The following is a 115,343-nucleotide window of genomic DNA, read 5'->3' as shown; positions in this document are numbered from 1 at the left end:
GGCACTGGAAGGTGAGCTTGAGATTCTGTTGCTGCCGAAAGATCCCAATGACGGTCGCAACGTCTTTCTGGAAGTTCGAGCCGGCACCGGCGGTGACGAGGCGGCGATCTTTGCCGGCGACCTGTTCCGTATGTATTCACGTTACGCCGAACAGCGTGGCTGGCGCGTTGAAGTGATCAGCGCCAGTGAAGGCGAACACGGCGGCTATAAAGAGATTATTACCCGTGTCGCTGGCGACGCGGTCTACTCGCGTCTCAAGTTTGAATCCGGTGCACACCGCGTACAACGCGTGCCGGAGACCGAATCCCAGGGACGTATCCACACCTCCGCCTGCACCGTCGCGGTGATGCCGGAAATGGATGAGGCGGCCGCCATCGAGATCAACAAAGCGGACCTGCGTGTGGATACCTTCCGCGCCTCCGGTGCCGGTGGTCAGCACGTCAACAAGACCGACTCCGCGATCCGTATTACGCACATCCCTACCGGCGTGGTGGTGGAGTGTCAGGAAGAGCGCTCCCAGCATAAGAACCGCGCCAAGGCGATGGGGCTGCTGGCGTCGCGCCTGCAACAGGCGGAAATGGACAGGCACAACGCCGCCCAGGCGAGCACCCGCAAGAGCCTGGTGGGCTCCGGCGACCGTTCCGAGCGCATCCGTACCTACAACTTCCCCCAGGGGCGAGTCACCGACCACCGCATCAACCTGACTATCTACAAGCTCAGTGAAGTGATGCAGGGCGATCTGGATTCAGTGATCGGACCGCTGCTGCAGGAGCATCAGGCGGAACAGCTGGGTGAACTCTCGGCCGAGGGCTGATCATGAGCGAACCGGCATTACCTCTTTCTATCGAAGCGGCGCTCGCGCTGGGCGCTGCAAGCATCCATTCCGATACCGCCCGGCTCGATACCGAGCTGCTGCTCTGTCATCTGCTCGATAAACCGCGCAGCTACCTCTTCACCTGGCCGGAAAAGGAACTGACCGCCGCGCAGCGCGACGAGTTTCTCGTGCTGCTGGAGCGTCGGGTGGCTGGCGAGCCGGTGGCGCACCTGACCGGCCTGCGCGATTTCTGGACCCTGACGCTGGAAGTTAGCGCCGATACGCTGATCCCCCGGGGGGATACCGAAACCCTGGTGGAGGCGGCGCTGGCGTTGCTGCCGGATGGCCCCTTCCGGGTGGCCGATCTGGGTACGGGCACCGGCGCTATCGCCCTGGCCCTGGCCAGCGAACGGCCGAACTGGCAGGTGCTGGCCTGTGATCGGGTGGAAGCCGCCGCCGAGCTGGCGCGGCGTAACCAGGCGCGGAATGCTATACCCAACGTGGAGATCCTTACCGGCAGCTGGTGCGAACCACTGCACGGCGAGTTCGAGATGATCGTCTCCAACCCTCCCTATATCGAGGCCGATGACCCTCATCTGAGCCAGGGCGATGTGCGCTATGAGCCGCTGTCCGCACTGGTGGCCGGGGAGTCTGGGCTTGCCGATATCCGCTTGATCGCCGAACAGTGCCGTTCGCGGCTGAAACCCGCTGGCTGGTTGTTGCTGGAACACGGCTACAATCAGGCAGAGGCGGTGGCGCAGTTGCTGGCCCAGAGCGGTTACATCGATATTGAGCTGATCCGGGACCTCGCCGGCCAGCCGCGGGTGACACAAGCCCGCTGGCCAGGCTGAACCGCGCCCCGCGGCCAACGCTTGAAGCAGGCTGAAACAGATTCGCTTGAAACAGGACAGGAGTGAACAGGTGTTATCCGATGAACAACTGCTGAGATACAGCCGCCAGATCATGCTGCCGGAAGTGGAGATCGACGGACAGGAAGCCTGGCTCAACAGTCGGGTGCTGATCGTCGGTCTCGGCGGACTGGGTAGCCCTGCGGCTATCTACCTGGCGTCAGCCGGCGTCGGCCACCTGGTGCTGGTGGATGACGATCAGGTGGACCTGACCAACCTGCAGCGCCAGATCGTACATACCAGTGACCGCGTCGGCGAGCCCAAGGTTGAGTCGGCAAAACAGACGCTGGCGGCGCTGAACCCGGACATTCGTATCGATACCCTGGCCTCCAGGCTGGAGGGCGAGGCGCTGATCGAGCAGGTTGAGGCGGCGGATCTGGTGCTCGACTGCTCCGATAACTTCACCACCCGCTTTGCCTTGAATCGCGCCTGCGTGGCTACCGGTACACCGCTGGTGTCCGGCGCGGCGATCCGTTTCGATGGCCAGATCAGCGTGTTCGATTCCCGCGTACCGGGAGCACCCTGCTATCAGTGTCTCTACGCCGAGGGTGAAGATGAGGCGTTAAGTTGTTCAGAATCAGGCGTTTTTGCTCCGCTGGTGGGTATAGTGGGAAGTACACAGGCTGCAGAAGCGCTGAAGGTGCTGGCTGGAATCGGTGAACCGCTGGTGGGTAAACTGCTGATGCTGGATGCCCGCCGCATGGAGTGGCGTAGCCTCAAGCTTCGGGCCGATCCGGCCTGTCCGGTCTGCAGTGCAAAATAGATGGGTTTATAACCGAGGTGGGAGCGCGATCATGAGTAATGACAAAGCACTGATCGATAGACTGCAACATGAAGTCCGTATGATCGCTCTGGTAGGCGCCAGCGAGAAACCACACCGGGCCAGCCATCGCGTCATGGAGTTTCTGCTGCGCCACGGCTACAGCGTGGTGCCGGTCAACCCGAAACTGGCTGGGCAGAACCTGCTCGGCTGTCCGGTGGTGGCGAGCCTTGCCGATATTGCCGGCACCATCGATATGGTCGATATCTTTCGTAACTCCGAGGATGCTGGCGCGGTGGTCGATGAAGCGATCGCCGTGGGCGCCAAGTCCGTCTGGTTACAGCTCGGTGTGATCAATGAAGCGGCCGCGGAGCGCGCGCGAACGGCAGGCCTGGATGTGGTGATGGATCGCTGCCCGGCGATCGAGTGGCACTGATTCACGCCGGTTTTAAGTGATTAGCAGTTCCGGCGATTGAGTGCCGGATAAATCCTGTTGTGGAAAAAGGATCTTTCATGCCTCCCTCCAATAAGAGTTCTTCCGACCTCCGGCTCGTTCCTGCGCTGGTAGCGGTGGGGCTGGGTACTCTCGTCTATTTTCTTCCTCAACCCGAGATGGTCAGCGATCAGGGCTGGCTGATGCTGGCGATCTTTATCGGCACCATCGCTGCCATTATCGGCAAGGCGATGTCGATTGGTGCGATCTCTATCCTGGCGATCGCCCTGGTGGCTGCCAGCGGTGTAACCAGCGATAACCCAGGCGCTGCCATCAAAGATGCGCTGAGCAGCTTCTCCAGCCCGTTGATCTGGTTGATCGCTATCGCGGTGATGATCTCCCGCGGCCTTATCAATAGCGGCCTCGGTGCGCGTATCGGCTATTACTTTATCGCCCTGACCGGGCGCAGCACGCTGGGCATAGGCTATGGCCTGGCGCTGTCGGAACTGACGCTGGCGCCGGTAACGCCGAGCAACACCGCCCGTGGCGGCGGTATCATGCACCCGATCATGCGCTCGATCTCGAAAGGTTTCGGCTCCTCTCCGGCAGAGGGAACCGAGGGCAAGATCGGCAAATACCTGGCGCTGGTGAACTACCACAGTAACCCGATCACCTCGGCGATGTTTGTTACTGCCACTGCGCCCAACCCGCTGACCGTGCAGCTGGTGGCCGATGCCACCGGCGCCAATATCAATCTGACCTGGACCACCTGGGCGCTGGCGATGCTGCTGCCGGGCCTGGCTGCGATCGCGCTGATGCCGCTGGTGCTTTACTGGCTGTACCCACCGGAGGTGCGCAAAACCCCGGATGCGAGACGCTTCGCCAGGGAAAAACTGGCCGAGCTGGGGCCGGTCAGCCGCGACGAAAAACTGATGCTGGCTGTGTTCCTGATGCTGCTGGTGTTCTGGGCCGATCTGCCCGCCTGGTTGCTGGGTGAGAGCTTCAAGCTCAACGCCACCACCACTGCATTCCTGGGGCTATCGATGCTGCTGGTGACCGGTGTGCTGCACTGGAAGGATATCCTCGAGGAAAAGAACGCCTGGGATACGCTGATCTGGTTTGGTGCACTGGTGATGATGGCGACCCAGTTGAACAAACTGGGCGTGATCGACTGGTTCTCTCACAGCGTACAGCAGTGGATCACCGATACCGGTATGGGCTGGCCCCTGGCCAGTGTGCTGATTGTGTCGATCTTCCTTTATTCCCACTACTTCTTTGCCAGCACCACGGCGCATATCACCGCGATGATGGGCGCCTTCCTTACCGTGGGGCTGAGCCTTGGAATACCAGCCATGCCGTTTGTGCTGATGATGGCGGCGGCCTCCTCAATCATGATGACCCTCACTCACTACGCCACCGGCACTTCGCCGGTGATTTTCGGCTCCGGCTACCTGACATTGGGCGAATGGTGGCGCGCAGGCTTCGTAATGAGCCTGGTTAACCTGTTGGTCTGGGCTGTGGTGGGGATTTTCTGGTGGAAGCTGCTGGGTTATTGGTAAAAGGGGAATGGTAAAAGGGGATTGGTAAAAGGGTATAGCTAAGCGGCCGCAGGCCGGGACGCGAAGCAGGGCAGTTCTGAACGCTGGGGCTTAACGCCCCAGCATCATTTCACGGATTTTCTTGTCATCGGCGCAGCGACGGGCGTAGCCGCGCAGTTCTTCGCTACACTCGATCTCTTCCAGCCGCTGCGGCAGCGGTGCACCGGAGCTGATCAGAAAGTTGAGGGTGGCCTGGTCTTCCCGCTCCATGGAACGGATCACCAGCACCTCGGCCTGCTCCAGTGTTGCGCCGTGCTGGGTCAGCCGGCTCAGGTGCAGCATCAGTGTCTGCTGCTCGCAGTGCTCGAAACACCACTCCAGCAGGCTGCGCTCTTCGTGGCTGATATTGGCATCAAACCCGGATTGCAGCAGTGCAGTGATCAGGGCCAGGCTCTCGTCCGGATGTTGCAGCGCGTGCAGCAGGTAGGGCGTGTCATCAGCGTCCCGCTGGGCATGCTGCGGCAGTTGCTCCATTACCCAGCGCAGCGATGCTGCCTGTCCCGCTTGTAACGCGAGCTCCAGTGCATTGAAGTTATCGGCCAGCGGCTCGGTCAGTTGTTCTGGCGTGAACTTGCCGGCCAGTTTGTTCAGCGCTTCCCTGTTGCCGCTGCGCAGCGCATTTACCAGTTTGGCAGTCCGTGCATCTTTAAAAATCTTCAGCATGTCTCAGCCCCTGTTTCTCGGCGATCAGATAATGCCGATAAAGCGCACGATGAAGATGCCGGTGCTCAGCGTCACCACCGAACCCAGCGTGGTGGTCAGGATGATATTGGCGGCGAGCTGGGCGTTGGCGCCCATCGCCTTGGCCATGACGAAGCCGGCGGCGGCGCTCGGGCATCCGAACAGCACCATCAGCATCACCATGTCCTGACCGGAGAAGCCGAACAGCCAGGCAAGGGGCACCAGCACCAGTGGCAGCAGCACCAGCTTGGTCAGGGTTGCCCAGAAGGCTGATCCCGAGGTGCTTTTCAGACTCTTCATATTGAGTGAGCCACCGATGGTCAGCAGCGCCAGCGGCAGGGTGATATCGGCAAAATAACGTGCAGTGCGTTCAGCGATGTGCGGCAGTTCCAGGCCGAAATAGGAGAAGGGCAGGGCGATGATTACCGCGATAATCAGCGGGTTGCGGATAATCTGGTAGGCGGTTTTCATCACATCCAGACCGCCGCTTTTCTGCAGCGGTACGGTCAGGCAGATGATCGCCAGCACGTTATACATAGGGATCACCAGCGCCAGGATCAGCGAACCCTCCGCAAGCCCCGCCTGGCCAAACAGGTTGAAGCTGATCGCCAGCCCGAGAATGCCGTAGTTACTGCGAAACGCGCCCTGAATGAACGAGGCAAGGTCCTCCGGCGAGTCGATCCAGCGTTTTCCCAGCCACCAGATCAGGCCGAAAGAGATCAGTGTGGTGATAAAGACAAACAGCAGCATCGCCGGGTTGAACGTGGCGTGGTAATCCATCCGTGCAATGGAGAGAAACACCAGCGTCGGCAGAGTGACGGTGAAAACGAAGCGGGAACCCACATTCACGAAGTTTTCGTTGAATACTCCTACCCTGACCAGTAAATAACCGATGAACATGATCAGGAAGATGGGCGCGACGATATTGCCGGTGAAGGCGAGAGTCTGGAGGTAGAGTTCCAACGCTAATCCCTTAGAAGCAGAGAGAGGGGTAATAAGTGTACCCGAATCGGCTCTCTCTTATCAGTCTGCACTTGGCAACAGCGCGATCAACCGACAGCGACTTGGCGCTGCATTGTTGCTTATCGGTTGGGTCTTCTGTCGATGCTACTTTTCATCGATGTGGCTGTTCATTTATGTAGCTGTTCATCTATGCAGCTGTTCATTTATGTAGCTTGGGATAGTCGAACCACTGGCTGGTACCGCAGCTCTCCGCCAGCTCACTCCAGCTCAGTACATTCAGGATCAGGTGCTGTACGCAGGAGGTGGGAAAGTGCTGCGGCGCGGTTCCGCACAGGCAGGCGGCTAATTCTGCGATACCCGGGTTATGTCCCACCAGCATCAGGTGGGTGCGGCTATCCGGCTGTCCCTGCAGCAGGTTGAGCAGCGTCTCCCAGCAGGCTTCATACATCTCCGGCACGGCCAGGCAGTGTGACTCGGGCAGATCGAGTGCAGCCGCCAGCTCCCGCGCAGTCAGCGAGGTCCTAAGGGCGCTGCTGTAGAGCAGGTGGTCTGGGATCAGCTCCTTCGCCCGCACCCGTTCCGCCATGGTGGGGAGGTCACGAAGACCGCGGGCATTCAGCGGTCGTTCGAAATCGGAAAGCTGCGGGTTGTCCCAGCTCGATTTGGCGTGGCGGATCAGGGTCAGCTGTTTCATGCGGGTGCTCCCGGAAGGAAACCTAATGCAGTATTGACCTCGATGCGCTGAAAGGCAATTCAGCGTGTCGAGCCCAGTCGGCGCAGAGAGGTCAGCGAGCCGCCGAAGAAAAACAGGCCAAGCCCCGCCAGAACCAGTGCCGAACCTAGATAGAGTTGTTCGCTCAGAGGCTCATCGTTAAACAGGTGGCCGAGCAGCAGTGCGAACACCGGCGTAATCAAGGTTACCAGCGCTACGGTGCTGGCGCTCAGGTGTTTCAGCACGAAGTAGTAGGAGACGAACCCCAGCAGCGAGCCGATCAGCGCCAGGTAGATGATCGACCAGAAGGAGCGCGAGGTGGGATCCAGTGGCTGCCAATCACCGCCGATCAGCAGCCAGGTGACCAGGTAGCAGGGGATTGAAAGTATAAGAGCGCCCACGGTCTGTGCCAGCGGGTCGAGCTGGGCGCGCTGCTGTTTGACCAGCACGCCGCTGAGGCTGAACAGGCTGACGCCAAGGCTGAGCAGCAGAACGCCGGGCAGACTGCCGGGGCCTAGCGCTACGTCGTCCATGAAGATTACGGCAAGGCCGGCCAGCGCCAGCGCACAGGCGAGCCAGCGATAGAAGGGAAAATGCTCACTGCGGAACAGCACCCGGGCAAACAGGGCCGAGAGGATCGGCGCCAGGCCAAACAGCACCGAGATCAGGCCTGAGGGCACGTAGCGCGCCGCCAGATAGACACTGCACATGGCGCCATACACGCCAAGTGTGGCGCAGAGATAGGAGCGCAGCGCCTTTCCGTTTAGTGGCAGAGGCTCTCGTCGCGCCGCCAGCAGGAGAAGACCGGCGGCGGCCGCCAGCGCCATTCTCAGTCCGGCCGCGATGATCGGGTCCACGGTTTCGCCGCTCCAGGCAATGGTGAGCGGGGAAGTCGACCAGATCACGACCACGGTGAGGTAAGCGGCGGGTATCAGCAACGGGGTATCCTTTCCGGTTAACGCAGACACAGAAAGACCGCATCCACAATGCGGCCCTTCGAGCGATCAGTGTAGTGGAGCTGGCGTGCTATCGCCTGAGGCTATCCACCGCAACGACGTTTTAGCCAGTAATCAACAGACAGGGTACCAGCACCACGCATCATCAGGAACAGCAGGCCGGTAGCCCAGATACCGTGGGTTGGATAGGCGCCGGGATAAACGAACAGTTGAATTGTCAGCGTCATGACCAGCAACGCCAGAGCAGAGAAGCGGGTCGCCAGCCCCAGCAGGAGCAGTACCGGGAACAGATGTTCTGCGGTGGTGGCCAGGGTTGCGGCGAGTTCCACGGGGATTAGCGGCAGGGCGTACTCCTCGCGAAACAGGTAGAGAGTTGAGCCGGCGAAGCGGGGCCAGCCGAATTCAAAGGTGCCATCGATAATATTCAGCGCGAAGCCCTCGATCTTGGTTTGCCCCGAAATCCAGAAGATCGCAGCCAGGGAGAAACGGGCCAGCAGTTGCACCAGGTTTTCCGGGATCCGCCCCAGCAGGGCGTTGGCCTTGCAGATCAGGCCGGTAAATGAGCTGGATGTTGAACCGTTCATCGTTTACTCCTCCTGCAGCTCGGTAAGACCGGTGATCGCTCCGTGGTAGATCAGCAGCTCAAGTGTCGGCTCTAACGGCGCGTCTCCATGCAGGGACTGCAGCGTTTCGCCGGCCATCAGCTGCGCGATCAGCCGGGCGTTTTCAGCTGTCAGCGGTATGAGCTCTACCTCCAGTGCCGGCCTGAGTATCAGGCTTTGTTCCGCCTGGTCTGGTTTCACGTCGGCCAGCTTCAACACTCCCTGGTGTGCCGCCCAGATAGATACCGCCGCGTAACGGCTGCGGAACAGGCTCGCCGAGGGGTGAAACAACACTATGTGTGCGGCAGGAGAGCGCGGGTTCTTAAGCATTGTGGATAAGTACTCACTCTCGCCGGGCGTGGCGTCAGCCGAGTGCAGTGCCTGGAGCCGCAACCATTCCAGCCGTGCGACTTCACCGAGAAAAGGCAGCGATGCGGCGGGCTCGAATGCTGCGATAAAGGCGGGAAACTTCTCGCCGTAATGGGCTAGCACCGGCGAAGTGGGCTGGTTGGCAGGATCGCGCAGAAACTCCCGCGCCATGGCGCGAAAAAAGGGCTCACCGACCAGCTGCTGGACCACGTCGAAACTGCTGGCCAGGGCGTCGATCAGCGACACGATCAGGTTGTTGCGATAGACATCGAAGCGGCCGGCATCGCCATTCCAGGCGGTGATACCCGCAGGTGGTGGCAGTTCCGGGTCGAGCAGTGCCTGCTGAAATTCCGCTTCACTGCTGAGGTAGGTATTCATCAGGCTACCTCCAGCGCCAGGCTTCGGAGTCGGGCAGCGGCCTGCTGAGCCTCGGCGACCAGGATCGGTAGCGGCGGCAGGTTCGCGTCGCGCTCGATCAGCGTAGCCACTGGGCCGGTCCGTTTCAGGGCGAAGTCATATAATGTCCATACCGCATCGGCCACCGGTGCATCATGGCTATCGATCAGCAGCGGAGCTCCCTGGGCATCGCTGTTACTGTTCCTGTCGAGCGCAAAACCCGCCAGATGGATTTCGCCAACCTGGTCGCAGGGCAGGGCGTCGATATAGTCATGGCTGCTGAAGCCGTGGTTGATGGCGCTGACATAGACGTTATTCACATCCAGCAACAGGCCGCAGCCGGTGCGACGAATGACTTCGCCAATAAATTCAGGCTCCGAGTAGCTGGATGCGCGGAACTGAACATAGGTTGCCGGGTTTTCCAGCAGCATCTGTATTCCCAGCCTCTCCTGAACTCTGTCCACATGATCGCAGACCTTTTGCAGGCGCTCGCCGGTGTAGGGTAGCGGCAGTAGATCATTCATGAAGTGGCCGTTATGGCTGGACCAGGCAAGATGCTCGGAAAAGCGTTCAGGCCGATGGCGCTCAATCAGTGTTTTAAGTCGCTCCAGATGGGTTTCATCAAGCGGCTCGCTGCCGCCGATGGAAAGTCCTACGCCATGAAGCGACAGCGCATACTGTTCGTGTACCCGGTGCAGGTAGTGATGCATGGGGCCGCCGGCCACCATGTAATTCTCGGCATGCACCTCGACAAATCCCAGCTTCGGTTGGCTCTCCAGCAGCGGCTGGAAATGTTCCGGTTTAAGCCCTATGCCGGCAGCTGCAGGCAAACCGGCGGGAGGCTGGAATGGGCTTGGTTGTCTGTTGCTCATGTTGAACACCTCCCGCTGGCGCTAAAGCCGGCTCCTTAGGACATCTTCTCTTCGAACGCTTCGAGCTGCCCCATACCTGTGGGTGAGGTAGTGGATTCCATCTCGGTGCAGGTGCCTGCCGGAACCATCTTGAAGGCGTTGCCCTGATGGTCCTTTTTCGCGGTGCCGGCGCAGGTCGTGCCGGGGCCTGCCTTGCAGTCGTTCTGACCTTTCAGAGAGACGCCAAAGCATTTCTCCATATCGGCCGCCGTTGCCGGCAGGGAGGTGAGGCTGACCGCGGTACCCAGGGCCAGTGCAAGCGTCGTAGCAGTGGTAGTCTTGATAGACATGATTGTTCTCCGGTTTTTTGGGGTGCGTTGGCTGAAGCAGCCGTTTCCATCGAGAAGAGAAACAGCTGCTTCCCTTCCTGTTGCGATAGTCGACGGCCAAACGCATTCCTTACACGGAAAACGCAAAAAACTTTCGAGGCTTGTTTCTGAGGAGGCCGGGCAGTATGCCAGCGCTCTGCCATCAGGGGCTTATGCCGGTGAGGCGCCCGGATCCGGCGGCAGGTTGAGCAGGTGCGCGAGGCTCGCGCTGACGCTTTCGCAAGGCTGTTCGAACAGCTGGCCGAAATGCTCGATCCTGCCGTTATAGCCAAGCAGGCGCAGACTGTGCCAGGCAATCGCCTGGTTGCTGCTGACCACCGGTTTGCCGAGCCGGGTCTCGATCGCTTCGATCGCCAGGGAGGCGCGCAGAGCGGTGCAGGAGATAAACAGCAGGTCCGCCAGCGGATCGCAGGCAGCGACGGCCGCATCGGCAATATCCAGAGGGGAGACGCCGGTGACCAGGCGGTCGTCGGTAAAGCCAAGACCGGCCACGCTGAGTACCTCGAAGCCGCGCGCCATGAACTGTTGTGCCAGTTCCAGGTTTACATCCTCGGTGTAGGGCGTCAGCAGGGAGATGCGGCTGGCGCCGAGTGCGCGGCAGCCCTTGATGCCTGCCAGCAGTGGGTTGGTGACCGGTACGCCCGGGCGCGCCAGCCTGATCAGGTCCGCTATTCTGTCCTCTCCAATGGCCAGGGTGCCGGCGGTACAGCCGTAGACCATCACGTCCAGTTTGATGCCGGGTAGAATCAGCTCCGCTGCACCGGTGATGCCTGGCGCCATGGCGCGCAGGTTGGCCAGTGTCATTGGATTGTGATTGGCCACACGGCTGGTAAACACCTCGACCCCTTCGGGGTAGAAGCGGCGCAGGTCCTGCTCGCTGTTGAAGTCGGTGGACAGCGCCACCAGACCGATGCGTCCCAGCGGGGCGATATCGTCCAGGGGACGTGAGGGCTCAAGCAGCTGGCTTATCATGGCGCGCTCCCGCTTGGTTAATTGGCTACAGCTGTTAACAGAGATTGAGCAATTGTTATGCCGCGACTGGCATTGGTGCCAGGAGTTGATGCGATTAAACGTACCGGATGTATAAAAAATAGACTAAGGGTTTGAATCCCGGTTGCTTTGATTGATGGCGGGAAGGAAGTGACAGCTAAGCGACGGACAATCGATAGCGGAGCACTGCCGATTGCGAGGGAGAATTCTGCTGCTCTCTGGTGAGAGCTGCCTGTTTGTGGTGCCCGCGCCGGGGTATAGCATCGGCTGATGCCTCATCGATCTCGAGAAGCGAGCAGATGAAAAAAGGCGCCCGCCGGCGCCTCATTTTAACCAGCCGGATTAGTCCGGCTTTCTGCCCTTGCTCTCTTCGGAGTCGTGTTTTTCGTCCGGAGCGGGCTCTGACTGCGCCGGGCTCGCCTCGGTTTTATCTGCTGCGGGGGCGGTTTCATCCTGGGCATCCGCGGCTTCGGTCACGCTTTCCCCGGCCTTGCGCTTCTCCTCCCAGTACTCGGCATCGTGCTCTTCCATGCCGATCATCTCGCCGCCCACTTCGATCTCTTCGCTGGTGGCGGAGGGTTCAGGCTCGGAGGCTTTCTCCTCACTGGCGTCATCGCCCCAGGCTTCGACCCACTCGTCCGGGAAAATGTCTTCCACGGAGGTTTCGTTCTCTTCCTCGGTCTCATAACGAGGGTCGAACTCGGTGGAAAGCTGGGTTTCCGGCATGGTCGCTACATAGTGCTCCTGGGCGGTAATCGGCAGTGGTGGCATCCGCTTCTGGCGGTAGCGTACATAGCTGGCGAGCAGCACGGCGAGGGAGGCGAAGCCGATAAACATCGCTTCTGGTGCGAACGCCTCCATGAGCATTGAGCCAGCGACCGGGCCGATGATGCTGCCGACGCCGTAGCAGAGCATCAGCGCGGAACTGGCCGCAACCCTGGCGCTGGCGTCGATGCGGTCGTGGGTGAGTGCCACCGCCACCGAGTTCACCAGTGTCAGCATGCCGAGTAGCACGGCGGCCGGAACGATACGGGCCAGGAACGGCAGGTCCACCGTGAGCGCCACGGCCAGGCTGAGGAAGGTGGCGGTCAGGGTGATCACCAGCATGACCTTGCTGCGCTGAACGCGGTCGCAGATCCAGCCCACCGGCCAGGCGAGCACCAAGGCCAGCAATACCGAAGCGGTCATCAGCTGTGACACTTCGCGGATACTCATGCCGGTCAGGCTGCCGAACAGCGGCACCAGCGAATAGTAGGCGCCCAGCAGAATACCGCCGGTGAAAGCACAGGTGAGCCCCAGCGGCGCCTCCCGATAGAGCTTGATGAGTGACATTTTCGGCCCTGGCTCTATACGCGGTGACTGCATGCGTGACAGAGAGAGGGGAATGATCGCCGCCAGCAACAGCAGCGCCGCGCCGGTGAAAGGCACGGGGCTGAGCGGTTCACTGTAGCCCACGGTCAACTGCGCCAGGGTGGAAGAACCGTAGGCCGCCACCTGATACAGGGCGAACAGGGTACCGCGGTTGTTATTGCTGGCCACGGCGCTGAACCAGCTTTCAATGATGACGTACAGGGCGGCCGCGGTAATACCGCCGACAAAGCGCAGCAGCGCCCAGAAATAGACGGAATCGAGCAGTGGATAACTGATCGAGGCCATGGCTGTGAGCGCAGCCATGGCGGCAAAGGTACGGATATGCCCCACCTTGGCGACCAGGTGGGTAGCGTAGTGGGAGCCGATGGCGAAACCGATTGAGTAGCACACCATGACGAAACCGACCTGGGTCGGGGGTATGCCCTCGGCGCCGAGACGGACACCCAGGTAGGTGAGCAGGTAGGCGTTGCCGCCAATCACCAGCGCCAGGCTGAGGAAAAGGGCCGACAGGGAGATAATGATCAGTCGCACGATTTGACTCCATCCATACAGCAAATCTCCGGCGCGCCGAATGCCAGGCCGGTGTCCAACAAAATCGAGAATAGGGACGCTATATCAGTAGATAGCTGAACCGATGCCTCTTGTATCGACGCCGGCTCTTCGTCTCCTAGTCTAGCAACTTGGTCTGTCGTTAAAAGTGCGAATACGCCCGATGGGGCAAAAGCCGGGCAACAGACCGGTGCTGGGAGCTGAGCTCTTGTATCTCAGCTCATGTATTTACACCCCGGCACCGGCCCTCAGAGATCAGCCGCCCAGATAAGCCTTGCTGACAGCATCATCCTGCAACAGCGCAGCCCCCGTATCGCTCATAACGACCCGGCCGTTCTCCAGAACGTAACCACGGTCGGCGATTTTCAGTGCCTGGTGGGCGTTCTGTTCCACCAGAAAGATGGTGACCCCTTCGTCGCGCAGACGTTCGATAATCTCGAATATCTGCTGGATGATGATCGGTGCCAGCCCCAGCGAGGGTTCGTCGAGCAGCAACAGACGCGGATGGCTCATCAGCGCACGGCCGATCGCCAGCATCTGCTGCTCGCCGCCGGACATGGTGCCGCCGCGCTGTTGGTAACGCTCCTTCAGGCGGGGAAAGAGTTCCAGTACATGGTCGCGCTGCGCTTCGTAGCTGGCCTTGTCGCTGAAGTAGGCGCCCATGTGCAGGTTTTCCGCCACGGTAAGACCAGGGAAAATGCGGCGTCCTTCCGGCACGACCGCCAGCCCCTTGCGCATGATCACCGAGGTGGGCAGTTTCTCGATCGCTTCGCCCTCGAAGTCGATGCTGCCGGAGGAGGCCTGGGGCGAGCCGCAGACGGTCATCATCAGCGTGGTTTTGCCGGCGCCGTTGGCGCCGATCAGGGTAACGATCTCACCCTGATTTACCTCGATGGATACATCGTGCAACGCCTGGATCTGGCCGTAGTGAGTGTTTACATTTCGCAGTGTCAGCATGCTCAGCTTTCCCCCAGGTAGGCTTTGATGACGTCGGGGTTGCTCTTGATCTCGGCGGCAGAACCATCGGCCAGCGGGGTGCCCTGGGCGATCACGTAGATATGGTCCGAGATCCCCATCACCAGACCCATATCGTGCTCGATCAGCAGCACCGAAATTTCGTGCTCGTCGCGCAGGCGGATGATCAGCTCATCCAGCTCCTTGGTCTCTTTCGGGTTTAGACCAGCCGCCGGTTCATCGAGCAGTAGCAGCTCCGGCTGGGTCGACATGCAGCGGGCGATCTCCAGCTTGCGCTGTTGACCGTAGGCCAGGTAACCCGCCTCGCGGTTGGCGTGCTCGAGCAGGTTGACCTCCTCCAGCCAGTAGATCGCCCGATCCATCGCTTCCTTTTCAAGGCGGCGGTAGGCCGGCGTCTTGAACATGCCTGAGAACAGGTTGGTGTTCAGATGACGATGCTGGGCCACCAGCATGTTCTCGATCACGGTCATCCGTTTGAACAGGCGGACATGCTGGAAAGTGCGCACCAGCCCCTTGCGGGAGATCTGGAAATCCTTCAGCCCGGCCAGCTGGTGGCCGTTGAACAGTACGCTGCCGTCGGTGGGGATATAAAACCCGGACAGACAGTTGAATACCGTGGTTTTACCGGCCCCGTTGGGGCCTATGATGGAGACAATCTGGCGGTTCTTCACCTTCAGATTGACGTTGTTGACCGCCAGCAGACCACCGAAGCGCATGGTCAGCTCGTTAACATCAAGCAGTAACTGACTCATCGTTATTTCAACTCCAGGTGGGGACGCTTCATCGGCACCAGACCCTGTGGGCGCCAGCGCATCATCAGCACCATCAGCAGGCCGAACATCAGCATGCGGTACTCGGAGAACTCACGGGCCAGTTCCGGCAGAATCGTCATCACGATGGCCGCACAGATCACGCCAACCTGGGAGCCCATACCACCCAACACCACGATCGCCAAGATGATCGCCGACTCGATGAATATGAACGACTCCGGGCTGATAAAGCCCTGGCGTGCGGCGAAGAAGCAGCCGGCAAAACCCGCAGTGGAGGCGCCGAGCGTAAACGCGGACAGCTTGATCACGGTGCGGTTAAGGCCAAGTGAACGGCAGGCGATCTCATCCTCACGCAGCGCTTCCCAGGCACGGCCTATCGGCATCCGCATCAGGCGGTTGATCAGGTAAAGCACGATGCAGACCAGCACCACGGCGATCAGGTAGAGGAAGATCACCCGGTGTGAGCTGTCGTAATCGATGCCGAAAAACTCGTGGAAGGTCTGGGTGCCTTCGCTGGCGCGACGGCTGAACTCCAGGCCGAATAGGGTCGGCTTTTCGATACCGGAGATACCGTTGGGGCCGCCGGTCAGATCGGTCCAGTTGTTCAACAGGATACGGATGATCTCACCGAAACCCAGGGTCACGATCGCCAGGTAGTCACCGCGCAGACGCAGCACCGGGAAGCCGAGCAGAAAGCCGAAAGTGGCCGCCAGCAGGGCTGCGATCGGCAGGCAGGCCCAGAAGGAGAAACCGAAATATTCCGACAGCAGGGCATAGGTGTAGGCACCCACGGCGTAAAACGCCACATAACCCAGGTCGAGCAGGCCGGCGAGACCGACGACGATGTTGAGGCCAAGCCCCAGCATGATGTAGATCAGCGTCAGCGTGGCCAGGTCCACGGCCCCGCGGGAGGCCATGAACGGCCAGACCAGCATCACCACAACCAGTGCCGCCAGCACCCAGGGCTTGATGCGGCGCCACTTGGTTTCTTCCGGTTTCAGCGCCGCCAGGTTCGGCTTGGGGATGCGGCCGAAAAAGGCGTCGACCTGTTCGGAGAACAGCTGTACGAAGAACACCGCCGCGATGCCTATACCTATCCAGGTCCAGCGGGTGGCGTCGGCGCCGGTGACGGTCAGCGTGGTGCCGTCGGCACCCAGCTGTACACCGAGCATCAGGCAGGTCAGCACGAAGGTGATGCCCGCCGCGAAAATAGCGTTATACAAAGATCCGCGCATCAGACTTTCTCCACCTCCGGTTTACCCAGGATGCCCGTGGGCCGGAACAGCAGGATCAGTACCAGCAGTCCAAACGACACCACATCCTTGTACTCGGAAGGGAAGTAAGCCGCGGTCAGCGCTTCGGTAACACCGAGAATCAGACCGCCCAGCATGGCGCCGGGGATAGAGCCGATACCGCCAAGTACCGCTGCCGTAAATGCCTTGAGGCCGGCGATAAAGCCAACGAACGGGTTAACCACGCCGTAATAGAGACCGAGCAGGAGACCCGCGATAGCGGCCAGCGCGGCGCCGATGACAAAGGTCATGGCGATGATGCGGTTGGTGTCGATACCGAGCAGGTTGGTCATGCCGATATCCTCGGCACAGGCGCGGCAGGCGCGACCCATGCGCGAGCGCGAGATAAACAGCGTCAGCAGGGTCATGGAGATCAGCGTAACCACCCAGATCAGCAGCTGCATCCAGGAGATGGTGACCTCAAAGGTATCCAGCGAACCGACCTCCACCAGGCTGCCGGAGATCAGTGGCGGCATGGCGATATCGCGGGAGCCCTGGGCCAGCACCACGTAGTTCTGCAGAAAGATCGACATGCCGATGGCGGAGATCAGCGCAATCAGGCGGTTGGAACCGCGCAGCGGCCGGTAGGCCACGCGCTCCACCGCCCAGCCATAGCTGCTGGCCACCAGCATCGCCACCACCAGGGCGACAAACAGCACCGCGGGCAGGGCGATATGGCCCATCGCCAAAAGGCCCGTGATCACGATAAAGGAGATATAGGAACCGATCATGTAGATTTCGCCGTGTGCGAAGTTGATCATTCCGATGATGCCGTAAACCATGGTGTAACCGATGGCGATCAAGGCATAGGTTGAGCCGATGGTCAGTCCGTTGATTATCTGCTGCAGAAGATAGAGGCTGGCTTCAGTCATCGAGGCTTACCAGTAAAACAGATACCCCTGGCCGAAGGGCACAGGGGTATTGGGTTCAGTGGAAGGCGGTTCGATTACTCGGCCGCGGTTTTGGATCCGTCGGCGTGCAGTTCGTACACCAGGAAGGTGGATTCGGTCAGGTCGCCCTTGTCGTCATACTTGACGTGACCGATAGCGGTATCGAACTCGTTGGCGCTGATGTACTCAGCCATGGCCATCGGGTCGGTGCTGTCGATCGCTTCGATGGTAGAGGCCATGATCTGTACCGCAGCGTAAGCCGGGAAGACGAACGGGCCGGTCGGGTCCAGGCCTTTCTCTTCGATGGCCGCTACGCGCAGGGCGTTTTCCGGGTTCTGGTCGAAGCTCTTCGGTGCAGTAGCGAGAACGCCTTCGGTGGCGTCGCCGGCGATCTTCGCAAGATCAGAGTTGACGATGCCTTCAGGGCCCATGAACTGGGCTTCAAAGCCTTTCTCTTTGCTTTGACGCAGGATCAGGCCCAGCTCAGGGTGGTAACCGCCGTAGTAAACGAAGTCCACATCGGCTTTCTGCAGTTTGGCGATCAGCGCGGAGAAGTCCTTGTCACCGGCGGTGACACCTTCAAACATCACCGGCTCGATACCGGCTCCTACCAGGGCGTCACGCACGGTGGTGGCCAGGCCTTCGCCGTACTGCTGCTTGTCGTGAATGACGGCAACGCGCTCAGGCTTGACGGTACCGGAGATATAGTCGGCCGCCAGGGTGCCCTGCAGGCTGTCCAGGCCGATGGTACGGAAGATGGAGTCGTAGCCCTTCTCGGTGATGCTCGGCGAAGTGGAGGCCGCCGTGATCATCAGGATGCCTTCTTCGTAGTAGATATCCGCTGCGGGCTCGGTAGAGCTGGAGCAGAGGTGGCCCACCACGTGGGTGATGCCATCGTTGACGATCTTGTTGGCCACGGCCACGGCCTGTTTCGGGTCGCAGGCGTCATCGTAGATCACGCCTTCCACTTCCATGCCGTTGATGCCGCCGTTAGCGTTGAAGTAGTCGATCGCCGCTTCCACGCCGATCTTCTGCATATCGCCATACTGGGCCACCGGACCGGTAGCAGGTCCTGCCAGCGCGATCTTCAGTGTTTCCGCCTGCGCGGTCCCTGCGATAGCCAGCGCCGCGGCGGTTGCCAGCAGCGTTTTGCTGAAGCCTTTCATCGTAATCGCCATGTTTCTCCCCTCTGTCCATTTTTCTTTGACCCGGTGACGGATCGTTCAATGGTTGACTGTTATGAAGTCGATATTACACAGAAGATTTTTGTCGGTACAGGCAGGTTTTCAGTAAAAATCGCGTTAAATCAGCGATTATTACCGCCCCCGTGCAGCCGCAGCATTTTCTCCTGCAGGAGTTGGATGAACAGGTCCCTGGCCTTGTTGGCGCGGGACGACTTACGCACGATGGCGCATAGATCCAGGTCGTAACGGCTGGTTGTGGGGTTCAGGGCCCGCAGTTCGCCGGGCCTGGTCTCGCTGGCCACGTAATATTCCGGCAGAAAGCCCAGGTAGCGTCCGGAGCGGATCAGGGCCAGCCGGGTTTCATAATAGTAGGCGGTGGCGCGCAGTTCCTTGTGTTCGATCAGGCTGGCGGCGCCCTCGTGGGGTTTAAGGCCAGCCTGGATGAACGGGTAGCTCTCGATCAACTCATCGGTGATCTGCTCATCCGGCAGCTCGTACAGCGGGTGGCTGCTGTGGCAATAGATGCGGCAGGTATCGGTGAACAGGTGCAGGTAGTCCAGGCCTTCGATGCTGCGGTGCCTGGGGATAAAGCCCACTTCGGCTTCCTCGTTGATCACCATCTGTTCGATCTCGGCCATGGAAGCGACATCTACCGTGATGTAAACGTCCGGCGCCCGCTCGTTAACCTGGCTGATCAGCTCCGACAGGCCCAGGCGTGAGTCGCCGCTGACCGTATCGGAAAAGATCAGTCGCAGATCCCCCGACAGGGTGGCGTTAAGGTTGTTTACCGTGGCGCGAAACTCTTCCAGGGTGCCAAACAGGTTCTGCGCCGACTCGTAGATGATCTTGCCCTCGTCGGTGAGCGAAAAACCGGAACGGCCGCGATGGCAGAGTTTCAGATTGAGTCGCGCTTCCAGGTTGGCGATATGGATGCTGATCGTCGAGCGGGTGATGTTGAGCTCCGCCTCAGCCGCGGAAAAACCGCCGCACTGCACCACCGTGGTGAAGACGCGAAGCTGTTTTATTTCGAAGTCGCCGACCTGGCCTAGCCAGTATTTGCGTGAACTCATGCCATCTGGATCCTGAAAAAGCGGAATAGCGCATCTTAGTCAAAGCCGGCCGACTACCCAATAGCCTGTTTTCTGGACTGAGGGTTTTGCTGTGGGCGGCGTAAAAGCTTGATGAGAAGTGTGGTGCAAAGTTTGATGCGGATAAAACTGGGCTTTTATCGGCCAACCTTTTTCCTGTCAGGCTGTCGGGCCTAAACTGCTGCTATGGTCATTTAACCGGCCCGGCAACGACCGGCCCCCAAGACGCCAAACAAGGTTAGCACGATGAAAAACTATCAGAGCATGGATCACTTCTGGATGCCGTTCACCGCGAACAGGGCTTTCAAGAACGCGCCAAGGATTATCGAACGGGCGGAAGGTGTTTGGCTGCATAACGATCGTGGCGACAAGATCCTGGATGCTACCGCCGGTCTCTGGTGTGTCAACGCCGGTCACGGCCGCCGCCAGATCGCTGAAGCGATGGGCCAGCAGGCGATGAAGCTGGATTACACCTCGCCGTTCAACCTGGGCCACGATATCGGTTTTGAGTTTGCCGAGCGCCTGGTGAAGTACACCCCGGAAAACCTGAACCGTGTCTTCTTTGCCAACTCCGGCTCCGAAGCGGTGGAAAGTGCCCTGAAGATCGCTCTGGCCTACCAGAACGCCCGCGGTAAAGGCGGCAAATACCGCTTTATCGGCCGCGAAAAGGCGTATCACGGCGTTAACTTCGGCGGTATCTCTGTGGGTGGTCTGACGCCTAACCGCAAGGGCTTTGGTCCGCTGCTGCCGGTGGATCATCTGCCGCACACCCTGGACCTGAGCCGCAATGCGTTTAGTAAAGGCCTGCCGGAACACGGCATTGAAAAAGCGCTGGAGCTGGAAAACCTGGTCCAGTTCCACGGTGCTGAAACTATCGCTGCCGTGATCGTCGAGCCGGTATCCGGTGCTGGTGGTGTGGTACTGCCGCCGATCGGTTACCTGAAGAAGCTGCGCGAGATCTGCACCCGTCACGACATCCTGCTGATCTTTGATGAAGTGATCACCGGCTGGGGACGCCTGGGCGCGCCGTTCGCCTCGCAGAAGTTTGATGTCGAGCCGGACATGATCACCTCAGCCAAGGGTATTACCAACGGTGTAGCGCCGATGGGTGCAGTCTTTGTCCGTGACGAGATCTACGACACCGTGGTTAACGCGGCGCCGGAAGGCACCATCGAGTTCTTCCACGGTTACACCTACTCCGCGCACCCGGTTTCCTGTGCTGCGGGTCTGGCTACCCTGGATATCTACGCAAGCGAAGGCCTGCTGGAGCGTGCCAGCGGTGAGATCGGCGAGTACTTCGAGGCGGCACTGCACAGCCTGAAGGGCGAGCCGGGCATCGTCGATGTGCGTAACTGCGGCCTGGTGGCGGCGGTTCAGTACGCGGCGCCGGATGGCTCACTGGTCGGGCCGAAGATCATGCAGCGCTGCTACGAGAAAGGTCTGTCGGTGCGCGCCGTGGGCGACATCATCGCCTTCTCTCCGCCGCTGATCATCGAGAAAGAGCATATCGACCAGATCGTCGATACCCTCGGCTCCATCGCGCGGGAAATGTTTGCCTGAACCTCAACAGCGGCGGGGTTCCCCGCCGCTCCTAAGCACACCCTGGTGTGGATTCCTTAACGGAAAGCCGCATGTTGCTATTGCCGGCCCTTCAATCTGAAGCGCCGGCTTTTTTGTTGCGGAGCACCGGCTAGGCCAGCCCGCGCGCCTCAAGAATCCGGGTGATGATCGGAATCGGGTTCATCATGTGCTCGAACATCAGCTGGCGGGCGGCCTGGGCGTCGCCGGACATCAATACGTCGATCAGCTCCCGATGCTCCTCCTGCTTGGACTTCAGCGCCTCGCCTGAAAATACCATCTCCCTGAGCCAGAACTGTCGATAACGCTCGGCCTGATCAAGCATGGTTTCACGCAGCTCCATCAGCTTCGCTGAGCCGCAGCCACTGGCGATCGCATAGTGGAACGCCTTGTGACGGTTGTCCCAGACTCCCAGCATCTCATCGGTGTTCTGCACCTCTTTGACTCGCGACAGGGTATGGGCGGTGGCGATGACACCCGCTTCCCACTCATCGCCACCGCGCTGGACCGCCAACACGGTGATCATCGCTTCCAGCTGAGCGCGGGCGAAGTAGATATCTTTGAGTTCTTCAATCGACATGGCGGCGACGCGAAAGCCGCGTTGGCTGATTGCGGTCACCAGCCGTTCGGCCATCAGCCGTGACAGCGCCTCACGCATCGGGCCTGCGCCAATTTCATAGCGCTCCTTGAGGCCACTCATCAACAGCTTGTCCCCGGGCTGGAACGCGCCTTCGGTGATATCCCGTTTCAGGGCGGCATAGGCGAGATTTGCCAGGTTGTTCTTCTCTTCGGGTACGGCCATGGGGTGTCCGGTATCAGCTCTGATGATGGGCGGATTATAGCGACAGGGATAAGAATGCAGCAAAAGGTGTGTTTTGTTGACGAAATTACAAAATGTAGATATTTTTACAAAACGTAAATATTGATTCTGTGTACCCCAGCACAGGCGCACCGCTAAACGATCCATCTCCATACCAATGCCAACATAAAAATTATCGAGGTAGCCCCATGTCCCTAGCCGCTACGGTCTCAACTGAAGCTGGAAGTGCAGCCGGTTTTACCCTGGAACCCTCCACCCACAGCCCGCGCCTGCTGGAGCTGCGTTTTGATGCGCGGCTGGTCGAAGCTTTTCTGCAGGCGGTGGCGCACTGGCCTGTTCAGGCGCTGGAATACAAGTCGATGCTGCGTTTTCGTGTCGCCCGGATTCTGGATGAGCTGTGTAATAACGAGCTGCAGCCGCTGCTGGTTGATACGCTGGTGGATCGCAATACCGGGGCACTGATCATCACGCCTGAAGGGCTGGACCAGGTGGAGCAGGCCGAGGAGATGGTCAAGTTCACCACCGCCGTGGCGCACCTGTTTGGTCGTTCCAACTTCGATGCGATGAGCGGTCAGTACTACGCCCGCTTCGTGGTGAAGAACGAGGATAACTCCGACAGTTACCTGCGCCAGGCGCACCGCGTTATGGAGCTGCATAACGATGGCACCTACGTTGAGCAGGACACCGACTATGTACTGATGCTGAAGATCGACGAGCAGAACATGGAGGGCGGCAACTCGCTGCTGCTGCACCTGGACGACTGGGAAGACCTGGACAGATTCAGCGGCGACGAGCTGGGCAGTCGCGAAATGCGCTGGGCCGCGCCGCCGAGCAAAAACACGGCGAAAGACGTCTTCCATCCGGTTTTCGATCTGGACCGCTCCGGGCGCCCGATCATGTCCTATATCGACCAGTTCGTGCAGCCCAAAGACGATATCGAAGGCAACTGGCTGACCGATCTGTCCGAGTCGCTGGAGGGCAGCCGGTCGATCCTGTCCGTGCCTGTACCTACCGGTAGCTTCCTCCTGATCAACAACCATTTCTGGCTGCATGGCCGCGACAAGTTCACCGCTAACCCGGGGCTGCGTCGTGAACTGATGCGGCAGCGCGGTTATTTCACTCGAGCCAAAACCTTACGCAATCCCAACCAGTAATCTGGTGACGGCCAAACCAAAAACGCTAAGATCAAAGGCCACCGGCAGTGCGACCGGTGGTTTTCAGTTCGGCGCTCTTCGTGAGAAACCTTTTTAAGAACTCTTGCTAAGAACCCCTTATATGAGGAAAGAGATGTACGATTTTCTGATTATCGGCGGTGGTATCGTCGGCATGTCCACGGCGATGCAGCTGCTGGGTCGTTACCCGGATAAAAAGGTACTGGTACTGGAGAAGGAGGGCGGCCCCGCGGAGCATCAGACCGGCCATAACTCCGGTGTTATCCATGCCGGCGTCTACTACACCCCGGGCAGCCTGAAGGCGAAGTTCTGCCTGGAGGGTAATCGCGATACCAAGGTGTTCTGCCAGGAAAACGGAATCAAATACGAAGAGTGCGGCAAGCTGCTGGTAGCCACCAACGAGCTGGAGATGGAGCGGATGAAGGCGCTCTGGGAGCGAACCGAGGCCAACGGTCTGGAGCGCTACTGGCTCAATGCCGGCGAGCTGCGCGAGCGCGAGCCCAACATCACCGGTATCGGCGGTATCTTTGTACCCTCCAGCGGTATCGTCAATTACAAGCAGGTCACCGAAGCGATGGCGCGCCGGTTTGTCGAGAAAGGTGGCGAGATCCGCTACAGCGCCGAGGTGACCGGGCTCAGCGAGTCGGCCAGCGAGGTGCGTGCCAGTACCACCCAGGGCAGCTTCAGCGGCCGTTACCTGATCTCCTGCTCCGGCCTGATGGCCGACCGGGTCGTGCGGATGCTGGGTATGGAGCCTGAATTCCGTATCTGTCCCTTCCGTGGCGAATACTACCTGCTGCCGGAAAAACATAACCGGATCGTCAATCATCTGATCTACCCGATCCCCGACCCATCGATGCCGTTCCTGGGGGTGCATCTCACCCGCATGATCGATGGCACCGTCACCGTTGGCCCCAATGCGGTGCTGGCGTGGATGCGCGAAGGTTACCGCAAGACCGATATCTCGCTGGCCGACAGTTTTGAAACCCTAAGCTACCCGGGAATCCGCAAGGTGCTGCAGAAGAACTTCAAGCCTGGCCTGATCGAGATGAAAAACTCCCTGTTCAAGGGCGGTTACCTGAAAGAGGTGCAGAAATACTGCCCGATGGTGGAAAAGTCCGACCTCACTTTCTACCCTGCAGGCGTGCGGGCCCAAGCGGTTTCCCGCGATGGCAAGCTGGTGGATGACTTCCTGTTCGTGAAAACCCCACGCACCATCAACGTTTGCAACGCGCCTTCGCCGGCGGCGACCTCGGCGCTGCCGATCGGTCGTTACATCATCGCCGAGGCGAGCAGTCAATTTGATCTCTGAGGTCGCAGCGCCTGAATAGCGGGGGATGCGTCGGACAGGGCACACTGATATTGATTGTTTGAGAATGATTGTTTGAGAGTGATGAAACTGAACGTTTACAGGCAATCAACCGGCACTTAAATGCCGGTGTTAGTATCCCAGCATCACCCAACGAGTTCTGGAAACGACTATGACAAGCACACTGATTACCAAGACCCAGGCCTATGTCGATGGACAGTGGGTCTCGAGCGCCTCCGGTAAAACCCTGGCGGTCCTGAATCCTGCCAACGGTGAGCATCTGGCTGATGTGCCGGACATGAGCGCCGAGGAAGCCAGCGCTGCGGTAGAAGCGGCGCACAAGGCGTTCGCCAGCTGGAAAAAGACCACCGCAAAAGCGCGTGCCCAGATGCTGCGTCGTTGGTATGAGCTGATCATGGACAATCAGGAGCGCCTGGCGCGACTGATGACCGCAGAGCAGGGCAAGCCGCTGGCCGAAGCCCGCGGCGAAGTGGCCTACGGCGCCTCCTTTGCCGAGTGGTTCGCGGAAGAGGGCAAGCGCGCCTATGGCGAGCACATCCCGTCACCGTCGCCGACCTCGCGCATCGTCACCATCCGTCAGCCGATTGGCGTAGTAGCGGCGATTACGCCCTGGAACTTCCCGCTCGCGATGATTACCCGCAAGATCGCACCGGCCCTGGCCGCGGGTTGCACCGTGGTGCTCAAGCCCGCCGAAGATACGCCGTTGTCTGCACTGGAACTGGCGGCACTGGCGGAAGAGGCCGGCTTCCCGGCGGGCGTTATCAACATTGTCACTACGGCTGACCCGATTGCCGTGGGCGATACCCTGACCTCTCACCCGTTGGTGAGCAAGGTCTCCTTCACCGGTTCTACCCCGGTAGGCAAGCATATCCTGCATCAGGCGGCGGACACGGTGAAAAAGGTCTCTCTGGAGCTGGGCGGCAATGCGCCGTTTATCGTGTTTGAAGACGCGGACCTGGATGCGGCGGTCAAAGGTCTGCTGATCTCCAAGTACCGCAACGCCGGTCAGACCTGTGTCTGCACCAACCGTGTTTACGTGCAGCGCTCGGTGGTCGGCCCCTTCGTTGAGAAGTTCAAGGCGGCGGTCAGCGAACTGAAGGTGGGCGCTGGTGACCAGGATGGCGTTGAAATCGGCCCGCTGATCAACAAGAAAGCGATCGATCGCGTCGATCAGGTGGTCAAAGACGCGGTAGGTGAGGGCGCGGAGCTGGTGCTCGGCGGTAAGCGTTCCGCGGCTGGCGAGCTGTTCTATGAGCCGACGCTGCTCAGCGGCGTCACCGAGCAGATGGCGATTGCTAACCAGGAACTGTTTGGTCCGATCTCTACGCTGTTTGTCTTCGACGATGAAGAGGATGTGATCGAGCGCGCCAATGCCACTCCGTTCGGACTGGCGGCTTACTTCTATTCCCGTGATATCGGCCGCTGCTGGCGCGTCGGTGAGGGGCTGGAATACGGCATGGTCGGTATCAACGAAGGCATTATCTCCAACGAGGTGGCGCCTTTTGGCGGCGTCAAAGAGTCGGGTCTCGGCCGCGAAGGTTCCAAGCATGGACTCGACGATTATCTGGAGATCAAATACCTCTGCATGGGCGGTATCTGAACCCTCCAGGTGTTGATTAAATGATCGAAAACCCGGCCCAAACAGCCGGGTTTTTCTTTGTCTGGACCCTCTGAAAAGCAGCTCTAATGGAACAGTATGCTTGTGGTCTTTGTTCGCCGCTTATACAGCTGTAAAGCCAGATCTGTAATTGTTCCATTTTTGGGATTGTCTGTTAGTCATCTGTATGAATTTTGGTCGTACTGCTTTAAGTCATTGATTTGTAATAACGCAGTTCGACTAAGGTCTTATTAGGTTGTTTTTTGCAATGGTCCGTTCCTTTGAGGTCAAGAGGCCTTCGGCGTTAGATTGCACGCGCTGTTGATCTGAATCATTGTTCACAACTTCGGATTTCATCTTATCGCCAAGAGTGTCTCTGTGAGGCCGTTCCCGCGGGAAACTTCATCTCCCCGTTCCGCGTATCGGCTTCGATCAGGTGCTTAACCCAGGGACCGGGGAATCCGTTGGCAATGTTTCATTTCACAGCGCGGTCGTTCCATGACCCTTCGCGAGTCGTTCAACGTGTCTCCAGCAATGCCTTGGTTCCACTCGGTATCCCAGGGCCGCGTTGAACGTCCCGCGACCCACTTAGCCACTTTCATACCGAAGGTTGTAAGATGAAAGACAGAGCCTCCTCTCTTGTCCGGGGCGGGATATTGCTGTTGCTGACGGTCGTTATGGCCGGTTGCAAGGACGGTGTTCTTGATCCCAAGGGACAGGTCGCGGCGGATGTTAAATCGCTGATTATCACAGCTACCCTGCTGATGCTGATCGTCGTTATCCCCGTTATTGTCCTGACACTGGTGTTTGCCTGGAAATATCGTGCCAGCAACACCAAAGCTACATACACGCCTAAATGGGCGCATTCCACCAAGATCGAACTAGTGGTCTGGTTGGTTCCCTGCCTGATCATTATCGTGCTTGGCACCCTGACCTGGCGCAGTACCCACGAGCTTGATCCTTACCAGCCGCTGAAAGGCGTTGCCGGTGAAGAGGATCCGCTGACCGTGGAAGTGGTGTCACTGGACTGGAAATGGCTCTTCATCTACCCGGAACAGCATATCGCCACCGTCAACAAGCTGGTGATTCCTGCTCATCGTCAAGTGGCCTTCAAGATCACTTCCGACTCCGTGATGAACTCATTCTTCATCCCGCAGCTCGGTAGCCAGATCTACTCCATGGCCGGCATGGAAACCAAGCTTCACCTGATCGCCGATGAACCCGGTACCTATGACGGTTTCTCCGCCAACTACAGTGGCGGCGGCTTTACCGGCATGAACTTCAAGACCGATGCGCTGGCAAGCGAAGCGGACTTTGACGCCTGGGTTGAACAGGTACGTGCAGGTAGCGAGCCGCTGAACCAGGCGCGTTACGAGCAGCTGGCCGAGCGTTCTATCAACCACCCGGTAGAGACCTTCTCCGATGTGGAGCCGGGCCTCTTTACCACCATTCTGCAGCAGTACATGACGATGCCTTCCGAGGGAGAAGAGGGCATGCACGGCATGGAAATGCATGAAGAGGCCAGCATGCATGGCCAGGAAAGCGCGGACGCTGACAAACAGCATCTGGCGCAGGAGTAAGAAAATATGTTCGGAAAACTCACTCTGGACGCCATTCCCTACCATGAGCCGATTATCGTTATCACGCTCGCGGTAGTAGGCCTTGTTGGCCTGTTTGTGGCGGCGTCCGTTACCAAAATGGGTAAATGGGGTTACCTCTGGCGCGAATGGCTGACCTCTGTCGACCACAAACGTCTGGGTATCATGTACATCATCCTGGCGCTGGTGATGCTGATCCGTGGCTTCGCCGATGCGGTGATGATGCGTACGCAGCTGGCCGTCGCCACCGGTGGCTCCGAAGGCTATCTGCCGCCGGAACACTATGACCAGATCTTCACCGCTCACGGTGTGATCATGATCATCTTCATGGCGATGCCAATGATGATTGGTCTGATGAACATCGTTCTGCCGCTGCAGATCGGTGCTCGCGACGTGGCCTTCCCGTTCCTCAACAACCTGAGCTTCTGGCTCTCTGTTGGTGGTGCGGTGCTGATCAACCTGTCACTGGGTGTGGGCGAGTTCGCCAAGACCGGTTGGGTGGCTTACCCGCCGCTGTCCGGGCTCTCGTACAGTCCCGGCGTAGGTGTGGATTACTACATCTGGGCACTACAGATATCGGGGCTCGGGACGCTGCTGACCGGCGTCAACTTCCTGGTGACCGTGTTCAAGATGCGCGCACCGGGCATGAAACTGATGGATATGCCGATCTTCACCTGGACCTGCACCTGGGCCAACATCCTGATCGTTGCATCCTTCCCGATCCTGACTGCCGTACTCGGCATGCTGACTCTGGACCGTTACCTGGACTTCCACTTCTTCACTAACGAAGGTGGTGGTAACGCGATGATGTATATCAACCTGTTCTGGGCTTGGGGTCACCCCGAGGTATACATCCTGATTCTGCCGGCGTTCGGTATCTTCTCCGAGGTGATCTCCACCTTCACCGGCAAGCGTCTGTTCGGCTACAAGTCCATGGTATGGGCGAGCGGTGCGATCTCTATCCTGGGCTTCATTGTCTGGCTGCACCACTTCTTCACCATGGGTTCCAGCGCCAACGTCAACGCCTTCTTCGGTGTGGCGACCATGATCATCTCCATACCGACCGGTGTGAAGCTGTTCAACTGGCTGTTCACCATCTACCGCGGCCGTCTGCGTTTCGCCGTGCCGGTGCTCTGGACCCTGGGCTTCATGGTGACCTTCACCATTGGTGGTATGACCGGCGTTCTGCTGGCGGTACCGGGCGCGGACTTTGTGCTGCATAACAGCCTGTTCCTGATCGCGCACTTCCACAACACCATCATCGGTGGTGCGGTGTTCGGTTACCTGGCCGGTATTGCGTTCTGGTTCCCGAAAGCGACCGGTTTCCACATGAACGAGCGTCTGGGTAAAGCAGCGTTCTGGTTCTGGCAGATCGGTTTCTACGTGGCCTTCATGCCGCTGTACGTGCTCGGCTTCATGGGTATGACCCGTCGTCTGAACCACACCGACAACCCGCTGTGGGAGCCCTGGCTCTACCTGGCTGCCTTCGGTGCGGGCCTGATCCTGATCGGTGTTGTCTGCCAGCTGGTACAGCTGTTCGTCAGCATCCGTGATCGCGAGCAGAACAAGGCTGAAGGTGATCCCTGGAATGGCCACACTCTGGAGTGGTCCACCACTTCACCGCCGCCGTTCTACAACTTCGCTTCTACGCCGATCGTTGAAGGCATCGATGCCTACACCACGGCTAAAGAGAAGGGTTATGCCGGTTGGCGTCCCGAGAAGTTTGCGCCGATCCACATGCCGCGCAACACCTCTGCAGGCATCCTGATGGCGGGCTTCCTGACCGTGATGGGCTTTGCACTGATCTGGCATATCTGGTGGCTGGCTGGGGCGAGCTTCGTGGCAACCATCGTCACTCTGCTGGTACGCGCCTACGATAACGACGTCGATTACTACGTCCAGCCGGACGAGATCGAGCGGATCGAAGGCAGTGCAGCCGGCGCTAAAGTGGCGGAGCAGGTATAAATCATGACGACACAAGTAACTTATCCCGCAAACGCGTATCCGGTGCCCGAAGAGGAGCACCACGATCCGGGCGAGAATACTCTGTTCGGGTTCTGGCTCTACCTGATGACGGACTGCCTGCTGTTCGCGTCCGTCTTCGCTACCTGGGGCGTGCTCTACTTCGCCACCGACGGTGGTCCGGGGCCGAAGGATCTGTTTGAGCTTGACTACGTGGCGATCGAAACCGCCGCGCTGCTGGTTTCCAGTATCACCTACGGTTTCGCGATGATCTCGGCGCACGCCGGTCGTAAGGGCGGCGCGCTGTTCTGGCTGGCGGTGACCTTCGTCTGTGGTCTCGTGTTCATCGGTATGGAAGTCAACGAGTTCCATCACCTGATCGCTGAAGGCGCAGGCCCGCAGCGCAGCGCATTCCTGACTGCGTTCTTCTCGCTGGTCGGCATGCACGGTCTGCACGTCACTGCAGGTCTGCTGTGGATGATCGTGATGATGATCGAAGTCTCCAAGCGTGGTCTGGGTGGTAAAACCCTGACCCGCCTGGGCTGCCTGAGCATGTTCTGGCACTTCCTGGACGTAGTCTGGATCTGCGTATTCACCACCGTTTACCTGATGGGGGCTCTGTAATGGCACATTCACATGACTCTCACAGCTCTTACCACGGTACGGTGAAGGGCTACCTGACAGGCTTCGTACTGTCGATCATCCTGACGGTGATCCCGTTCTGGATGGTGATGGAAGGTGATTTTTCGACCAGCGTGAAATTCTGGACCATCAGCATCCTGGCTGTGGTTCAGATCATCGTCCACCTGAAGTACTTCCTGCATCTGGACTTCACGCACGAAGGCAAGCCGAACACCCTGGCTTTCCTGTTCAGTGCGCTGATTATCGTGCTGGTGGTTGGACTCTCGCTGTGGATCATCTACGAATCCAACGCGATGATGATGTGAGCATTTTATGCTGAAGCTTAAACGTTACCTACTCGTGGCCAAGCCGGGGATTATCTTCGGCAACCTGGTGGCGACCGGCGGGGGTTTCCTGCTGGCGTCCCAGGGCCAGGTCGACTGGCTGCTGCTGGCGATAACCGTACTCGGAATATCGCTGGTGGTTGCCTCCGGCTGTGCGGTGAATAACTGCATCGACAGGGATATCGATCGCCGCATGGAGCGCACCCGCAACCGCGTCACCGTCACCGGGGAGATCTCGGTGAAGGCGGCGCTGGCGCATGGTTTTGTGCTCGGTGTGGCGGGCTTCTCGCTGCTGGCCTGGCAGACCAATGCCATCACCGTGTTCTTTGCCGCCTTTGGCTATGTCATCTACGTCGGCGTTTACAGCCTGTGGATGAAGCGTAAGTCGGTCTACGGAACGCTGGTCGGTAGTCTGTCCGGTGCGGTACCGCCGGTGGTGGGTTACTGCGCCGTCAGCGGTCAGTTCGATGCCCAGGCAGGGATTCTGCTGCTGATGTTCTGCCTCTGGCAGATGCCGCACTCCTATGCGATCGCCATTTATCGCTACCGTGACTACGAAGCGGCCGGTATTCCGGTACTGCCGGTGGTTAGCGGTGTGATGAAGACCAAACGCCATATCGCGCTGTATATCCTGGCTTTCCTGCCGGCGGCGCTGGCGCTGGTTATCGGCGGTCATGTCGGCGTTGCCTACCTGGCGGTTGCAGCGGTCACCAGTATCTGGTGGCTGGTGCTGGCGCTGCGGGGCTATCGCGTCGGCATCGATGAGACACGCTGGGCGCGGCAGGTGTTTGCGTTTTCCATCGTGACCATCACCGCGTTAAGTATTGCCATGGCCGTGGACGTGCACCAGCCGGTTACGTCGCTCGCCATGCTGTGACGGGGATTCGGAAAAGCGTTGGCGGGCAAGTTCATGTCAGGCTCTTAGACCGGCTTTCAGCTTTTCCGAAACCCTTTTTTTCACCGGCCCTCGGGCCGGTTTTTTGCGTCTGGAGGAATGGAATTCAGATGCTGCTGTCTTATATAAGCTGTGAAAAAACTGTACCGCTCACTGCAGAGCGCAGCTCGTTCGCGGCTATATAGATGAGAGTGCTATTGCCAAGCCTTGCATTAAAATGGCCCGGCGCCCATCAGATTAGCTTTTCCATAACCGGTTTCGCCTCAAGGCAAAGGATTGAATTCATGCAGACGTTAAGCAAAACACTGAACCAGGCGCTGACCGCGCTGCTGCTGATGCTGGCATCGAGCCTGGCGATGGCGGAACTGGAACCTGTGCGTATCCAGGCTTATATCGCCAGCCTCGACGAGGTGCGAGTGCTGGGTAAAGAGTTGAAGGCCGAGGGTAAAGAGGCGTTTCTGGCCGGTCAGATCATGCCGCGGGAAGGCCAGAGTTTCGATCCGCATCAGCGCGCGGTGTCGGCACTGAAGCGCGATGAGCCCGCTTATTACAGCAAGCTTGAAAGCAGCGTTGTGAAGAATGGCTTTACCAGCCCCGAATCCTGGGCGCAGACCGGTGATCAGGTAGTGCTGGCCTATGGCGCGGTGAAGGTAGCGGCAGAAAGCCCGCAGATCCTCGCGATGGCAGCGCAGAGCGGTCCCGAGCAGGATATGCTGCTGATGGCACTGCCGGAAAAGCAGCGCGCCCAGCTGAAGCAGGCGCTGCTGATCGCCAAGGCGCTGGCAGCGGTGCCCGAGGCTGACCGAGCGGCGGTCAAACCCTATATCGGGACGCTGGATACGGTGTTTACCGAAGAGGGGCTGCAATAGTCGCAACTATTTACTTGGCTAAAAGCCAGAAGTTGGTGGCAGCGGCCAGAAATTAGTTATTTTTCGAGGCAGGTTTCGCCTGCTGGCGAATCAAGGATCTTGGACGGCCAAGATCCTTGATAATCCTAAGCCGCCCCGACAGCTTGATCGGCTGCGCCGATTACCCTGTGCTTCTCGCCTGAAAGAGCGGGAAGGGCTTACTTTTTCAGAATCAGTCGGCTTCGCCTCAAACAGCCCTTCCCTTGTTTCTCTTTCAGTCTGCGATGCTCGGCTGCGCTGAAGGGGATTCCTGCTGCGTTAAGACGGGTTGTACTGAACCTCGCTCTGTTTGAGGTTTGCGCCTGAAAGCCTGAAAGCCTGAAAGCCTGAAAGCCTGAAAGCCTGAAAGCCTGAAAGCCTGAAAGCGCGAGTTTTCACTAACGGCTCACGCCTCCAGAGTTTCCCCCAACCGCTGAACAGCGGTTTCCAGCAGTAGCTGACTGATCTCATGGCCAACGCCTCTCTGGGTATCCAGCGTCACGGTGGCGCCGAGGTTTTCCAGGGTTTCGCAGGCTTCGTGGGCGAAGTCTACGGAAATCACCTGGTCCGCTTCACCGTGTAGCAGGTGAATGACGGTTTTCTGCGGCGCATGGTCCGGCAGGCTGGCGTAGCGGCCGGAAAAGCCGAGTACCTGGCCGGCCAGGCCATCTTTTGCCTTGATCGCTTCCAGCGACATGATCGTGCCCTGGGAGAAGCCGACCAACACGGTGTGGGCGCTGTCGATGCCGTAGCGCTGCTGCAGGGTCTCCACCATCTCTATAAAAGCAGGCAGTACCTTGGCGACGCGAGCGGGGCGCTCGTCCGCGCTCATGTTGGCCAGGGAGAACCACTGGCGACCGCCAAAACCACCATCGAAGGGTTCAAAGCCGTCCATTACGGCACAGACAGCGCTGGGGAACGCGGCATTCAGTGCCTGCCCCAGTGGTTCCAGGTTCTCTTTGTTGGCGCCTACGCCGTGGGCGAGGATGAACAGGTACTCGGCGTTGCCCTGGGCGGGGATCTCAATCATAGCGGGTAAGGTCATGCGGCAAACTTCTCCATTGGCCGTGTCTTTGGAAGGCTGTGTTTGGAAAGCGGCAGGGCGGGGGAAGGCCGCCTTTTCCGGGGATAATCCTATGAATTTATACCTTAAAAAAACAATAAACAGGGCACTGGCCTGTTCAAATTCATCAACTTTCTAAATCTATTGGCTGCATAGCGAAACACTATTTGACTAAGATCAATATTTCTCTAAATTGAATAGTGTAGGACCAACCCGCAGTCTCACATACAGGTGCTTTTAATGACCCATCAGTCTCGCTTCATACCGATCCTCGCTCTGGCGCTTTGTGCGTTCGTGGCGATGTTCGCTTCGGTATCGGCCGAGGCCAGAGCCAAGGGTGACAGTGGACTGGTTCCTCCCGCAATTATTGTTGATAGCTGCACCACCGATCTCTCCCTGGGAGACTCAGGTGACGGCGATCACTCGGCGGTACTGCCATCCTCGTCCTTACCCACCCTTCCTGAAGGGTACAGGGTGGAGTCCCCGTCCGGGGAAAAGATTCCATACACGGAAATCCGTGCGCTCCCGCCTTCGCGGGCACCCCCTGTTGTTTTCTGATTTGAGCGTACTTTTCTCGTATTGAATCTGAAAACCACTGCGCCCTCTGGGGCGTGGGAGGAGTGTAAAAATGGAACGTTATTCCGAACTCAAAACCGTTAGCCTGAGCGATTACCAGTCTGTTGTTGAATCCGAAGATGTCGAACACTTCGATCTGGAGAGCCCGGCGCGTCTGGTTGTAACCGATTTTCTCTATCACAAACCGCTGAAGCTGAACCCCGACGTGGGTGTGGACGAGGCGATTGCTGCCATGCGTCGTGCCCATGTTCGCTCGGTGCTGGTAGCCAACGGTGAATTCCGCGGTATCGTCACCGTGGCCGATCTGGAAAGCCGCAAGGTGCTAAGCCTGGCGACCAGCTCCGGTCAGGCACGCAGCGACCTGGCGATCAGCGATCTGATGATCCCGAAGGCGAAGCTTAAGGGCGTGCCGATCAATGTGATTGAAACGGCGACTATCGGCTCCCTGCTGCAGACGCTGAAGAACGAAGGCCAGCAGCATATGCTGGTGGTGGATCCGGATAATCACCGTATCCGCGGTATCATCTCCGCCAGCGATATCGCCCGTCGTCTGCATGTGTCGGTGGAAATTAACCACCGCGCCACCAGCTTCCGTGAACTGGTCGAGGTGATCTCCTCCGGCCGCGACGTGGGCTAATACGCCGACGCTTGTCTATCCTGAATCTGACGCAGGCTGCCAACCCGAATCATTGATTCAATATTCGGGTTGCTCCATTTATAGCGGGCTCCTTTTATAAAGAGCTCCTTGGTCTGTGTCAGTACCTTGCCCGCGCTCAGCTGAGATACTCGGTCTGAGTCGCACGGCAAAGGTCGTCGCAGGATAGAAGGAGAAGTCGGCATGGCACCCGAATATCGGATGATGGACGGCAATGAAGCCGCCGCCACCATCGCCCACCAGCTCAATGATGTAATTGCGATCTACCCGATCACCCCCGCATCTCCCATGGGGGAACTCTGCGATGCCTGGAGCGCATCCGGAAAAACCAATCTATGGGGCGCGGTCCCCGATGTGATCGAACTGCAGAGCGAGGCAGGCGCCGCCGGCGCTGTTCACGGCTCGCTGCAGGCCGGCGCGAAAACCTGCACCTTTACGGCCTCCCAGGGGCTGCTGCTTAAAATCCCCAACATGTTCAAGATCGCCGGAGAGCTGACGCCCACGGTGTTTCATGTGGCGGCACGTTCGGTGGCGACCCATGCGCTGTCGATCTTTTGCGATCACTCCGATGTGATGGCGACCCGAAGCACAGGCTTCGCGATTCTCTCTTCAAATACCGCCCAGGAAGCGATGGACTTCGCCTGCATCGCCGAGATGGCCACGCTGGAAGGGCGGGTGCCGGTGCTGCATTTCTTCGATGGTTTCCGTACCAGCCACGAGGTCAGCAAGGTGGAGCTGATCAGCAGCGAACAGCTGCGTGAGCTGGTACCGCCGCATCTGGTGCAGGCCTGTCGCGACCGAGGTATGTCGCCCAACCGCCCCGGCGTGCGCGGTACCTCGCAGAACCCGGATGTGTTCTTCCAGTCCCGGGAAGCGACCAACCCTTTTTATGCGGCCTTTCCCGGTATCGTGCAGTCTGCCATGGATCGCTTTGCCGCCATGACCGGACGCCAATACCGCACCTTCGAGTATGAGGGCGACCCGGAAGCGGAGCGGGTGCTGGTGCTGATGGGCTCCGGCGCAGAAACCGCGGCGGAAACGGTGGCGGATCTGAACGGCAAGGGCGAAAAGGTGGGCGTATTGAAGGTCCGTCTGTTCCGCCCGTTCGATAGTCAGCGCCTGATGGCGGCGCTACCGAAATCTCTCAAGGCGCTGGCGGTTCTTGATCGTACCAAGGAGCCGGGAGCCGATGGCGAACCGCTCTACAAGGATGTGGCTACGGCGCTGTTCCAGGCGTTTAATGCCGGCCAGATGGAAAACGGCTTACCGCGTATCGCCGGCGGACGTTTTGGACTCGGCTCCAAGGAGTTCACTCCGGCTATGGTTAAGGCAGTGTTCGATGGCCTTAAAGCCGGGCAGCTTGGCCCACAGTTCAGCGTCGGTATCGAGGATGATGTCAGCCAGCTAAGCCTGGCCTGGGACCCGGATTATCGCACCAACGCGGCAGAACACTGGACCCAGGCGGTCTTCTACGGCCTAGGAGCTGATGGCACCGTCAGTGCCAACAAGAACAGCATCAAGATCATCGGTGCCGAAGCGGAACGTTATGCACAGGGGCACTTCGTTTATGACTCGAAAAAATCCGGCGCGGTCACGGTTTCGCACCTGCGCTTCGGCCCCAAACCTATTCGCGCCGCCTACGAGATTCAGCCGGGGCAGGCGGACTTTGTCGCCGGTCATCAGCCGCAGTTTCTCGATCGTTACCCGATGCTGGAGCTGGCCCGTGAGGGCGCCACTGTTTTGATCAACACGCCGCTGTCCGGTGATAGCTTCTGGCAATCGCTGCCGGGGCAGGTACAGCGCACGATGCAGAAAAAGCAGCTTAAGGTTTACCTGATCGATGCCTATGCGGTGGCGCAGGAGGCTGGTCTGGGTAAGCGCATCAACACCATTATGCAGACCTGTTTCTTTGCCCTGGCGCGGGTGATCCCGAAAGAGGAGGCGATACAGAGCATCAAGGCCGCGGTGGAAAAAAGCTACGGCCGCCGCAGCCGCAGCATCGCCGATATGAATATCAGTGCCATCGATAATGCGCTCTCTCACCTGGCAGAGTTCAGCGTACCGGCCAGCGATGCCGGGCAGATACCGATGCGGGCGCTGGAGATCCCCGGCGTTGATCCTTTCCTGCACCAGGTGACCGCGGAGCTGATCGCGGGGCGGGGTAACGCTTTGCCGGTATCGAAACTGCCGGTGGATGGCGCCTGGCCTTCGGGTACCGCCCAGTATGAAAAGCGCGATCTGGCGCTGAATATCCCCCACTGGGAGCCGGATCTGTGCACCCACTGCGGCAAGTGCGTGCTGGTCTGTCCGCACAGTGTGATTCGTTCCAAGGCGTTTGATGCCGGGTTGCTGGACGGTGCGCCTGACAGCTTCCAGGCGGTGCCGATCAAGGGCGCCAAGGATTTTCCGCCGGATACGATGATCAGCTACCAGCTCTCACCGGAGGACTGCACCGGTTGCACGCTGTGCGTGGAGATCTGCCCGATCAGTGACAAGTCCAACGCCAGCCGCAAGGCGATCAATATGGTGCCCAAGCAGCAGACGCTGGCCGAAGAGAGTGCCAACTGGGAGTTTTTCAAACAGCTGCCGGAGTTTGACCGTACCCAGGTGAAGGAAACCACGCTCAAGGGCGCCATGTTGTATCAGCCGCTGTTTGAGTTCAGTGGCGCCTGTTCCGGCTGTGGTGAGACTCCCTACGTGCGCCTGCTGAGTCAGTTATATGGCGATCATATGCTGGTAGCCAACGCCACTGGCTGTTCATCGATCTACGGCGGCAACCTGCCGACCACGCCCTGGAGCTATAACGCCGAGGGACGAGGCCCCGCCTGGAACAACTCCCTGTTTGAGGATAACGCCGAGTTTGGCCTGGGGATGCGCGCCGCGCTGGACGCCCAGCAGGCTTACGCCCGTGCGCTGCTGGAAAGTCTTGCAGGAAAACTCGATGGGGCTCTTCTTAATGAACTGATTAACGCTGATGAGTCCAGCGAATCAGGCCTGGCGGCTCAGCGTGAACGGATCGCAACCCTGAAAGAACAGCTGGTGCAGTTGGACGATCCGGTGGCGCGTTCGCTGGAAGCCGTGGCCGACAAGCTGGCGCGTCATTCGGTCTGGATCGTCGGTGGCGATGGCTGGGCCTACGATATCGGATACGGTGGTCTGGACCATGTGCTGGCCTCGGGTCGTAACGTAAATATCCTCGTGCTCGATACCGAGGTTTACTCCAACACCGGCGGCCAGACCTCCAAGGCGACACCACGGGCGGCGGTGGCCAAGTTCTCCGCCGGCGGCAAGCCGGGGCCGAAGAAGGATCTGGCGCGCATCGCCATGGATTACGAGCATGTCTACGTGGCTCATGTGGCCTACGCCGGCAAGGATGTGCAGACCCTGCGCACTTTTCTTGAGGCGGAGAGCTATGACGGCCCGTCGCTGATCATCGCTTATTCACCCTGTATCGCTCACGGCTATGACCTGGCCGATAACCACGAGCACCAGCGCCTGGCGGTGGAGTCTGGGCACTGGCCGCTGTTCCGTTACGACCCACGTCGTGCCGCGGAGGGACAGAACCCGCTGCGGATGGATTCCAAACCGCCCTCAATTCCTTACAGCCATTTTGCCCGCACCGAGGCCCGTTTCAGTATGTTGAGCCGCACCCATCCCGAGGCGGCGAAAGAATTTCTGGATGCGGCCCAGCATGAGGTGACCGAGCGTTATCACCGCTACGCACAGCTGGCTGAACTGAGCTGGGAAGAGGTGGAGTCCCCGCCCGAAGATGAATCCGAGAATCCGGCAGCTGAGGAGAAATAATAATGACTAATCAATCTGAAGCGCGTCGGCTTGAAGCGCGTTACCTGGGGTTGGCGCTGAAGAGTCCGCTGGCGCCTTCCGCCTCGCCGCTGACGGCAACCTTCAACGGCGCCCGCGAACTGGAGGATGCTGGCGCGGCGGCGATAGTTATGCACAGCCTGTTCGAGGAGGAGTGCCAGAAAGATCACGCCATGCTGCACCAGTTTCTTTATGAGCAGGAGCTGGGTCACTCCGAATCCGACGGCTATCTGCCGGTGCCGGACACTTTCCGCACCGCCGAGGAGCGCTATCTGGATAACCTGGAGCGGATGAAAGCCTCGCTGGAGATTCCGGTGATCGCCAGCCTTAACGGCGTGACCCGCAAAGGCTGGGCGGAGCATGCCCGCCAGCTGGCTGCTGCCGGTGCCGATGGCCTGGAGCTGAACGTCTATTACATCGCCGCCGATGCGGAGGAGTCCTCCATGGATGTGGAGCGGCGCTACCTGGATATCGTCCACTCGGTGCGGGCATCGGTGCCCGATCTGCCGTTGGCGGTGAAGATCTCTTCCCAGTTCACCAGCCCGGTGCATTTCATCTCCCAATTGAAGCAGATCGGCGTGAACGCGGTGGTGATGTTTAACCGCTTTTTACAGCCGGAGCTAACGCTGGAAACCCGCAAGCTGCACCCGATGCTGGAGCTCTCACATGCCGATGAGCTGCGTGAGCGGCTGCGCTGGATAGCCATCGTGCGGGCGCAGGTGGCAATCGATATCGCTGTGACCGGTGGTGTCCATAGCGCTTCCGATGTGATCAAGGCGCAGATGTGCGGCGCCGATATCACCCAGATGGCCAGCGTGCTGATGCAGCAGGGGCCGGGCGTCATCCGGCAGATGGAAACCGAGATACTGGAGTGGATGGATCTGAACGAGTACGACTCGCTGCTGCAGCTTAAGGGCAGTGTGTCTTACCGTAATGCCGCGGATCCTTCGGGGTTTGAGCGGGCCAACTATCTCGAAACGTTGGATAGCTGGAGACCTTAGCTGACCGCTGCTCAGGTTGAGACGGGGGATGTAGCTCCAGCTACATCTCCCACTCTTTCATGATGATATGGGTTTTTACCCGCACCATCTTCGGGAACTGCTCGATCGCCTTGCGCAGGTCGATCAGCCGTTCCATGTTTTCCGCTTCCACGTAGAGCAGGATATCGGTATCACCGCTGATGCCACTGCACTTTTTTACCTCGGGAAAGGCGCGCAGGCGGACGATGTACTCTTCGTAGTGGCTCTCTTTGAAAAACAGCTCCAGGTAGGCGCGCACCGCAGGGGTGCTCTCGATCGAGACGTCGGCATGGTAGCCACGGATGATGCCGCGCTGCTCAAGGTGGCGGATGCGGTCGCTGACCGCGGTGCGTGACAGGCTCACGGCCTTGGCGATGGCCGTAACCGCCATGCGAGCATCACTGCGCAATAGCGCCAGGATCTGTTGATCGAACTTGTCCAACTCCGTTTTCTTCCTTTTTCTGTCTGTCCCTGAACGTCTCTTTTGAGGCGATCTTTACACGCGCTTCGGGCGTTTTGCCGGCGGCTGCATTATGAAGGTGTTTTCCGCCGAAATGCAGCTCAATGCCTGCGTCCTGCCAGCTCCCTCCAGCGAGGGCGAAACGTACTATATCAGCAGCTCTTATATCGGCCACTCTGGCAAACACCCGTGAAAGGCCCGGAGCCCCACTTCTCTGTTAAGCATTCTGTCTGGATCACACGCATGAGTCGATTGAACAAAGAGCTGAGCCTGCTGCAGGGCGTTGGCCTGCTGGCGACTTCGCTGCTCGGCAGCGGTGTTTTTATCGTGCCGGCAGCGGCCGCTGCCATAGCAGGTGAAGCCTCGCTCTGGGCCTGGCCATTGCTGACGCTGCTGGTGTTGCCGGTGGCGCTGACCTTTGCCGGGCTCGGGCAGAAATTTCCCCATGCCGGTGGTGCGCCAGCGCTGATTGGCCGTGCTTTTGGGCTGTCGATGGAGCGTAGCGTGGCACTGCTATTCCTGGCGGTGATCCCGGTGGGATTGCCGGCGGCGCTGAAAATGACCAGCGGTTTCTGGCACGCGCTTTACGACCTCAGCCCCGGCGAGGATATGACGATCCAGCTGCTGACGCTGGGTCTGATGCTGATACTCGGTCAGCGTCCGGCGCGCGCCTCGGGCCAGATTCAAACCGCTATCGCTGTGGCGATTATCGCTACCGTGGCGTCGTTCTGGTGGTTTGGCGACCTGCCGGTTTCAGATCAGCCGGTACTGCCAACGACGGATCTGAACTGGCTGGCGGTGCCACCGGCGCTGGCGCTGATGTTCTGGTGCTTTGTCGGTCTGGAGGCGTTTACCCATCTGGGTGAGGAGTTCAAGAATGCGCGGCGTGACTTTCCGCTGGCGCTGATGCTGGGCGTGCTGCTGGCCGGTGGCGTCTATTGGGCCTGCTCGGTGGCGGTGGTCAGCTTCGGTACTTTCGGCGATCAGCAGGCCAATGGGGCATCGCTGCCTAACCTGGTGGGGCAGCTCTGGGGCGAGCAGTGGCTCTGGCTGGCGGCGCTGATCGGTTACCTGGCCTGTTTTGCCTCGATCAACATCTACCTGCAGGGCTTTGCGCGTCTGCTCTGGAGCCTGGCGGATGAGGGCAAGTTGCCCGCAGCGCTGGCGCAGCGCAATCGTCAGGGTGTGCCGGCGCGGGCGTTCAACCTGGTGGTGCTGGCCTGTGCGGTCTGTGCGCTGATCGGCTGGTGGTGGGGGCTGAGCATCGAAGAGCTGATGCGTTATGCCAACGGCAACTTCATCCTGGTTTATCTGCTCAGTATGGCGGCGGGTTGTGTGCTGCTGACGGGCGTGTTCCGAATAGTGGCGCTGGTTGCCACGCTGCTCTGTGGGTTGGTGCTGCTGATGCTGGGCGCTCAGATGCTCTATGCGCTGGGTATTCTGTTTGTCTTCCTGCTGATCGGGCGGTTCAGCGGCTTGCGGCAAACGAGCGCAGCCCGCTGAAGACAAAGCGTTTGATATGGTCTGCGATCTCTTCGGCCGGGCGGGAGTAGATCGGCTGGATCGGGGTCGGCAGTTCCGGATCGATAATCAGCAGCATCAGGCAGGGAGACATCAGCCCGAGCAGGCCGTAAAAGCGTTTAGGGTCATCGCCTGGGATGCCGGTGAGCTCAGACAGCAGCGGCAGGATGATCTCGACCCGTGGTGTCGATTCGGTGGCGGTGATAGCGGGTAAAACCGGTGAGGGGGTCAGTATCTCCCGCGCCCAGACCCGGGTGTGCCAGCTGCGCTCTTCGATCAGGCTGTGAACCAGACCGTCGATCAGCTGCGCAAGTTTCTCCTCTGCGCTGCCATCGCCCCCAGCCACCTGCTTTAGATATTCCAGCTCCAGCAGATGGCTCATCACCTCACTGATTACCGCCAGGTAGAGACCATCACGACTGCCGAAGTGATAGTTCACGGCGGCCAGGTTGGCGCCGGCGCGCTTGCAGATTTCTTTACTGGTGGTGTCGTGATAGCCGCGCTCGGCAAACACCTGTCCTGCGGCCTCAATGATGCGGCTGCGGGTGGCCTCGCCATCGGTGCGGCTGCGGCGGGTCTGGGATTCGGGCTTGCGGGTCGGTTTCAGCATAAGGGCGATGCTAGCGGATAGTTTTCGGTGCGGCAAATAGTTTAAATTCGAATTTGAATTATAGTTATGTCGCGTTATGCTGATGGCATTCATAGGTGGTAACACGGAGTTCCCCGATGCGAAAAATCCTGCTCCCGATCCTGATACTGCTGGCGGCCGCCGGCTATTTAGGCTGGCACTACAGCCAGGCTGAGCGCAATGTCGGTGAGCTGGAGCTCTATGGCAATGTGGATATCCGCCAGGTCTCCCTGGCCTTTACCCAGAGCGAGCGTATCGACGAGGTACTGGCCGAAGAGGGCGACCAGGTCAAAAAGGGCCAGCTGTTGGCCAGTCTGGATACCCGCACCCTGGCGCTACAGGTGAAACGCACCGAAGCCGCCATTGCGGCGCAATAGCAGCAGGTGGCAAAGCTGCATAACGGCAGTCGGCCCGAAGAGATCGCCCAGGCGGCGGCTCAGTTCAGCGCTGCCGAGGCGGAGCTGGAGCTGGCGCAGAGTCAGTTGAACCGGCTGGAAGATGTAAAACGGCGCACCGATGGCCGTGGCGTCAGTGCCCAGGATATCGACACTGCCGCCACCCGCGTTCGCGCCGCCAGGGCGCAACTGGCAGTCCAGGCGGAGGCGCTTAAACTGGCGCAGACCGGCCCGCGCGATGAGGATATCGCCGCCGCCGAAGCCCAGCTGGAAACCCTCAACGCGGATCTGGCGCTGCTCAATCACCAGCTTGATCAATCCCGCCTGATCGCCCCCACCGATGCCCGTGTCAGAGCCCGTCTGCTGGAACCCGGCGATATCGCATCGCCGCAGCGGCCGGTGTTCACGCTGGCGCTGAACGATCCCAAGTGGGTGCGGGTCTATGTCAGCGAGCCGGATATGGGCCACCTCAAGCCCGGCATGCAGGCCAATATCTACACCGATAGCTTCCCCGAGCAGCCGGTGGCAGGCACTGTAGGTTATATCTCTTCGGTGGCTGAGTTCACGCCGAAAAACGTTCAGACCGAATCCCTGCGCACCGCTCTGGTCTATGAGGTGCGAGTGTTGGTGGATGATCCGGATAACCGCCTGCGCATGGGAATGCCGGCTACTGTGCGCATCAATCTGAACGCCTCTGCTGATACACAGAACGGACAGGCGCAATGAACCAGGCGGCGGCCTGTGTCAGCGCCACCGCGCTGTGCAAAGCGTTTGCGGATAAAAACGCCCGCACCCAGGTCGATGCGCTGAAATCGATCGAGCTGAATATCCCCACCGGCTCGCTGACCGCGCTGGTCGGACCCGATGGCGCCGGCAAAACCACGCTGCTGCGCCTGATGGCTGGCCTGATGAAGGCTAGCAGCGGCTCTTTGCAGGTATTGGGTTTCGATGTCTCCGCTGATCCTCAGTCAGTGCAGGACCGGATCAGCTATATGCCGCAGCGCTTTGGCCTGTATGAGGACCTCAGCGTGCAGGAAAACCTGGATCTCTATGCCGACCTCCACGGCGTGCCCCAGGCGGAGCGGCAAGAACGCTACCAGCGTCTGCTGCACATGACCGATCTGGCCCGCTTCACCGACCGCCTTGCTGGCAAGCTCTCCGGCGGCATGAAACAGAAGCTGGGTCTGGCCTGCACCCTGGTGCGCTCGCCGGAACTGTTGTTGTTGGATGAACCCACGGTGGGTGTCGATCCGCTGTCGCGTCGCGAGCTCTGGGAGATCATCCAGCAGCTGATCGATGACGAGCAGCTCAGTGTGATCGTCAGTACGTCTTACCTGGATGAAGCCAGCCGCTGCGACCGGGTCTACGTGCTCCACGGCGGCGAGATGCTGGCTCAGGGCACGCCGGATCAGCTGCGCCGCGAGGCCGATGACTGCGCCTTTCTGGCCGTGCCGGCCGAGGGTAAACCGCCCCGTGAACTCCAGGCGCGCCTGCTCGATGCCCAGGAACAGATTGTCGATGCCGTGCCCCAGGGCGGCGGTGTGCGCTTTGTTACTCAGCGCGATGTGGATAACTCAGCGCTGCAGGCATTGCTGGGCGGTGCCCACTGTCAGCCGCTGGAGCCGGATCTGGAAGATGGTTTTATGGTGCTGCTGCGTCGCCGTCTCGGCCCGGTGGAGGCGAACCCGGAAGCGTTCGAAGGCGATGGCGATGGCAGAAACGATGAGGTAGTGATCGAAGTACGCGATCTTGTGCGCAAATTCGGCGATTTTACCGCCGTGGCCAGTACTAGCTTCGATGTCCGCCGAGGTGAAATCTTTGGCCTGCTTGGCCCCAACGGCGCCGGTAAAACCACCACTTTCAGGATGCTCTGCGGTCTGCTGCCATCCTCCAGCGGCTCTCTGCAGGTAGCTGGCGTTAACCTGCGTACCGCCAGCGCCTCGGCGCGCAAGCGGATCGGTTATGTGTCCCAGAAGTTTTCCCTCTACGCCAACCTCACGGTGCTGGAAAACCTGCGCTTTTTCGGTGGCGCCTACGGTCTGCGCGGGCGTGCGCTGAAGCAACGAATCGACGCGATGCTGGATCAGTTCGATCTGCGCGGCCAGGAGAAAACCCCCAGCGGTCAGCTGCCGGGCGGATTCAAGCAGCGCCTGGCCATGGCGGCGGGGCTGATTCATGAACCGGAGATCCTGTTTCTCGATGAGCCCACCAGCGGCGCCGATCCGCTGGCGCGGCGGGCGTTCTGGCGGCGCATCACCGCCCTGGCCGAGGGCGGCACCACCATCGTTATCACCACCCACTTTATGGAAGAGGCGGAATACTGCGACCGTATTCTGATTCAGGATGCCGGCAAGCGTTTGGCGATCGGCACGCCGCAGCAGGTGCGTGAGCTGGTGGATGAAGAGGGCGGCCAGATGAGCATGGAGGATACCTTTATCGGTATCGTCGAGCGTAACCGCCAGTCTGATAAGGGGGCGGCATGACTCAGATTCAGACCCAGACCCAAAGCCGTTTTCTCACCCGCCTGCTGTCGTTGATCCGCAAGGAAACGCGGCAGCTTTTGCGTGATCGCAGCAACCTGCTGATCGGTATCGGCCTGCCGATCATCCTGATCTTTATCTTCGGCTATGGCGTTTCGCTCGATGTGCGCAATATTCGTCTGGCGCTGGTGCTCGATGACCGCTCGCCGGCGGCCACCGACTTTGTCTCCGGGCTGACCCTGTCACGCTATTTCAATCCGGTGCATGCCGATTCGGTAACGGCTGCCGAACAGATGATGCAGGCCGGAACGGTGGAGGGTTTTGTTCACCTGAGCAGTGACTTTGCCCGCGAACTGAGCGCCGGTCAGGCCCAGGTACAGCTGGTTGTTTCCGGCTCCGATGCCACCCGGGCCGGTTCCATCGTCAACTACTTCAGCGAACAGGTGGGGCAGTGGTCCATCAAGGCGGCGGATCGCCAGGGAGTGTCCAGCCCGCCAGGCCCTCGGGTTGAGGTGGTGGACCGGCTCTGGTTCAACGTGGCCAACACCAGCAGCTGGTTCCTGGTGCCGGGGCTGATCGTGCTGATCATGACGCTGGTGGGGACATTCCTCACCGCCATGGTGATGGCGCGGGAGTGGGAGCGCGGCACGCTGGAGGCGCTGTTCGTGACTCCTGTGCGGCCTACTGAGGTGTTGCTGGCGAAGGTCACGCCTTACTTCTTCGTCGGTATGCTAGGCCTTGGCCTCTGCATCATCGCTGCACGGGTACTGTTTGATGTGCCGATCGTCGGTGCGCCGCTGATGGTGGTGATCGGCTCCACGCTGTATATGCTGGTAGCGCTGGGGATAGGGCTGCTGATCTCGGCGGTGACCCGCAACCAGTTTCTCGCCAGCCAGATCGCGCTGCTGGCCAGCTTTCTGCCTGCGCTGATGCTGTCGGGGTTTGTGTTCGATATCCGCAACCTGCCGCTGGCGGTGCAGGTGATCTGCTATGCCCTGCCGGCCACCTATTTCATGGAGTTGATCCGCACCCTGTTCCTGGCCGGGGACTTCTGGCCGCTGATCATCAAGGACTGCCTGATCCTGGCCGCCTATGCGGCGGTGCTCCTGGGTCTGGCGCGTTTCGTTACCCGCAAGAGTCTGGATTAAGCCGATGACTGCCAGCCTGATCGCGTTTATCTACCGAGTCATCAACCTCTGCAACAAGGAGATGCTCGCGGTGCTCAAGGACCCGGCCAACCGGGTGATCCTGATTGTGCCGCCATTGCTGCAGAGCCTGCTGTTCGGCTACGCCGCCAACTTCGACCTTACCGATGTGCCCTACGTGGTGCTGGATCAGAGCAGTACGGAATCAAGCCGCACGCTGCTGGACAGGGTGGACGGTACCGGCGTGTTTCATCGCGTGGCGACGCTGCACAGCAGTGCCGAGATCGAGCGTTTTATCGGTAACGGTGAGGCGCTGATTGCGCTGCATTTTCCCAGCGATTTCGAGGAGCGGCTGAGCTCCGGTGATACTGCGCCGCTGCAGCTGATTGTGGATGGGCGTAATTCCGCCACCGGTAACTCGGCGGTGGGCTATGTACGATCCATCGTTGCCGGCTTTAATCAGCGCCTGAACCCGGAGACAGCGGTCTCTGTTGAGGTTGAAGCGCGCAGCTGGTTTAACCCCAATCTTGAGACCCGCTGGATCATCATGCCGGCGATGATCGCGGCGCTGAGCATGATCCAGACGATGATGCTGTCGGCGCTCTCGGTGGCGCGGGAGCGGGAGCAGGGCACCTTCGATCAGCTGCTGGTGACGCCGCACACGCCGTTCGAGATCCTGATCAGCAAGGCGATCCCGCCAATCATTATCGGCCTGGTGCAATCCACGCTGGTGTTGGTGGTGGCGCGCTACTGGTTTCATATCCCCATGGCCGGATCGGTGGGGACTCTCTACGCGGGTCTGCTGATGTTCACCATCGCCAGTGTGGGCGTGGGCCTGTCGATCTCGGCACTCTCCGCCAATATGCACCAGGCGATGCTCTATACCTTCGTGCTGATTATGCCGCTGATGCTGCTCTCTGGATTGGCGACGCCGGTGGCCAATATGCCGGACCTGCTGCAGACCCTCACTTACGCCAACCCGCTGCGCTTTGCGATCCATCTGGTGAGGGGAGTCTATCTGGAAGGGGCGCAACTGGGCGATGTCTGGCGGGATATGGTGCCGCTGATGCTGATCGCTGTTTTCACCTTACCGCTGGCGGCCTGGCTGTTCCGCCATCGCCTGATTTAACTGAAGCGCTCTAATTAGAGCGCTTTAACTGGAGTGCTGAATGTCTGATCCGTTGCTGTCAACAAGGCGTTTCCCTCAAAGCTTCCCGCAGAGCAGAGTCGTGCGGCTGGGATTGGCTGTGGCTCTGTTATCGCTCTTGGCTGGCTGCACCGCACTTGGTCTCGACTTTGAAAAGCCTCAGCCTGATGCGCCGGACTCCTGGAGCCAGTGGCACAGCGGCGATCAGGCGACTCATCAGCTCAATGTGGATAACGCCAGTACCAGTCTGCTCTGGTGGCGTGAGTTTAACGATCCGTTGCTCGAAGAGCTGCAGTCCCGCATGGCGGCGAATAACCCGGATCTGCAGACGGCGGCACTCAGCTTTATTCGTGCCCGGCTGCAGCAGCAGATCGCCGGTGCCCAGAGTGTGGACCTTAACGCCAGTGGTACCGCCGGTCGTCAGCGGATCAGTGAGAACAGCCCGTCCATGCGCATGGCCGAGATCTCCGCGCCGGGTAACGCCGATCAGCTGATCGAGCGTCTGGCCAAGCCCTACACCCTTTACCAGGCGGGCTTCGATGCCAGCTGGGAGCCGGACTTCTGGGGCCGGATCAGCCGCTCGGTAGAAGCGGCGGGGGCCGAGATGCGGGCAAGTGCAGCTGAGCTTGAGGAGATACGGCTGGCGCTGAGCGCAGAGCTGGCCCGCGCCTACTTCCAGTTTCTATCTGTCGATCAGCAGATCGCCTTACTTGAGGAGCAGATTGACCTGGGCGAGGAACAACTGGAACTGCTACAAGCGCAGCAGGCTGCCGGAATGATCACCGAACTGCCGCTGGAGCGCCAGCTGACTCAATTGCGAGAGCTGAATGCGGGTCTGCCACCACTCAAAAGCCAGGCTGCAGCGCTTGAAAATGCTATGGCCCAACTGCTGGGCGAGCGCCCCGGAGCTCTGGCAACACTGCTGGAAAAGGCGGGCGATCAACTGGCGGATAAGCCGCTGGATAACCCGTTCAAACTAGGTCTGTCCTCGGAACTGGCCCAGCGCCGCCCCGATATCCAGGCGGCGGAGGCGCGTCTGCATGCCGCCACGGCGCAGATCGGTGTGGCCCGTGCCGACCTTTATCCGCGGATCACCCTGAATGCCGGGTTCGGTTTCGAAACCTACAACGACAGCACTATCGGGGAATGGACCAGCCGCCAGTGGAATATAGGCCCTGGCTTCTACCTGCCATTGTTCAATCAGGGGCGTTTGCAGAAGCGGGTCGAACTGACCGAGGTCGCGCAGCAGCAGGCGGCGATCCAGTACCGCAAAACGGTGCTGACCGCCTGGCAGGAGATCGACGATGCCCTGACCGGCTACAGCGCCGAGCGTGAGCGTCATGACCGGCTGACTGAGCAGCAGCAGAGCCTGAGCCGGCAGCTGGAGCTGATCACCGCCAACCGGGCAGCGGGTCTTACCGATAGCAGCGCTGAACTTCAGGCCCGCTCGGCGCTGCACGGCATTGAGCGCCAGTTGGCTGACAGCCGGGCAAGGCTGAATATTCAGCGGGTGGCGGTGTATAAGGCGGTGGGTGGCGGCGTCTGACGGCAGAGGTATGGGATTCGCTTGCCGGTTGGTATCTGTTGATCGTGATCAACATTCACACAGTTGTCATTCAATGGTCATCCGTTCGACGCTTGGTTGTCATTGAGAACATAAATAATTCTCACAAACGTTTATGTTTAAAGACAACTTTGAATGGGTGATGTATGGAAACTCTACCTTTTTCCCGCAAGCTTCTCGGTACTGCACTTGCTGGCGCCATGATGCTGGCGGCAGGTAATGCCGCCGCTTCTGATCTCTCTTCCCGCTATACCGATGCAGATGGCGATCTGGTGGCAGATGTGCCGGCGGATGAATCCCAGTGGGTCGATCCGGATACCCTGGTGTTTGCCTATACACCGGTAGAGGATCCGGCGGTGTATGCCGATGTCTGGGCTGACTTCCTCGAACACCTGAGCAAGGCGACCGGTAAAAAGGTGCAGTTCTTCCCGGTTCAGTCCAATGCGGCGCAGCAGGAAGCGCTGCGTGCCGGCCGTCTGCATGTGGCTGGTTTCAACACCGGTGGCGTGCCGGTTGCCGTAAACTGTGGCGGTTTCCGCCCGTTTACCATGATGGCCGCCGAGGATGGCAGCTTCGGTTATGAAATGGAGATCGTCACCTACCCGGGCAGCGGTATCGCCAAGGTAGAGGATCTGAAAGGGCGTCAGCTCGCATTCACGTCAGAAACCTCCAACTCCGGTTTCCGTGCACCCTCCGCGCTGCTGCGTTCCGAGTACAAAATGGAAGCGGGGCAGGATTTCGAAACCGCTTTCTCCGGATCCCACGACAACTCCATCCTGGGTGTGATCAACAAGGATTACGACGCGGCGGCGATCGCCAACTCAGTGGCCAAGCGTATGCTGGCCCGTGATGTGATCAAGTCCAGCGATTACGAAATCATCTACACCTCCCAGACTTTCCCGACCACCGCTTACGGCCTGGCGCACAACCTGAAGCCTGAACTGGCGCAGAAGATTCAGGACGCCTTCTTCAGCTACGACTGGGCCGGTACTTCGCTGCAAGCCGAGTTCGCCAACTCCGGTGAAGCTCAGTTTATTCCGGTGACCTATAAGGAAAACTGGGCGGTCATCCGCACGATTGCCGATGCCAATGGTGTGACTTACGACTGCGACTGATCAATTCAGTCACTCAGTTTCACGCCATATCGGCCGGGAGTTTGCGCTCCCGGCCGTCATGCTATTTAAACGAGGCAAAAGTGTATGTTGACTCTCAGTGGTGTAGGCAAGCGCTACCCCACCGGTGACCAGGCGTTGGCAGATATTGAACTGTCACTACCCAAAGGTCAGGTTCTGGCGCTGATCGGCCCATCGGGCGCCGGTAAAAGTACGTTGATCCGTTGCGTTAACCGGCTGGTGGAGCCGACTCAGGGCAGTATCCGTCTGGACGATCAGGAGCTGACCCGGTTGTCGGGAGGGGCGCTGCGCCGCGCACGACGCAGTATGGGTATGATCTTCCAGGAGTATGCACTGGTGGATCGCCTGAGCGTGATGGAAAACGTGCTTTCCGGACGTTTGGGCTATGTGGGCTTCTGGCGCAGTTTCTGGCGCCGTTATCCACAGCGGGATGTGGCTGAAGCCTTTCGTCTGCTGGAGCGTGTGGGTCTGCCCCATGCCATCGACAAACGGGCGGATGCGCTTTCCGGTGGCCAGCGTCAGCGTGTTGGTATCGCCCGGGCGCTGTTGCAAAGCCCCAAGCTGCTGCTGGTGGATGAGCCGACCGCGAGCCTGGACCCTAAAACCTCACGCCAGATCATGCGTCTGATTCGCGAGCTTTGCGCCGAACGGGAGCTGGCGGCGATTATCAATATTCACGATGTGGCGCTGGCCAGGCAGTTTGCCGATCGTATCGTGGGCCTGCGGGCGGGCAGAATAGTATTCGATGGCATGCCTCAGGAGCTCGATAACGAGATCCTGACGAGGATCTACGGCGAAGAGGATTGGGACAGTGCCGCAGATCAGGCAGAACCGGAAGGCGGCGAAGTTGTGGCCGCAGAGAGCGTTAAGCATAAACGCGAAGAGAGTACCCGGCTCGCCGAGCTCAAGCCGGCCATCAGCGGTGGCGGCGTATGAGTGTGTCGGCAGAAGGGCTCAATAGCCGCCGCGAGGATGAGGCCAGACGCGGGGTCTGGCGGCGTCCACCTCTAATCGCAAATCCCCGGCTGCGCTGGGCGCTGGTTGCCGGCGTGCTGGTTTACCTGTTGCTGGCGCTGGCCTCCGTTGAGGTGAACTGGGAAAGGGTGGCTGAAGGGGCTGGGCGCGCGCTCAATTTTATTGCCGCGTTTATGCAGCCGGATTTTCTCAGCCGTAAGGGCGATATCCTCAATGGTCTGCTGGAAAGTCTGACCATGACGCTGACCTCAACGGTGATCGGCATCCTGCTGGCGATCCCTGTAGGCCTTGGCGCCGCGCGCAATGTGGCACCGCTGCCGGTGTATATCTTCTGTCGCGCGATCATCGCGATCTCGCGGACCTTTCAGGAGATTATCATCGCGATTCTGTTTGTGGTGATGTTCGGCTTTGGGCCGTTCGCCGGCATGATTACCCTGGCGTTCGCCACCATCGGCTTTATGGCGAAGCTGCTGGCAGAAGATATAGAGGATCTGGACTGGAAACAGGTCGAGGCGATCCGCGCCACCGGCGCCGGCTGGTGGCAGACCATGAACCAGGCCGTCCAACCTCAGGTGATGCCGCGTCTGATCGGACTGTCGATGTACCGTCTGGATATCAATTTCCGCGAGTCATCGGTGATCGGTATTGTCGGTGCCGGCGGCATCGGTGCGACCCTGAACACCTCTTTAAGCCGCTACGAGTACAGCACCTCTGCGGCGATCCTCCTGATCATCATTGCGATTGTCCTGCTGAGCGAATACGCCTCCAGCCATGTACGTCGCTGGACGCAGTAACAGACCGAAAGTCCTGGGTGCATCAGAGTAACGAAAGGAAGCATTATGCCGGTTTCAACAACAAGTGACGGAACACCGATCTGGCAGCGGCGCACCAGCCGCGTCCAGTGGCTGATCTTTCTGGCCTGGCTGGTCGGTATCAGCCTTCTGCTGCTGTGCTGGAAGGTGATCTCCGATAACACCATGTGGGTGTTTGTCGAGGATGCAGGGCGTCAGGGTAGTGACCTGATCAGCCGTATGACGCCTCCGCGCTGGGAATACGCCAGCCAGCTGTGGCAGCCGATGTGGGACACGATCAACATCGCCACCCTGGGGACTGCACTGGGTATCGCCCTGGCATTTCCGGTGGCGTTTCTGGCGGCCCGAAATACCACCCCTCATCCACTGGTACGCAGCCTGGCGCTGACGATTATTGTCTCCTCCCGGTCGATCAACTCTATTATCTGGGCGATGCTGCTGGTGACGATTCTCGGGCCCGGCGTGCTGGCGGGGATTATCGCCATCGGCCTGCGCTCAATCGGTTTTGTCGGCAAGCTGCTCTACGAGGCGATCGAGGAAATTCATCCGACCCCCGTTGAGGCTGTCAGCGCCACCGGCGCAAGCCGCCTGCAGGTGATGAACTACGGCGTGCTGCCCCAGGTAATGCCTGCCTTCGCCGGGATCAGCGTTTACCGCTGGGATATCAACATTCGTGAATCCACGGTGCTGGGTCTGGTGGGGGCCGGCGGCATCGGCTTACAGCTTAATGCCTCGATCAACCTGCTGGCCTGGAATCAGGTGAGTGTGATTTTCCTGATGATCTTCGCCACGGTGCTGGTTTCTGAATGGGTGTCTGCCCGGGTGCGCCAGGCGATTATCTAGCCTGGGCACCGGGTGAAGGGTGAAGCTTGTGAAGATCAAGGCTGTTAAAACGCCGGCTCGAACGGCGGTTTCGGCTGGCGCTCGGTGACGCAGATAAATCCTGCCACCAGCGTCAGCAGAATCGCCAGCCCGGTGATCAGGGCGTAAACCCCGCTCAGGCTGCCGCTGCTTTCGCGTACAAAGCCCGCCACCAGGTTGCCCAGCGCGCCGCCGAGGCCGAAGGTGACCATGCCGATACCGTTGATCTGCATGGTGGCCTTGGAGCCGTACTGACGGCTGACCCAGCCTGCGACTATGCCCCACATCGGGAAGTACATCAGCCCGTAGCAGAACCCGGCCACGGCAGCGAACCGTGCCGGTGAGTAGGCAAAGGCGAGCAGGCCCAGGGCAAATCCAGCAAAAATAATCAGCAGCGCCAGGCCGTGACCTCTACGGTCGGCCAGTTTGCCGATCAGGAAACCCGCCGCCATGCCGGTCAGGCCGGTGATGGTCCAGGTGTAGCCACCCAGCGCCGGCGGCAGCGAGAGCTCGGCCAGATAAGTGTTGAGCCAGTTTGAAAACGGCATGGTGGATGCCCCGACCAGGAAACAGATCAGGCAGGCGCAGAACGCGGTACGCTCACGCAGAATGGTGCGGAACAGCTGCAGCGGGCTCAGTGCGCCGGTGCTCTCTTCAACCAGATGGTTCTCATGGCGTTGCTTCAAGCTGCGCAGCAGCGACAGGGTGAGCAGCAGGGTGGCTGCACCCAGGGCGCCGGCCAGAATCCAGCCGCTACGCCATCCGAACAGCGGGATCACCAGCAGAATCAGCAGGCCGTTCAGACCATAGCCCCAGGCGGTGCCGCTGGAAGCGGTGGCCAGATTGGTGGCGCAGTTTTCCGGGCGTCCGTAGCGGGTGATCAGTTCCACGATACCGCCCCAGCTGATCGCGGCGCTGGCCGCCATGACGGTGAGCACCAGGGTGATAACCATCGGGTCGTTGAGCAGGGACATGCTGAACAGCAGCAGCGTGGTGATGGAGCCAGTGACCAGCAGCAGGCGGCCGGAATTGACATGGTGACCGATCAGACCGAGCAGCATGGCGCCGGCCAGGTAGGCCAGCTGTGTCAGCGCGCCGATGCTGGCCAGGTGCCAGTGAGTGATCTCAATGGAGGCCTGCATCAGGGGCACAAGTGCCGCAAACAGGAACAGGCCGAAGCCGTGGCTAATGATCTGGTTGATCCCGAGCGTGACGGTCATGCGCATTGGATTGGCTCCGCAGTTCAGGGCCCTTGTTGGAAGTCTTATCTGGGCCAGCGGGGCTATCCTAGGCGCTTGCGCTTGTTCGTAAAATCGATAAATATTCAATTCTACATTCGGTTTTGTTGAAAATAGATCTGATGCGAGATTTACCGATCAATCTGCTGCGTACCTTCATGGTGGTGGCGGACACCCTGAACCTCACCGAAGCCGCAAAACGCCTGCATAAAGCGCCTTCCACCATCAGCATGCAGTTGAACCGGCTGGAGGATCTGGTGGCCAACCCGCTGATGGAGCGGGGCCAGCACGGTGTTCGTCTGACCGCTGCCGGCACTCAGCTGAAGTCCCATGCCCAGCAGCTGCTGAATCTGCATGACCAGATTGTGGGCTCATTCCAGAACATCGATATCGGCGGCAAGGTGCGCCTGGGTACCCATGATCAGTACGCCAGCCGCACCCTGGCGCCGCTGCTGGAGGAGTTTATCCTCAGCTATCCGGAGGCGGACCTGGAGGTGTTCTGCGATCACCGCCCCGATCACCTGGTCGAAATGCTGGAGAAGGGCAAGCTGGATATCGCGCTGGTAGAGATGCTGGCGGATACGGAAGGGGGCACTCGCCTGCGACGCGATCAGCTGGTCTGGGTCAGCTCAAAGGGGCATAACGTGGAGCAGCAGCCGGTGCTGCCGCTGGCGGTGTTCGATGAGGGGTGTTACCACCGCATCTACGCCTGCAAGGCGCTGGACGAAGTGGGGGTGCCCTACCGTATCGCCTTTACCAGCCAGAGCAGGGCAGGGGTGCTGGCCGCGGTGCGCGCCGGTATCGGTGTCGCGATCATTCCGCACCATACGGTGGAGGATGATCTGAATGTGGTTGAGGATATGCCGGCGCTGCCGGATACCGAGGTGACCCTGTTCATGGCGCCGAAAGTGAACGAGGCGACCCAGAGGCTGGGGCGGATTATCGAGGAAAGCCCCCTGTTTTCCGGGGTGCAGGGGGCTTAACGGGATCAGGCGCCGACCGCGACAGGCTCGGAGGCTTCAATCTCAGTGGCGGGTTGGCTGAGCGGTTTAGACGCAGCTCCCAGGTGAGCCATGGACCAGGCCACACGCTCCTCCGCCGTGAAGTGCGGGCGTCGCAGGGCCTCCACCGCTCGTAGCCGCGGCAGCAGACCGGTGCCGTTGGCCATCTGGATGGCCAGACCCGGTCGGGCATTGAGCTCCAGCAGCAGCGGGCCGTGCTCCTCGTCGATCACGATATCCACACCCATGTAGCCCAGGTTGGTCGCTTCGAAGCAGCGGCTCGCCATCACCAGCAGTTTCTGCCAGTCATCGATCTTGATCGCATTGAGCGGCTGCCCGGTATCCGGGTGGTGCTCGATGGAGCGGTCGAATTGAACGGCATGCAGCGCTTCACCGGTACAGATATCCAGGCCCACGCCCACAGCCCCCTGGTGCAGGTTGGCCTTGCCGTCGGATGCCTGGGTGGAAAGCCGCAGCATCGCCATCACCGGGTAGCCCTTGAAGGCGACAATACGGATGTCCGGCACGCCCTGGTAGGAGTAGTTCGCCAGCATCGGTTCGCAGCGTACCAGGGATTCCACCACCGCCACATCGGGTGAGCCACCCAGGGAATAAAGCCCGGCGAGGATGTTGGAGAGGTGGCGCTGGATATCGGCCAGATCCACCTTGCTGCCGGAGGGTTTGACGAAGGCATCGCCGTCGCGACCGGTGATGACCAGTATGCCCTTGCCGCCAGAACCCTTGGCCGGTTTGATGGCAAAGCCGTCGAGCTTCTGCACCAGTTCGCGAAAGCCCTTGATCTCATGTTGCTCGGTGATCACCTCGAGCAGCTTGGGTGAGCTCACCTCGTACTCTTTCAGCACCAGCTTGGTCTTCAGCTTGTTATCCACCAGCGGATAGGCGCTGCGGTCGTTGTAGCGCGCGATGTAATCCACGTTGCGCTTGTTCATATTGAGGATGCCGGCCTGCTTCAGCTGTGACGGCTTGATCCAGTCGGTGAACAGGCGCTGTTTCAGCTTGTTGATCACAGGTACTTTCTCCAGGTGCTTGATCACAGGTACTTTCTCACCGGAGAAAACCGGCGCAGCTCGGTGAGCTTATAGCCGGTGTACTGTCCCAGCAGCAGGATGGCGCCCAGTACTACCAGGTGCAGCTCGGGGAAGTTGAAACTCAGGTGTTCCGCCAGCGGTGAGCTCATTACCAGGTAGGCGATGACCGCCACCAGCAGGCTGCCGCCGCCCTGTACCAGAACTTCGTGAGCGCCTTCCTCTTCCCAGAGGATCGACACACGTTCGATAGTCCAGGCCAGGATGATCATCGGGAAGAAGGTAACCGTCATACCGGTGGCAAAGCCCATCTGATAGCCGATTACGCTGATCCCCACGGTGATAAAGATCACCAGTACGATCAGCGTCGATATTCGCGATACCAGCAACAGGTTAAGACTCGACAGGTAGCCGCGCATCAACAGACCCAGGGTGACCACGCTGATAAAGGCGGCGATGCCCGGCAGCAGCGACGTCTGTACAAAGGCCACGGCGATCAGTACCGGCATGAAGGTACCGGAGGTCTTGATACCGACGATTATCCGCATCAGGCAGACCACCAGGGCGCCAAAAGGCAGCAACAGCAGCATGCGGAACATGCTCTGCTGTTCCACCGGCAGCTGATACAGGCTCAGTGCACCCAGGTTGTTTGAATCCGCCTCGGCCCGTACTACCTGCAGCGCCGGGATCGTCTGGCGCAGCATCGAGAAGTGAACCTGGGAATCGCTGCCGCCGGTAACATCGAGCAGAGAGCCGCTCTGCTGGCGCCACAGCAGGGTGTTGCTGGGGACGCCCTGTTCACCGGTACGCGGGTTGAAAGTGACCCAGGTGCCGCTGTCAAAAATCTGCAGATAGGGCTGCAGCGTCTGGGCGCGGCGCGCATCTTCCAGCACCAGTCCCTCGGCGATACGCGCCGGGGTGTTGGCGTAGTTGAGCAGCTGGTAGAGCGTATCGATCTTCGATGTATCGCTGAGCAGCAGCTGGGTGTTCTGATCCGGTTTCGGGCTGTTCAGTAGCGCGATCAGTTCACGGGCGAGGCTGGTCGGCGTGCTGGAACGGCTGCCGGCTTCATCGATCAGTGTCAGCGCTGCTGTGGCGCGCGGTTCCTCAAGAAAGATCTGCGTAGGAACCGGCGTCTTGGTGCTCGCTACAGGGCTCGGTGCGCTGTCGGCAGGGATCAGACGGGTCTTGAAGTAGAGTGTCTGAGGGCCGTCTGCTTCGCGGATGGTCCATTCTGCGCGACGATCGCCCTTGTGCTCGGTGATGGCAAAACCATATCCCGGAGAGGCGGCCTGTTCCGACAGTGTGGCGAAACCGGGGGCGTTATCCGGCACGTTGAGGCTCACGGTGACCGGCTCGCCCCAGGCCTGATAGTCGATACGTGCTTCAACCAGCCAGACCGGCTGCTGCACACCCGGCAGCCAGGGTACGCCCATGCTCTGATTGCGCAGCACGGCCAGTGCGATGCCGAGCAGGATCAGCATCAGCGTGGCGATATAGAACGGCGTCTTGGAATGGCGGCTCATTCGTCGTCTTCCCCAACAAGCTCGAGCCCTTCAGGCAGCTCTGTGGCGTGCTCACGACCCACATCCACCAGCATGACATCACGCAGGATGTTGCGTCCGATCAGCAGCGGATAGGTCAGCTGTTCACGGTCGTTGAGGGTGAATTCGGCGGTCTGGCGGTGGTCTCCGATCATAAAGGGCAGATCGACCACCGGACGGCGTTCCGCTTCGTCGGCAGAGGCCTGGATGATACGCACGTTGCGCGACAGTTTGCGCTCCAGCGTAATCTCCTGCTGGGTGGCCGGGTCGGCTATGTCGAAACGCACCCAGCGCTCACCATCACGCTCGAAGCGTTCGATATTGGTGGCATGCAGCGAAGAGGTCTGGGCGCCGCTGTCGATGCGTGCCTCGTAAACGATCCCTGGCACCGCCAGGTAGACGTTTTCCAGTTCGCCGACAACGAGCTTGCCCTGGTAACGGCCATGGCTGGGAGGCTGCTGTGGGTTGACCAGGTTGCGCGGCTCACGGGCAGCCTGCTGCTGTTTTTCTAGCAGAGTGCGTTGCGCCCTGAACTCAGCGGAGAGGTCGTTCTGGCGCAGCTGCTGACGGGTTTCCAGCAGATCGAACTGGGCCTGGTTCTGCTCTTTCAGAGCGCTGATCTCCACCTGTTGCTCGGCCAGTTGCTGCTGAATCGGCGCCAGATCGGCGCGCTCCAGGAAGAAATAGCGGTCCTGGGCGCAGGCGGAGAGCACCAGGGTTACAGGGATAAGAAGCAGAAAACGGAGGTAACGGGAAACGGCTGATGAACTAAACATGCGGTGAAACATGGGAGATTGTCTATTCCTGATAGTGGGTAGAGCTGACGGGAAAAAGAGACAGGGGGAAAAACGGAAAGTTTCACGCGGTGCTGATTTTGTGTAAAAAATAACCGGGTGATCCAGTAGCCTGATGGGCGGGATTTGAATTTCCGAACGGCAAGTTGATTATCAGGATGTTATATTTGCCGCCTGTCAGAAGGGGCGATTATAGCATGTTACCGATCAATGTATGGGGTCTTGCGCTGGGTCAGGCGCTGCTGGTGACCGGAAATATTCTGTTGGTGGCGGTAACAGCGTTGATCGGTCAGGCCATAGCACCCGATCTGGGTCTGGCGACTCTGCCCGCTGCTTTGCAGTTTCTTGGTTTGATGGCCGCGACTCTGCCTGCAGCCCAGTTGATGCGCCTGTTTGGCCGCAAAATCGGCTTCCTCTCGGGCAACCTGATCGGCATTGGCGGCGCCGTGCTCGCCGCATTTTCATTGGCCCACTCCGATTTCACCCTGTTCTGTATCAGTACCTTCCTGCTGGGGATGGCGATTGGCGTTGGCCAGCAATACCGTTTTGCCGCAATAGAGAGCTGCGCACCGGCGCAGCACCCCAAGGCGATAGGCCTGGTCATGGGCGGCGGTGTCCTGGCCGCGATACTGGGGCCAAACCTGGCTACCTGGGCGCAGGGGATAGTGCCCGAGAGCGCATACCTCGGCGCCTTTTATGTCCTGATCGTGCTTTATCTGCTCACCACTCTGTTGATCGCCAGCCTGCCGCTGCCGCCGGTCAATCAGGCGGAAAAACATGGTGAAACCCGCAGTTATGCACAGCTGATGCGTCAGCCCGCACTGATTGCAGCGGTTACCGCGGGTGCCATCGGCTACGGGGTAATGGTGCTGGTGATGACCGCGACACCGCTAGCCATGAGCGCCTGTGGTTTCGGCTTCAGCAGCTCCGCCAGCATTATCCAGTGGCATGTCCTGGGGATGTTTTTGCCCTCTTTCTTTACCGGCAAACTGATCGCCCGCTTTGGCGATACCCGCGTGATCCAGAGCGGCTGCCTGCTGCTGGTGGCTTGTGTGCTGCTGAACCAGCTGGGTGTCACCTACTGGCACTTCTGGCTCTCACTGGTCGCGCTGGGTATCGGCTGGAACTTCGCCTTTATCGGCGCCACCACGCTACTGACCCACACCTACTACCCGGCGGAAAAGGCCAAGGTTCAGGGGATGAACGACTTCCTCGTATTCGGCTTTTCGGCCCTCGGTGCCATGCTCTCCGGCAAGCTGCAGGCGCTGTTTGGCTGGGAGGTGCTCAACCTGCTGATGCTGCCGGCGATCGCCATCGCGATGCTGCTGGTATGGGAGAGCGGGCGCAGGCGTGCGCTGGAGTCCCGCGCGGATGCGGCGGTGCAGTGATGCTCCTGTCGACGGCTCGGACTTTCTTTAACGTCGTTTAGCATTCAGCGCTGGTGCATTGTTGGACGCAGGTTTCGCCTGCTGGCGAATCAAGGGTCTTGGGCGCCCAAGACCCTTGATAATCCCAAGCCGCCCCGACAGCTTGATCGGCTGCGCCGATTTCCCTGTGCTTCTCGCCTGAAAGAGCGGGAAGGGAAACTCGCTCCTTCGTCGCTCAAACAGCCCTTCCCTTATTTCTCTTTCAGTCTGCGATGCTCGGCTGCGCTGAAGGGGATATGCCTGCGCTTAGATGGTTGGGTTGAAAGCTGCGGTTTAGGAGTTGGCGAAGGAAAATTGGTGGGGCAGGGGACGTGATTCCCCTGCCGCGGATGCCTTATCGCATTATATGTAAAAGCGTTATCGAGGCCGCCGAGGCAAGGCAAAAACAGGCGAAAAAGCGGAGTTTAGTGAACTAAATGAGCATTTTGAGCCTGTTTTTAACGCAGCATTCGGCAACGCAGATAGCTTTTTAGATATCGAGCACCAGGCGCTTGCTCTTTGCACGCGAACAGCAAGGTGCGAACTCTTCGTTGGCGGCGTGCTCTGCGTCGGTCATGAACACGTCACGGTGATCCGGCTCGCCTTCCAGCAGACGCACGGCGCAGGTGCCGCAGACGCCCTCTTCGCAGGAGAAGGGCACATCCACGTCATGCTCCATCAGGACATCCAGCACGGTGCGGTCGGCGGGAATCTCGATGATATCGCCGCTGCTGGCCAGCTGAACTTCAAAGGCGGTGTCGCCTTCCTGACTTACCGCTTCGGCGGCAAAGTGCTCGCGGTGCAGGCGCTCTTCCGGCCAGCCGCATTCGCGGGCGGTATTGAGCACATGATCCATAAAGCCGTTCGGACCACAGACATACAGGTGAGTACCGGCCGTCTGGGCTTCCATCACCGCCTTGGTATCCATGGTGCTGGGGTTGTCGGTGTGGCTGTGGTGGAACTCCACGCGGTTGGCAAAATTAGCCTTGCCGATGCGCTCAACGAAGGCGGTGGTTTCCGGGGTGCGGGTGCAGTAATGCATCTCGAACTCGCCGCCCTGGTGGTCAAGGCGCTCCGCCATGCAGAGGATTGGGGTGATACCGATACCGCCGGCGATCAGCAGGTGACGCTCGGCCTTGGCTTCCAGCGGGAACAGGTTGCGCGGCTCGCTGATCTGCAGGCTGTCGCCTTCGTTCAGGCCTTCATGCACAAAGCGTGAGCCACCGCGGGATTCCGGATCGTTAAGGACCGCAATCTCGTAGCGATGATCTTCGTTGGGGTGGTTGCACAGGGAGTATTGACGGATCAGTCCATTGCCCAGGTGCAGGTCGATATGGGCACCGGCACTGAAGGCGGGGAGAGCAGAACCGTCGGGACGGGCCAGCTCGATAAGGCAGATATCCGCTGTTTCACAGCTTTTTTTCGTTACTTTCGCGTCGATCACAGCATTTCTCCTGGCCTCAGGTGCGGGCCGGAACTGTCAGGAGAGGCGATGCACCTGGCATCGCCTCCCCGGATTATTGTTATAAGTTGGCGCTTAATAGCTTGGAGCTGACTGCTTTGGAACTGCACAGACTGGCGCTGATCAGGCGGAAGCCGTCTTGATCAGGTTGCTGTCCTGTTCCGCCTGCTGCTCTTCCTCGATCATGCGATCGATGATGCGGCGGGCCTGAACGCCACCGGCGTCGATATCCAGCTTGAGCAGGGTGCGTTCCGGGAATTCGAGCAGGTTGCGCTGCTGGCGCTCCAGCATCTCCAGGTCTTCGGTAAAGATCTTGCCCTGGCCTTCGCGAATCTGGTCGGTCAGTGCCTGATCTTCCGGCTTGAAGTTGCGCGCCATACCCCAGAAGTACCAGTGGCTGGTTTCGGTTTCCGGCGTGATGAAGTCAACGACGATACTGTTGGCGCGTTTGTCGGCCGGTGCTTCCTGGCCGCCTTCACCTTTCAGTGCAACGCCTACGTCGATCAGAACGTGGCTCGGCGGAGTAAAACGGCAAACCTGCCAGCGGTCCACGTCGGCGTCGGCCGGCAGATCGTTGGCTACCAGAGCGGCCTGCCAGAACGGCGGCGCCTTGATATCTTCCATGTAACGGCTGGTGCGGACTTCGCCGTCGACAGTCTTGGTGCGCACCGGCGCTTCGTCGATCTCTTTCTGACCGATGCTGGTGGAGTGCACGTAGGTTTCGTGGGTCAGGTCCATCAGGTTGTCGATCATCAGGCGGTAATCGCACTGGATGTGGAACAGGCCGCCACCGTAGGCCCAGTCATCGCTGACCGCCCACTCCAGGTGATGGATTTCGCTCGGGTCCGCTTTTTCAGCATCGCCCGGCCATACCCAGATAAAGCCGTAGCGCTCTTCAACCGGGTAGCTTTTAACGCAGGGGAAACCGCCTACGCGCTGCTTCGGCATGGAGGTGGTCTTACCGTCGCGACCCATTTTCAGGCCGTGGTAACCACAGGTCAGTTGACCGTCTTCAACATAACCGAGGGAGAGCGGTGCGCCGCGGTGCGGGCAGAAGTCTTCGACAGCGGCAACCTTGCCTTCGCCGTCGCGGTAAAAAGCCATGCGTTCGCCGCAGATCTGACGGGCCAGCGGCTTATCTGCAAATTCGTCGGGGGTACAAGCGACATACCAGCAGTTTTTCGGGAACATGACAGGGCTCCTAATTTGGGTTTGTTCTACTTATGGATCCAATTTGAGCGAATAATGCACCAGATTGTGTGTGTTCTGCTAGTAATGGATCCAAAAAATAAGTTGTACTTTAGGTGTATTTACACACCACGATTCCTGCTTATGGTCCGTGATTTTTCCTTAATTCAATGTATTTAAAAGAGTTTTATGAAAATAATTCGCTATGCGGCGGCACTGCGCTGTTCTATAAATTGAATATTGCTGTGCATTTATTGGATCCACCCTGGTGCCATAATTGTTTTTTTGACGGCTTAGGTTCTAAGCTAGTGGGCTGATGTGTCGAGCGTCAGTTGAATGAGTGCGATAAGCAGATCTGAACAGAGACGAGGTAGCGACAAACCATGAGCAGAGCGGGTCAGCGGGTGCTGAGCACTTTGAGGCAGATGATCATTTCCGGCGAACTGGCGGCCGGTGAGCGGATCGCTGAGATCCCCACCGCCGAACGGCTGGGAGTTTCACGTACGCCGATCCGTATCGCCTTTCGTGCGCTGGAGCAGGAGGGGCTGCTGACCAAGCTGGAGCGGCGCGGTTATCGCGTGCGTGAGGTGACTCAGGAAGAGGTCAGCGGAGCTATCGAGGTGCGTGGCGTGCTCGAAGGTCTGGCGGCGCGTCAGGCTGCAGAGCTCGGGTTGTCAGAGGAGACCCGGCGCGAGCTGCTCGAGTGCATCGCCAAGGGTGATGAGCTGTTCGACAAGGGCTACGTCAGTGAAGAGGATATTGAGGTCTACCACGACATCAACCAGCGCTTTCATGCCCTGATCATCGAAGCCAGCTGTAACCCCGCCATCGGCTCCGCCATGTCGCGCAACGAGCATCTGCCCTTTGCTTCAGTCACCTCTATCGCCTTCGACCAGAACAATCTGAAGCAGGAGTATCGCCGCTTCAATTTCGCCAATATGCAGCACCATGCGGTGTTCGATGCGATCGACCGCGGTCAGGGCACTCGTGCCGAGGCGATCATGCGTGAACACGCCAACGCGACATTGAGGTACGCGGATATCTTTGCCGATAAGAACCCGCTGGATAGCGAGGTGAGAGTGATCGGCAAGGGCGCGCCGAGTGCCGATGAGCAGGAACCCGGCAACGCCTAGGCCGGTTTAGCTGTTTTCCAGCAACGCCTGGGCGAAGTATTCGCCGGGCTTGCTTACGCCGGGCAGGGCAAAGAAATAGCCGCCGCCGAGCGGCTTGATGTACTCCTCCAGCGGCTCGCCATTGAGTCGCTTCTGCACCGTTATAAAGCCCGCATCCAGATCCGCCTGATAGCAGATAAACAGCAGTCCCATATCCAGCTGCCCTGAGGCGCTGATCGCGTCGGAGTAGTTGTAGGCGCGGCGCAGTAGCTGGTGCTTCTCAAATCCTGGCGTGCGCGGGTTGGCCAGGCGCATATGGGAATCCAGCGGCACCTGCTTGCCTTCCGGGTCCTGGCTGTAGTCGGGAATATCGTGTTCGTGCTTCATCCCCAGCGGTGCGCCGCTCTCCCTGTCACGGCCGAAGACCGCCTCCTGCTCCTGCAGCGGGGTGCGGTCCCACTGTTCTACAAAAAAACGGATCAGGCGCACGGCCATGTAACTGCCGCCTTGTGCCCAGGCGGGCTCATCATGCTGATCAGACACCAGAATGATGCGGTTGGCTTCGGCTTTGTCGCGGGTGTTCGGGTTAACCGTACCGTCTTTGAACCCCAGCAGGTTGATCGGCGTTTCCTTGCCTGCGGTGGCGGCCACATGGTTGGAGATAAACCCGTCCCGACGCCAGCGCACGCTGAGCAGTGACGGTGTGTGTTTGATGATGTCGCGCATGGCGTGCAGCACCGTCTCCTGGGAGTTGGCGCAGATCTGCAGCAGCAGATCGCCGTGGCACCAGTCAGCGTCCAGAGCATCGTTGGGGAAGCGGTTCATCGGCTGCAGGTGCTTAGGTTTCACACTGCCAAGGCCAAAGCGTTCATCAAACAGGGAATCGCCCAGTGCCACCGTGATAGTCAGGTTGTCGGGATGCACATAGGTGCCGACGATGCCGGAATCCAGCGGCGGGAATTTCTCGCCCTTGGTCGGCGGCTCACCGCCCTGGGTCAGAAATGCACAGCGCTCGGTAAGGATCTTGAACAGCCGGGTCAGCTCATTCTTGTCCCAGGCCAGCACATCGAAGGCGATCAACGCGGCACTGGCCGGCGGCGGGTTGAGAATGCCGCTCTGATGCTCACCATAAAAGGGCTGCTTCATCTGGCGGCTGGTGTACTCAGCATCCTCCTTGCTTTGCGATACGGTACTGCCAGCGGCCATGGCCGGGTGGGAGCCACCCAGGGCGAAGGCTCCGCCAAGCGCGCCTATGCCCTTGAGCAGGGAGCGGCGCTCGTGTTGGGTTCTCTGTAGAGAACTATCAGCGTTGTTTTTACTGCGCTCGCGCCGAAACAGGCCGTGGAAAGGGCAACTCATCTCTGTGTCTCCTGATCGGGCGGCCGATTAGTTAAGGCCAAGGCTGCCACGCAGCTGGGAAAGATCTTCCGCCAGTGCGGTGATCGGCCCCTTCAGCGCGTTACGGTCGCTATCCGACAGGTCGCTGTAGGGGGCGAAACTGCCATCCTGTTTGCGGTAGGCCGAAAGTGTCGACTCGACGCGCTGCATATTGCTATCGACGCGCTTGGTGAGCGGGGCATCCACCTTGGTGAGCAGGGGGTGGAACAGGCTCAGAATCTTGTTGGCGCCATCGATATTGGCCTGAAAGTCCGCCAGATCGGTATGGGCGTAGCGATCCTCTTCACCACTGAGCTTGCTGGCGGCGATCTCTTCGACCAGCGCCGCGGCACCACCGACCACCTTTTCCGGTGGGAAGGGTAGGGCGCGAATACGTTCGGTCAGGTCCGCCACATCGGCATCCAGCTGGTCGGCGAAGGGGGCTGCCGCTGCAACGTCCTGCTGCTTCCAGAGCAGATACTCGATACGGTGGAAGCCGGTAAATGCAGGGTCTTCCGCACCTTTGGCGAAGTCGTCCTCGCGGGCATCAATGCTGGCATCCAGATCGGAAAACAGCTCGGCCACCGGCTCTATGCGCTCGTAAGGCTCGCGGGCCTGTTCGTACAATGTTTTGGCCTTTTCCAGGTCCTTGGCGCGAATCGCATCGGTGAATGCCTGGGTGTTTTCCAGTAGTGAGCGGGTCTGCTGGCTGACATAAAACTTGTATTCCGCCAGCGGGCCGACCAGGTCGGTGGCGCTGACTTCATAGGGCTCGGCATTTGCGTCGGCGTTGACCACCAGCTTGCCGCGTGGGTTGGTGAGCAGGCCGCAGGTGATGTCGTACTCGCCCGGCTCCAGGTTGGCAGTCATCTTCTGCATAAAGCCCGGTGCGATATTCTCACGCTCTTCCACCACCATGACGCCGTCGAGGATCTCGAACTCAAGCGCGCGCATGCTCTTGTTGCGGATGATGAACTGCACCTTGCCTGCCGGAACGCTGAGCTGCATCGGCTCGCACTGGCTGTCACTGACCGCCACTTCAACCTTCATCACCTCATCATCTGAAGCGGCCTGGGCGGAGGTAGTGATCAGCGCTGCGCTCAGCAGGCAGAGTGCGGGTGCGCTTGAGAATATTATTTTTCGCATGGGGCTCTCGTTGGGATGCAGAGGGAGAGGCCAGACCTCTCCGCACTTAGATGAAAAAGAAGTGTGGGCTTAGTCCAGGTCAAGCACGCCGCGCAGCATGGACAGGTCTTCCGCCAGCACCGTGATCGGACCTTTCAGCGCGAGGCGGTCGCGGTCGGTGAGCTTGTCATAGGATTTGAAACCATCGTTGGTGCGGTACTTGGCAAGCACGCTGTTGACCCGCGCCAGGTTGCTGTCGATCTTCTCTACCAGGGCTTCGTCCTCCTGCTTCAGCAGTGGGTGAAACAGGTCGACGATCTTCTCGGCGCCTTCAACGTTGGCCTTGAAGTCCGAAAGGTCGGTGCGGGCGTAGCGGTCTTCCTCGCCACTGATCTTGCTGGCGGCCACCTCTTCGATCAGGCCAGCGGCTCCGCCTACGACGGCGCTGGGCGGAAAGGTCAGAGCGGTGAGGCGTTTCTCCAGTTCCACCGCATCGCTGTAGAGCTGGTCGGCATACTTGCCCATACCATCGGTGGAGTTATCTGCCCAAAGTGCCTTCTCGATACGGTGGAAACCACTGAAGTCCGGGTCTTCGGCACCCTGGGCGTAGTCATCCTCGCGGGCGTCCATGCTGGCGTCCAGATCGGAGAACAGCTCGGCTACCGGTTCAATGCGTTCGTAATGGATGCGGGTCGGGGAATAGAGCGCCTTGGCGCGGTCGATATTGCCGGCCTTTACCGCATCGGTGAATTCCTTGGTATCGCGGACGTAGGCGGCCACTTCATCGATGACATAGATTTTGTAGTCGGTCATCGGTGCCACCAGATCGGCGGGCTTGGTTTTGGCCTGGGCCGTTACCGATGAGGTCAAAGCGGCGGCCAGGGAAAGGCTGATCAGTGTCTTGTTCATACGGAATCCTTATGGGACTGGAGCGGCTGCGCCGGCTCTCAACCCTTAACTAAGTGAACTCAAGAGGAGAGCGCCTTGGCTCCCCGTGGTTGGCTTTGACGGGGTTCACGGAAAAACAGCAGCAGGGCCGGAATCAGGTACAGCAGATAAATACCGACCTCGCTGACGCTGGGTGTCTCCTGGTAACCGAACAGACCTTCCAGCAGCGTGCCGGCCAGCGAGTGGGTCGAGAGCACCTGACTCAGGTTGACGGCGATACCCTGAAAGTGATTCCAGATCCCCGCTTCATGGAAAGCGCGGATCGCTCCGGCGGCGAGGCCCGCCGAGACGAAGATGATGAAAAGGCTGCTCCAGCGGAAAAACGCCCGCAGCGGCAGACGCGCACCGCCGAAATAGATGGCAAAACCGAGCACGATGGCGGTCACCAACCCGGTGATGGCACCGGCCGGCGCTGCCGCGCCCACGTCCTGCTGAAAGGCCGCGAGCAGGAAAAACACCGATTCCATCCCTTCGCGGGCCACCGCCAGAAACACCATCAGGATAAGTGCCAGTGCCTGACGCTGCTGGCTGGTGCCACTCAGGGCGCGATCTACCGCCTGCTGCATCTGCTCCTTGCTGTTACCGGCTACCCTGCGCATCCAGAACACCATGTAGCTGAGCATCACCACGGCAACGAGGGCGACGATCCCCTCGAACAGCTCCTGCTGCTTCTGCGGGAATTCACCGGTGGTTTCGTTGATGCCCCAGCCAATGGCAAAGCAGAGCAGGGCCGCCGCGATGGCGCCGCCCCAGATGGCGCCCATCCAGTGGCCACGCCCGGTGCGGGAAAGATAGCTGGCGATCAGGCTGACAATCAGAGCAGCTTCGAGCCCCTCGCGCAGCATGATCAGAAAAGGAACGAAAAACATCTAGATCTTCTAAACCTCGGCTGCCCGCCCGTCCTGCGATGCGGCGGGTCATTATTATGGTAATGAGAATTACTATCAGTTCGCTTATTCTGCCAACTAACAGCAGCTTAGAAAGCCGCCAAACATGCAACAGAGTTTTGGTTGTGCGGTTTGCGCAATGATGTGTTGATAAAGCGGTGCGGAAAACGGGAGAGGAGGCGACAAGGGTGCGCCACCGGCACGAGCCCTTTCGGGCTGGCCGGCGGGGGAGATCAGGTATGTGCCGGAACTGCGCTCAGTGCCGATCCTGGCGCACGTAAGGCTTGCCGAGAGCGGCCGGTTCCACGCCTTTCTTCGTGCCGGACCAGGCGGCGATCAGCAGTACCGCGATGGTGAACAGGTAGGGCAGCATGTTCATCAGGTAGATCGGCGCGGGCACGCCGATCGCCTGCAGACGCGGCAGCAGGGCCTCGATGGCGCCAAACAGGAATGCGCCGGCCAGCGCCTTGAGAGGATCCCAGCGGGCGAATACCACCAGTGCCAGGGCGATCCAGCCGCGTCCGGCCACCATGTTGTCTACCCATACGCTGCTGCTGGCTACCGACAGGTAAGCGCCCGCCAGACCACAGAGTGCGCCGCTGGCGGTGATCGCCATCAGCTGCTGCAGCTGCACCTGAACGCCGGCGACATCGGCACTGGCGGGATCTTCACCCACGGCGCGGATCTTCAGGCCTGCACGGGTGCGCTCCAGCAGAAACCAGAGGCCGACGCCGATTAGCACGGTCAGGTAAACCAGAATGTCCTGATTGAACAGCAGGCGGCCGAGCAGCGGTATCTGATCCAGCAGCGGAATATCCAGCGGCTGCAGCCCCTCGAAGCTTTTATGCACATAGGGGCGCCCGACCACGCCGGCGATGCCAAGGCCCACCGCCATGGTGGCAAGGCCCGCCAGTATCTGTTCGCAGCGCATGATCACCACGGCAAAACCGAAGATCAGCGCCAGGGCGGCGCCGGCCAGCACCGCAGCGGCAATGCCTATTGCCGGATTGCCGAGGGTGAGAGTCAGAACCGCGGCGGTCATGGCGCCCAGCGCCATATAGCCCTCGGCACCCATGTTGAGGACACCGGCGCGCTCGCAGAGCACGAGCCCCATGCTGGCCAGCGCCAGTGGGATGGCAAAGGCCGGAGTGCTGCCGAGCCAACTTGTGATGAACTGTTCCATAGACTTTCTATGCTCTTACGCTGAAGGCTCTCTATGCCCTTAAGTTGACGGCTGGCCAGGCTGCTGGGCGCTCTGGCGCAGCAGCGATACGCGATAGCTGCTAAAGAACTGCACCATCAGCAGGGTCAGCAGCACCATGCCCTGAATCAGCACGACGATCGCATCGGGGATGCCATAGAACACCTTCAGCGTGCCGCCGGCGTTGTAGATGCCCGCCAGCACGATGGCGGTCGGTAATACCGCCAGCGGATTGAAGCGAGCGATAAAGGCGATGACGATGCCGCTGAAGGTGGTGTTGATACCGATGGTCTGGGTCAGGCGATGCTCCACACCGATCACGATCAGGCCGCCCGCGAGTCCTGCCAGGGCGCCGGATAGCAGGATCATCAATGTGATCGTGGCGGTAACCGGAATACCGGTGGCCAGGGCGGTGGTGCGGTTGCGGCCGATCACATCCACATAGAAGCCGGTACGGCTTTTCTGTACCAGGATCGTCATCAACAGGGTGATGCCGAGCGCCACATAGATGCCGGAGTGCAGGTTGCCAAAGCCAAGGCTCGCCAGTTGCTCGTTCTCATCGAAACGCGGTGATACCGGGAAGCTGTTCACTGGATCTTTCCAGGCGCCAAACAGCAAATGCTGCAGCAGCAGGTAAGCCACATTGGAGAGCAGCAGGGTGACCACCAGCTCGTTCACACCGGCTCTGAGTTTCAGAATCAGCGGCACGGCGATCCAGGCAGCACCGGCAATGGCGGAGGCAAGCAGCATGGTGGGCAGACGCAGTGATTCGCTACCGAAGTCACTGAGTGCCACCAGCGTGGCGCCGATGGCGCCGAGCCAGAGCTGGCCCTCGATGCCCACGTTCCAGAATCTCAGCCGCATGGCGGAGGTGGCGGCCAGGCCCACCAGAATCAGCGGCACCGCCAGGGTCAGTGTCTGTGCCAGCCCCATGGCACTGAAAAACACCTGGATCACCAGGTCATCCAGCAGCGTGGCGGCGGGTGCGCCGGCGGACAGCAGCACCAGCAGGCCAAAGCCCAGGCCCAGCAGCAGGCCCAGAATGTAAGTGGTGGTTGAGCGCAGCGTGCTGACCTGCTGGCGGCGCTCAAGGGTCAATCTAAAACTACTCATGGCCCAGTATCAGCCTCCCGATATCGGCGGCGCTGGCGTCGCCGGGCAGCTCGCCCATGATTTTGCCGGCGCTGATGACGCAGATGCGGTCAGACAGCGCCATGATCTCTTCCACATCCTCGCTGACCAGCAGGCAGGCGGCGCCTTTGGCGGCGGCCTCGCGCAGGCGCTGATGCACCAGGGCGCTGGCGCGGATATCCAGGCCGCGGGTCGGCGAATGGGCCAGAAGCAGCTTCATGCCGCTGTCGATCTCCCGGGCCAGCAGTACCTTCTGGGCATTGCCGCCGGAGAGCAGCCCCATGCGGCCAGAGGGGCGGGCGCCGGCGATCTCGTGTTGCTCGATACTGGCCTGGGCTTCGCGCTGCATGCGGCGGCGGTTGAGCCAGAGGCGTCCGAAGCGGCCGCTGACCACCGAAGTTAGTGACAGGTTGGCGGCGATACTGAGATCGGACACCAGCGCGCTGGCCATGCGGTCGGCGGGGATCACGCGCAATCCCAGCTTGCGCCGCTGGCGTGGAGAGAGCCCCAGCGCATCGGCGCCATCGATCATCACGCTGCCGGAGCTGGCGGAACGGATACCGCTGAGCAGCTCCGTCAGCTCATGCTGGCCGTTGCCGCCAACACCGGCGAGGCCGAGAATCTCACCGGCCCTAACCCTGAGGCTGACATCGGTGAGCGCAGGTGCGCCGTCATCGCGCCGGGCATTCAGATGGCTGATCGCCAGCAGATCCGGGCCGTGCTCCTGTACGTTGCTAGGGGCTTTTTTAGAGTCGATACCGTCCGGGCTGAGGCTAGTCGATGAGGAACCCATCATCAGGCTGGAGATCTTCTCGATTGAGAGATCGCTGGTATCCAGACCTGCTGCCACGGTCTCGCCGCGGCGCATAATAGTCACGCGGTGGCTGAAACCGACCACTTCGCGCAGCTTGTGGGTAATCAGGATGATGCTGCGACCCGATTCCGCCATGCGGCGAATAGCGGCCAGCATGGAGCTGGCTTCGGAGTCGGTGAGTACGGCGGTGGGTTCGTCGAGAATCAGGATGCGGGCGCCCAGCGCCAGAACCTTGCAGATCTCGGCGCGCTGCTTTTCCGCCACTGAGAGCTCACCCACCTGGCAATCGGGGTTCAGCGTAAAGCCGATCTCTTTAGCGGTGTTGAGCAGTGCCTCGCGGGCGGCGGCGCGGCTTTTCAGCTGCGGATGGTCATCGGCGGCCAGCAGCAGGTTTTCCGTTAACGTCAGACGGTCCACCAGGCGAAAATGCTGATGGACCATGCCGATGCCCTGGCGCGCGCTGTCGGAGGGCTTGCCGATCTTCAACGGTTTGCCTTCCAGCTCCAGCTTGCCGGCATCGGCACTGTAGACGCCGATCAGGATATTCATCAGGGTGGATTTGCCCGCCCCGTTCTCGCCAAGGAGGGCATGCACCTCTCCCCTGGCAAGTTCGAAGGAGACCGAGTTCAGCACCCGGTGAATATCAAAGCTCTTATCGATGGCGCTCAGTGTCAGCAGGGGGGAGCCCTGACTCATTGACCGCCCCCGACCGTACCCTGGATCAGGTAATCCATGGCCCAGAGCTGCTCATCGTTGAGCGATGCGCCGGCCGGCAGTTTTTCGCTGCCATCCTGGGCGATGATCGGGCCATCAAAGGGTGTCAGCTCGCCGGCGATGATAGCGGCGCGTTTCTCGGCGACTGTCTTTTTGACCGCTTCAGGTACGCTGTCCGGCAGCGGGGTGATATCCACTACGCCTTCGGCCAGGCCCGGGAAGGCGCCATATTCAGACGGCTCCCAGGTACCTTCGGCGATCGCCTTGATGGTCGGTACCAGGTATTTGTCCCAGTGGAAGGTCACCGAAGTCAGGTGGCCCTTGGGCGCGTTGGCGCTCATATCGAGCTGGAAACCGACGCTGTATTTGTCAGCCTTTTCCGCTTCGGTAAACGGTGCAGCGGAGGAGAGGTTGTTAGCCACTACCGAGGCACCCTGCTCCAGCAGCGACTTGGCGGCCTGACCCTCTTTCACCGGATCCCACCAGGAGTTGGTGTAGAGCACGGATACGGAGGCGTCCGGCTTGCTCACCTGCACACCGCGGGTAAAGCCATTGATATCCCAGTTCACCACGCTGACCGGGAAGCCGGCCATCATGCCCAGCTTATCGCTGTCGGCGACTGCACCCGCGGCGATACCGGCCAGGTACCAGCCCTCGTAGGTGCGGGCGTAAAAGCTTTCCAGGTTATCGGAGTTGCGTGTGCCGGAGGCGTTTACAAAGGCCACGTTCGGGTATTTCTCGGCGGCTTCGGCGATGCCGTCGGAGTAGCCGTAGGTGGTGCCAACGATGATGTTGAAACCGCGCTGCACGTACAGGTCGATGGCGTTTTTCAGCGCGCTGGCATCTTCGGGAATACTCTCGGCCACGGCGATGGGGTAACCCAGTTCATCGGCGACAACCTGGCGGGCGTTATCGATCGCTTCGTTCCAGCCGCCATCGCGCGCTGTTGCGGCATAGATAAAGGCGATTTTCGGGTCGCCTTCAAGCTGGAAGGGTTCGGCCTGAGCCAGGCTGGGCAGCATCAGGCTGACGGCGCTCAGGGACATTGCCAAGGATAATGCTGATTTGCTGATCGGGTTACGCATCGGTTGAGTTCTCCGGGTCAAGGTGACGGTCTCGGCGGGAGGAAGTCCTTCAGGACTTCTCCTCCACGGCGCGATGGGCGTAGGTCTCGTTAAAGCGCGATTGAATGTAATCGCTGGCTTTGATCGGCTCGAACTGCGCCGGCCAGTCTTCGTTCTGGCAGGAGGGCAGAACCTCGATCAGGGCATCCGAGTTGGTGCCGTAGAAAAACGGGATAGAGAAGCGTTCCTTGCCGGATTTGTTGATGGCGCGGTGCAGGGTGGAGGCGAAGTAGCCGTTGGTCCAGCGGGCCATCAGATCCCCCACGTTGACGATAAACGCGCCGGGGATAGGCGGAGCCTGAATCCACTCGCCGGCGCAGTTCAGCACCTGCAGTGAAGGCGTTTCATCGGTGCAGAGCACGGTGAAGCATTCGTAGTCGGAGTGCGGGCCGATGCCGATCTGGCGCTCGTCGATGGGGCCATCCTGGCTCGGGTAGGAGAGCACCCGCATCTGCGCCATCGGCTTGGTGCTCAGCGGCACGAAGAAATCTTCATCGAGCTCCAGCGCCAGGGCAAAGGCAGCGAAAATCTTCTGGCCGAAATCCAGTACCTCGCTCTGGTAGGCGAGCAGAGCTTCCTTGAAGCCGGGCAGGTTTTCCGGCCACTGGTTCGGGCCGTAACCGAATTTGCCGGCGATCACATCAGGGTCATCTTCCGGCAGATCCAGGGCGATATCGAAGCCCTCGTGCACATCACCCAGGCCCTCAACGTTGGTGTTCTCCTCCAGCAGGCCGGTGTAGCCGCGCAGATTCGGTGACTTGGAGATATCGACCTTTACCTTTTCTTCCAGCGGCAGATCGAAAAACTGGTGTGCGGCCTTGAAGGTGTTATCGATCACCTGCTGCGGCACGCCATGGCCCTTGGCGTAGAAAAAACCTACCTCGGTGCACGCCTTGCGCACCGCTGCGCCCACGGCACGGCGGGCGTCGGCGTCATCAGAATACATGGCGGAAAAGTCGATAACCGGAATGGAGGAGAAGGGGACGGTAAGGCTGTCCAGGTCGTTGCTGTTGACGGCGCGAGGGCCGTTGCCGGTGATCACTGTGGCCATGGTTCTTTCCTGGGTTTAGTCCTGGGTTCGTGCTGTTCTGCTGGCTGACTGTGCACTTTGTTCGCTATATATGCGGTCAGCGGCGTTGCTGTTGAAGCTCTTAGAGCAAGGTGCATACCAACTGAATGGGGCGGTGGCGGGAAAACAGGGATGGTTTGGATTGAACAGTCTTTGTTATGGAATTCTGTGCAGGTTGCACAGTTTTTTTGTTTTTTCTCGGCAGAACGGGGAGCGGCTGATTAAGGATTATTCAGGGCTGAAAAGGGGACTGGTGTTGATAAATATGGGATTGCACTGAGATGGTGCATGGTAAGGTCGGGAGCAGGCCGGCGTTGTGCACTCCGGCCCGCTTATGTACTTGGGAATTAATCAGTCCTGAATATAGCGAGCGCTGGTCACCCGGGCAGGTTCGCGCTGCATGATGACTTCGCCCAGGCGCACCGACAGCAGCACGTCGCCCTGCTTACGCAGAACGCTGTAGTCGTCTTCACCGTCGAGCAGGATAAAGTTGCCCGGCTTGCCGGTTTCGATGCCGTAGCGATCCTGGATATTCAGGGTGCGGGCGCTGTTGTCGGTGATCAGGTCCAGCGCGCTCTCGAAGTCGCGATAACCCATCATCTGGCAGATGTGCAGGCCGAAATCCAGGCTTCGCAGCAGCTTGCCGTTGCCGAGGGAATACCAGGGATCGAAGATCGAATCCTCGGCGAAGCAGACGTTGATGCCGGCTTCGCGCAGCTCTCTCACCCGGGTCAGGCCGCGGCGTTTCGGGTAGGTGTCGAACCGGCCCTGCAGGTGGATGCTCTCGGTGGGGCAGGAGATAAAGTTGATGCCGGAGTTCTTCAACAGCCGGAACAGCTTGGAACAGTAAGCGTTATCGTAGGAGTGCATCGCCGTGGTGTGGCTGGCGGTAACGCGCGAACCTAGCTCGTTGAACAGCGCCTCGCAGGCCAGTACCTCAAGGAAACGGGAGTTGGGATCGTCGATCTCATCACAGTGCACATCGACCAGGCGATCGTACTTCTTCGCCAGCTCGATCACGGTTTTCATCGATTCCACGCCCAGATCGCGGGTGTATTCGAAGTGAGGAATGCCGCCGACCACATCGGCGCCGAACTCCAGCGCCTCTTCCATCAGCTGCAGGCCGTTGGGGAAGGAGAGCAAGCCATCCTGGGGGAAGGCCACTACTTGCAGGTCGATCTTGTCTTTCAGCTCGTCACGCAGGGTGCAGAGTGTTTTCAGACCGACGAGGCTCGGGTCGGAGATATCGGCGTGGGTGCGGATATGCTGCACGCCGTTCTGCACTAGCAGCTCGATGGTTTCCAGTACGCGGCGGCGGATATCGGCCTCGTTCAGCATCGGCTTGCGCTCGCTCCAGCGCTCGATCCCCTCGAACAGGGTGCCGCTCTGGTTCCAGTTTGGCTCGCCGGCGGTTAGCGCCGCATCCAGGTGGATATGCGGCTCGACAAACGGCGCGCAGAGCAGCTTGCCGGCGGCGTCGATGGCGCCTTCCGGGCATTCGATGCTGCTGCTCTGCTCGCTAATCTGGCTGAACAGCCCAGCGCTGATCTCCACTGTGTGGAGCTGGGGCTTCTGTCGCAGACGGGCGTTAACGATTTTCATGGGAACCTCTTCAGTGATCTCCCAGCGTGGGGAGCTGGCTGTCGATATTGTGGTGCTGAAACAGGATCTGCTCGATCAGCAGGGCGTTCTGCAGGTTAAGCCGTACAAAGGCGTCGCCCAGGCGATGGCCGATCAGCTGCTCTATCCGTTTCAGTCGGTGTCTCAGGGTATTGCGGTGAATCCCCAGGCTTTCGGCGGTCTGCTGCTGGTTGCCGAACAGATTCAGGTACTGGGTCAGGGTCTCTTTCAGCATCAGCGACTGGTCGTCGCGGGCGAAGCAGAGACTGCCGAGCTGCTGCTGGCAAAACTGGGCCAGCAGGTTGCGCTGGGGGATCGCTGCGAACAGCCGGGCGATGCCCAGCTGATCGTAGAAAAACAGCCTCTGGCCGCCGTGCTGCACGGCGAACTGCACCGCCTGGCGGGACTGCTCCACGGCGGATGAGAGCTGGCTCAGGCCCGGCTGCAGATCGCTGGCGCCGGCGTATAGATGCAGCTCAGGCATCCGGTTCTGCAGCTGATTCAGCGCGGAGTCGATCTCGTCGGCCAGGGCGCTGGCGTGGTCCTTCTCGGCGGGCCAGATGGCGATCAGGTCCTGCTCCAGAACGAGGATCGGCCAGTCGATACCGCGTCGTTTGAGCAGCTCGCCGAACTGCTGCTCCAGCTGGTTACGCTGATGGATCAACTGCCAGTGCTGATCCTTGTCTTCGCTTAGCAGACGCTGGTGAAAGCCGGAAATGCGCACGGAAACCACCGCGTAGGGGCGGTCATCGTTAAGGCCCAGCTCTGCGGCGCGCAGGTGGATAAGCTCCGGCGCATCGGCAAAGCCGTTGATCAGCCGGGTCAGGAACAGCTTGGTGGACTGGCCGATCAGGTTGTCCTGCACGATAGCGTTGGAGATCACCTCGGTGACCAGCACCATCTTCAGCGAGTAGGGCTGTTCCAGAATCGGGAAATTCAGTGAGTTCGCGAGCTCCAGCACACCAGCGGGAATCTCGCGGATAAATTCGGGGCCGGTGAGGATCACCAGTCCCGCGACCTGATGCTCCACCGCCTCATGCACCAACTGCTTCAGGTTGGCTTCCGAGCGCGGTAGGTTGATACCGGTGACGAACACCAGCTCGCCGCCCCGAACCCAGGGAGCGATGCAGTCGTTCTCGGCCACATAGGGCCAGCGGACAGGTCGGTTGCCGCCCTGCAGACCGGCCCGGAAGCGAATCTCTTCCAGGCCGGGCAGGCGCGGTATATCGGCGCAGCTTATTCCCATATCAATGCCATATCAGCGCCATATCAACCTTCAGCCGGGTCCAGCGCAGGGCTGGCGAATGGCATTTTGACCAGCACGCTGTAGCAGAGCGCGGCAATGACTACGCCCACCAGTGGCGGCAGCACCGGCGAGAAGTAAGCCGCGGCGGAACCCACTACGTAGCTACCCAGGCCAATCCAGTTAAACGCCGGCAGGCTCACATCGGCGAGTTTCGGATACTTGCCTTTATGGTTAACCCAGAAGTCCGCCATGATCACGCCGCCGATTGGCGGAATGAAGGTGCCCAGTAGGACCAGGAAGGGGATCAGCAGGTTGTACATCCCACCCACCGCCAGCACGGTGCCGATGGCGGCGCCCGCTACGGTAACTACCTTGCGTTTGTCGGTACGCAGTAGGTTGCAGCCAGCGACAGCGAAGTTGTAGATGGTGTTGTCCTGGGTGGTCCAGATGTTGAGGAACAGCATCAGCACAGCGAGAACCACAAAGCCCTGAGCCAGCATCACATCGACGATATCCGCCTGCTGGTAGATCATTGCGCCCAGTGCACCGGTCAGCACCATCAGGCCGTTGCCGACGAAGAATGCAGCCAGAGTAGCGATCACGGCGGTCTTGGGTGTTTTCGCAAAGCGGCTCCAGTTGGTGGCCTGGGTACCGCCGCTGATAAAGGTACCGATCACCACGGTGATGGCGGCGGCAAAACTCATGCTTTCAGCCGGGCTCTTGCCGAGCAGGCCGGAGACGCCGCCCACATCGACCATGCCGGTGTAGAGGCTGATCAGGATAAACAGCATCATCGCCGGCACGGCAAAGCGCGACAGCAGATCCAGACCTTTAAAGCCGATCATGGCGGTGATGCAGAACGCCATGCCGAACAGAATCATCAGCGGAATCTCCAGGGATTCCGGCATGCCGGTGGTTTTCACCAGTACCACGGCGATGGTCGCTGTACCCCAGGCGTACCAGCCGATCTGGGTGAAACCGAGAACAAAGTCGGACAGCTTGCTGCCGATCTCGCCGAAGCAGAAGCGGCCCATCAGCACCGAGTTAAGTCCGCTTTTGCAGGCGATATACGCAAGTGCTGCTGCGTAGGCGCCGAGGAGCAGGTTGCCGATCAGGATCACCAGCATCAGTTCGCCGAAGTCGAAGGCGTTGCCGAGTGATCCACCCGCCCACATGGTGGCGGTGAAAAAGGTAAAGCCGAGCAGTACAACAGAGGTGGAGAGAAGCCCTTTGCGTTCGCTGTTGGGCACTTCGCTCAATGGGTAATCTGAGTTTTCCATAGCGTGCTCCGCATGAATGATTAGAGTTGTCCTTTTCTACACCACGCACGAAGCAAGGCTCGTTCCATTTATTGGAGCGGTGGCAAAGGTTGCGCGCGATTGTCGATTTCGGCAAGGGTGACGTCAATAATATGTGCACTATGCACAATATCTTGAGGGGTGTGGAGAGACGTTCTGTTGTAACAAAGAGTTCTTGCCCCGCGCTGGTTCATGAAATGTATCATCAGGGAGCGTGTCTCCTGTTTTGACCGGACCTGTTGTGGTCGGACGGTTTTGGGAGGAACTTGGCGCAGCTTGCGGAGATCAGAGTGTCGCGAGTCTATGCTTAAGGCAGCAGCCGGTGGATGCATGTTGCTGTTGCGGTCCGGTGTTATTTCTCGCTGCTGTTCATTTATCAGGAAGTCATTCATCAGAAAGCCATTCATCGAGAAACAATTAATCAGGAAGAATAATGTTGCTGCGTGTTCTCTGTTTTTCACTGCTGTTTTTTAGCGCTGTCGCTCCGCTTAGAGCGGCGACCAACCCGGAACTGGATGCGGCCCTGGCGCAATCGCCCAAGGGAACTCAGGTCGCGTTACTGGTGCAGCCGCTTGATGGTGGCGTACTGCAGGCGGAATACAACACCAACCTGCTGTTACCGCCGGCGAGCACCCAGAAGCTGCTTACCGCCTTGGCTTCCGAACTACAGCTCGGTGCCGACTACCGCTTCAAGACGACGCTGCTGGGCCAAGGGCAGGCGCAGAACGGCAACTGGCGCGGCGATCTCAAGCTGCTGTTGAGCGGTGCGCCGGACCTGAGCCGGGCGCAGCTGGGTGAATTGCTGGATCAGTTGAAGGCCCGGGGGATTACTCGCATCGACGGCGATCTGCTGCTCGATGGCCGTGTATTCAGCGGCTACGAGCGGGCACGGGGCTGGCCCTGGGATAACCTGGGTGTTTGCTACAGCGCACCGGCTTCTGCCTTCACCATTGAACACAACTGTGTCGCGGCGAGCCTGGATACCAAGGTTAACGGCAACAAGGCACGGCTGTTTGTGCCGGAACACCAGCCGGTCGCCGCCGCTGCAGACGTGGAAATGGTCACGGCCAGCGAGAAGAGGGAAAGCCTCTGCGATCTGCGTATGGAACGCGGCCCCGGCAACCGCTATCAGCTCAGTGGCTGTATCACCAAAGAGCAGCGGCGCTGGCCGTTGAACTTGGCGGTCAATGATACGGCCGCTTACCTGGGGGATATCCTGCAGCAGGAGCTGCACCAGCGCGGTATTGTGCTGACCGGTAAAACCCGTCGTCTCGAGCAGTCCGCCAGCGGCGAGCATTGGCAGACGCTGGCGCAGGTCAGCTCCGCACCGTTGTCGAGCCTGCTTGAAGAGGTGCTGCAGCATTCCGATAACCTCTATGCCGACAACCTGCTGAAGACCCTTGGCGCGCAGCGCAGTGGTATCGGCTCATTCGAGGTGGGTGCCCGCGAGGTTATCCAGGTCCTGCGTGAGCAGGCGGGGCTGGATTTGGGGGTAACGACCCTGAAAGATGGTTCGGGTCTGTCGCGGGATAATCAGCTCAGTGCTCAACAGCTGGCCGCTGTGCTGAGCTTTCTGAACCGTAATCCGCAGATGGCGGCTTACCAGGCGCTGCCGGTAGCGGGGCAGAACGGTACTCTGAAATACCGCCGCAGCCTGCGCGAAGCGCCGCTAAGCGGCACCATCCGCGCCAAGAGCGGCACCGTGAACGGCTCCTCCAACCTGGCCGGCTTTCTCCAGGCAGCATCGGGAAAACGCTATCTGTTCGTGCTGATGGTATCGGGCATCGCCCGAGGCGATGATCCGGCAGAGATGCGCAGGGCCCGGGCTGAATTTGAGCGCAACCTTCTGCTCACTATCCATAATCGGGGTTGATCGGTCCCGGCTTTGTTGATGCTCCTAAACCTCCTGCGGTGGAGGTGGTGATCATCTAATTGGGGATAGGTGTTTCTTGCGCCTTGGTTAAGATAGAACTTCGATGTCTCATGGCTGCCTGATCTGGATGATCTCTGCATGCGGTGTCGTCAGGCTTTCCTGCAGGGAGTGGGATGTGATGCCACCTGCTCTGCAGATAGCCTTATCCGCGTTCTCAGCGATCGTAGGTGTCCAGGAATTCGCGAATAATCTGCTGATAGACGTCGCGGCCAAAACTGTCGAAATGACCGCCGTGTACCTGGTTCACCGGCAGTTCCTGCAGGCGGCGCATGCTATCGATATATTCACCGATGTCTGAGTGATGGTTATCCGCCAGCAGTTCGCCATCGTAAATGGCGTCGCCGCTGAAGAGCACGCCGTTGCGTTCATCCCAGAGAGCGATCGATCCTGGTGAGTGGCCCGGTAGATGAAGCACCTCAAAGCTGCGATTACCGGTATCGAGGCGGGCTCCGGCCTCCAGCGGTTTTACCCTGTCAGCCGCCGTGGGTTCTATATGGTATTGGCTGGCATCGAAGCCGCCCGGCGGCAGGCGATCAAACATCTCTGCGGTGGCGTAGCGGTCCGCCAGGGTTTCTCTGGCTGAGGGTTCAAGCAAAACTGGTAATTCCGCCGGGTGTGCCAGACAGTGATCGAACTCGTGATGGCAGCCGATATGATCGAAGTGGGCATGTGAAGCTACCGCCGTGACTGGCCGCTCGGACAGGCTGTCGACGCTGGCGCGCAGGCTGAATAGTCCGCTGCCGGAGTCGATCAACAGGTCCCGGTCACGCCCCTTGATATGCCAGATATTGCAGCGAAAAAACGGATTGATCGCCGGTTCATAGATCCAGGTAATATCGGTATCGACCTTTTTGGTCTCGTACCATCCGCTATCCGTAGGTAACTTCATTTACGCTAAATTCCTGTTAACAAAGCCGGTTTTTCGTGATAGCCGGGGCTCAGTGTGCGATCCTCGGTAATCCAGATCAACCTTGAATCCCGATTCTGAAGCCGTTTTTTGTGCGATGGGTACACGACGATAGACACAGGTATAGAGCGACCGCCATGCTGAACAACAACCTGCTGCGCAAACTCGATGTGCAGGATATCGCGATCTTTCTGTCGCTGTTCAAAACGCATAACGCCCGTAAAACCGCCGACGAACTCAGCGTCAGCCCGCCCACGGTGAGCTATTCGTTGAAGCGGCTGCGGGAAAGTCTTAGCGATGAGCTGTTCGTGCGCGAAAGCAGCGGCCTGCTGCCCACGGCGCGGTCGGTGTATATCGAACCCTATCTGCGCAACGCGCTGGAAGCGATCAATCGCTCGGCGGAGGGGCTGGGTGAGCAGGATGACCGGGAGCTGCCGCTGGAACTCTGCGTACCGGAGGCGTTCGAGCTGCTGTTACTGCCCAGGTTGATGAAGGCGGCGCTTGAGTGCACGCCGCGACGTATCCTGCATATGCAGAAAATCCGCGAGAAACTGCCCACCGAAGAGTTGCTGGCGGGCAAGGTAGACCTGCTTTGTGTACCTGGGCCTGGCGCCTATTTTCAGCTGCATCCCCAACTGCAGCGTCAGCCGCTGTTTGAGGATCGCTTTGTCTGCATGGCGCGGGGCAACCGGCCACGCCAGGTCAGTATCGATGAATACTGCGAGGCACTGCATGTTTATCCGTCACCTTGGCAGTCGCCGCGCAACATGGTGGATCTGTGGCTGGAGCAACTGGGCCGCAGCCGCACGGTTGTGGCCTGGGCCAGCAACTACCAGGCTTGTCTGAATATGCTGGAGCAACTGCCCTGCATGTTGATGTTGCCGGAAAGCCTGTTACCCACATTGCGGATTCCGCCCGGTGTGCAGATCAACCAGCCCCCCCTGGGCTGCCCCAATTTCACCTTCGATATGGTCTGGGCGCCCTCCAACGACAGCCCTCGCCGCCGCTGGTTAAGGCAGCAGCTGCTCAATATCTGCGAGTCGGGACTGCCGCCGACGGCGCAGCCCTGATCGGCTGTCTAATCGCTGCACTCATCACGCCAGTGCGGCCAGCTGTTGCCAGGCCGATGAGAGGCCTCTGTCTGCGCTTTCCGGCGACAGATCCAGCCCTTCCGCGATGATCTTGTGAATGCGTGTGATACCGACCAGATTCAATAACTGCTCTACCGCCGGGATCTGGTGATCATCCTCAGGCGCCAGGATGCCGCCACGGGTTGATACCAGGTACACATCCTTGTCGCGCAGCAATCCACGGGGGCCGTCTGCGGTGAATTCAAAACTGACCCCGGCCCGCGCCAGGAGATCGAAATAGGCCTTCAGCTGTGATGGAATGCCGGCGTTATAGAGCGGCAGGGCGATAACCAGGGCACTGGCCTGATCAAACTCGCGGATTAGCCGGTCGGAAAGGGCCCGGTATTCGCGCTGCTCGATATTCAGCTGCTCCGGATCGAGACGCAGTGCATCCCATTGCTGCGGACCCAGGTGCGGAAGAGGATGGCTGACCAGGTCGCGGGTCAAGCTGTTCCAGCCGGGGCGGTTGCCGATAAAACGCTCGATAAAGCGCTGGCACAACAGGGATGAACGGCTGCGTTCTGCATTGGCGCTGGTGGTGAGATAGAGAAGTTCTGGCATCAGGATTTCCTCGTTAGATGGTTAAAGAGCTTTCAGGCTAAGCAGCTATGCAACGAGTGGGATCGGAAAAGCCGAACGCCTCTTTTAATATTTAAACCTTGCCGGGAGCGGCGCAGCGCATCCTGTCCATGAGCAAGCCTCTGCTCTTCGCAGATAGTTTGAAAGCTAAGTAGAACAGGAAGTTAACGATGGACAGATTGATGAAAACCACCTTCGGCGCGCACCTGATGATGCTGCTTTGGGCGCTGCTGGTGGGTGGATCCTTCCCGCTCGCGGCGACCTTTGACCGGGATCTTTCACCCCTTTGGCTGACAGTGGTGCGCTTCTTTATCGCCGCGGCGCTGATGCTGCCCTGGGTGATCCGGCAACCGGGCTGGCTGCCTAATACCGCCAAAGCCTGGGGCGGGTACACACTGCTGGGCGTATTCCTGGCGGTGTTTTTCGGCACCCAGTTTGCGGCGCTTAACCTCACCTCGGCGCTATCGGTAGCGGCCCTGTTTGTGACCCTGCCCGCCATCGCCTGGCTGCTGGCGCGTCTGGCCGGTATCGAGCGCTCCGGTATAGGCCGGCTGCTGGTGCTGCTGGTGGGTGCCGCCGGTGCGCTGGGGTTGAACCTGCAGGGGCGCGCAGGATCCTTCAGTGGTTTCGGGCTGGGGGAGTGGCTGTTTCTGGCCGGCTGCGCCTGCTCTGCGGCGTATTCGGTTTCTTCCCGGGTACTGGTGCTGCGCGACTGGCTGCCGGCCAATCCGCTGCTGGCCACCTTCTGGAGCCTGTTGATCGGTGCGTTGCTGATGATGCTGCTGGCGCAGGTTGAAGGCGGCGACAGTGAACGTTTCTGGCAGCTGCTCGGCTTGCGCGACATCGCCGTGCTGGGGCTGCTTGCCCTGTTCGCCAGCTTTATGACTTTCTGGATACTGCAGAGCGCAATGCAGGTGCTGATGCCCAGCAGTGTTGCGGCCTACAGCTACCTGACGCCGCTGGTATCCCTGGCGCTGGCGCTCTATGCAGGGAGCGCAGATCTCAATCCCCTGACTTGGATAAGTCTGGGGTTGCTGCTGGTGACCGTGTTCTGGCTGATTGGATCGGAGCGGGGGAGTGTGAACCCTGCACTGGCAGGACGATAAAAACAGTGGTGCCTCCCGTGGGAGGTACCACTGTTTTATCAACGTGCTTGCAGCGGGTGCTTGGTCAGGTAACTGGCTCGCTGAGTGCTTGAGGATCTATTTATTCAGGATTTTCTCCAGGGCAACGAGCAGTGCAGTGACCTCTTCCAAACTGTTGTAATGTCCCAGCGAAACGCGCGCCACTGATGTTAGGCCGAGAGGGCGGAGGATATTCCCGGAATAGGCATCTGCCGAGCGGGCATGGATGCGAATATTGTGATGCGAAAGCATCGTCACAATATCCTTGGACTCTATATCGTCTACCGAGAAGGATACGACACTTTCGTGATGATCCTTCTCCAGGTCGCCAATCACCCGGATGTTGTCGTAGCTCTTAAGCCCCTTCAGTCCACTGGTGCCATTGAGAATCGCGTCGACCAGGTGGCGTTCGTGAGCAAACATAGCCTTGCCCGCGGCTTCCAGTGCAGGGACCGGCTGCTCATCAGTTATAAAGTTCAGCCCAAGCCACTCGAGATAGTTCACTACTTCGGAAACCGCCGCCAGTGCCGAAGGATCCCGGCTCCCGAGTTCCCACGCGTCTGCCGGCTTACCCAGCAGTTTGTCGTGGGGGAGCTGAGTGAAACGCTCGGAGACCCATGCGTAGCCGTTATTGAACTTGGAAAAAACCTTGTACAGCGAGAGGACGTAGGCGTCTATATCCAGATCATCTACGCCAATCACACCGTGAGGTGCGTGCTGAATGCCATCCACTATGATGTAGCAGTCAGGGGCGATGCTGCGGATGGCCTCGGCAATCGCTTTGACGTCCATAACCATACCGGTGACAGGGTTGGTATGAATTATCGTGGCAACCCGGGTGTCCGGCCGAACGCTCTGCGCATAGTGCTCTGCGGTAACCACTCCGGTACTGACATCGAAGGGGACCTCAATCCACTCGCGTCCGGTCTTTTTCGCCCAGATTTGAGTCGAATCGTAGGTGGCGGGATGTTCGAGTGAGCAGGACAGGACAGAGCCTCCCTCAGGAGTTTCCAGTGAGGCTGTTCTGATCAGGCGAAAAAGACACTCGGTACCGGTTTCGCCGCCAAACACCGTACCCTTGGTTGCACCGAACAGCTTCGCGAGGTCCCGTTTACCCTGTTCCACTACCTTGGATAACGCGGCGGAAGCTTTGTTGTCGCGGTGCTCGTTGTCGGGAATACAGCCGATATCGCTGGTCACCTGTATGACCGATTTTAACGTCAGGGAACCGCCAGCGTTTTCAAAATAGATTCTTGGCCCTTCAAACGGGCAGCTATCCGCGTAGTAAAAACGATCGCGAATGTTTTTTAACAGCGATTTCGAGATAGGTGATGAAGCCTTAGAGGTGAAGCTATCATCTGTGCAAGTTTCGATAGTCATTTATTCAGCCTTTAAATACCCGGTATGGAGTATTTTTAAATTAGGTGCTTAGCTCTGGAATTATTTCGATTACCGTTTTATCTTTTTTTCTGCCACGCTTTCCATAGAGGGTAAGCGACGGAGAGAACCACCAATGAAATGATGGCCAGGGATAAATAACTGTCGAAAAATGTTGAGTAGTCCCAGTTAGAAATCTGCATGGATCGTCTAAAGTTAACTTCCAGAATCGGCCCGAGAATCAGAGCAATAACCAACGGGGCCGTTGGATATTTCCAGCGTTCCATAAAGTAACCGATAAGACCAAAAGCTGCGGCCAGCCATACATCAAATAGCTCGTTTCTGAGCGCGTAGGTACCCACGATGCTGAAAATTAGAATAATGGGTCCAAGTATTGATCCGGGTATTTTTGTTACATTGACGAGATATTTACTTAACGCTATACCCATCACGGCAAACAAAACATTCGCAATCAGCAGTGAAATGAGCAGGGTATAGGTGATATCTGCAAAATTTGTAAATAGGTCCGGACCTGGGATCATTCCATGAATCGTCAGGCCACCGACAAAAACTGCAGTGACCGCATTGCCGGGGATTCCGAGGGTCAGCGTGGGGATCAGGGTTCCCCCGGTTACGGCATTGTTGGCCGATTCCGAGGCCGCGATACCCTCGAGTTCGCCTTTACCGAAGTTCTCCGGATTTTTGGATTTTCGACGTGCTTCATTGTATGAAATGAAAGCGGCGATACTTGTGCCTGCCCCCGGCAGGGCGCCGATGAATGTGCCTATCAGCGATGAGCGCGCCATGCTGCGAAAGCATCGTTTGATATCGCTGATCAATGGCAGGTGGCCATGGACGTTGACGATGCTGTCTTTTTTAAGCACACCGGCTTCTGCAGGAATGCACAGGTTGAACGCCTGAGACACGGAAAAAAGTCCAATCAGAACCGGTAGCAGCGGGACGCCGTCAAAGAGCTCACTGTGCCCGAAAGTGAAGCGTGGTACACCAGTGAATGAATCCAGACCCACGAGGCCCAGTGCAAGGCCGGCCAGAGCGGCTACTAGTCCCTTGGCAGGGTTGTCGGAGACCACCCCGATAATGGTTACCAGGCCAAAGATCGCCAGCAAGGCGTATTCCTGGGGGCCAAACGCAAGCGCAATCTTTGAAAGCAGCGGGGCGACAGCGATAAGAATGATGACGCTGACTGTTCCACCAAACAGAGAGCTCAGTGTCGCCATGCCTATTGCTTCGCTACCGCGTCCCTTGGATGCCAGGGGATAGCCGTCAAGGGCGGTTGCGATGGATGCGTCGGTACCTGGGGTTCGAAGCAGAATGGCCGTTATGGAACCGCCATACACTGAGCTTACATAGACGGCGCCGAGAAGGATCAATGCCAGTTCGGGCGGCATGTTGAATGTGATTGGAATGCAAAGCGCTACACCCATGGTCGAAGAAAGACCAGGTAGCATGCCGATCATCATTCCGGCCAGCGTGCCTATAAGAAGCGTGATAACCGCATCTATAGACGCCAAGTTTGAGAGTGCTATTAATACATTATCCATTTTAAACTCTACTTACCTAATTCTTATATGTCCAACCAGTCGGATAAGATTCCATTTGGTAAAGGAACTTCAAGAAGTTGAACGAATGTGAAGTAGATAAAAGCCGTAAATATTAAGGATATTAAAATCGATTTTTTGACTTCAATTTTTCCTAATAGATAGAAGCTAAAAAATAGAAAAGAGGGTATGGCTATAAAAGATCCTATATCCTGTATAGCAGCGATGGCGATCACTGAAAGTGCACACCAGAGCAGGAATCTTCTCCAGTTAATGGGATGAGGAATTTCCTCATCTGCTACAGAAGGCTTTTTCTGTACTATTAGTATTAAACTGGTTATCAGGCCCAATACCGCGATGGATACCGGCATTACGCCGGCTCCACCACGCATATCATGACCCGCAACAATTAAAAGAGCGCATAAAATAGAAAACGAAACTGCCAGTATGCGATCAACAATTAGCAAACTCATGATAAGAAAAATCCCTATCAGTCTTTAACCCACGGATTCACGTCCCAAATAGCTTTGAGTGAATCATGGCTGTCCTGTAGGAAATCTACATACTCAGAGCCGTAGATCGGATTCAGAGGCATGTTCAACTTAACCAGTTCTTGCTTGAACTCTTCATCGTTGATGACTGCTTCAGAGGCATCTACCAGCTTCTGATAGACGTCGTCGGGTACCCCAGCAGGTACGGCGAGCCCGCGGGAGGCTGCGGCGATCAGATCAACATTCTGCTCTGCTCCAGTCGGGACATCGGCGATGGCGTCCAGACGTTCCGGAGACCATACGGCCAGCGCCTTGATTGTGCCGGAATTGATCTGGGCGGAAACCTCCGACATGTTGCCTTCAAACGCATCGATATGTCCGCCGAGCAGGGCAGCGGTGGCCTCAGCATTGCTGCTGAAGGAAACCATGTTCATTTCGGTGTTTGTTTTGTTGGCAAAGGACATCATGGCTAGATGGTCGTCACCGCCGATACCCTCGTGTGACACGGTAACTTCGTTGGGGTGTGACTGAACAAACTCGATGAAGTCAGTAAGAGTCTGGAATGGGCCGTCAGCCTTTACCGCCAGTACGCCTGGGTCGGTAACGACGTTAACTAGAGGACGGATGTCGTCCATGCTGTAACCCACGGTTTCGGCGCGGGTAAAGGGGTAAACTTCAACGACAGGAGAGTTGATAAGGCCGATGGTGTAACCGTCCGCCTTGGAGTTGGCCAGGAAGGTCCAGCCCAGCTCGCCACCAGCTCCAGGCTTGTTCACCACGATAACCCGTTCGCCGAGATGTTTTTCAGCGTACTTGGCAAAAATTCGCGCCATAGTGTCCGTACTGCCGCCTGCACCGAAAGCGACGACCATCTTGATCGGTTTGCTGGGGAAGTCTGCTGCCATTGCGCTTCCAGCCGTCAGGGTACCAACCAGGATGGCTGCAGAAGCGCTAAGAAAAGCCTTTTTAAACATCGCGTTACCTTCTTAATGAGTCTAAGTGATTATTATATTCATCGATTTTTTTTGGGGGCATAGCGAACGTCGTAAATCATAGGGTGAGGATTAATGTTGAAAAAAGTGAATTGTTTCGATAGTTTTTCATCGAAATTTAGAATGTTTTACTGCCGATGCTGACACTTAAACAACTAGAGGCGTTCGTCCATATCGTGGAGCTCGGGACGTTTGAGCTTGCCGCCAAGCGACTGAATGCCACTCAATCGACCATATCTAAACGCATAACTGAGCTGGAGGAGGCTTCTGGGCTCAGACTTTTTGATCGATCAAAACGTACGGCCAGGCTGACCGCAGACGGTGAAAAATTGCTTCAGCTCGCCAGAGACACGCTGAACAGCGCCAATCGTATTCTGCAAATGAAAGATGATGCATCCGCAGGAAAGCAGCGAGTGCGTGTTGGGTTTACGGATCTTTGTGCTTTGACATGGCTACCGCAATTTTTCCGGGAGTGTTCGGAAACTTATCCGCTGATTAATCTCGAAATAACGATTGATATGAGTCGTAACCTATATCGTAAGTTTGAAGATGGGGATTTGGATATAGTGGTAGCACCGCTTGATAGTATTCTACTGAAGCAAAATAACCATAGATATCAGGTTTTACGAAACGTTGAAATCGCATTTATAGGTCGCTCAGAATTTGTTAGCAGCCCTAATAAAATACCAATTCATAACTTGGATAAGTACAACATTCTTGTGCAAGGTAAAGAATCATCTTATGCACAGGGTATAAACGAATGGTTGTCGGAGAGAGGCGCAACGCTTGTTCCTACGATGATTGCGAACAACCTTGTTGCCTTGGTAGGTCTGATTAGTGCGGGATATGGGATAGGCGTTTTGCCCAAGCGCTTTGTTATGAACTTATCGAAACCGACGGACCTGGTGGAAATAAAAACTCATCCCGAGTTGCCTGATATGACCTATTACTTGTTGACCCGAGACTATGCTGGTAACGAGGCTATAGAAAAAATATTGGAAGAAATATTGCGTTTCGCTGACTTTACAACACCATTTTTACACTGATTTAACATGGATTTTATTATATTTTTAGTTAGTGCTATTAATTATTTAAATTGGCTTTGAGGGTGTGGGTTTTATAATTAAAACCCAGCCATTAATTGAATTATATTCCGAAAATGTCGGGATTCAGGGTTTGTCGCGAGGCCTGTTTGGGCTCTGGCTTCGATACCTGTATGGTTTTGGCTGTAAATCATGGCCATGCTGGTCGGCTCAAAGCTAAACATGGGAAAGCCCGCTAGGGCGGGCTTATAGAAACAGCGGTACCTCTAGACGGAGGTACCGCTCGGTCGAGGCGCTAGCGCTCCTGCTTTTGCATCTCGAACTTGTCCGAGTCGTCCTGCTGCAGCCGCTCGTAGTGGATCTGCAGCAGCGAGAGTTTGCTGCCCGCCTCTTCGCCCTGGGCGACCAGTCCCGACAGCATCAGATGGGTCTTGCGGATACGCGGAGAGTAGTGGTCGAACTGGATATTGCGGGACAGCGTCAGGAACAGATGCTGGCTGGTAGAGTTCAGCCCCTCGCTGGCCGCCTTGGCGATGTCATAGCTGGAGGCGGTAGCGCTTGCGGCGAGCGGGGCAGAACCGTTGAACACCGCCTCGGTATCGGCGTAGCGGCGCGAGAACGCCAGGCGCACATGTTCGCTTCTGGGCAGGGTGTAGATCAGGTCCATCAGGAACAGGGCGCCGGTATTGAAGAAGCTGCGTCCATCCGTGGCCTGGGTGCTGGCGTGGGTCATCAGGAAGTAACCGGCCAGCAGCACCTCGATATACCAGTCGCCCTGACCGACCTGGCGCTTGTAGTCCTGGAGCTCAGAAACATACAGGCAGAACGGCAGCAGGGGGTGAACGCTGTCGTGCTCGCTGGTGATCGCATCCTGAACCTGGTGCAGGTCTAGGCGCTCCAGAATCTCGTTTTTCGCTTCCAGCAGCCAGTCGCGGCCATCCTCGGCCTGGTCAAAGTCGCCGTAGCAGAGTTTACGTCGGCAGGCTTCGGCCAGCAGGCTGTAATAGTAGGGATCGGACGAAGACAGCTCCCAGGTCTCATTCACCGAGGCATGTTTGAACGCCAGGTCGATCGCTTCGAGCAGCTGGTAGATCTGGTCACGGATCTCCTGGTGCAGCATGCCGAGCTTTTCGCTGATGCCGTCGCGGTTCTCTTCCAGCATCTCCTGGATATAGCGGCGGCGGTGATCCTCATCGATAAAGTTCATCAGGCGGAAACGCGAGGAGGTTTCATGGCGCAGGCGGCCGTGGAACGCTTCCTCAAAACGGTTGGCTGCGGAGACCAGGCGGTCGGCGGCGCGGCTGATCTCGAAGTAGTTGTCGATCAGCTGTTCATGCAGCTGTTCGTAATACTGGTGGTCCTGCTGCGACTGCTGTTTCTCGGACAGGTCCTGGGTGCGGCTGGCGATGGAGATCGCCACGTAGGCGCCGGCGAACGCCACCGGTAGACCGATTACCAGGTTGATCGCGTCGCTGATGCCGGACCAGCGACTATAAGGTAACCAGATCCGATATTTCAGGGCCAAGCTTGAGTACCAGCAGCGTCGCCAGGAACAGTACCAGGGCGATACAGAGCGAGTAAAAAATGCCCGAGGTAAAGTTGCGGAACTCCTGGTTCTTGCGTTTTTTCGTCGCCATCTGTTTTATCCGGCCCGGTTGCGTCGCTTGATCTCGACCAGCAGTTCAAGCTGCTGATCCGGCGAGAGCGAGGAGATCTCGTGGGTCAGGTCTGCCTTGTAGTCGATAAACGGCAGTTCGCCCTGTTCCACCGCCGCGCGCACCGCTTCGTCGTTGCCGTCGATATGCATCAGCATGGCGCGCAGGACACGTTTGACCTGGCGTTCGGTGATCTGGGTGTCTTCCAGCGGCAGGTCGACCAGCATGCGGATCTCGCCGTCGCGATGGTCATAGTCGTAGAAGCAGAGTTTCTTCTCGAAGGTTTTGCGGATCGCCACTTCAAAGAAGGCGCGGCGGAAGTGCGGATTGACGCAGCTGTAGAGCCTGGGCACCACGATTTTTATCAGTTCGCCTTTTTCCTGCACGTTGAACACGAAGGTCACCACCGAATCGCCATCGGCGTCGCGGTAGGTTTTGGTCGGAAAGGAGGAGAACAGATAGCCTTCGACACTGTCCGGGTTATCCTGGCGTGATTCATACTTCCAGCCGATCGACTGGAACAGCGCTTCCAGCTCCTTTAGCGTTGTAGCCAAAGCTTATTCCTCATTCTGCAAAAACCGGGGAGTCCAACCGACTCCCTTTGAATTCCAATCCCGTGGCTTAGATGCCGGTGCCGTCTTCCAGGGCGCGCAGCTGGGCCAGCAGCTCCTGGCGCTTCTGTTCCACTGGATCGACGCTCTCTTCACCGAAGCCGAGAATCTCTTTCATTTCGGGGATCAGTTTTGCGCTGTTGGTCAGGACCGACAACATGCGGACGAACTGTTTCTTGGTCAGGTCGCCATCTTCGATCACGTGGCCGATGGAGATATGGTGGTCGTGATCATCCGGGTCATATTCCCAGGCGCCTGTTTTGGTGCTGTAGTTCTGGTTCAGCATCCAGGTGAGCAGGTTTGCGCGCTTTTCCGGGTCTGCTGTTTCCACCAGGCCGTCGAGGTGCTTGATGGTACGCATCTGCAGGAACTCGCCCTCTTCCATCAGACGAATAACGATCACGATCTTGTTGCCCTCGCTGGAAAAGCCAACAGCAAGGGTGTTTTCATCACGCTCGTCGTAGTTGAGCTCAACTTCATCCAGGTACTGCTTGATCTTGGCAAGGCTGATGGCCATGTCCGGTTTACTCCATGAGTTGTTTGAGAGTCGCAGCGTCGATGACTTCATCGCGCAGCACCTGCTGGGCGACGCGCTCGATCTGCTGCCAGTGAGTTGCAACCAGTGAGGCGGTGGTGCGGGTGGCCTCATCCAGCCAGAGCTTGATCCGTTCTTCGACCTGGGCGGCGAAAGGCAGGCGTTGCAGGTGCTGTTTCAGTTCGGGAATAGCAAGGTTGTAGAGCGCCTCATCCATGCCCCATTCGGCGATGGCCAGCCAGGCATAATGGGCCGCCTGCTTGAGGTCGCCGGAGGCGCCACTATCGAGTCCCTGTTCACCAAAACGGCGGATCTGTGCTGCACGTCCGGCCAGGGCGACGCAGGTCAGGTTGAACATGAAGTTGCGCGTGTAATCGTGCTGCTGCTCGTTGTCGTAGGACACCATGCCGAGGAAGTTGGCGCGGGCGACAACGGTGACCTGTTCGATACGCCGTTCCGGCAACAACACCCGTGACATCACCGCGTGTGCCGCTTCGTGGTAAGCGGTTTCCTGCAAATGGTGATGACCATCCTCCAGGTTTAGTGGCGCGCCATATTTCTGGGTGTTGATCTGCTCGATGATCAGCTCGGCGTCGATCAACTCGATGCCATCACGCAGGGCTAGCAGCACCACCTCGCGATTGACCTTTTCCAGGTCTGCGCCGCTGAAACCGGCGGTCAGCATCACCAGCTGATCCAGGTCCTCCTGGTTGCTGAACAGCGGCCGGTCCAGCATGCGCTGAATAAACCAGCGGCGTGCCTCTTTATCCAGTTGGGGTACTTCAAAATGCAGGTCGATACGACCGGAGCGCAGCAGTGCCGGGTCGATCAGCTCCTTGCGGTTGGTTGCCGCGATAATGAAGATATCGTCGCCACCTGCAAAGCCATCGATCTCGATCAGCATCCGGTTGACCAGCGCATCGGCCTGGGCGCCGGCGGTGCCGCGGCGCGGCAGGGCGTCGATCTCGTCGATAAAGATGATCGCTGGCGCGTACTCCCGCGCCCGGGTGAACAGCTTACGGATAAACGCTTCATTCAGCAGGTCGTTACCGGCACAGGCGATAAATGGCAGTTCCGCCTCATGGGCAAATGCCTTGGCCAGCATCGTCTTGCCGGTGCCGGGAACGCCGTGCAGCAGCATGCCGCGCGGCACGCTGACGTTCTGCGCCTTGAGCTGTTCGCGCCGGGTGATCAGCTTGACCGTTTCACTCAGGCGCGCCTTGATCTGGGCGTGACCGGCAATCTGGGAGAAGGAAACTTCCGGCAGATCCACCTGGATACCCGAGGCATCAAGGAAATCCTCACCCCGTGCCAGCTTTTCGATCCGCACATCGGTGAGAGTGACATGCAACTGGGCGCCTTCAAGTGCCAGCTGATGACGGAAGTAAACACGCTGATGTTTGGTGGCCAACTGCTGGGGCAGGCGTTGCATATCCTGGGATTGCAAAAACTCCTGGGCGTCGCTGCCGATAGTCAGAACGACGCTGTCCACTGCAACATCCGCATGGGCCAGCAGGTAGTCGGTGATCGGATCGTACACCTGATCGCAAAGCCGTGATTTCACGGCGCGGGTATCAAACTCCGGGGCGAAGCCGAGCACCAGCAGTTTTGCCAGCAGGTCTAGCTGCTGGAACTCAACCATCAGTCCCAGCTTTTCCTGGAAGGATTTACGCTCCAGCTGGATCTGTTCCTGGGCTATCCGGGCGAGGGCGTCGATGCTTAGTCGGTTGAAGAGAATGATGCTGCCCTGGGCCAGGCGGGACAGCATCTCCGGCGGGATGGCCGCAACCTGGTGGCCATCCTCGATCTTGGTTTCCTGGCGGATCGCCTGCAGCAGATGTTCCCGTGCCTGGTGTGGCTGGCGGCGGGCCTGCTCGGCGAAGGCGCGGTTGGAGTAGATGCTACTGCCCAGGTTGGAGGTGAACACCACAATCGTCTGGCGGAAGTCGATCTCTTCGCCGGTGTACTCATCGCGCAGGCGACCTTCCGACAGCATCCGTAGCAGCGCCGTCTGTACTTTAGTGTGCGACTTTTCTATCTCATCAAACACCAGGATAGAGCGCGGGTTCTGTTTGACGAAATCAGTCAGTTGGCCGCTAGTGGCATCGGAGAAACCCTTGCGCAGGCCGACCAGGCCAAAGCTTTCCTTTTCGGAGGAGAACTGCGTCATATCGAAGGCTCGGAGTGCGTACCCCTGAAGTCCCTGGCCGATCAGTTGCGCCATGTAGGTCTTGCCGGTGGCGGCGGGTCCCAGAAACGAGAAGATCGCGTTAGGGCGCTCGCTGAGCTCGCTCCAGTTCATCCGCATCACCGCGTCACTGACCGCCTCTATGGCTGCATCCTGGTCGAAAATACGGCTGCTTAACAGGGCGCGCAGCTCCGCCACGCCGGCGACCACCTCATGGTAGCGGCCTTTGCGCTGGTTCAGGTCTACATAGGGTTCGGTGATCTGGCTGGAAAGATCCAGACCCTGCTGTTTGAAACGTTCCAGCAGAGCGATCACATCCGGCGAGTAAGGTAAGCGCGGCAGGGCAGCGGCTTTTTCAAGCTGTGCGGTGGTGAAATGCTCGCTGCGCTGAATATCGACAGACAGATTCAGTCCATCGCAGAGGCGGCTGAAATCGGTGTCGGAGACGGGTTGGAGGTACTGAAGTGCGGTGCGAAGATGATCAAGCCTGATCGAGTCGTCCTTCAACTCCACAGCGAGCAATTTGCCGCCCAGAAGCATGTTTCGCATTGGTGGATATCCCTACTGCTATCGGCTTAACCGAATAGCACCCGGCTGGTTTCGCGCGATGGAAAGCAACAGGTACTTCTTGTTTATGTTTCAAAAGGCGGACAATTGCTAGAAATATACTGAAATGTCAGTGACATGGGAACATGGAGGGGCGAGGACAAAAGGATTTGCATTAGAAAGGCCGAATTTTGATCGGCGGGGTAAGCAAAGGATCGCCTGAGGAACTCCCGACGGGCTGAGAAACTACTGAACTCACAGGGACGAGCCTTGGTGGAAGATCTTACCGTTGTCAGAGATTCATACTGTGGCGCTGAACCTGGCCGTGTTCGCGGACCAGCATTTCTGCACGAGACCCTTCGCCGCGACGCAGCGCTTCAACGATAAAGTGGTGTTGTCGGTGCGCGTATATCAGGTCGTCATGCACCAGCTTCAGGTCAGAAGAGCTGAACACCATCTGTAGCGGTGACGCGAAGGGGACCACATTGCAGCGGTTTACCAACTCTGCCAGCAGTGGTGTATCCGACCCCTCGATAATCAACTGATGGAAGCGGTCGTTCATTTCGCCATAGGCGTTTTCTTCCGCTTCATGGATCTCCTTACTGGCGACGATGGCGTCGCCACTGTCGAGACAATCCTGAAACGCACTGTCCAACTCCTGGGATAGCCCCTTATCGGCAATCATCCGTGCGGCCATCCCTTCAAGTAGCGTGCGTGTCTCTAATGCCGCGCGGCACTCCTCCTTGGTAAAGGTTCGCACCGCATAGCCGCGTTTGCCGGCGGCGATCAGCAGTCCGTCCTTGGCCAGTCTCGGCAGAGCCTGGCGGATCGGGGTCCGTGAGAGCCCTAGCCTCTCTGCCAATGCGGCCTCGGTTATACGTTCGCCCGGCGCCAGTTCGCCCCTGAGTATCAACTCACGAATCTTCGCGGCTGCGATGGAGTGCAGCTTCGCTGGGGTGGCTTGAGACATGAAACGTGGCTCCTGGGGTTGGTGCTCGGGCTGTTATCGGGGCGGTTGATTACCCCACAGTTGGGATCCCAAAGCAATATCTTACGGCGCATAAGTTGACAGTTCGGCGATGTGAAATCTAATATGGGATCCCAAATAAGCGGTAAAGCTTCCTGAAAAGGCTGTTTAAGCCAGCTTGGGATCCTAATTATAAGAACGTCAAAGTTGGAGCTGCACCTTATGAACACCCCGCTACTACAGGTCAAAGTGGTTGGGATACGCCATCTCACTCCCCGTATCAGCGAATACCTGCTCGAATCCATCGACGGCAATCCCCTGCCGAAATATGACGCTGGTGCCCACATTGAACTTCACCTGGAAGCGCCCGAACTGGGTCGCTTCGTGCGCCATTACTCGCTGATCGGCGGCGACCGGATGGTGAAGGATCCTGCCAACCGATATCGCATTGCCGTGCAGCGGGAGGATCGCGCCAGAGGGTCGGCCTTTATCCATGAGCATTTGGAGAAGGGGACAGAGTTGAGTATCTCCTGGCCGAAGAACCACTTTGTCCTTGGACACAACGATTCCCAGATACTGCTGATTGCCGGCGGTATAGGGATCACACCGATCTACTCCATGCTGCAGAGCCTGGCCCGTCGGGGGCGAGATTACGCCTTTGTCTACTCCGGGCGTACCGAAGAGAGCATGGCGTACCTTGAGGAAACCCTTGCTCTGGCTGGCGAACGTGGCGAGCTTCATCTCAGTGGGGAGCCGGCGATCAATCACCTGGACCTCAAGGCGCTGCTGGCTGTGCAGCCGGAGAACTGCATTGCCTATGTCTGTGGCCCTGAGCCGATGGTCAATGCGGCCTACGCCGCGGCTGCCGAGCTGGGCTGGCCGGAAGAGAGAATTCGCAGCGAGCGCTTTGGTGTGGCTGCAGCTGCTGAAGATCAGGCGTTCGAAGTTGTACTCGAGCACTCGGAGATACGTGTGGCCGTAGGTCGCAATACCTCGATTTTGGACGCCGCCGAGGCCGCAGGTTTGAACCTGCTGTCCGACTGTCGTCGCGGCGAGTGCGGGCTCTGCTCCTTGCCGGTTCTCAGCTCGTCCGCCCCCATCGATCACCGTGACCGATATCTCTCCGATGAAGAGAAAGCGAGCGGCGATGCCATCTGTTTATGCGTATCGCGACTTCAGGGTGGAACCCTGGTTATTGACGCCTGAATAAAGCAGGAGTGAAAGATGACTGTTTCAAATGCACAGAACACCCAGGCAGAGCGCCTGATCGCCAGCACTGGATTTGCCGACCCTGAAACCCCGCTGGTGCGTAACTGCTGGTACGTGGCTGCGCGCAGCAGTGAGGTCAGCCGTGAGGTGATCAGCCGTCGTTTGCTTGGCGTTGATGTCGCTATGTACCGCACCCTGGATGGACGCCCTGTGGCAGTGCGTAACCGCTGTCCGCACCGCTCTTTTCCGCTGGCCAAGGGAAAACTGGAAGGGGATATCCTGGTCTGCGGTTATCACGGTATGCAGTTCGATCCCTCCGGTCGTTGCGTCAATATGCCGTCAATGCCGCTAACCCCGTCCAATGCCAATGTGCGCGGTTATCCCATGGTCGAGAAGGGACCGCTGATCTGGATCTGGATGGGCGACAAGGATCTGGCCGACGAAAGCAAGGTACCCGATACGCACTGGCTTGAGGGGCGTGAGTTCAAGAGCGTGACCGGCTATTACCACATGAAGTCGGACTATGTGGCGATGCACGAGAATCTGCTGGACCAGACCCACTTTCCGTTTCTCCATCCGGGCACGGTGGGGACGCCGGAATATGCGCGCTCCAAACTAAAGGTGCGGGAGGAGGGCGATCAGGTTGTGATCGACCGTGAGCTGAAGAACTCTGCACCGCCAGGAATTTACGGTATTCCCGCAGGGATCATGGAAAAGAAAGTGGACCGTCTGTCCGAGGCGCGTTTCGTCTCACCGGCGATGCATGTGGCCTTTGCCCAGATTATCGATCATGACCCGGCAGAGGGAGCGCCAGGGAAATACCGCTTCAATATTACGCACCTGATCACTCCGGAAACCAATCACAGCATCCATTACTGGTGGTTTAACTCTCGCGACTTCAAGCATGAGGATGCACAGGCAGATGAGTTTCTGAAGTCCGCCTCCGAGCAGGCCTACCTGGAGGATGTAGAAGCGCTGGAGTGGATTCTGGAGGTCGTTACCAGTGATACCGAGGCGCAGAAAGACCTGAACTTTGCGCCGGATAAACCGGGGCTCTTCATGCGTCGCAACCTGCACAACCTGGCGGCGGAAGAGCAAAGCGCCTGCTACCACGAAGAAAGCCTCCACTGCGGTTAATCCCCTTGTTCCCCGAACCGGCGTCAGTTGTTCCCCAAAGCGTCGGTACGGAACAAAGGCAAAATAAGAGTAATAACAATGAGTACATCTAACCCAACTTTTCCGCTGAATGCCTGGTACGTGGCTGCCTGGGATGCTGAAGTCGGAAGAACGTTGCTGGCGAGAACCATCTGCAATAAGGAAATGGTGTTCTATCGGCGGCTGAATGGAACCCCCGTAGCACTGGCCGATGCCTGCTGGCACCGCTTGCTGCCTCTTTCCGTTGGCCGCCTGGAAGGTGATGAAGTTGTCTGTGGCTACCATGGTCTCAAGTTCAACGATGCCGGGCGCTGCACCCATATGCCCTCGCAGGAGACACTGAATCCTTCCGCCTGTGTGCACTCCTTCCCGGTGGTTGAACGTCACCGTTTTGTCTGGGTTTGGCCGGGCGATCCTTCCAAGGCAGATCCCGCGCTGATTCCTGATCTTGGCTGGTTCGATGATCCGGCCTGGGCGGGCGATGGCCGCATGACGGAGGTCGCTGCAGACTATCGACTGGTGATCGATAACCTGATGGATCTGACCCATGAAACCTATGTGCATGCCTCGAGTATCGGTAATGAGGCCCTGGCCGAGGCACCCTTCGAGCCCAGCCATGGTGAGCGCACCGCGACGATCACCCGCTGGGTACTGAACGAAGAGGCTCCTGCATTCTGGGCGGCCCAGTTGAACAAGCCGGGCCCCGTGGATCGCTGGCAGTACATTCACTTCCTGGCGCCTGCCACCATTGTGCTTGACGTGGGCGTCGCGCCGGCAGGAACAGGTGCGCCGGAGGGAGATCGGAGTGAGGGTGTGAGCATGTGGGTTGTGCATATACCCACGCCCTCCACCGAAAAGAGCTGTTACTACTTCTGGTGTCATCTGCGTAACTATCGGGTCGGCGAGCAGGGTTTGACACGTCGAATCATGGAAGCGGCGGTGGGTATCCTGCGTGAGGACGAGGATGTAATCGAGGCGCAGCAGCGGGCTATCGACAAGAATCCAGGACGTGATTTCAACAACCTGAATATCGATGCCGGCTCCCTCTGGGCCCGCCGCCGTATCAACGACATGATCGTCAAAGAAAATCCGCAGCAGATTCCCGCTGTGTCGGTGGAGTAAGGAGTGCGTTATGCGAAATCTCAGTGTCTGGCACGAAGCGCAGGTGATCGGCATACAGAACATCACTCCGACCGTGCGGGAGATCCATCTGCAGCCGGCAGCCATGGAGTCGGCACAGCCCGGCTCCCATATCAATGTAAAGGTGATGATCGATGACCGGCCGGACCACCGCTCCTATTCAGTGGTGCGGCAACTGGATAATGGTGGCCTGGTTATCGCGGTAAAGCAGCTGCCCGACAGCCGCGGCGGTTCCCGTTACATGTGGACGTTAGAGCCGGGTGCGCGGGTCAGCGTCACCCCTGCTGCCTGCGACTTTGAGCTCTCCTACGGTGCTCCTGAGTATCTGCTTATTGCTGGCGGGATCGGTATCACGCCTATCTTTGCCATGGCCCGTGCTCTGGCTTCTCGTGGCGAAAAGGTACGCATGCTCTACGCGGCTCGCAGCCGGGAAGAGTTAGCCTACGCCGAAGAGCTCAGAGCGCTTCTGGACGATAGCGTTCAGCTGTTTACCGATGCCGATGGCACCCATATGGATATCGCTGCCGAAATTGAAAACCTGCATCCGAAGGGCGAGCTCTACATCTGTGGACCCTTGGGGCTCATGGAAGCCGTGCGTGGACAATGGCGGGCTCAGGGGCGAGAGCCCGCAGGGCTTCACTATGAGACCTTCGGCTCCAGTGGTCGTCACCCGTCGGGGCCCTTTACGGTGAAGGTTCCTCGGCTGGGATTGGAGGTCAACGTGCCTAAGGATCGCTCGATTCTGGATGTGCTGACCGAGGCGGGTGTTGAGGTGCTGTCTGACTGTCGCCGTGGCGAGTGTGGTCTGTGTGCTATGGATGTGACTTCTATAAACGGTGAGATTGATCACCGTGATGTGTTCTTTAGCGAAGAACAGCACAGCGAAAACAAACAGCTTTGTACCTGTGTCTCGCGTTTGGTCAGCGGATCGATAGCGGTAGACCCGGCCTGGAAAGGAGATCCGGAGCTGCGTAAGTAATCCGCCGGTCGGTCGTCGCAACGGAGGACGATGATGAGTTCATCGTCTTCCGTCCTTATTTGTTGATATCCACAATAATTTAATTTCCCTAAATTTTAGCGTTTAGACTTCTTTCAGTAGCGCAAATTTCCCTACGATATTTTTATCGCATTTTAGATGAACTTTTTCGCAATAGAGGTTGATGTGGGTAACGTCTCGTGACAGTATGTTACCCAGGTTAACAGTAATCATGGTTTACTTAAAAAACTGTGCTGGTTTTTATTGTTTGAATGGAGTTTTTATCCATTTGATAAAGTGATTTTTTATTTTTATTAAATAAAAAATATTCGATTTATAGCTTGGAGGTTAGGGCTAAATAATAACCGCAAAAAAACATCAAAATTGCAAGTAAAACCACGAATAAAAATAATGAGGTTAGAATGCATATCAAAAGCAAACTGGCTGCTGCTGTCATGGCGGCTTCTATGGCTGGCCAGGTTTCGGCAATGGAACTGGGCGAATTCAATGGCACCAGCCTTTCCATCGGTGGCTATGTCAAAGCCGAAGGGGTTTTCACCCAACCCGATGATGGCGATAACTCCTTCGATGGCAGCGTTCGGCAGACACGATTGAACTTTGCCATGAAGCGCGATATCGAGGGTCATAAGGTTATCGGCTTCATAGAAGGGGACTTCTGGGATAACAACACCGAAGAGGATAGCTCCTACGCTTTGCGTCTTCGGCATGCTTATATCAACGTGGATAACCTGACGATCGGTCAAACCTGGAACGGGCAGTTCTGGTCGGTGGTACCTGTCGATGTGGGGGCGATCAACTTTTTCGGCAGCGGTAACGGTACCTTCGTCGGCAGTGGCTCAGAGCTCAGGCCGGACCTGGTGATGCACTATTCCCTGGGTGGCGCCCGTTTCACTCTCCAACAACCCTACTATGACGACGCGGATGTTCCTGACCTGGTAGCGGCTTACACCTGGCGCACTGAAGGCGGGCACGTCTTCAACGTCGCTATGAGCGGACGTGAAGTCGAAACCGGAGTTGATGACTCCGATTACGGTGTGGCGCTGGCGGCAGGTGCCAAATTCAAGTTTGGTAATACCGACGTCTCGATTAACGGTTTCAGCGGTAAGGGGGCGGGTGCGTATTCCGGCTGGGGTTATAACGGTGCCAAGGGCTCCTTAACTTCAGATGTGAACGCAGACGGTGACATGATTACCGTTACCGGTTTCTCGGCGGGCGTGGCTCATCAGTTTACCGACAAGCTGAAGGGAATTGTGCGCTACGGCCAGGTCACCGCTGACGAGTTTGACAAGGCGGCTGCGTTTACCGATGACGACACGCTCAAGTCCACCAATGTGACGCTGATCTACAGCTATCTGCCGCAGTTGGACTTTGGTATCGAGTGGCGTGATCTGAATACGGCAACCCGTCCGCCCACTTCCGCGTCCTCCTCGTTGAGACCTGCAGGTACTCAGGTTGAACTGATGGCCATGTACAAATTCTGAGTAGAAATACCGAGTTGGTCCCACCGGTACTAGGCCGGTCCTCAAGGCGCTTTGCAGGTTTGTGAAGCGCTTTTTTTGTGCCTGTTATATAGCGAATGCTGTTGTGATACTCGGCTGAGGGCGGGGAGGTCTGTTAAAGGCGATGATGAAAAAAGAGAGGAGGTTATCCTCTCAAAGACCTCGCAGGCGAAGGGTGAAATGTTAATGCGGGGGTTGAGAAGAGGGGCGCCAGCCGGATGACTGGCGCTGGTGTTCAGGCGGCGACTGAACCGTGGGGATCGATAACAAACTTGGTGGCCGCACCACCATCGAAATCGGCATATCCCTGGGGGGCCTGGTCGAGCGTAATCATCTTCACGTTGACAGCGTCGGCGATATTGACCTTGCCAAACAGGATCGCCTGCATCAGCGGACGGTGGTACTTCATCACCGGGCACTGGCCTGTGTGGAAACTGTGGGATTTTGCCCAGCCGAGACCAAAGCGCATGCTCAGGGCGCCCTCTTTGGCAGCCTCATCAACGGCGCCTGGATCCTCGGTGACATAGAGGCCCGGGATACCTATCTCGCCACCGGCACGTGTTAACTGCATGGCAGAGTTAAGTACGGTGGCCGGTGCTTCTTTACCGTGGTTACAGCCGCAGGCGTGGGCTTCAAAGCCAACACAGTCTACAAACGCATCGACTTCGCGCTCGCCAAGGATCGCTTCTACCTTATCCGCCATATCGCCCTCTTCGGTGAGGTCGATGGTTTCACAGCCGAAGCTGCGTGCCTGGGCCAGGCGGGATTCATTCATATCACCGACGATGACGCAGGCTGCGCCAAGCAGCTGAGCGGAAACTGCCGCCGCCAGGCCCACGGGGCCGGCTCCTGCGATGTAAACAGTAGATCCCGGCCCAACGCCCGCGGTTACGCAGCCGTGAAAGCCAGTCGGGAAAATATCGGAGAGTAGCGTCAGGTCCTGGATCTTCTCCATCGCCTGGTCTGAATCCGGAAACTTCAGCAGGTTGAAATCGGCATAGGGCACCATGACGTATTCGGTTTGACCGCCGACCCAGCCACCCATGTCGACATAGCCGTAGGCTGCGCCAGGACGTGCCGGATTGACGTTTAGGCAGATCCCGGTTTTGCCCTCTTTACAGTTGCGGCAGCGGCCGCAGGCGATATTGAAGGGTACGGATACCAGGTCGCCGGGCTTGATGAACTCCACGTCGCGTCCACATTCCACCACCAGGCCGGTGATCTCATGACCCAGCACCAGGCCGGAGGGGGCGGTGGTACGACCGCGGACCATATGCTGGTCGCTACCGCAGATATTGGTGGTGACAACTTTGAGAATAACGCCGTGGTCGCATTTTCTGCCGCCAATCTCAAGTTTGGGATAAGGAATATTTTCGACAGCGACTTCGCCTGGGCCTTTGTAAACGACACCTCGATTCGAATGAGAGTGACTCATTGCTTTTCCTCTAATATTTATTGGTTTGATGCCTGAAGGTAAGGGGAAATATTGATTTCCATCTGAAAAAATACGCTTTGATTTTTCCAATGACCAATACGGAATGGTCAATAAGGTATACGTTTTTTTAATTGGTTTATTTAAGGTTTATTTTTTAGGTTAATTTGTCGATATGATCGAATTAATTAAGTTTTAACCAAAAATTAATTATTAATGATGGATTCTGAATTTGTATTCTTTTCAGGCAGCTGATTATCGGTTAGAGGGGGGCAGATTGAAACGAACGGGTAGGTGGATAAGGGGCTTGTCGTTTTAGTGGATTTCGAGCGACTGGAGTCTGGCAGCCAGACAGCTGACGGAGCAGGCACCGTCAGCTGAGTGTCATTCGTGGCTAGGTTTGTGGCTGGGTGTCGGGCGAAATCATCTTTTCCAGCAGGGTGATCAGTTGTTCCCGCTCGGTATCGTTGAGGTTCGAGGCCAGCAGCGTCTCGTACTTCTGGGTCTGCTTGGCCAGCCAGGAGAGTTCATCCTTGCCTGGCTCTGTGAGGTATAGCGAATAGCTGCGGCGGTCACCTTTCTTGGCTCTGCGCTCAATCAGATTCATCGCCTCCAGTCTGTCTACGACTTTGACGATGCCTGCCCGGCTGATATTGAGCTTTTGAGCGAGGGCTGATTGGGTAATGCCTGCATTATTGCTGATAAACGTCAGAGCGGTGAGTCGGGCCGGCGAGATCGTGTCCTGACCGAAGGATTTGTAAAACAGCTCGTAGGCGTGGACCTGGGCGCGTTTGATCGCGTAACCCAGGGCGCCATTCAGGATGTCGGGCAGATCTTGCGTTGCCTGGCCGCTGGAGGTGCCTTTCTCGTCAGGTTGGGGTTCTCGTGGTGCCACTGGGGCCTCCTTCGGATATTCGATTTATTGGGCGAAGGTATCGCTGCTTGGCTGGAGGGGCGCGGGTCTTTTGTCTCAGGTTACGTCCTGCTCAAGGGCGCGCTGCAACTTTTTCACTCCAGCCTGTTGATGTCCCCATCATACCATGACAATATGCTAACCAGGTTAACAAATAACACGGTTTACAAAAGCCTCCCAAAGTAGCTTTGGTGGGTCGGGTAAGCGGAGAGGTGGTCAGCCCTCTCGGTGACAAGAATAAGAAGCCAGTGTAAGGAGAATAATAATGACCGAACTAACAGTTGGCGCCGAGTCCATGGTGACCGTTGCCATCGATAATGCTATCGCCACTATCACATTGAACCGTCCCGAAAAGCGCAACGCTCTGAGTATGGCCATGGTCACAGAACTGCAGGCGGCGTTTTCAGAACTCCCGGCTACAGTAAAGGCCGTGATCCTGACCGGTGCCGGCAACCACTTTAGTGCCGGGCTGGATCTGTCCGAACTGAAAGAGTCCTCCTCAGGTGAAAACATTGAAGGCTCCATGCTCTGGTACGAGGCTTTCCGTCGAATTCAGTTTGGTCGTGCCCCGGTAATTGCCGTGCTGCATGGCGCCGTGGTGGGTGGTGGCCTGGAACTGGCCTCCGCTCTGCATGTGCGTATTGCCGAAGAGAGCGCATATTTCGGGCTGCCGGAAGGTCAGCGGGGTATTTTCCTTGGCGGCGGTGGCTCGGTCAGAATCACCAAACTTATCGGTTTCTCACGCGTGGCTGAAATGATGCTCACCGGCCATGTGGTGGATGCTAAAGAGGCCCATCAGATAGGCCTGGCCCACTATGTAGTGAAACCGGGCGAGGGTATGAAAAAAGCCCGCGAACTGGCGGAAAAAGTCGCTTCTAACCTGCCGCTTTCCAACTTTGCCATTCTCAATGCCCTGCCGCTGATCGCTGAGCAGCCGATGACCCACGGCCTGTTTACCGAGTCTCTGATGGCGGCGATCACCCAGGATGCTCCTGAGGCGAAAGAGCGGGTCAATGCCTTCCTGGAGAAGCGCGCGAACAAGGTGGTTCCTGACTAAATCCCGATAGATCGATCACAGTTCACTGTAGTTAAACGAACATCATAAAAATAATAGTTGAGGCTCGTTATGAATATGCAGAACAGTGCTGGCGTTGCTGGCCAGCCCTTCCTGGGTGATACTCGACGGGATATCCGTCCCATCTTTAATCCTGAATCCGTTGCCATTATCGGTATGTCCAGCAAGCCTGGTTCCGCTGGACAGGTGGTACTGAATAACCTGATCGACGGAGGCTTCAAGGGCGAGGTTCACCTTGTCGGGCGCAGCGGTGGCATGTTGGGAGATCGCCAGATCCTGACCGATATTGCTGAACTGCCGGAAGGTGTGGAGCTGGCGATTCTGATGCTTCCCTCGGCAGCTGTGCTGGATGCGGTCAAGGCCTGTGTGGCGCGTGGTGTGCGCGGCGCGGTCTGCTTCGCCTCCGGCTTTGCCGAGATGGGTGCCGAAGGTCGTGAACAACAGCGGATTATCGCCGAGACAGCAGCCGCTGGTGGTATGACCCTGCTAGGCCCTAATACGGTTGGTTACTTCAACTACGTTAACGCTTTCTACGTCATGATGGTGGAGCTGCAACTGCCGGCACCACTCGATCCTGAAGAGGGCCCTGCGGTGGCTGTCGTAGCGCAGAGCGGTGGTATCGGGGCGCATATCGCAGCTTCGCTGCGCGCACGTGGCGTGCCGCTCTCCTATATGATGACCACCGGCAACGAGGCCCAGACAGGACTTGCGGATATGGTCAGCTATTTCGCTGCTGACGAATATACCGGAGCCATCGTGGTATATGCCGAGCAGATCCGTTCAGCGCCGGATTTCGTCGCAGCCGTAAAAGAAGCCCGTAGCCGTGGTAAGGGCGTCGTGTTGCTACACCCCGGTCGCAGTGAACGCTCTCAGGAGGCGGCCAAGTCTCATACCGGTGCATTGGCGGGTAACCATGCCGCGATGCAGCTGATGGCGGAATATGCCGGTGTCGCCGTGGTGGATAGCCTGGAAGAGGCGATCGATGTCAGTCAGTTGCTATTGCGCTATCCCACTGCACCGGTCGGTGGAATGGGGCTCGCGACCGCCTCCGGCGCTATCTGCGGCCTGAGCCAGGATTATGTGGAACCTCTTGGCCTGGAGTTGCCGCCGCTGTCGCAAGAGCAGGTTGCAGCTCTCAAGGAGCACCTGCCGGATTTTCTGCCTCCGCGTAACCCGCTTGATCTGGGGACTCTGGTCAGCTTCCAGCCGGACCTGATCGAAACCGGGGTTAAGGCCCTGCTGGCAGACTCCTCGATCGGCAGTGCCATGATATCTATGGCCATGCCGGGGCCGGAGGCCTCGCTGGTCTGGCTGAAATACTACCTGGCGGCGACCGCTGGTAGCGAAAAGCCCGCCATCTTTGTCATGCAGAACGAAGATGTACCGCTTTCCCCTGAGTTTATTGCAGAAGCACGTCGCCATCGTGCCATCGTGATGCGCTCGCCTGAACGCGCTATCCGCGCACTTGCCCGTATTACCCGCTTTGGTCGTCGTCAGGCGATGCAGCAACAGCAGGCAGCTGCACTCAGCCATGAGGCACTGGCCCGGGTTGAGCTTGGTCAAGGTGTACTGCCCGAATGGTCCGGCAAACAGATCCTGCGTGAGCTTTCTATTCCGGTACCGGACGGTGCACTGGCCCGTTCCGCAGACGAAGCGGTGAGCATCGCCTCCGATATCGGCTATCCGGTGGTGATCAAGGCCCAGTCCGCCAAGCTGGCACACAAAAGCGAGGTCGGCGGAGTACTGCTCAATATCGCCGACGAAGCGCAGCTGCGTAACGCCTGGACACAGCTTTACGCCAATGTGCGCAAGGCTGAGCCGGAGCTGGAGCTGGACGGTGCGCTGGTAGAAAAAATGGGCGCGCGCGGACTGGAGCTAGTGGTCGGTGCCAGCCGGGATCCGCAGTGGGGCCCGATCCTGATGGTTGGCCTTGGCGGCGTCTGGGTCGAGGCCCTGGGCGATGTGCAGCTGCTTCCGCCGCAGCTTCCTCGCGAGGCGATTATCGAAAAACTGCACAGCCTGAAAGCTTCCAAACTGCTGAGCGGATTCCGTGGCGAGCCAGCCGTGGATGTGGAAGCGGTGGCCGATGTAGTTGCCAAAGTAGGGCAGTTGATGGTCGAGCGTCCTGAGATCCAGGAGATCGATATCAATCCGCTGGTGGTCTACGCGGACGGTAAAGGCGTCGCCGCGCAGGACGTACTTGTTGTTACTGAATAAGTCATTTTTCACGCAACTGAATTTCTGATTCGTATCAAGGAGTACGTTATGCAGCTTGAAGGAACAGCAGTATTGGTTACCGGTGGCGCATCGGGTCTGGGTGAAGCGACGGCGCGGCACCTGGCCTCCCTGGGGGCTCGTGTCGCCATTCTCGATATTCAGATGGAGCGGGCCGAAACGCTGGCCGCAGAAATCGGCGCCATCGCTATCCGTTGCGATGTTACCGATGCGGACAGTGCCAGCGCCGCGATTGCGCGGGCCAAAGAGGAGCACGGTGTTGCCCGCCTGCTGGTGAACTGTGCTGGTGGCGGAGCCGCGAAGCGGGTGGTGGGCCGTGATGGCCCCATGGCGCTCGAAGATTTTACCAAAGTGATCAACCTGAACCTGGTGGGTAGCTTCAATATGACGCGCCTTGCGGCGGCCGACATGATTGCTGCTGAACCGGACGCCAATGGGGAGCGCGGCCTGGTTCTGCTGACTACCTCTGTTGCGGCTTATGAGGGTCAGATCGGTCAGGCGGCCTATACCGCGGCTAAGGGTGGCTTGAGTGCTCTGCCGATTCAGCTGGCGCGGGAGTTTGCCCAGTTCGGCGTTCGCGCCATGGGCATCGCGCCGGGGATCTTCCATACGCCGTTGCTCGATACGGCCCCGCCTGAAGTGCAAAAGGCGTTGGGTGAATCTATTCCCTTCCCTCACCGGCTGGGGCAGCCGGCAGAGTTCGCTGATCTGGTCGCGCACATAGCGACCAACAGCTACCTGAACGGGGAGGTGATCCGAATTGATGGCGCCACGCGTCTGGCGCCACGCTAAGGAGGAGGTGATCTCATGTTGAAGTTCAATCCACCTTTGCGGGATCTCCAGTTCGTTATTCACGATGTTCTGGCTGGAGCTAACGGGCTAGCCGAGCTGCCCGATTATGAAGACTTTGATGCTGAGACCTTAAATGCGATTGCGGATGAGGCGGGACGTTTCGCTTCCGAGCAGTTGCTGTTGGTCAATGAGCAGGCAGACAGGGTCGGGTGCAGCTGGAGCGAGGGACAGGTAACCATGTCCCCCGGTTTCGCGGACGCATGGAATGCGTATCGTGAACTTGGCTGGCCATCGATGTGCGCTCAGCCATCCGAAGGCGGTCAGGGCTTGCCCAAGCTGGCATTCAGCGTAGTGAGCGAGTTTCTCTGCTCGGCCAGTCATGCGTTCGTGATGATCGCGACGATTAACCACTGTACATCTACCTGTTTGCGCAGCTCCGCCACGGCGGAGTTGCAGGAAAAATGGATTCCGGCGCTGACCAATGGCGAAGTGCTGTCTTCTATGTGCATCACCGAGCCTCAGGCCGGCTCTGATGTAGGCCTGCTCTCCACCAAGGCGGAGCCCGATGGTGAGGGTACCTATCGCTTGAGTGGATCAAAGATCTTCGCCAGCGGCGCAGAGCATGATCTGACGAAAAACATCGTTCACCTGGTACTGGCCCGGATTCCCGGGGCGCCGGCGGGCACTCGCGGGTTAAGCCTGTTCCTGGTGCCAAAGCTGACAGATGGTGGGCAGTCCAACGGCGTCTACTGTGATGGCATAGAGCACAAGATGGGTCTGCACGGCAGCCCAACCTGCTCGCTGCGCTTCGAGAATGCCCAGGGATGGCTGGTTGGCGAAGAAAATGCCGGCTTGAAGGCTATGTTCGCGGTGATGAACGAAGCACGGCTGCTGTCGGGATTACAGGCAGTGGGCATGAGCGAAACCGCCATGCAGAACGCCTGGGAGTACACCCTGGAGCGGCGTCAGGGACGTTCCCCGCAAGGGGAACAGCCCTGCCTGCTGATTGAACATGTTGATGTTCAGCGCATGCTGCTGACACAAAAAGCCTGGACCGAGGCCGGACGCTTCCTGCTGCACTGGACCGCGCTGTTGATGGACCAGGCCGAGTCGCATCCTCAGATTGCCAAGCGTGATGAAGCCGAGGATCTGCTGCCTCTGCTGACCCCCATCGTAAAAGGCTTCCTGTCCGAAAATGCACAGGAGTCGACTTCGCTGGCGCTGCAGCTGTTTGGCGGCCACGGCTATGTCACTGAAACCGGAATCGAACAGCTGGTGCGTGACGTCAGGATCACGACGGTCTATGAAGGCACGACCACGATTCAGGGACAGGATCTTCTGATTCGCAAGGTGCTTTCGGATGGCGGGCGTCGTCTCAATCGACTGCAGACCGCGATTCGACACTGGTTGGATAACCACAGTGGTCGGGCTGAGCTGCTGAACTTCTGCAAGCCCCTGGCGGAAGTCTCCGCCATGGTCGACCGAGTGACTCGTCAACTGATCGATCGATATGCAACCGATCCCACCTCGGTGTTGGGTGCATGTACCGCTTATCTGCGGCTTATGGGTCACCTGGTGTTTGCCTGGGCCTGGGCACGGATGGCAGCGGTTGCTCTGAGTCAGCAGGGTGACGCTGATGATGACTGGTATTCGCTCAAGGTCGAAACGGCACGTTTCTACTTCAATCAGTTATTACCGGAAATCAAAGCGTTAGAACTAGCGATTGCGCATAGCCCGAAAAGTCTTGGGCGTTTGATGGGCGCATCTAACTGCAGTGAGGAGAAACGCCATGAGTCTTAAGGGACAGGCCTATGTCGTCGGCGCGTTCGAACATCCGACAAGGCACGCCGTTGATAAATCGCTGGGACAGCTGCATGCGGAAGCGGCGCTTGGCGCCCTGGATGACGCCGGACTCAGCATTGAAGACGTGGACGGCTATTTCTGTGCCGGTGACGTACCGGGCTGGGAATCCCCGGGGATCGGCCCTCTGTCGGTAGTGGAATACCTGGGGCTGAAGCTGCGCCACCTGGATACGACCGAATCCTGGGGCTCTGCCTATATCAATCACGTTGAACACGCGGCCAGGGCAATCGCCGCCGGCAAGTGCCGGGTTGCACTGATCACCCAGGCGGGGCGGCCGCGGGCGGAAAAATTTTCCCCGGAAGCGAGTCACCTGTTGCAGGCGCAGACTACGGCGGAGTCTCAGTTCGAGCTGCCCTACGGCCCGGTGGTAACCAACGTTTATGGCATGTGCGCGGCAAGACACATGTATGAGCACGGAACCACCTCTGAGCAGCTGGCCTGGATCAAGGTCGCTGCGTCGCATCACGCCCAGCACAACCCCAATGCGGTGCTGCCGAATGTGGTGACCGTGGAGGACGTGATCGAGTCGCCCATTGTGGCGACGCCTCTGCATCGCCTGGATTGCTGTGTCATCAGCGATGGCGGCGGGGCCCTGGTGCTGGCGCATCCAGAGGTGGCCAAGGGGCTCAAGAGGCCGCTGATTACCCCCACGGGGGCGGGTTTTACCGTCAAACATCTAAACGGTGGTTACTTCGATATTCTCGCTTCCGGCGCGGTGCAGACCGGTAAAGAGGCGTTTCAGCAGGCGGGCGTAAGGCCCAGCGATATCCAGTACGCCTCGCTCTACGATAGCTTCACCATCACCGTGCTGGTGCAGCTGGAGAACCTGGGCTTTTGCGAGCCGGGGCAGGGCGGTCGCTTTGTCGCTGATGGTGGTCTGATCTCGGGCGTCGGCAAGCTGCCTTTCAATACCGATGGAGGCGGGCTCTGTAACAACCATCCGGGTAACCGTGGCGGTATGACCAAGCTGATCGAGGCCGTGCGCCAGTTGCGAGGCGAGGCGCACCCGGCCGTTCAGGTTCCCGATTGTCGTCTGGCACTTGCCCATGGCACCGGTGGACAGCTTGGGGCTCGTCACGGCAGCGCAACCCTGATTCTTGAGCGAGAGGACTGATCATGGAAAGTCGTATACCTGCTTCTCCGCAGCCCTGGCCGGAAACCGAGCGTTTTTGGGAGGCCGCCAACCAGGGCCGCTTCATGCTCCAGCGCTGCTGCGATACCGGCAAGGCGTTTTTTTATCCCCGTGCGCACAGCCCTTTCACCGGTCGTAACCACTGTGAGTGGTTCGAGGCCAGCGGCCGCGGGACGCTCTACTCCTTCAGTGTGCTGCCAAGGGCCAAGCCGCCCTACTGCATCGCCTATGTCGAGCTGGAAGAGGGGCCGATTATTCTGACCAATATCGTTGGCGCAGACTTTGATCGCCTGGAGATCGGTCAACCGGTAAAGGTGACCTTCGTCGACAGTGAGAACGGGCAGAAGGTGCCGATGTTTTCACCGGCGGGCTAAAACAGAAAAGAAACAGGAAACCCTCCTGAATGGGCACCCAGCGGGTGCTCTCAGGCTGACTGCGGCCGGAGGTTGGGTTTGCTATTAACTCAGAACACAGATTTCAAAGGTAAAAAGAAAAGAAAAGAGCTGCAAAGCAATCGGTTTCATTCCCCAAGCGTTGGTGTAGGGCGTTTATGCCCGGCGGAACAAATAGAAATATAAAAATAGAGAAGGACGTAACCATGCTGATCAAAAAAACGACTCAAGGTCTTATGCTGGCTTTGGCACTGACTACAGGATTCACTCAGGCAGCCCAGGCCCGGGACCTGCGGCTGGCACCGGGAGTAGTGCAATTTCACCCCGGCTATAACCCCCTCTATACCGAGTTTCAGGCTCAATTGCCGAAGCAGTCGGATGGCAAATTGAACAGCAGAATGCTGGGTGTTGAAGCTGTATCTATCAGCGAAATGCGCACTGGTCTTAGTAGCGGGCTGGTGGATGTGGGGCCGTTCCTGCCGGCTTACTTTCCGGCAGACCTCCCCGAGATGAATCTTGTCGGTGATCTGGCGTTTTTAGGGGATGACCCTCAGGCCATGGGTGCTGCAATGACTGAGTACATCGTTACCTGCGGTGACTGCCAGGCTGAATTGCGCAAACTCGGTATCAGCTATACCAGTTCCTACTCCTCCAATATCTACCATGTGCTCAGTACCAAGCCGATCAAGGATATGGCTGATATGAAAGGGATGCGTCTGCGTGTAGGTGGACCCCAGTTCTCACGTTGGGTTGAAGCCATGGGCGCTACGCCGGTCAGTACACCGGTTACGGAAACCTTCGAGGCGCTTTCTCAGGGCGTCATCGATGGAACGGTGACCTCATCTGCCGATATCGTCTCTTTCCGTCTGGACGATACGGTGGGCTATATCTCCGCCATCAACCTGGGCACTTACCACTCCGTTATTACCCATGCGGTCAACGCGAAAACCTGGAAGTCGCTCAGTGCTGAAGAGCGTAAGGCCATCGCTGTTTCCGCGACAATGAGTGGTGTGTTGGCGACCGATCGCTGGGCTGAAATCTCCGCTGAAGCCGAGCAAAAAGATGTAGAAATCATCGAGCCGAGCGAGGATCTCGTCGCAGCGACCAGTGCCTTTGTTGAGTCGGACCTCGGTGTGGCCGCTGCCCAGGCGGGAGAGCGCTACGGTATCGAAAAAGCCGCTGAAAAGATCGCGCGCTTCCGTCAGCTGGTCGATAAATGGCATGCGATCTCTGAGGAGGCAGCGGGTGATTCTTCCAAGATGGCTGAAGCGGTGAAAAGGGAAGTCTGGGACAAGGTCGATTTCTCTACTTACGGGGTTTGAGACTGAGATAAAAGACGGTGGGCCCTTTTCGAAGGACCGCCGTCTCCCGACACGGGCCAGACAGGAATCATACTATGAGCCTTTTAGTGAAACTGGCGGAGCGCTCTTCGGTCTGCCTCGCGTTGCTCGGCAGCCTGGGCATCCTGGCGATGATGCTGCACATCGTGCTAGATGTGGTGCTGCGAGCAACCCTCTCTGTATCCATACCTTCAACCCTTGAGATCGTTACGCGTTATTACATGGTTACACTGGCGCTGCTGCCCCTGGCGTGGGTGGAGTGGCGCAAGCAGATGATTTTTGTCGAGTCTCTCAGCGGGATGTTCGGCGCCTGTGTGACCAGGTGGCTCGATGCACTGGTGGCTTTGCTTTCGGCGGGGATCTACCTGGTGCTGGTGGTCGCCACCTGGAACAAGGCGGTGGAACAGTACGACATTGGTGCCTATGTGATGTCGCTGGACTTCCCGATGCCGGTCTGGCCCACCTACTTCATTCTTCCGCTGGCCTTTGCTTTAGCCGCGCTGGTGTCTCTGGTGAGGATCCCTTTGATCATCACAAATAACGAAAATTACGACCGGGTATGAGGCGTATGAGGCGGTATTATGGGTGTTGAAATTGGCTTGTATGGACTCCTTTTGCTGCTGGTGCTGTTGGCGCTGCGTGTACCCGTAGCCCTGTCGCTGATCCTGGTCTCCCTGGGTGGTGCCAGCCTGATGTTCGGCACGGATACGGCGATCAGCCTGCTGGCTGCCAAGCCTTATGACTTCGTCGCCAAGTGGACCCTCAGTGCGGTGCCGATGTTCCTGCTGATGGGGTTTGTCTGTTATCACTCCGGGCTTACATCCGGGCTGTTCAATGCCGCCAAGGTAGTATTTCGCTGGCTACCGGGCGGTCTTGCGATCTCCAGTATTTTCGCCAGTTCCGGTTTCGCTGCGGTCTGTGGCTCCAGCGTCGCCTGTGCGGCGGCGATGGGGCGGATCGCGATTCCTGAGATGGTTCGCAGCGGTTACAGACCCAGTTTTGCCTGCGGCACCATCGCGGCGGGCGGCACCATAGGTGCTTTGATCCCGCCGAGTATCCTGATGATCGTTTACGGGGTCTTTGCCCAGGTCTCTATCACCCAGGTTTTTCTTGGTGGTATCACCATCGGTCTGCTGACTGCGGTTAGCTACAGTCTGATCGTGCTGGCGGTCAGCTGGCTGCGACCCGATATTGCACCGCGTCGGGCAGAGGATGTATCCCACTACTCGGTGGCTCAGGCGTTGATCGAGATCTGGCCTGTTATCGTGCTGGGTGTGCTGGTGTTCGGCGGTCTGTTCAGCGGCTTATTTACAGCAACCGAGGCGGGGGCAGTGGGCGCGATGGGGTCTATCCTTATTGCACTGGCGCTGCGCCGGCTGAATATGGCACAGGCGAAAAAGGCGTTTCTCGAGACGCTTTCCACTACCGCATCGCTGATGATCATCGGTGTGGGCGCCAGTATGTTCACGGTATTTCTCAGCCTCAGCGGTGTGGCCGCATACATCTCCACAGCAGTCACGGGCTGGAGCCTCTCCTACCTGGAACTGATGCTGATCGTAGTGCTGATCTACCTGTTCCTGGGGCTTTTCATGGAGCCGTTCGGCGCCATGCTGGTGACGCTGCCGATATTCCTGCCGGTATTTGAGCTCTATGACCTGAGCCTGATCTGGTTTGGTGTGTTGCTGGTCAAGCTGCTGGAGATCGGCATGATCACGCCGCCGGTGGGGATGAATATCTTCGTTATCCGCAGTGTCGCCAGTGAGTACGCCTCGCTGATGGATATCTTCCGCGGTGTCGCGATCTTCCTGGTGGCGGACCTGGCCGTTGTTGCGCTGGTCATTTTTTTCCCCGGTCTCGTCATGTTCCTGGGTGGCAGCTAGCCGCTATTTTTCTCCTCTGCAATGACCCCTGTTGTCCCCTTTGAGACCCGGTGTGCAGCCTCAAAGGGGACATTTTTTCTTTAGGTATCGATCATATGAAAGTGCTTGTTTGTGTAAAACGCGTCATCGACTACAACGTCAAGGTACGTGTAAAGGCCGATAACTCCGACGTGGATCTGGCCAACGTCAAAATGGCACTCAACCCCTTCTGCGAGATCGCGGTTGAAGAAGCGATCCGCCTGAAAGAAGCCGGTATCGCTTCCGAAGTGGTGGTGGTTTCCATCGGCCCGAAAGCGGTGCAGGAACAGCTGCGTACCGCCATGGCACTGGGCGCCGACCGCGCTATCCAGGTTGAGACTGATGATATGCCCCAGCCTTTGAATATAGAGCCGCTGAATGTGGCCAAGCTGCTGGCCAAGGTGGTCGAAGCGGAACAGCCGGGCCTCGTTATCCTCGGCAAGCAGTCCATCGACTCCGACAACAACCAGGTCGGTCAGATGCTGGCGGCTCTGACCGGTCGTCCTCAGGGTACCTTCGCTTCCGCCGTCAAGGTTGAAGGCGAGAAGGCAATGGTGACCCGTGAAGTCGATGGCGGTCTGCGCACCCTGGCGCTGGATCTGCCGGCCATCGTCACCACCGACCTGCGTCTGAACGAGCCGCGCTACGCCAAGCTGCCGGACATCATGAAAGCCAAGCGCAAGCCGCT

At 58.6% G+C, this 115,343-nt stretch carries 103 protein-coding genes (1 of these 103 running past the window's edge); 51 read left to right on the top strand and 52 right to left on the bottom strand.

The genetic code is table 11. The features are described from left to right. From prfA to C4S72_RS17590, 5 genes are all read left to right on the top strand, one after another. Positions 1-814, top strand: partial view of a peptide chain release factor 1 gene (gene prfA, locus C4S72_RS17610; protein ID WP_104004503.1) — the 3' portion only. 275 nt of this gene lie to the left of the window's left edge; 814 of the gene's 1,089 nt are visible here — the last part of the coding sequence; its start codon lies beyond the left edge, outside the window; it ends in the stop codon at positions 812-814. A gap of 2 nt (positions 815-816) precedes the next feature. After that, positions 817-1,665 carry a peptide chain release factor N(5)-glutamine methyltransferase gene (gene prmC, locus C4S72_RS17605; protein WP_104004502.1) on the top strand — a complete coding sequence of 283 codons (849 nt, stop codon included), beginning with the start codon at positions 817-819 and terminating at the stop codon, positions 1,663-1,665. 70 nt (positions 1,666-1,735) lie between these two features. After that, on the top strand, positions 1,736-2,485 hold the full coding sequence (locus C4S72_RS17600; protein ID WP_104004501.1) for a HesA/MoeB/ThiF family protein: 750 nt from the start codon (positions 1,736-1,738) through the stop codon (positions 2,483-2,485). Between the two features lie 31 nt (positions 2,486-2,516). Beyond that, positions 2,517-2,918: a CoA-binding protein gene (locus C4S72_RS17595; RefSeq protein WP_104004500.1), complete on the top strand. Its 402-nt coding sequence runs from the start codon at positions 2,517-2,519 to the stop codon at positions 2,916-2,918. A gap of 77 nt (positions 2,919-2,995) precedes the next feature. Continuing rightward, on the top strand, positions 2,996-4,474 hold the full coding sequence (locus C4S72_RS17590) for an anion permease (RefSeq protein ID WP_104004499.1): 1,479 nt from the start codon (positions 2,996-2,998) through the stop codon (positions 4,472-4,474). A 90-nt stretch (positions 4,475-4,564) separates the two neighbouring features. On the opposite strand, the gene C4S72_RS17585 is transcribed toward C4S72_RS17590, so the two are convergent. From C4S72_RS17585 to C4S72_RS17510, 16 genes are all read right to left on the bottom strand, one after another. Next, a complete protein-coding gene (locus tag C4S72_RS17585) occupies positions 4,565-5,176 on the bottom strand; it encodes a hypothetical protein (RefSeq protein WP_104004498.1) in 612 nt (203 codons plus the stop codon). 24 nt (positions 5,177-5,200) lie between these two features. Beyond that, entirely contained in the window at positions 5,201-6,157 is a 957-nt protein-coding gene (locus C4S72_RS17580; protein ID WP_104004497.1) for an AEC family transporter, read from the bottom strand. A 199-nt stretch (positions 6,158-6,356) separates the two neighbouring features. After that, positions 6,357-6,851, bottom strand: a complete 495-nt coding sequence (locus C4S72_RS17575; RefSeq protein ID WP_104004496.1) for a SixA phosphatase family protein — start codon at positions 6,849-6,851, stop codon at positions 6,357-6,359. A 59-nt stretch (positions 6,852-6,910) separates the two neighbouring features. After that, the gene (locus tag C4S72_RS17570) at positions 6,911-7,807 is read right to left on the bottom strand and encodes a DMT family transporter (RefSeq protein WP_104004495.1); all 897 of its coding nucleotides are present in this window, start codon (positions 7,805-7,807) and stop codon (positions 6,911-6,913) included. Positions 7,808-7,908: 101 nt separating this feature from the next. Continuing rightward, positions 7,909-8,409, bottom strand: a complete 501-nt coding sequence (locus C4S72_RS17565; protein ID WP_104004494.1) for a DoxX family protein — start codon at positions 8,407-8,409, stop codon at positions 7,909-7,911. A 3-nt stretch (positions 8,410-8,412) separates the two neighbouring features. Then, complete coding sequence (locus C4S72_RS17560) at positions 8,413-9,174, bottom strand: HvfC/BufC N-terminal domain-containing protein (RefSeq protein WP_104004493.1); 762 nt, start codon at positions 9,172-9,174, stop codon at positions 8,413-8,415. Next, complete coding sequence (gene bufB / locus C4S72_RS17555) at positions 9,174-10,064, bottom strand: MNIO family bufferin maturase (protein ID WP_104004492.1); 891 nt, start codon at positions 10,062-10,064, stop codon at positions 9,174-9,176. Before bufB ends, C4S72_RS17560 begins: the two co-directional genes overlap by 1 nt. Positions 10,065-10,099: 35 nt before the next feature. Next, positions 10,100-10,393 carry a BufA1 family periplasmic bufferin-type metallophore gene (locus C4S72_RS17550; RefSeq protein WP_104004491.1) on the bottom strand — a complete coding sequence of 98 codons (294 nt, stop codon included), beginning with the start codon at positions 10,391-10,393 and terminating at the stop codon, positions 10,100-10,102. 189 nt (positions 10,394-10,582) lie between these two features. Further along, on the bottom strand, positions 10,583-11,404 hold the full coding sequence (locus C4S72_RS17545; protein WP_160115542.1) for an aspartate racemase/maleate isomerase family protein: 822 nt from the start codon (positions 11,402-11,404) through the stop codon (positions 10,583-10,585). Between the two features lie 360 nt (positions 11,405-11,764). Beyond that, positions 11,765-13,324 carry an MFS transporter gene (locus C4S72_RS17540; RefSeq protein ID WP_160115541.1) on the bottom strand — a complete coding sequence of 520 codons (1,560 nt, stop codon included), beginning with the start codon at positions 13,322-13,324 and terminating at the stop codon, positions 11,765-11,767. A gap of 273 nt (positions 13,325-13,597) precedes the next feature. Continuing rightward, positions 13,598-14,299 carry an ABC transporter ATP-binding protein gene (locus tag C4S72_RS17535; RefSeq protein ID WP_104004489.1) on the bottom strand — a complete coding sequence of 234 codons (702 nt, stop codon included), beginning with the start codon at positions 14,297-14,299 and terminating at the stop codon, positions 13,598-13,600. A 2-nt stretch (positions 14,300-14,301) separates the two neighbouring features. Further along, positions 14,302-15,069 (bottom strand): high-affinity branched-chain amino acid ABC transporter ATP-binding protein LivG, encoded by a 768-nt coding sequence (gene livG / locus C4S72_RS17530; RefSeq protein ID WP_104004488.1) that lies wholly within the window; start codon positions 15,067-15,069, stop codon positions 14,302-14,304. A gap of 2 nt (positions 15,070-15,071) precedes the next feature. After that, complete coding sequence (locus C4S72_RS17525) at positions 15,072-16,322, bottom strand: high-affinity branched-chain amino acid ABC transporter permease LivM (RefSeq protein ID WP_104004487.1); 1,251 nt, start codon at positions 16,320-16,322, stop codon at positions 15,072-15,074. Beyond that, positions 16,322-17,251 (bottom strand): high-affinity branched-chain amino acid ABC transporter permease LivH, encoded by a 930-nt coding sequence (gene livH / locus C4S72_RS17520; RefSeq protein ID WP_104004486.1) that lies wholly within the window; start codon positions 17,249-17,251, stop codon positions 16,322-16,324. Before livH ends, C4S72_RS17525 begins: the two co-directional genes overlap by 1 nt. A 74-nt stretch (positions 17,252-17,325) precedes the next feature. Beyond that, positions 17,326-18,447, bottom strand: a complete 1,122-nt coding sequence (locus C4S72_RS17515) for a high-affinity branched-chain amino acid ABC transporter substrate-binding protein (protein ID WP_327332875.1) — start codon at positions 18,445-18,447, stop codon at positions 17,326-17,328. 128 nt (positions 18,448-18,575) lie between these two features. Next, the gene (locus tag C4S72_RS17510) at positions 18,576-19,523 is read right to left on the bottom strand and encodes a LysR family transcriptional regulator (RefSeq protein ID WP_104004485.1); all 948 of its coding nucleotides are present in this window, start codon (positions 19,521-19,523) and stop codon (positions 18,576-18,578) included. Between the two features lie 264 nt (positions 19,524-19,787). On the opposite strand from C4S72_RS17510, the gene C4S72_RS17505 reads away from it, so the two are divergent. After that, positions 19,788-21,101: an aspartate aminotransferase family protein gene (locus tag C4S72_RS17505; protein ID WP_104004484.1), complete on the top strand. Its 1,314-nt coding sequence runs from the start codon at positions 19,788-19,790 to the stop codon at positions 21,099-21,101. 130 nt (positions 21,102-21,231) lie between these two features. On the opposite strand, the gene csiR is transcribed toward C4S72_RS17505, so the two are convergent. Continuing rightward, complete coding sequence (csiR, locus tag C4S72_RS17500) at positions 21,232-21,921, bottom strand: DNA-binding transcriptional regulator CsiR (protein WP_104004483.1); 690 nt, start codon at positions 21,919-21,921, stop codon at positions 21,232-21,234. A gap of 206 nt (positions 21,922-22,127) precedes the next feature. On the opposite strand from csiR, the gene glaH reads away from it, so the two are divergent. From glaH to C4S72_RS17455, 9 genes are all read left to right on the top strand, one after another. Next, positions 22,128-23,093 (top strand): glutarate dioxygenase GlaH, encoded by a 966-nt coding sequence (gene glaH / locus C4S72_RS17495; protein WP_104004482.1) that lies wholly within the window; start codon positions 22,128-22,130, stop codon positions 23,091-23,093. A 133-nt stretch (positions 23,094-23,226) separates the two neighbouring features. Further along, the gene (gene lhgO, locus C4S72_RS17490; protein WP_104004481.1) at positions 23,227-24,423 is read left to right on the top strand and encodes an L-2-hydroxyglutarate oxidase; all 1,197 of its coding nucleotides are present in this window, start codon (positions 23,227-23,229) and stop codon (positions 24,421-24,423) included. A 169-nt stretch (positions 24,424-24,592) separates the two neighbouring features. Next, entirely contained in the window at positions 24,593-26,041 is a 1,449-nt protein-coding gene (locus C4S72_RS17485) for an NAD-dependent succinate-semialdehyde dehydrogenase (RefSeq protein WP_104004480.1), read from the top strand. A gap of 614 nt (positions 26,042-26,655) precedes the next feature. Next, a complete protein-coding gene (gene cyoA, locus C4S72_RS17480) occupies positions 26,656-27,618 on the top strand; it encodes a ubiquinol oxidase subunit II (protein WP_104004479.1) in 963 nt (320 codons plus the stop codon). Between the two features lie 6 nt (positions 27,619-27,624). Beyond that, entirely contained in the window at positions 27,625-29,601 is a 1,977-nt protein-coding gene (gene cyoB / locus C4S72_RS17475) for a cytochrome o ubiquinol oxidase subunit I (RefSeq protein ID WP_104004478.1), read from the top strand. Positions 29,602-29,604: 3 nt separating this feature from the next. Next, the gene (gene cyoC, locus C4S72_RS17470) at positions 29,605-30,222 is read left to right on the top strand and encodes a cytochrome o ubiquinol oxidase subunit III (protein ID WP_104004477.1); all 618 of its coding nucleotides are present in this window, start codon (positions 29,605-29,607) and stop codon (positions 30,220-30,222) included. Next, on the top strand, positions 30,222-30,545 hold the full coding sequence (gene cyoD, locus C4S72_RS17465; RefSeq protein ID WP_104004476.1) for a cytochrome o ubiquinol oxidase subunit IV: 324 nt from the start codon (positions 30,222-30,224) through the stop codon (positions 30,543-30,545). The genes cyoC and cyoD overlap by 1 nt, the downstream gene beginning before the upstream one ends. A 7-nt stretch (positions 30,546-30,552) precedes the next feature. Beyond that, on the top strand, positions 30,553-31,440 hold the full coding sequence (cyoE, locus tag C4S72_RS17460) for a heme o synthase (RefSeq protein WP_268807712.1): 888 nt from the start codon (positions 30,553-30,555) through the stop codon (positions 31,438-31,440). A 302-nt stretch (positions 31,441-31,742) separates the two neighbouring features. Then, positions 31,743-32,327, top strand: a complete 585-nt coding sequence (locus tag C4S72_RS17455) for a hypothetical protein (RefSeq protein ID WP_104004475.1) — start codon at positions 31,743-31,745, stop codon at positions 32,325-32,327. Between the two features lie 424 nt (positions 32,328-32,751). Here C4S72_RS17455 and ypfH read toward each other — a convergent pair whose 3' ends face one another. Then, the gene (ypfH, locus tag C4S72_RS17450) at positions 32,752-33,390 is read right to left on the bottom strand and encodes an esterase (protein WP_104004474.1); all 639 of its coding nucleotides are present in this window, start codon (positions 33,388-33,390) and stop codon (positions 32,752-32,754) included. Between the two features lie 646 nt (positions 33,391-34,036). Between ypfH and C4S72_RS17440 the strand changes: the two genes are divergently transcribed. From C4S72_RS17440 to C4S72_RS17430, 3 genes are all read left to right on the top strand, one after another. Next, entirely contained in the window at positions 34,037-34,621 is a 585-nt protein-coding gene (locus C4S72_RS17440) for a CBS domain-containing protein (RefSeq protein ID WP_104004472.1), read from the top strand. A gap of 201 nt (positions 34,622-34,822) precedes the next feature. Further along, a complete protein-coding gene (gene nifJ / locus C4S72_RS17435; RefSeq protein ID WP_104004471.1) occupies positions 34,823-38,443 on the top strand; it encodes a pyruvate:ferredoxin (flavodoxin) oxidoreductase in 3,621 nt (1,206 codons plus the stop codon). Between the two features lie 2 nt (positions 38,444-38,445). Further along, positions 38,446-39,462 (top strand): dihydroorotate dehydrogenase-like protein, encoded by a 1,017-nt coding sequence (locus tag C4S72_RS17430; RefSeq protein WP_104004470.1) that lies wholly within the window; start codon positions 38,446-38,448, stop codon positions 39,460-39,462. Between the two features lie 40 nt (positions 39,463-39,502). Here C4S72_RS17430 and C4S72_RS17425 read toward each other — a convergent pair whose 3' ends face one another. Beyond that, on the bottom strand, positions 39,503-39,922 hold the full coding sequence (locus tag C4S72_RS17425) for an Lrp/AsnC family transcriptional regulator (RefSeq protein ID WP_104004469.1): 420 nt from the start codon (positions 39,920-39,922) through the stop codon (positions 39,503-39,505). Positions 39,923-40,183: 261 nt separating this feature from the next. On the opposite strand from C4S72_RS17425, the gene yjeH reads away from it, so the two are divergent. Next, complete coding sequence (yjeH, locus tag C4S72_RS17420) at positions 40,184-41,443, top strand: L-methionine/branched-chain amino acid transporter (protein WP_104004468.1); 1,260 nt, start codon at positions 40,184-40,186, stop codon at positions 41,441-41,443. Here the strand turns inward: yjeH and C4S72_RS17415 are convergent. Continuing rightward, the gene (locus C4S72_RS17415) at positions 41,409-42,071 is read right to left on the bottom strand and encodes a TetR/AcrR family transcriptional regulator (RefSeq protein WP_160115540.1); all 663 of its coding nucleotides are present in this window, start codon (positions 42,069-42,071) and stop codon (positions 41,409-41,411) included. The genes yjeH and C4S72_RS17415 overlap by 35 nt on opposite strands. A gap of 116 nt (positions 42,072-42,187) precedes the next feature. On the opposite strand from C4S72_RS17415, the gene C4S72_RS25940 reads away from it, so the two are divergent. From C4S72_RS25940 to phnE (C4S72_RS17370), 10 genes are all read left to right on the top strand, one after another. Then, positions 42,188-42,466, top strand: a complete 279-nt coding sequence (locus C4S72_RS25940) for an HlyD family secretion protein (protein ID WP_200826829.1) — start codon at positions 42,188-42,190, stop codon at positions 42,464-42,466. A 6-nt stretch (positions 42,467-42,472) separates the two neighbouring features. After that, complete coding sequence (locus tag C4S72_RS17410) at positions 42,473-43,210, top strand: HlyD family efflux transporter periplasmic adaptor subunit (RefSeq protein WP_200826828.1); 738 nt, start codon at positions 42,473-42,475, stop codon at positions 43,208-43,210. Continuing rightward, a complete protein-coding gene (locus C4S72_RS17405; RefSeq protein ID WP_104004466.1) occupies positions 43,207-44,967 on the top strand; it encodes an ATP-binding cassette domain-containing protein in 1,761 nt (586 codons plus the stop codon). The genes C4S72_RS17410 and C4S72_RS17405 overlap by 4 nt, the downstream gene beginning before the upstream one ends. Then, a complete protein-coding gene (locus C4S72_RS17400) occupies positions 44,964-46,112 on the top strand; it encodes an ABC transporter permease (protein WP_104004465.1) in 1,149 nt (382 codons plus the stop codon). The genes C4S72_RS17405 and C4S72_RS17400 overlap by 4 nt, the downstream gene beginning before the upstream one ends. Before the next feature lie 4 nt (positions 46,113-46,116). Then, entirely contained in the window at positions 46,117-47,238 is a 1,122-nt protein-coding gene (locus tag C4S72_RS17395) for an ABC transporter permease (protein ID WP_104004464.1), read from the top strand. A 40-nt stretch (positions 47,239-47,278) separates the two neighbouring features. After that, positions 47,279-48,802: an efflux transporter outer membrane subunit gene (locus C4S72_RS17390; RefSeq protein WP_104004463.1), complete on the top strand. Its 1,524-nt coding sequence runs from the start codon at positions 47,279-47,281 to the stop codon at positions 48,800-48,802. A 164-nt stretch (positions 48,803-48,966) separates the two neighbouring features. Continuing rightward, complete coding sequence (gene phnD / locus C4S72_RS17385; RefSeq protein ID WP_104004462.1) at positions 48,967-49,935, top strand: phosphate/phosphite/phosphonate ABC transporter substrate-binding protein; 969 nt, start codon at positions 48,967-48,969, stop codon at positions 49,933-49,935. Between the two features lie 84 nt (positions 49,936-50,019). Then, the gene (gene phnC / locus C4S72_RS17380) at positions 50,020-50,889 is read left to right on the top strand and encodes a phosphonate ABC transporter ATP-binding protein (protein WP_104004461.1); all 870 of its coding nucleotides are present in this window, start codon (positions 50,020-50,022) and stop codon (positions 50,887-50,889) included. Then, complete coding sequence (phnE, locus tag C4S72_RS17375) at positions 50,886-51,722, top strand: phosphonate ABC transporter, permease protein PhnE (RefSeq protein ID WP_104004460.1); 837 nt, start codon at positions 50,886-50,888, stop codon at positions 51,720-51,722. The genes phnC and phnE (C4S72_RS17375) overlap by 4 nt, the downstream gene beginning before the upstream one ends. A 45-nt stretch (positions 51,723-51,767) precedes the next feature. Next, positions 51,768-52,583, top strand: a complete 816-nt coding sequence (phnE, locus tag C4S72_RS17370) for a phosphonate ABC transporter, permease protein PhnE (RefSeq protein WP_104004459.1) — start codon at positions 51,768-51,770, stop codon at positions 52,581-52,583. 44 nt (positions 52,584-52,627) lie between these two features. On the opposite strand, the gene C4S72_RS17365 is transcribed toward phnE (C4S72_RS17370), so the two are convergent. After that, positions 52,628-53,827: an MFS transporter gene (locus tag C4S72_RS17365; protein ID WP_104004458.1), complete on the bottom strand. Its 1,200-nt coding sequence runs from the start codon at positions 53,825-53,827 to the stop codon at positions 52,628-52,630. Positions 53,828-53,961: 134 nt separating this feature from the next. Here C4S72_RS17365 and C4S72_RS17360 point away from each other — a divergent pair, with 134 nt between their 5' ends. Next, positions 53,962-54,822, top strand: coding sequence for a LysR family transcriptional regulator (locus C4S72_RS17360; protein WP_104004457.1), 861 nt, complete (start codon positions 53,962-53,964; stop codon positions 54,820-54,822). A gap of 5 nt (positions 54,823-54,827) precedes the next feature. On the opposite strand, the gene C4S72_RS17355 is transcribed toward C4S72_RS17360, so the two are convergent. From C4S72_RS17355 to C4S72_RS17345, 3 genes are read right to left on the bottom strand one after another with little or no spacing between them, the layout of a single operon-like run. Further along, complete coding sequence (locus C4S72_RS17355; RefSeq protein ID WP_235009182.1) at positions 54,828-55,895, bottom strand: alpha-L-glutamate ligase-like protein; 1,068 nt, start codon at positions 55,893-55,895, stop codon at positions 54,828-54,830. Further along, the gene (locus tag C4S72_RS17350) at positions 55,892-57,412 is read right to left on the bottom strand and encodes an inactive transglutaminase family protein (RefSeq protein ID WP_104004456.1); all 1,521 of its coding nucleotides are present in this window, start codon (positions 57,410-57,412) and stop codon (positions 55,892-55,894) included. The genes C4S72_RS17355 and C4S72_RS17350 overlap by 4 nt, the downstream gene beginning before the upstream one ends. Continuing rightward, complete coding sequence (locus C4S72_RS17345; RefSeq protein WP_104004820.1) at positions 57,409-58,206, bottom strand: ATP-dependent zinc protease family protein; 798 nt, start codon at positions 58,204-58,206, stop codon at positions 57,409-57,411. The genes C4S72_RS17350 and C4S72_RS17345 overlap by 4 nt, the downstream gene beginning before the upstream one ends. A gap of 215 nt (positions 58,207-58,421) precedes the next feature. Between C4S72_RS17345 and C4S72_RS17340 the strand changes: the two genes are divergently transcribed. Further along, positions 58,422-59,612, top strand: a complete 1,191-nt coding sequence (locus C4S72_RS17340; protein WP_104004455.1) for an MFS transporter — start codon at positions 58,422-58,424, stop codon at positions 59,610-59,612. A 508-nt stretch (positions 59,613-60,120) separates the two neighbouring features. Here C4S72_RS17340 and C4S72_RS17335 read toward each other — a convergent pair. Both C4S72_RS17335 and C4S72_RS17330 read right to left on the bottom strand, forming a co-directional pair. Further along, positions 60,121-61,074 (bottom strand): PDR/VanB family oxidoreductase, encoded by a 954-nt coding sequence (locus C4S72_RS17335; protein WP_104004454.1) that lies wholly within the window; start codon positions 61,072-61,074, stop codon positions 60,121-60,123. A 141-nt stretch (positions 61,075-61,215) separates the two neighbouring features. Continuing rightward, complete coding sequence (locus tag C4S72_RS17330; protein ID WP_104004453.1) at positions 61,216-62,283, bottom strand: aromatic ring-hydroxylating dioxygenase subunit alpha; 1,068 nt, start codon at positions 62,281-62,283, stop codon at positions 61,216-61,218. A 380-nt stretch (positions 62,284-62,663) separates the two neighbouring features. On the opposite strand from C4S72_RS17330, the gene C4S72_RS17325 reads away from it, so the two are divergent. Next, positions 62,664-63,413 carry a GntR family transcriptional regulator gene (locus C4S72_RS17325; protein WP_104004452.1) on the top strand — a complete coding sequence of 250 codons (750 nt, stop codon included), beginning with the start codon at positions 62,664-62,666 and terminating at the stop codon, positions 63,411-63,413. Positions 63,414-63,419: 6 nt separating this feature from the next. On the opposite strand, the gene efeB is transcribed toward C4S72_RS17325, so the two are convergent. From efeB to codB, 12 genes are all read right to left on the bottom strand, one after another. Continuing rightward, positions 63,420-64,751, bottom strand: a complete 1,332-nt coding sequence (efeB, locus tag C4S72_RS17320; RefSeq protein ID WP_104004451.1) for an iron uptake transporter deferrochelatase/peroxidase subunit — start codon at positions 64,749-64,751, stop codon at positions 63,420-63,422. Between the two features lie 27 nt (positions 64,752-64,778). Further along, the gene (efeO, locus tag C4S72_RS17315; RefSeq protein ID WP_104004450.1) at positions 64,779-65,915 is read right to left on the bottom strand and encodes an iron uptake system protein EfeO; all 1,137 of its coding nucleotides are present in this window, start codon (positions 65,913-65,915) and stop codon (positions 64,779-64,781) included. 69 nt (positions 65,916-65,984) lie between these two features. Beyond that, entirely contained in the window at positions 65,985-66,803 is an 819-nt protein-coding gene (gene efeO / locus C4S72_RS17310) for an iron uptake system protein EfeO (protein WP_104004449.1), read from the bottom strand. A 59-nt stretch (positions 66,804-66,862) separates the two neighbouring features. Continuing rightward, entirely contained in the window at positions 66,863-67,711 is an 849-nt protein-coding gene (efeU, locus tag C4S72_RS17305; protein ID WP_104004448.1) for an iron uptake transporter permease EfeU, read from the bottom strand. 274 nt (positions 67,712-67,985) lie between these two features. Continuing rightward, positions 67,986-68,912 carry an ABC transporter permease gene (locus C4S72_RS17300; RefSeq protein WP_104004447.1) on the bottom strand — a complete coding sequence of 309 codons (927 nt, stop codon included), beginning with the start codon at positions 68,910-68,912 and terminating at the stop codon, positions 67,986-67,988. A 39-nt stretch (positions 68,913-68,951) separates the two neighbouring features. Next, positions 68,952-70,043, bottom strand: a complete 1,092-nt coding sequence (locus tag C4S72_RS17295) for an ABC transporter permease (RefSeq protein WP_104004446.1) — start codon at positions 70,041-70,043, stop codon at positions 68,952-68,954. Further along, complete coding sequence (locus C4S72_RS17290) at positions 70,036-71,571, bottom strand: ABC transporter ATP-binding protein (protein WP_104004445.1); 1,536 nt, start codon at positions 71,569-71,571, stop codon at positions 70,036-70,038. The genes C4S72_RS17295 and C4S72_RS17290 overlap by 8 nt, the downstream gene beginning before the upstream one ends. After that, positions 71,568-72,674: a BMP family ABC transporter substrate-binding protein gene (locus C4S72_RS17285; protein WP_104004444.1), complete on the bottom strand. Its 1,107-nt coding sequence runs from the start codon at positions 72,672-72,674 to the stop codon at positions 71,568-71,570. The genes C4S72_RS17290 and C4S72_RS17285 overlap by 4 nt, the downstream gene beginning before the upstream one ends. Positions 72,675-72,723: 49 nt before the next feature. After that, complete coding sequence (locus C4S72_RS17280) at positions 72,724-73,764, bottom strand: isopenicillin N synthase family dioxygenase (RefSeq protein WP_104004443.1); 1,041 nt, start codon at positions 73,762-73,764, stop codon at positions 72,724-72,726. A 369-nt stretch (positions 73,765-74,133) separates the two neighbouring features. Next, on the bottom strand, positions 74,134-75,384 hold the full coding sequence (gene codA, locus C4S72_RS17275; protein WP_104004442.1) for a cytosine deaminase: 1,251 nt from the start codon (positions 75,382-75,384) through the stop codon (positions 74,134-74,136). A 10-nt stretch (positions 75,385-75,394) separates the two neighbouring features. Beyond that, positions 75,395-76,648, bottom strand: coding sequence for a PucR family transcriptional regulator (locus C4S72_RS17270; protein WP_104004441.1), 1,254 nt, complete (start codon positions 76,646-76,648; stop codon positions 75,395-75,397). Positions 76,649-76,671: 23 nt separating this feature from the next. Beyond that, positions 76,672-77,928: a cytosine permease gene (codB, locus tag C4S72_RS17265; protein ID WP_104004440.1), complete on the bottom strand. Its 1,257-nt coding sequence runs from the start codon at positions 77,926-77,928 to the stop codon at positions 76,672-76,674. A gap of 451 nt (positions 77,929-78,379) precedes the next feature. Here codB and dacB point away from each other — a divergent pair, with 451 nt between their 5' ends. Continuing rightward, entirely contained in the window at positions 78,380-79,819 is a 1,440-nt protein-coding gene (gene dacB, locus C4S72_RS17260; RefSeq protein ID WP_104004439.1) for a D-alanyl-D-alanine carboxypeptidase/D-alanyl-D-alanine endopeptidase, read from the top strand. 214 nt (positions 79,820-80,033) lie between these two features. Here the strand turns inward: dacB and C4S72_RS17255 are convergent, their stop codons facing one another. Further along, on the bottom strand, positions 80,034-80,768 hold the full coding sequence (locus tag C4S72_RS17255) for an MBL fold metallo-hydrolase (protein WP_104004438.1): 735 nt from the start codon (positions 80,766-80,768) through the stop codon (positions 80,034-80,036). A gap of 155 nt (positions 80,769-80,923) precedes the next feature. On the opposite strand from C4S72_RS17255, the gene C4S72_RS17250 reads away from it, so the two are divergent. Further along, positions 80,924-81,856 carry a LysR family transcriptional regulator gene (locus C4S72_RS17250; RefSeq protein ID WP_104004437.1) on the top strand — a complete coding sequence of 311 codons (933 nt, stop codon included), beginning with the start codon at positions 80,924-80,926 and terminating at the stop codon, positions 81,854-81,856. A 24-nt stretch (positions 81,857-81,880) separates the two neighbouring features. Here the strand turns inward: C4S72_RS17250 and C4S72_RS17245 are convergent, their stop codons facing one another. Continuing rightward, positions 81,881-82,477, bottom strand: a complete 597-nt coding sequence (locus C4S72_RS17245; protein WP_104004436.1) for an FMN-dependent NADH-azoreductase — start codon at positions 82,475-82,477, stop codon at positions 81,881-81,883. 188 nt (positions 82,478-82,665) lie between these two features. On the opposite strand from C4S72_RS17245, the gene C4S72_RS17240 reads away from it, so the two are divergent. Further along, a complete protein-coding gene (locus tag C4S72_RS17240; RefSeq protein WP_104004435.1) occupies positions 82,666-83,601 on the top strand; it encodes a DMT family transporter in 936 nt (311 codons plus the stop codon). Between the two features lie 96 nt (positions 83,602-83,697). On the opposite strand, the gene C4S72_RS17235 is transcribed toward C4S72_RS17240, so the two are convergent. The 4 genes from C4S72_RS17235 to C4S72_RS17220 all read right to left on the bottom strand — a co-directional run bounded on the left by C4S72_RS17235 (position 83,698) and on the right by C4S72_RS17220 (position 88,020). Beyond that, entirely contained in the window at positions 83,698-84,999 is a 1,302-nt protein-coding gene (locus C4S72_RS17235; RefSeq protein ID WP_104004434.1) for an aminotransferase class V-fold PLP-dependent enzyme, read from the bottom strand. Positions 85,000-85,076: 77 nt separating this feature from the next. After that, on the bottom strand, positions 85,077-86,558 hold the full coding sequence (locus C4S72_RS17230) for a tripartite tricarboxylate transporter permease (RefSeq protein ID WP_104004433.1): 1,482 nt from the start codon (positions 86,556-86,558) through the stop codon (positions 85,077-85,079). 23 nt (positions 86,559-86,581) lie between these two features. Continuing rightward, complete coding sequence (locus C4S72_RS17225; protein ID WP_104004432.1) at positions 86,582-87,028, bottom strand: tripartite tricarboxylate transporter TctB family protein; 447 nt, start codon at positions 87,026-87,028, stop codon at positions 86,582-86,584. 17 nt (positions 87,029-87,045) lie between these two features. Beyond that, on the bottom strand, positions 87,046-88,020 hold the full coding sequence (locus C4S72_RS17220; protein WP_104004431.1) for a Bug family tripartite tricarboxylate transporter substrate binding protein: 975 nt from the start codon (positions 88,018-88,020) through the stop codon (positions 87,046-87,048). Positions 88,021-88,175: 155 nt separating this feature from the next. Here C4S72_RS17220 and C4S72_RS17215 point away from each other — a divergent pair, with 155 nt between their 5' ends. Then, positions 88,176-89,084 (top strand): LysR family transcriptional regulator, encoded by a 909-nt coding sequence (locus tag C4S72_RS17215; RefSeq protein WP_104004430.1) that lies wholly within the window; start codon positions 88,176-88,178, stop codon positions 89,082-89,084. 292 nt (positions 89,085-89,376) lie between these two features. Here the strand turns inward: C4S72_RS17215 and C4S72_RS17210 are convergent, their stop codons facing one another. The 6 genes from C4S72_RS17210 to C4S72_RS17190 form a co-directional block, all read right to left on the bottom strand. Beyond that, on the bottom strand, positions 89,377-90,606 hold the full coding sequence (locus tag C4S72_RS17210; protein ID WP_146071920.1) for a hypothetical protein: 1,230 nt from the start codon (positions 90,604-90,606) through the stop codon (positions 89,377-89,379). Next, positions 90,572-90,718, bottom strand: coding sequence for a hypothetical protein (locus C4S72_RS25795; protein ID WP_160115539.1), 147 nt, complete (start codon positions 90,716-90,718; stop codon positions 90,572-90,574). Before C4S72_RS25795 ends, C4S72_RS17210 begins: the two co-directional genes overlap by 35 nt. 5 nt (positions 90,719-90,723) lie before the next feature. After that, positions 90,724-91,290, bottom strand: a complete 567-nt coding sequence (locus C4S72_RS17205; protein ID WP_104004428.1) for a hypothetical protein — start codon at positions 91,288-91,290, stop codon at positions 90,724-90,726. Between the two features lie 67 nt (positions 91,291-91,357). Then, positions 91,358-91,864 (bottom strand): hypothetical protein, encoded by a 507-nt coding sequence (locus tag C4S72_RS17200; protein ID WP_104004427.1) that lies wholly within the window; start codon positions 91,862-91,864, stop codon positions 91,358-91,360. A 7-nt stretch (positions 91,865-91,871) separates the two neighbouring features. Beyond that, on the bottom strand, positions 91,872-94,619 hold the full coding sequence (locus C4S72_RS17195; RefSeq protein WP_104004426.1) for an AAA family ATPase: 2,748 nt from the start codon (positions 94,617-94,619) through the stop codon (positions 91,872-91,874). A gap of 289 nt (positions 94,620-94,908) precedes the next feature. Continuing rightward, positions 94,909-95,586 carry a GntR family transcriptional regulator gene (locus C4S72_RS17190; protein WP_104004425.1) on the bottom strand — a complete coding sequence of 226 codons (678 nt, stop codon included), beginning with the start codon at positions 95,584-95,586 and terminating at the stop codon, positions 94,909-94,911. A gap of 219 nt (positions 95,587-95,805) precedes the next feature. On the opposite strand from C4S72_RS17190, the gene C4S72_RS17185 reads away from it, so the two are divergent. The 5 genes from C4S72_RS17185 to C4S72_RS17165 all read left to right on the top strand — a co-directional run bounded on the left by C4S72_RS17185 (position 95,806) and on the right by C4S72_RS17165 (position 101,565). Continuing rightward, a complete protein-coding gene (locus C4S72_RS17185; protein WP_104004424.1) occupies positions 95,806-96,789 on the top strand; it encodes a PDR/VanB family oxidoreductase in 984 nt (327 codons plus the stop codon). Between the two features lie 18 nt (positions 96,790-96,807). Beyond that, entirely contained in the window at positions 96,808-97,929 is a 1,122-nt protein-coding gene (locus C4S72_RS17180; RefSeq protein ID WP_104004423.1) for an aromatic ring-hydroxylating dioxygenase subunit alpha, read from the top strand. A 78-nt stretch (positions 97,930-98,007) separates the two neighbouring features. Continuing rightward, positions 98,008-99,069, top strand: coding sequence for an aromatic ring-hydroxylating dioxygenase subunit alpha (locus C4S72_RS17175; protein ID WP_104004422.1), 1,062 nt, complete (start codon positions 98,008-98,010; stop codon positions 99,067-99,069). Positions 99,070-99,079: 10 nt separating this feature from the next. After that, positions 99,080-100,066, top strand: a complete 987-nt coding sequence (locus tag C4S72_RS17170) for a PDR/VanB family oxidoreductase (protein WP_104004421.1) — start codon at positions 99,080-99,082, stop codon at positions 100,064-100,066. A gap of 419 nt (positions 100,067-100,485) precedes the next feature. Then, positions 100,486-101,565, top strand: coding sequence for a hypothetical protein (locus C4S72_RS17165; RefSeq protein ID WP_104004420.1), 1,080 nt, complete (start codon positions 100,486-100,488; stop codon positions 101,563-101,565). Between the two features lie 253 nt (positions 101,566-101,818). Here C4S72_RS17165 and fdhA read toward each other — a convergent pair whose 3' ends face one another. Together fdhA and C4S72_RS17155 are read right to left on the bottom strand one after the other, a co-directional pair. Beyond that, positions 101,819-103,018, bottom strand: coding sequence for a formaldehyde dehydrogenase, glutathione-independent (gene fdhA, locus C4S72_RS17160; protein ID WP_104004419.1), 1,200 nt, complete (start codon positions 103,016-103,018; stop codon positions 101,819-101,821). 391 nt (positions 103,019-103,409) lie between these two features. Then, complete coding sequence (locus tag C4S72_RS17155; protein WP_160115538.1) at positions 103,410-103,910, bottom strand: MarR family winged helix-turn-helix transcriptional regulator; 501 nt, start codon at positions 103,908-103,910, stop codon at positions 103,410-103,412. Positions 103,911-104,193: 283 nt separating this feature from the next. On the opposite strand from C4S72_RS17155, the gene C4S72_RS17150 reads away from it, so the two are divergent. The 10 genes from C4S72_RS17150 to C4S72_RS17105 form a co-directional block, all read left to right on the top strand. Next, positions 104,194-104,985 carry a crotonase/enoyl-CoA hydratase family protein gene (locus tag C4S72_RS17150; protein WP_104004417.1) on the top strand — a complete coding sequence of 264 codons (792 nt, stop codon included), beginning with the start codon at positions 104,194-104,196 and terminating at the stop codon, positions 104,983-104,985. A gap of 69 nt (positions 104,986-105,054) precedes the next feature. Then, on the top strand, positions 105,055-107,220 hold the full coding sequence (locus tag C4S72_RS17145; RefSeq protein WP_104004416.1) for an acetate--CoA ligase family protein: 2,166 nt from the start codon (positions 105,055-105,057) through the stop codon (positions 107,218-107,220). A 48-nt stretch (positions 107,221-107,268) separates the two neighbouring features. Beyond that, positions 107,269-108,030, top strand: a complete 762-nt coding sequence (locus C4S72_RS17140) for an SDR family NAD(P)-dependent oxidoreductase (protein ID WP_104004415.1) — start codon at positions 107,269-107,271, stop codon at positions 108,028-108,030. A 15-nt stretch (positions 108,031-108,045) separates the two neighbouring features. Then, positions 108,046-109,830, top strand: a complete 1,785-nt coding sequence (locus C4S72_RS17135; protein ID WP_104004414.1) for an acyl-CoA dehydrogenase — start codon at positions 108,046-108,048, stop codon at positions 109,828-109,830. Then, positions 109,820-111,007 carry a thiolase domain-containing protein gene (locus C4S72_RS17130; RefSeq protein ID WP_104004413.1) on the top strand — a complete coding sequence of 396 codons (1,188 nt, stop codon included), beginning with the start codon at positions 109,820-109,822 and terminating at the stop codon, positions 111,005-111,007. Before C4S72_RS17135 ends, C4S72_RS17130 begins: the two co-directional genes overlap by 11 nt. A gap of 2 nt (positions 111,008-111,009) precedes the next feature. Further along, the gene (locus tag C4S72_RS17125) at positions 111,010-111,399 is read left to right on the top strand and encodes a Zn-ribbon domain-containing OB-fold protein (protein WP_104004412.1); all 390 of its coding nucleotides are present in this window, start codon (positions 111,010-111,012) and stop codon (positions 111,397-111,399) included. 224 nt (positions 111,400-111,623) lie between these two features. Beyond that, complete coding sequence (locus C4S72_RS17120) at positions 111,624-112,739, top strand: C4-dicarboxylate TRAP transporter substrate-binding protein (protein WP_104004411.1); 1,116 nt, start codon at positions 111,624-111,626, stop codon at positions 112,737-112,739. 74 nt (positions 112,740-112,813) lie between these two features. Then, positions 112,814-113,320: a TRAP transporter small permease gene (locus tag C4S72_RS17115; protein WP_104004410.1), complete on the top strand. Its 507-nt coding sequence runs from the start codon at positions 112,814-112,816 to the stop codon at positions 113,318-113,320. Between the two features lie 18 nt (positions 113,321-113,338). Continuing rightward, positions 113,339-114,637, top strand: coding sequence for a TRAP transporter large permease (locus tag C4S72_RS17110; protein ID WP_104004409.1), 1,299 nt, complete (start codon positions 113,339-113,341; stop codon positions 114,635-114,637). Positions 114,638-114,732: 95 nt separating this feature from the next. Further along, a partial coding sequence (locus C4S72_RS17105) for an electron transfer flavoprotein subunit beta/FixA family protein (protein WP_104004408.1) occupies positions 114,733-115,343 on the top strand: 611 nt, incomplete at its 3' end.

It is taken from the genome of Marinobacterium lutimaris (assembly GCF_900108065.1).
Taxonomy (GTDB): Bacteria; Pseudomonadota; Gammaproteobacteria; order Pseudomonadales; family Balneatricaceae; genus Marinobacterium_D; species Marinobacterium_D lutimaris.
Note: the sequence above shows the minus strand (reverse complement) of the source record. Positions and strands in the feature narration are given on the sequence as shown.

What these genes read in the sequence shown, in the direction of transcription:
- C4S72_RS17165 (WP_104004420.1), top strand. Translation starts at nt 100,486, where the DNA reads ATGCATATCAAAAGCAAACTGGCTGCTGCTGTCATGGCGGCTTCTATG.
- phnC (WP_104004461.1), top strand. Translation starts at nt 50,020, where the DNA reads ATGTTGACTCTCAGTGGTGTAGGCAAGCGCTACCCCACCGGTGACCAG.
- codA (WP_104004442.1), bottom strand. Translation starts at nt 75,384, where the DNA reads ATGAAAATCGTTAACGCCCGTCTGCGACAGAAGCCCCAGCTCCACACA.
- C4S72_RS17505 (WP_104004484.1), top strand. Translation starts at nt 19,788, where the DNA reads ATGAAAAACTATCAGAGCATGGATCACTTCTGGATGCCGTTCACCGCG.
- C4S72_RS17220 (WP_104004431.1), bottom strand. Translation starts at nt 88,020, where the DNA reads ATGTTTAAAAAGGCTTTTCTTAGCGCTTCTGCAGCCATCCTGGTTGGT.
- C4S72_RS25795 (WP_160115539.1), bottom strand. Translation starts at nt 90,718, where the DNA reads ATGGCGACGAAAAAACGCAAGAACCAGGAGTTCCGCAACTTTACCTCG.
- cyoE (WP_268807712.1), top strand. Translation starts at nt 30,553, where the DNA reads ATGCTGAAGCTTAAACGTTACCTACTCGTGGCCAAGCCGGGGATTATC.
- C4S72_RS17125 (WP_104004412.1), top strand. Translation starts at nt 111,010, where the DNA reads ATGGAAAGTCGTATACCTGCTTCTCCGCAGCCCTGGCCGGAAACCGAG.
- C4S72_RS17525 (WP_104004487.1), bottom strand. Translation starts at nt 16,322, where the DNA reads ATGCGCGGATCTTTGTATAACGCTATTTTCGCGGCGGGCATCACCTTC.
- phnE (WP_104004459.1), top strand. Translation starts at nt 51,768, where the DNA reads ATGCCGGTTTCAACAACAAGTGACGGAACACCGATCTGGCAGCGGCGC.
- C4S72_RS17120 (WP_104004411.1), top strand. Translation starts at nt 111,624, where the DNA reads ATGCTGATCAAAAAAACGACTCAAGGTCTTATGCTGGCTTTGGCACTG.
- C4S72_RS17510 (WP_104004485.1), bottom strand. Translation starts at nt 19,523, where the DNA reads ATGAGTTCACGCAAATACTGGCTAGGCCAGGTCGGCGACTTCGAAATA.
- efeO (WP_104004449.1), bottom strand. Translation starts at nt 66,803, where the DNA reads ATGAACAAGACACTGATCAGCCTTTCCCTGGCCGCCGCTTTGACCTCA.
- C4S72_RS17400 (WP_104004465.1), top strand. Translation starts at nt 44,964, where the DNA reads ATGACTCAGATTCAGACCCAGACCCAAAGCCGTTTTCTCACCCGCCTG.
- C4S72_RS17215 (WP_104004430.1), top strand. Translation starts at nt 88,176, where the DNA reads ATGCTGACACTTAAACAACTAGAGGCGTTCGTCCATATCGTGGAGCTC.
- efeO (WP_104004450.1), bottom strand. Translation starts at nt 65,915, where the DNA reads ATGCGAAAAATAATATTCTCAAGCGCACCCGCACTCTGCCTGCTGAGC.
- C4S72_RS17180 (WP_104004423.1), top strand. Translation starts at nt 96,808, where the DNA reads ATGACTGTTTCAAATGCACAGAACACCCAGGCAGAGCGCCTGATCGCC.
- C4S72_RS17550 (WP_104004491.1), bottom strand. Translation starts at nt 10,393, where the DNA reads ATGTCTATCAAGACTACCACTGCTACGACGCTTGCACTGGCCCTGGGT.
- cyoC (WP_104004477.1), top strand. Translation starts at nt 29,605, where the DNA reads ATGACGACACAAGTAACTTATCCCGCAAACGCGTATCCGGTGCCCGAA.
- C4S72_RS17185 (WP_104004424.1), top strand. Translation starts at nt 95,806, where the DNA reads ATGAACACCCCGCTACTACAGGTCAAAGTGGTTGGGATACGCCATCTC.
- C4S72_RS17345 (WP_104004820.1), bottom strand. Translation starts at nt 58,206, where the DNA reads ATGTTTAGTTCATCAGCCGTTTCCCGTTACCTCCGTTTTCTGCTTCTT.
- C4S72_RS17560 (WP_104004493.1), bottom strand. Translation starts at nt 9,174, where the DNA reads ATGAATACCTACCTCAGCAGTGAAGCGGAATTTCAGCAGGCACTGCTC.
- C4S72_RS17350 (WP_104004456.1), bottom strand. Translation starts at nt 57,412, where the DNA reads ATGAGCCGCCATTCCAAGACGCCGTTCTATATCGCCACGCTGATGCTG.
- C4S72_RS17535 (WP_104004489.1), bottom strand. Translation starts at nt 14,299, where the DNA reads ATGCTGACACTGCGAAATGTAAACACTCACTACGGCCAGATCCAGGCG.
- C4S72_RS17200 (WP_104004427.1), bottom strand. Translation starts at nt 91,864, where the DNA reads ATGGCCATCAGCCTTGCCAAGATCAAGCAGTACCTGGATGAAGTTGAG.
- efeU (WP_104004448.1), bottom strand. Translation starts at nt 67,711, where the DNA reads ATGTTTTTCGTTCCTTTTCTGATCATGCTGCGCGAGGGGCTCGAAGCT.
- C4S72_RS17485 (WP_104004480.1), top strand. Translation starts at nt 24,593, where the DNA reads ATGACAAGCACACTGATTACCAAGACCCAGGCCTATGTCGATGGACAG.
- csiR (WP_104004483.1), bottom strand. Translation starts at nt 21,921, where the DNA reads ATGGCCGTACCCGAAGAGAAGAACAACCTGGCAAATCTCGCCTATGCC.
- C4S72_RS17455 (WP_104004475.1), top strand. Translation starts at nt 31,743, where the DNA reads ATGCAGACGTTAAGCAAAACACTGAACCAGGCGCTGACCGCGCTGCTG.
- C4S72_RS17175 (WP_104004422.1), top strand. Translation starts at nt 98,008, where the DNA reads ATGAGTACATCTAACCCAACTTTTCCGCTGAATGCCTGGTACGTGGCT.
- C4S72_RS17575 (WP_104004496.1), bottom strand. Translation starts at nt 6,851, where the DNA reads ATGAAACAGCTGACCCTGATCCGCCACGCCAAATCGAGCTGGGACAAC.
- glaH (WP_104004482.1), top strand. Translation starts at nt 22,128, where the DNA reads ATGTCCCTAGCCGCTACGGTCTCAACTGAAGCTGGAAGTGCAGCCGGT.
- C4S72_RS17245 (WP_104004436.1), bottom strand. Translation starts at nt 82,477, where the DNA reads ATGCCAGAACTTCTCTATCTCACCACCAGCGCCAATGCAGAACGCAGC.
- lhgO (WP_104004481.1), top strand. Translation starts at nt 23,227, where the DNA reads ATGTACGATTTTCTGATTATCGGCGGTGGTATCGTCGGCATGTCCACG.
- C4S72_RS17295 (WP_104004446.1), bottom strand. Translation starts at nt 70,043, where the DNA reads ATGAGTAGTTTTAGATTGACCCTTGAGCGCCGCCAGCAGGTCAGCACG.
- fdhA (WP_104004419.1), bottom strand. Translation starts at nt 103,018, where the DNA reads ATGAGTCACTCTCATTCGAATCGAGGTGTCGTTTACAAAGGCCCAGGC.
- C4S72_RS17390 (WP_104004463.1), top strand. Translation starts at nt 47,279, where the DNA reads ATGTCTGATCCGTTGCTGTCAACAAGGCGTTTCCCTCAAAGCTTCCCG.
- C4S72_RS17515 (WP_327332875.1), bottom strand. Translation starts at nt 18,447, where the DNA reads ATGGCGATTACGATGAAAGGCTTCAGCAAAACGCTGCTGGCAACCGCC.
- ypfH (WP_104004474.1), bottom strand. Translation starts at nt 33,390, where the DNA reads ATGACCTTACCCGCTATGATTGAGATCCCCGCCCAGGGCAACGCCGAG.
- C4S72_RS17430 (WP_104004470.1), top strand. Translation starts at nt 38,446, where the DNA reads ATGACTAATCAATCTGAAGCGCGTCGGCTTGAAGCGCGTTACCTGGGG.
- livH (WP_104004486.1), bottom strand. Translation starts at nt 17,251, where the DNA reads ATGACTGAAGCCAGCCTCTATCTTCTGCAGCAGATAATCAACGGACTG.
- C4S72_RS17190 (WP_104004425.1), bottom strand. Translation starts at nt 95,586, where the DNA reads ATGTCTCAAGCCACCCCAGCGAAGCTGCACTCCATCGCAGCCGCGAAG.
- cyoD (WP_104004476.1), top strand. Translation starts at nt 30,222, where the DNA reads ATGGCACATTCACATGACTCTCACAGCTCTTACCACGGTACGGTGAAG.
- C4S72_RS17230 (WP_104004433.1), bottom strand. Translation starts at nt 86,558, where the DNA reads ATGGATAATGTATTAATAGCACTCTCAAACTTGGCGTCTATAGATGCG.
- C4S72_RS17270 (WP_104004441.1), bottom strand. Translation starts at nt 76,648, where the DNA reads ATGGGAATAAGCTGCGCCGATATACCGCGCCTGCCCGGCCTGGAAGAG.
- C4S72_RS17360 (WP_104004457.1), top strand. Translation starts at nt 53,962, where the DNA reads ATGCGAGATTTACCGATCAATCTGCTGCGTACCTTCATGGTGGTGGCG.
- C4S72_RS17365 (WP_104004458.1), bottom strand. Translation starts at nt 53,827, where the DNA reads ATGCGCATGACCGTCACGCTCGGGATCAACCAGATCATTAGCCACGGC.
- C4S72_RS17565 (WP_104004494.1), bottom strand. Translation starts at nt 8,409, where the DNA reads ATGAACGGTTCAACATCCAGCTCATTTACCGGCCTGATCTGCAAGGCC.
- C4S72_RS17235 (WP_104004434.1), bottom strand. Translation starts at nt 84,999, where the DNA reads ATGACTATCGAAACTTGCACAGATGATAGCTTCACCTCTAAGGCTTCA.
- C4S72_RS17255 (WP_104004438.1), bottom strand. Translation starts at nt 80,768, where the DNA reads ATGAAGTTACCTACGGATAGCGGATGGTACGAGACCAAAAAGGTCGAT.
- efeB (WP_104004451.1), bottom strand. Translation starts at nt 64,751, where the DNA reads ATGAGTTGCCCTTTCCACGGCCTGTTTCGGCGCGAGCGCAGTAAAAAC.
- nifJ (WP_104004471.1), top strand. Translation starts at nt 34,823, where the DNA reads ATGGCACCCGAATATCGGATGATGGACGGCAATGAAGCCGCCGCCACC.
- C4S72_RS17590 (WP_104004499.1), top strand. Translation starts at nt 2,996, where the DNA reads ATGCCTCCCTCCAATAAGAGTTCTTCCGACCTCCGGCTCGTTCCTGCG.
- C4S72_RS17115 (WP_104004410.1), top strand. Translation starts at nt 112,814, where the DNA reads ATGAGCCTTTTAGTGAAACTGGCGGAGCGCTCTTCGGTCTGCCTCGCG.
- C4S72_RS17110 (WP_104004409.1), top strand. Translation starts at nt 113,339, where the DNA reads ATGGGTGTTGAAATTGGCTTGTATGGACTCCTTTTGCTGCTGGTGCTG.
- C4S72_RS17240 (WP_104004435.1), top strand. Translation starts at nt 82,666, where the DNA reads ATGGACAGATTGATGAAAACCACCTTCGGCGCGCACCTGATGATGCTG.
- C4S72_RS17595 (WP_104004500.1), top strand. Translation starts at nt 2,517, where the DNA reads ATGAGTAATGACAAAGCACTGATCGATAGACTGCAACATGAAGTCCGT.
- dacB (WP_104004439.1), top strand. Translation starts at nt 78,380, where the DNA reads ATGTTGCTGCGTGTTCTCTGTTTTTCACTGCTGTTTTTTAGCGCTGTC.
- C4S72_RS17340 (WP_104004455.1), top strand. Translation starts at nt 58,422, where the DNA reads ATGTTACCGATCAATGTATGGGGTCTTGCGCTGGGTCAGGCGCTGCTG.
- prmC (WP_104004502.1), top strand. Translation starts at nt 817, where the DNA reads ATGAGCGAACCGGCATTACCTCTTTCTATCGAAGCGGCGCTCGCGCTG.
- C4S72_RS17130 (WP_104004413.1), top strand. Translation starts at nt 109,820, where the DNA reads ATGAGTCTTAAGGGACAGGCCTATGTCGTCGGCGCGTTCGAACATCCG.
- yjeH (WP_104004468.1), top strand. Translation starts at nt 40,184, where the DNA reads ATGAGTCGATTGAACAAAGAGCTGAGCCTGCTGCAGGGCGTTGGCCTG.
- phnD (WP_104004462.1), top strand. Translation starts at nt 48,967, where the DNA reads ATGGAAACTCTACCTTTTTCCCGCAAGCTTCTCGGTACTGCACTTGCT.
- C4S72_RS17330 (WP_104004453.1), bottom strand. Translation starts at nt 62,283, where the DNA reads ATGTTCCCGAAAAACTGCTGGTATGTCGCTTGTACCCCCGACGAATTT.
- C4S72_RS17545 (WP_160115542.1), bottom strand. Translation starts at nt 11,404, where the DNA reads ATGATAAGCCAGCTGCTTGAGCCCTCACGTCCCCTGGACGATATCGCC.
- C4S72_RS17415 (WP_160115540.1), bottom strand. Translation starts at nt 42,071, where the DNA reads ATGCTGAAACCGACCCGCAAGCCCGAATCCCAGACCCGCCGCAGCCGC.
- phnE (WP_104004460.1), top strand. Translation starts at nt 50,886, where the DNA reads ATGAGTGTGTCGGCAGAAGGGCTCAATAGCCGCCGCGAGGATGAGGCC.
- C4S72_RS17225 (WP_104004432.1), bottom strand. Translation starts at nt 87,028, where the DNA reads ATGAGTTTGCTAATTGTTGATCGCATACTGGCAGTTTCGTTTTCTATT.
- C4S72_RS17300 (WP_104004447.1), bottom strand. Translation starts at nt 68,912, where the DNA reads ATGGAACAGTTCATCACAAGTTGGCTCGGCAGCACTCCGGCCTTTGCC.
- C4S72_RS17195 (WP_104004426.1), bottom strand. Translation starts at nt 94,619, where the DNA reads ATGCGAAACATGCTTCTGGGCGGCAAATTGCTCGCTGTGGAGTTGAAG.
- C4S72_RS17140 (WP_104004415.1), top strand. Translation starts at nt 107,269, where the DNA reads ATGCAGCTTGAAGGAACAGCAGTATTGGTTACCGGTGGCGCATCGGGT.
- C4S72_RS17135 (WP_104004414.1), top strand. Translation starts at nt 108,046, where the DNA reads ATGTTGAAGTTCAATCCACCTTTGCGGGATCTCCAGTTCGTTATTCAC.
- C4S72_RS17150 (WP_104004417.1), top strand. Translation starts at nt 104,194, where the DNA reads ATGACCGAACTAACAGTTGGCGCCGAGTCCATGGTGACCGTTGCCATC.
- C4S72_RS17440 (WP_104004472.1), top strand. Translation starts at nt 34,037, where the DNA reads ATGGAACGTTATTCCGAACTCAAAACCGTTAGCCTGAGCGATTACCAG.
- C4S72_RS17325 (WP_104004452.1), top strand. Translation starts at nt 62,664, where the DNA reads ATGAGCAGAGCGGGTCAGCGGGTGCTGAGCACTTTGAGGCAGATGATC.
- C4S72_RS17170 (WP_104004421.1), top strand. Translation starts at nt 99,080, where the DNA reads ATGCGAAATCTCAGTGTCTGGCACGAAGCGCAGGTGATCGGCATACAG.
- C4S72_RS17285 (WP_104004444.1), bottom strand. Translation starts at nt 72,674, where the DNA reads ATGCGTAACCCGATCAGCAAATCAGCATTATCCTTGGCAATGTCCCTG.
- bufB (WP_104004492.1), bottom strand. Translation starts at nt 10,064, where the DNA reads ATGAGCAACAGACAACCAAGCCCATTCCAGCCTCCCGCCGGTTTGCCT.
- cyoA (WP_104004479.1), top strand. Translation starts at nt 26,656, where the DNA reads ATGAAAGACAGAGCCTCCTCTCTTGTCCGGGGCGGGATATTGCTGTTG.
- C4S72_RS25940 (WP_200826829.1), top strand. Translation starts at nt 42,188, where the DNA reads ATGCGAAAAATCCTGCTCCCGATCCTGATACTGCTGGCGGCCGCCGGC.
- C4S72_RS17290 (WP_104004445.1), bottom strand. Translation starts at nt 71,571, where the DNA reads ATGAGTCAGGGCTCCCCCCTGCTGACACTGAGCGCCATCGATAAGAGC.
- C4S72_RS17250 (WP_104004437.1), top strand. Translation starts at nt 80,924, where the DNA reads ATGCTGAACAACAACCTGCTGCGCAAACTCGATGTGCAGGATATCGCG.
- livG (WP_104004488.1), bottom strand. Translation starts at nt 15,069, where the DNA reads ATGAGTCAGTTACTGCTTGATGTTAACGAGCTGACCATGCGCTTCGGT.
- C4S72_RS17395 (WP_104004464.1), top strand. Translation starts at nt 46,117, where the DNA reads ATGACTGCCAGCCTGATCGCGTTTATCTACCGAGTCATCAACCTCTGC.
- C4S72_RS17280 (WP_104004443.1), bottom strand. Translation starts at nt 73,764, where the DNA reads ATGGCCACAGTGATCACCGGCAACGGCCCTCGCGCCGTCAACAGCAAC.
- cyoB (WP_104004478.1), top strand. Translation starts at nt 27,625, where the DNA reads ATGTTCGGAAAACTCACTCTGGACGCCATTCCCTACCATGAGCCGATT.
- C4S72_RS17585 (WP_104004498.1), bottom strand. Translation starts at nt 5,176, where the DNA reads ATGCTGAAGATTTTTAAAGATGCACGGACTGCCAAACTGGTAAATGCG.
- C4S72_RS17145 (WP_104004416.1), top strand. Translation starts at nt 105,055, where the DNA reads ATGAATATGCAGAACAGTGCTGGCGTTGCTGGCCAGCCCTTCCTGGGT.
- C4S72_RS17405 (WP_104004466.1), top strand. Translation starts at nt 43,207, where the DNA reads ATGAACCAGGCGGCGGCCTGTGTCAGCGCCACCGCGCTGTGCAAAGCG.
- codB (WP_104004440.1), bottom strand. Translation starts at nt 77,928, where the DNA reads ATGGAAAACTCAGATTACCCATTGAGCGAAGTGCCCAACAGCGAACGC.